General features: G+C 71.4%; 106 protein-coding genes and 2 riboswitches (2 of these 108 only partly in view). Of the genes, 37 read left to right on the forward strand and 69 right to left on the reverse strand.

Annotation, left to right across the window (positions count from 1 at the left end; translation table 11 throughout):
• On the forward strand, positions 1-540 hold the 3' portion of the coding sequence (locus ACFYSH_RS20990; RefSeq protein WP_359466317.1) for a TIGR03085 family metal-binding protein. Its footprint begins 93 nt before the window's first position; only the last 540 of its 633 coding nucleotides appear in the window; its start codon lies beyond the left edge, outside the window; the stop codon is at positions 538-540.
• Positions 541-557: 17 nt separating this feature from the next.
• Here ACFYSH_RS20990 and ACFYSH_RS20995 read toward each other — a convergent pair whose 3' ends face one another.
• The 3 genes from ACFYSH_RS20995 to ACFYSH_RS21005 form a co-directional block, all read right to left on the reverse strand.
• Complete coding sequence (locus ACFYSH_RS20995) at positions 558-2,159, reverse strand: cation acetate symporter (protein ID WP_359466319.1); 1,602 nt, start codon at positions 2,157-2,159, stop codon at positions 558-560.
• A 204-nt stretch (positions 2,160-2,363) separates the two neighbouring features.
• Entirely contained in the window at positions 2,364-3,695 is a 1,332-nt protein-coding gene (locus ACFYSH_RS21000) for a helix-turn-helix domain-containing protein (RefSeq protein WP_359466321.1), read from the reverse strand.
• Between the two features lie 126 nt (positions 3,696-3,821).
• Entirely contained in the window at positions 3,822-6,623 is a 2,802-nt protein-coding gene (locus ACFYSH_RS21005; protein WP_388754366.1) for a LuxR C-terminal-related transcriptional regulator, read from the reverse strand.
• 160 nt (positions 6,624-6,783) lie between these two features.
• On the opposite strand from ACFYSH_RS21005, the gene ACFYSH_RS21010 reads away from it, so the two are divergent.
• Positions 6,784-7,557: an alpha/beta fold hydrolase gene (locus tag ACFYSH_RS21010; protein WP_359466323.1), complete on the forward strand. Its 774-nt coding sequence runs from the start codon at positions 6,784-6,786 to the stop codon at positions 7,555-7,557.
• Between the two features lie 66 nt (positions 7,558-7,623).
• Here ACFYSH_RS21010 and ACFYSH_RS21015 read toward each other — a convergent pair whose 3' ends face one another.
• From ACFYSH_RS21015 to hisD, 10 genes are all read right to left on the reverse strand, one after another.
• Positions 7,624-8,553 (reverse strand): alpha/beta hydrolase, encoded by a 930-nt coding sequence (locus ACFYSH_RS21015; protein ID WP_359466325.1) that lies wholly within the window; start codon positions 8,551-8,553, stop codon positions 7,624-7,626.
• Positions 8,554-8,813: 260 nt separating this feature from the next.
• Complete coding sequence (locus ACFYSH_RS21020; RefSeq protein WP_359466326.1) at positions 8,814-9,746, reverse strand: alpha/beta hydrolase; 933 nt, start codon at positions 9,744-9,746, stop codon at positions 8,814-8,816.
• Positions 9,747-9,930: 184 nt separating this feature from the next.
• Positions 9,931-10,686 carry an imidazole glycerol phosphate synthase subunit HisF gene (gene hisF / locus ACFYSH_RS21025; protein ID WP_359466328.1) on the reverse strand — a complete coding sequence of 252 codons (756 nt, stop codon included), beginning with the start codon at positions 10,684-10,686 and terminating at the stop codon, positions 9,931-9,933.
• A complete protein-coding gene (locus ACFYSH_RS21030) occupies positions 10,683-11,081 on the reverse strand; it encodes a RidA family protein (RefSeq protein WP_359466330.1) in 399 nt (132 codons plus the stop codon). The genes hisF and ACFYSH_RS21030 overlap by 4 nt, the downstream gene beginning before the upstream one ends.
• The gene (gene priA / locus ACFYSH_RS21035) at positions 11,078-11,803 is read right to left on the reverse strand and encodes a bifunctional 1-(5-phosphoribosyl)-5-((5-phosphoribosylamino)methylideneamino)imidazole-4-carboxamide isomerase/phosphoribosylanthranilate isomerase PriA (protein ID WP_359466331.1); all 726 of its coding nucleotides are present in this window, start codon (positions 11,801-11,803) and stop codon (positions 11,078-11,080) included. Before priA ends, ACFYSH_RS21030 begins: the two co-directional genes overlap by 4 nt.
• The gene (hisH, locus tag ACFYSH_RS21040; protein ID WP_359466333.1) at positions 11,803-12,444 is read right to left on the reverse strand and encodes an imidazole glycerol phosphate synthase subunit HisH; all 642 of its coding nucleotides are present in this window, start codon (positions 12,442-12,444) and stop codon (positions 11,803-11,805) included. The genes priA and hisH overlap by 1 nt, the downstream gene beginning before the upstream one ends.
• 9 nt (positions 12,445-12,453) lie before the next feature.
• Positions 12,454-12,621: a hypothetical protein gene (locus ACFYSH_RS21045; protein WP_164493711.1), complete on the reverse strand. Its 168-nt coding sequence runs from the start codon at positions 12,619-12,621 to the stop codon at positions 12,454-12,456.
• The gene (gene hisB, locus ACFYSH_RS21050; RefSeq protein ID WP_031098999.1) at positions 12,618-13,211 is read right to left on the reverse strand and encodes an imidazoleglycerol-phosphate dehydratase HisB; all 594 of its coding nucleotides are present in this window, start codon (positions 13,209-13,211) and stop codon (positions 12,618-12,620) included. The genes ACFYSH_RS21045 and hisB overlap by 4 nt, the downstream gene beginning before the upstream one ends.
• The gene (locus ACFYSH_RS21055; protein ID WP_359466335.1) at positions 13,208-14,335 is read right to left on the reverse strand and encodes a histidinol-phosphate transaminase; all 1,128 of its coding nucleotides are present in this window, start codon (positions 14,333-14,335) and stop codon (positions 13,208-13,210) included. The genes hisB and ACFYSH_RS21055 overlap by 4 nt, the downstream gene beginning before the upstream one ends.
• Positions 14,332-15,654 carry a histidinol dehydrogenase gene (hisD, locus tag ACFYSH_RS21060; RefSeq protein WP_359466337.1) on the reverse strand — a complete coding sequence of 441 codons (1,323 nt, stop codon included), beginning with the start codon at positions 15,652-15,654 and terminating at the stop codon, positions 14,332-14,334. The genes ACFYSH_RS21055 and hisD overlap by 4 nt, the downstream gene beginning before the upstream one ends.
• 162 nt (positions 15,655-15,816) lie before the next feature.
• Between hisD and ACFYSH_RS21065 the strand changes: the two genes are divergently transcribed.
• The 4 genes from ACFYSH_RS21065 to ybaK all read left to right on the forward strand — a co-directional run bounded on the left by ACFYSH_RS21065 (position 15,817) and on the right by ybaK (position 19,980).
• Complete coding sequence (locus ACFYSH_RS21065) at positions 15,817-17,418, forward strand: oxidoreductase (RefSeq protein WP_359466338.1); 1,602 nt, start codon at positions 15,817-15,819, stop codon at positions 17,416-17,418.
• A gap of 222 nt (positions 17,419-17,640) precedes the next feature.
• Positions 17,641-18,675 (forward strand): hypothetical protein, encoded by a 1,035-nt coding sequence (locus ACFYSH_RS21070; protein ID WP_388754374.1) that lies wholly within the window; start codon positions 17,641-17,643, stop codon positions 18,673-18,675.
• Positions 18,676-18,686: 11 nt separating this feature from the next.
• Positions 18,687-19,463, forward strand: coding sequence for an LON peptidase substrate-binding domain-containing protein (locus ACFYSH_RS21075; protein WP_359466342.1), 777 nt, complete (start codon positions 18,687-18,689; stop codon positions 19,461-19,463).
• 16 nt (positions 19,464-19,479) lie between these two features.
• Positions 19,480-19,980, forward strand: coding sequence for a Cys-tRNA(Pro) deacylase (gene ybaK / locus ACFYSH_RS21080; protein WP_359466344.1), 501 nt, complete (start codon positions 19,480-19,482; stop codon positions 19,978-19,980).
• Positions 19,981-20,072: 92 nt separating this feature from the next.
• Here the strand turns inward: ybaK and ACFYSH_RS21085 are convergent, their stop codons facing one another.
• The 5 genes from ACFYSH_RS21085 to ACFYSH_RS21105 all read right to left on the reverse strand — a co-directional run bounded on the left by ACFYSH_RS21085 (position 20,073) and on the right by ACFYSH_RS21105 (position 24,419).
• The gene (locus ACFYSH_RS21085; protein WP_359466346.1) at positions 20,073-20,246 is read right to left on the reverse strand and encodes a hypothetical protein; all 174 of its coding nucleotides are present in this window, start codon (positions 20,244-20,246) and stop codon (positions 20,073-20,075) included.
• A 135-nt stretch (positions 20,247-20,381) separates the two neighbouring features.
• Positions 20,382-21,149 (reverse strand): ABC transporter permease, encoded by a 768-nt coding sequence (locus ACFYSH_RS21090; RefSeq protein WP_388754378.1) that lies wholly within the window; start codon positions 21,147-21,149, stop codon positions 20,382-20,384.
• A 4-nt stretch (positions 21,150-21,153) separates the two neighbouring features.
• Positions 21,154-22,002, reverse strand: coding sequence for an ABC transporter permease (locus tag ACFYSH_RS21095; RefSeq protein WP_388754381.1), 849 nt, complete (start codon positions 22,000-22,002; stop codon positions 21,154-21,156).
• Positions 22,003-22,069: 67 nt separating this feature from the next.
• Positions 22,070-23,095 (reverse strand): ABC transporter ATP-binding protein, encoded by a 1,026-nt coding sequence (locus tag ACFYSH_RS21100; RefSeq protein ID WP_359466350.1) that lies wholly within the window; start codon positions 23,093-23,095, stop codon positions 22,070-22,072.
• Between the two features lie 64 nt (positions 23,096-23,159).
• On the reverse strand, positions 23,160-24,419 hold the full coding sequence (locus ACFYSH_RS21105) for an NYN domain-containing protein (RefSeq protein ID WP_359466352.1): 1,260 nt from the start codon (positions 24,417-24,419) through the stop codon (positions 23,160-23,162).
• 265 nt (positions 24,420-24,684) lie between these two features.
• Between ACFYSH_RS21105 and ACFYSH_RS21110 the strand changes: the two genes are divergently transcribed.
• Positions 24,685-24,864 (forward strand): hypothetical protein, encoded by a 180-nt coding sequence (locus ACFYSH_RS21110; protein ID WP_359466354.1) that lies wholly within the window; start codon positions 24,685-24,687, stop codon positions 24,862-24,864.
• A gap of 95 nt (positions 24,865-24,959) precedes the next feature.
• On the opposite strand, the gene dnaE is transcribed toward ACFYSH_RS21110, so the two are convergent.
• Positions 24,960-28,496 (reverse strand): DNA polymerase III subunit alpha, encoded by a 3,537-nt coding sequence (gene dnaE / locus ACFYSH_RS21115; RefSeq protein WP_359466356.1) that lies wholly within the window; start codon positions 28,494-28,496, stop codon positions 24,960-24,962.
• 251 nt (positions 28,497-28,747) lie between these two features.
• On the opposite strand from dnaE, the gene ACFYSH_RS21120 reads away from it, so the two are divergent.
• The 4 genes from ACFYSH_RS21120 (at position 28,748) to ACFYSH_RS21135 (ending at position 33,505) form a co-directional block, all read left to right on the forward strand.
• Positions 28,748-30,073 carry a DUF2252 domain-containing protein gene (locus ACFYSH_RS21120; protein WP_359466358.1) on the forward strand — a complete coding sequence of 442 codons (1,326 nt, stop codon included), beginning with the start codon at positions 28,748-28,750 and terminating at the stop codon, positions 30,071-30,073.
• A 47-nt stretch (positions 30,074-30,120) separates the two neighbouring features.
• A complete protein-coding gene (locus ACFYSH_RS21125) occupies positions 30,121-30,846 on the forward strand; it encodes a hypothetical protein (protein WP_359466469.1) in 726 nt (241 codons plus the stop codon).
• A 52-nt stretch (positions 30,847-30,898) separates the two neighbouring features.
• The gene (locus ACFYSH_RS21130; RefSeq protein WP_359466360.1) at positions 30,899-31,714 is read left to right on the forward strand and encodes a thioredoxin domain-containing protein; all 816 of its coding nucleotides are present in this window, start codon (positions 30,899-30,901) and stop codon (positions 31,712-31,714) included.
• A gap of 123 nt (positions 31,715-31,837) precedes the next feature.
• A complete protein-coding gene (locus ACFYSH_RS21135) occupies positions 31,838-33,505 on the forward strand; it encodes an alkaline phosphatase D family protein (RefSeq protein ID WP_359466362.1) in 1,668 nt (555 codons plus the stop codon).
• A 44-nt stretch (positions 33,506-33,549) separates the two neighbouring features.
• Here ACFYSH_RS21135 and ACFYSH_RS21140 read toward each other — a convergent pair whose 3' ends face one another.
• On the reverse strand, positions 33,550-34,128 hold the full coding sequence (locus ACFYSH_RS21140) for a dienelactone hydrolase family protein (RefSeq protein WP_359466364.1): 579 nt from the start codon (positions 34,126-34,128) through the stop codon (positions 33,550-33,552).
• Between the two features lie 37 nt (positions 34,129-34,165).
• Between ACFYSH_RS21140 and ACFYSH_RS21145 the strand changes: the two genes are divergently transcribed.
• Entirely contained in the window at positions 34,166-35,308 is a 1,143-nt protein-coding gene (locus ACFYSH_RS21145; RefSeq protein WP_359466366.1) for a mechanosensitive ion channel domain-containing protein, read from the forward strand.
• A gap of 258 nt (positions 35,309-35,566) precedes the next feature.
• On the opposite strand, the gene ACFYSH_RS21150 is transcribed toward ACFYSH_RS21145, so the two are convergent.
• From ACFYSH_RS21150 to ACFYSH_RS21165, 4 genes are all read right to left on the reverse strand, one after another.
• Positions 35,567-36,043, reverse strand: a complete 477-nt coding sequence (locus tag ACFYSH_RS21150; RefSeq protein WP_359466368.1) for a GNAT family N-acetyltransferase — start codon at positions 36,041-36,043, stop codon at positions 35,567-35,569.
• Entirely contained in the window at positions 36,040-36,981 is a 942-nt protein-coding gene (locus ACFYSH_RS21155) for an RluA family pseudouridine synthase (RefSeq protein ID WP_359466370.1), read from the reverse strand. The genes ACFYSH_RS21150 and ACFYSH_RS21155 overlap by 4 nt, the downstream gene beginning before the upstream one ends.
• Before the next feature lie 23 nt (positions 36,982-37,004).
• The gene (lspA, locus tag ACFYSH_RS21160) at positions 37,005-37,619 is read right to left on the reverse strand and encodes a signal peptidase II (RefSeq protein ID WP_359466371.1); all 615 of its coding nucleotides are present in this window, start codon (positions 37,617-37,619) and stop codon (positions 37,005-37,007) included.
• A gap of 167 nt (positions 37,620-37,786) precedes the next feature.
• Complete coding sequence (locus ACFYSH_RS21165) at positions 37,787-38,539, reverse strand: TraR/DksA C4-type zinc finger protein (protein ID WP_359466373.1); 753 nt, start codon at positions 38,537-38,539, stop codon at positions 37,787-37,789.
• A gap of 563 nt (positions 38,540-39,102) precedes the next feature.
• Between ACFYSH_RS21165 and ileS the strand changes: the two genes are divergently transcribed.
• The gene (ileS, locus tag ACFYSH_RS21170; protein ID WP_359466375.1) at positions 39,103-42,252 is read left to right on the forward strand and encodes an isoleucine--tRNA ligase; all 3,150 of its coding nucleotides are present in this window, start codon (positions 39,103-39,105) and stop codon (positions 42,250-42,252) included.
• A gap of 368 nt (positions 42,253-42,620) precedes the next feature.
• On the opposite strand, the gene ACFYSH_RS21175 is transcribed toward ileS, so the two are convergent.
• The 16 genes from ACFYSH_RS21175 to rsmH form a co-directional block, all read right to left on the reverse strand.
• Complete coding sequence (locus tag ACFYSH_RS21175; RefSeq protein ID WP_359466376.1) at positions 42,621-43,784, reverse strand: DivIVA domain-containing protein; 1,164 nt, start codon at positions 43,782-43,784, stop codon at positions 42,621-42,623.
• Positions 43,785-43,833: 49 nt separating this feature from the next.
• The gene (locus ACFYSH_RS21180) at positions 43,834-44,130 is read right to left on the reverse strand and encodes a YggT family protein (RefSeq protein ID WP_031098947.1); all 297 of its coding nucleotides are present in this window, start codon (positions 44,128-44,130) and stop codon (positions 43,834-43,836) included.
• 67 nt (positions 44,131-44,197) lie between these two features.
• Complete coding sequence (locus tag ACFYSH_RS21185; RefSeq protein WP_033303289.1) at positions 44,198-44,809, reverse strand: cell division protein SepF; 612 nt, start codon at positions 44,807-44,809, stop codon at positions 44,198-44,200.
• Between the two features lie 127 nt (positions 44,810-44,936).
• The gene (locus tag ACFYSH_RS21190; RefSeq protein WP_359466379.1) at positions 44,937-45,656 is read right to left on the reverse strand and encodes a YggS family pyridoxal phosphate-dependent enzyme; all 720 of its coding nucleotides are present in this window, start codon (positions 45,654-45,656) and stop codon (positions 44,937-44,939) included.
• 6 nt (positions 45,657-45,662) lie between these two features.
• Positions 45,663-46,394 (reverse strand): peptidoglycan editing factor PgeF, encoded by a 732-nt coding sequence (gene pgeF, locus ACFYSH_RS21195; protein WP_359466380.1) that lies wholly within the window; start codon positions 46,392-46,394, stop codon positions 45,663-45,665.
• 17 nt (positions 46,395-46,411) lie between these two features.
• Positions 46,412-47,626 carry a cell division protein FtsZ gene (gene ftsZ, locus ACFYSH_RS21200; RefSeq protein WP_359466382.1) on the reverse strand — a complete coding sequence of 405 codons (1,215 nt, stop codon included), beginning with the start codon at positions 47,624-47,626 and terminating at the stop codon, positions 46,412-46,414.
• A 276-nt stretch (positions 47,627-47,902) separates the two neighbouring features.
• Entirely contained in the window at positions 47,903-48,700 is a 798-nt protein-coding gene (locus tag ACFYSH_RS21205) for an FtsQ-type POTRA domain-containing protein (protein ID WP_359466384.1), read from the reverse strand.
• A 49-nt stretch (positions 48,701-48,749) separates the two neighbouring features.
• The gene (murG, locus tag ACFYSH_RS21210) at positions 48,750-49,844 is read right to left on the reverse strand and encodes an undecaprenyldiphospho-muramoylpentapeptide beta-N-acetylglucosaminyltransferase (protein ID WP_359466385.1); all 1,095 of its coding nucleotides are present in this window, start codon (positions 49,842-49,844) and stop codon (positions 48,750-48,752) included.
• A gap of 6 nt (positions 49,845-49,850) precedes the next feature.
• The gene (gene ftsW / locus ACFYSH_RS21215; protein ID WP_359466386.1) at positions 49,851-51,308 is read right to left on the reverse strand and encodes a putative lipid II flippase FtsW; all 1,458 of its coding nucleotides are present in this window, start codon (positions 51,306-51,308) and stop codon (positions 49,851-49,853) included.
• 129 nt (positions 51,309-51,437) lie between these two features.
• Positions 51,438-52,856, reverse strand: coding sequence for a UDP-N-acetylmuramoyl-L-alanine--D-glutamate ligase (murD, locus tag ACFYSH_RS21220; protein ID WP_359466470.1), 1,419 nt, complete (start codon positions 52,854-52,856; stop codon positions 51,438-51,440).
• Positions 52,853-53,923, reverse strand: coding sequence for a phospho-N-acetylmuramoyl-pentapeptide-transferase (gene mraY, locus ACFYSH_RS21225; protein WP_359466388.1), 1,071 nt, complete (start codon positions 53,921-53,923; stop codon positions 52,853-52,855). The genes murD and mraY overlap by 4 nt, the downstream gene beginning before the upstream one ends.
• Positions 53,920-55,338 (reverse strand): UDP-N-acetylmuramoyl-tripeptide--D-alanyl-D-alanine ligase, encoded by a 1,419-nt coding sequence (gene murF, locus ACFYSH_RS21230; RefSeq protein ID WP_359466389.1) that lies wholly within the window; start codon positions 55,336-55,338, stop codon positions 53,920-53,922. The genes mraY and murF overlap by 4 nt, the downstream gene beginning before the upstream one ends.
• A 4-nt stretch (positions 55,339-55,342) precedes the next feature.
• Complete coding sequence (locus ACFYSH_RS21235) at positions 55,343-57,073, reverse strand: UDP-N-acetylmuramoyl-L-alanyl-D-glutamate--2,6-diaminopimelate ligase (RefSeq protein ID WP_388754397.1); 1,731 nt, start codon at positions 57,071-57,073, stop codon at positions 55,343-55,345.
• Between the two features lie 16 nt (positions 57,074-57,089).
• Positions 57,090-59,078: a penicillin-binding protein 2 gene (locus ACFYSH_RS21240; protein ID WP_359466392.1), complete on the reverse strand. Its 1,989-nt coding sequence runs from the start codon at positions 59,076-59,078 to the stop codon at positions 57,090-57,092.
• A gap of 4 nt (positions 59,079-59,082) precedes the next feature.
• Complete coding sequence (locus ACFYSH_RS21245) at positions 59,083-59,610, reverse strand: septum formation initiator family protein (RefSeq protein ID WP_359466393.1); 528 nt, start codon at positions 59,608-59,610, stop codon at positions 59,083-59,085.
• Between the two features lie 49 nt (positions 59,611-59,659).
• Positions 59,660-60,625: a 16S rRNA (cytosine(1402)-N(4))-methyltransferase RsmH gene (rsmH, locus tag ACFYSH_RS21250; protein WP_359466395.1), complete on the reverse strand. Its 966-nt coding sequence runs from the start codon at positions 60,623-60,625 to the stop codon at positions 59,660-59,662.
• A 411-nt stretch (positions 60,626-61,036) separates the two neighbouring features.
• On the opposite strand from rsmH, the gene ACFYSH_RS21255 reads away from it, so the two are divergent.
• From ACFYSH_RS21255 to ACFYSH_RS21270, 4 genes are all read left to right on the forward strand, one after another.
• Positions 61,037-61,600, forward strand: coding sequence for a carbonic anhydrase (locus ACFYSH_RS21255; protein WP_359466397.1), 564 nt, complete (start codon positions 61,037-61,039; stop codon positions 61,598-61,600).
• A 205-nt stretch (positions 61,601-61,805) separates the two neighbouring features.
• A complete protein-coding gene (locus ACFYSH_RS21260) occupies positions 61,806-62,846 on the forward strand; it encodes a MoxR family ATPase (protein WP_359466399.1) in 1,041 nt (346 codons plus the stop codon).
• Positions 62,846-64,216 (forward strand): DUF58 domain-containing protein, encoded by a 1,371-nt coding sequence (locus ACFYSH_RS21265; RefSeq protein WP_388754402.1) that lies wholly within the window; start codon positions 62,846-62,848, stop codon positions 64,214-64,216. The genes ACFYSH_RS21260 and ACFYSH_RS21265 overlap by 1 nt, the downstream gene beginning before the upstream one ends.
• On the forward strand, positions 64,213-66,633 hold the full coding sequence (locus tag ACFYSH_RS21270) for a DUF3488 and DUF4129 domain-containing transglutaminase family protein (protein ID WP_388754405.1): 2,421 nt from the start codon (positions 64,213-64,215) through the stop codon (positions 66,631-66,633). The genes ACFYSH_RS21265 and ACFYSH_RS21270 overlap by 4 nt, the downstream gene beginning before the upstream one ends.
• A gap of 164 nt (positions 66,634-66,797) precedes the next feature.
• Here the strand turns inward: ACFYSH_RS21270 and ACFYSH_RS21275 are convergent, their stop codons facing one another.
• The 3 genes from ACFYSH_RS21275 to ACFYSH_RS21285 all read right to left on the reverse strand — a co-directional run bounded on the left by ACFYSH_RS21275 (position 66,798) and on the right by ACFYSH_RS21285 (position 68,903).
• On the reverse strand, positions 66,798-67,202 hold the full coding sequence (locus ACFYSH_RS21275) for a DUF3040 domain-containing protein (RefSeq protein ID WP_359466403.1): 405 nt from the start codon (positions 67,200-67,202) through the stop codon (positions 66,798-66,800).
• Positions 67,203-67,502: 300 nt separating this feature from the next.
• Complete coding sequence (locus ACFYSH_RS21280) at positions 67,503-68,261, reverse strand: methyltransferase (RefSeq protein ID WP_359466404.1); 759 nt, start codon at positions 68,259-68,261, stop codon at positions 67,503-67,505.
• Positions 68,262-68,363: 102 nt separating this feature from the next.
• Complete coding sequence (locus ACFYSH_RS21285) at positions 68,364-68,903, reverse strand: SAV_6107 family HEPN domain-containing protein (protein ID WP_359466405.1); 540 nt, start codon at positions 68,901-68,903, stop codon at positions 68,364-68,366.
• Between the two features lie 169 nt (positions 68,904-69,072).
• Here ACFYSH_RS21285 and ACFYSH_RS21290 point away from each other — a divergent pair, with 169 nt between their 5' ends.
• From ACFYSH_RS21290 to ACFYSH_RS21310, 5 genes are all read left to right on the forward strand, one after another.
• Positions 69,073-69,849 carry an ATP-binding cassette domain-containing protein gene (locus tag ACFYSH_RS21290; RefSeq protein WP_359466406.1) on the forward strand — a complete coding sequence of 259 codons (777 nt, stop codon included), beginning with the start codon at positions 69,073-69,075 and terminating at the stop codon, positions 69,847-69,849.
• Positions 69,821-71,908, forward strand: a complete 2,088-nt coding sequence (locus tag ACFYSH_RS21295) for a YhgE/Pip family protein (RefSeq protein ID WP_388754410.1) — start codon at positions 69,821-69,823, stop codon at positions 71,906-71,908. The genes ACFYSH_RS21290 and ACFYSH_RS21295 overlap by 29 nt, the downstream gene beginning before the upstream one ends.
• Before the next feature lie 29 nt (positions 71,909-71,937).
• Positions 71,938-72,549: a TetR/AcrR family transcriptional regulator gene (locus ACFYSH_RS21300; protein ID WP_359466409.1), complete on the forward strand. Its 612-nt coding sequence runs from the start codon at positions 71,938-71,940 to the stop codon at positions 72,547-72,549.
• Positions 72,550-72,896: 347 nt separating this feature from the next.
• Positions 72,897-73,514 carry a DUF4126 domain-containing protein gene (locus ACFYSH_RS21305; RefSeq protein ID WP_359466411.1) on the forward strand — a complete coding sequence of 206 codons (618 nt, stop codon included), beginning with the start codon at positions 72,897-72,899 and terminating at the stop codon, positions 73,512-73,514.
• Between the two features lie 31 nt (positions 73,515-73,545).
• Entirely contained in the window at positions 73,546-75,042 is a 1,497-nt protein-coding gene (locus ACFYSH_RS21310) for a phytoene desaturase family protein (RefSeq protein ID WP_388754414.1), read from the forward strand.
• A gap of 34 nt (positions 75,043-75,076) precedes the next feature.
• Here the strand turns inward: ACFYSH_RS21310 and ACFYSH_RS21315 are convergent, their stop codons facing one another.
• The 6 genes from ACFYSH_RS21315 to ACFYSH_RS21340 form a co-directional block, all read right to left on the reverse strand.
• On the reverse strand, positions 75,077-76,021 hold the full coding sequence (locus ACFYSH_RS21315; RefSeq protein WP_359466414.1) for a hypothetical protein: 945 nt from the start codon (positions 76,019-76,021) through the stop codon (positions 75,077-75,079).
• A gap of 50 nt (positions 76,022-76,071) precedes the next feature.
• On the reverse strand, positions 76,072-76,989 hold the full coding sequence (gene metF / locus ACFYSH_RS21320; RefSeq protein ID WP_359466415.1) for a methylenetetrahydrofolate reductase [NAD(P)H]: 918 nt from the start codon (positions 76,987-76,989) through the stop codon (positions 76,072-76,074).
• A gap of 141 nt (positions 76,990-77,130) precedes the next feature.
• Entirely contained in the window at positions 77,131-77,781 is a 651-nt protein-coding gene (gene thiE / locus ACFYSH_RS21325; protein ID WP_359466416.1) for a thiamine phosphate synthase, read from the reverse strand.
• Positions 77,782-77,929: 148 nt separating this feature from the next.
• Positions 77,930-78,295, reverse strand: coding sequence for an Rv2175c family DNA-binding protein (locus ACFYSH_RS21330; RefSeq protein WP_359466418.1), 366 nt, complete (start codon positions 78,293-78,295; stop codon positions 77,930-77,932).
• A 59-nt stretch (positions 78,296-78,354) separates the two neighbouring features.
• Positions 78,355-79,596 carry an NAD(P)/FAD-dependent oxidoreductase gene (locus tag ACFYSH_RS21335; RefSeq protein WP_388754419.1) on the reverse strand — a complete coding sequence of 414 codons (1,242 nt, stop codon included), beginning with the start codon at positions 79,594-79,596 and terminating at the stop codon, positions 78,355-78,357.
• A gap of 28 nt (positions 79,597-79,624) precedes the next feature.
• Positions 79,625-79,966, reverse strand: coding sequence for a hypothetical protein (locus ACFYSH_RS21340; protein WP_359466421.1), 342 nt, complete (start codon positions 79,964-79,966; stop codon positions 79,625-79,627).
• Between the two features lie 51 nt (positions 79,967-80,017).
• Positions 80,018-80,130: riboswitch (TPP riboswitch) on the forward strand.
• On the opposite strand from ACFYSH_RS21340, the gene thiO reads away from it, so the two are divergent.
• The 5 genes from thiO to ACFYSH_RS21365 all read left to right on the forward strand — a co-directional run bounded on the left by thiO (position 80,128) and on the right by ACFYSH_RS21365 (position 85,263).
• Positions 80,128-81,321 (forward strand): glycine oxidase ThiO, encoded by a 1,194-nt coding sequence (gene thiO, locus ACFYSH_RS21345; protein WP_388754421.1) that lies wholly within the window; start codon positions 80,128-80,130, stop codon positions 81,319-81,321. (Overlaps the previous riboswitch by 3 nt.)
• Positions 81,318-81,542, forward strand: coding sequence for a sulfur carrier protein ThiS (thiS, locus tag ACFYSH_RS21350; RefSeq protein ID WP_359466425.1), 225 nt, complete (start codon positions 81,318-81,320; stop codon positions 81,540-81,542). The genes thiO and thiS overlap by 4 nt, the downstream gene beginning before the upstream one ends.
• A 2-nt stretch (positions 81,543-81,544) precedes the next feature.
• Positions 81,545-82,339 (forward strand): thiazole synthase, encoded by a 795-nt coding sequence (locus ACFYSH_RS21355; protein ID WP_388754424.1) that lies wholly within the window; start codon positions 81,545-81,547, stop codon positions 82,337-82,339.
• A gap of 127 nt (positions 82,340-82,466) precedes the next feature.
• A complete protein-coding gene (pknB, locus tag ACFYSH_RS21360) occupies positions 82,467-84,383 on the forward strand; it encodes a Stk1 family PASTA domain-containing Ser/Thr kinase (RefSeq protein ID WP_359466428.1) in 1,917 nt (638 codons plus the stop codon).
• A gap of 22 nt (positions 84,384-84,405) precedes the next feature.
• A complete protein-coding gene (locus tag ACFYSH_RS21365) occupies positions 84,406-85,263 on the forward strand; it encodes a deoxyribonuclease IV (RefSeq protein WP_388754427.1) in 858 nt (285 codons plus the stop codon).
• An 18-nt stretch (positions 85,264-85,281) separates the two neighbouring features.
• Here ACFYSH_RS21365 and ACFYSH_RS21370 read toward each other — a convergent pair whose 3' ends face one another.
• Positions 85,282-85,914, reverse strand: a complete 633-nt coding sequence (locus tag ACFYSH_RS21370; protein ID WP_359466432.1) for a sulfite oxidase-like oxidoreductase — start codon at positions 85,912-85,914, stop codon at positions 85,282-85,284.
• A gap of 155 nt (positions 85,915-86,069) precedes the next feature.
• Between ACFYSH_RS21370 and bfr the strand changes: the two genes are divergently transcribed.
• Positions 86,070-86,549: a bacterioferritin gene (gene bfr / locus ACFYSH_RS21375; RefSeq protein WP_359466434.1), complete on the forward strand. Its 480-nt coding sequence runs from the start codon at positions 86,070-86,072 to the stop codon at positions 86,547-86,549.
• Between the two features lie 41 nt (positions 86,550-86,590).
• Here the strand turns inward: bfr and ACFYSH_RS21380 are convergent, their stop codons facing one another.
• A complete protein-coding gene (locus tag ACFYSH_RS21380) occupies positions 86,591-86,860 on the reverse strand; it encodes a (2Fe-2S)-binding protein (RefSeq protein WP_359466472.1) in 270 nt (89 codons plus the stop codon).
• A 159-nt stretch (positions 86,861-87,019) separates the two neighbouring features.
• Positions 87,020-88,366: a class II 3-deoxy-7-phosphoheptulonate synthase gene (locus ACFYSH_RS21385; protein ID WP_359466436.1), complete on the reverse strand. Its 1,347-nt coding sequence runs from the start codon at positions 88,364-88,366 to the stop codon at positions 87,020-87,022.
• A 104-nt stretch (positions 88,367-88,470) separates the two neighbouring features.
• On the opposite strand from ACFYSH_RS21385, the gene ACFYSH_RS21390 reads away from it, so the two are divergent.
• The 3 genes from ACFYSH_RS21390 (at position 88,471) to ACFYSH_RS21400 (ending at position 91,142) form a co-directional block, all read left to right on the forward strand.
• Positions 88,471-88,527 (forward strand): trp operon leader peptide, encoded by a 57-nt coding sequence (locus ACFYSH_RS21390; protein WP_078850812.1) that lies wholly within the window; start codon positions 88,471-88,473, stop codon positions 88,525-88,527.
• Positions 88,528-88,635: 108 nt separating this feature from the next.
• On the forward strand, positions 88,636-90,534 hold the full coding sequence (locus tag ACFYSH_RS21395) for an anthranilate synthase family protein (protein WP_359466473.1): 1,899 nt from the start codon (positions 88,636-88,638) through the stop codon (positions 90,532-90,534).
• Positions 90,535-90,608: 74 nt separating this feature from the next.
• A complete protein-coding gene (locus tag ACFYSH_RS21400) occupies positions 90,609-91,142 on the forward strand; it encodes a hypothetical protein (protein ID WP_359466438.1) in 534 nt (177 codons plus the stop codon).
• On the opposite strand, the gene ACFYSH_RS21405 is transcribed toward ACFYSH_RS21400, so the two are convergent.
• From ACFYSH_RS21405 to ACFYSH_RS21420, 4 genes are all read right to left on the reverse strand, one after another.
• Positions 91,139-92,143, reverse strand: a complete 1,005-nt coding sequence (locus ACFYSH_RS21405) for a 2-hydroxyacid dehydrogenase (RefSeq protein WP_359466440.1) — start codon at positions 92,141-92,143, stop codon at positions 91,139-91,141. The two genes, ACFYSH_RS21400 and ACFYSH_RS21405, sit on opposite strands and share 4 nt — an antisense overlap.
• Positions 92,144-92,661: 518 nt before the next feature.
• Positions 92,662-93,354, reverse strand: a complete 693-nt coding sequence (locus ACFYSH_RS21410) for a response regulator transcription factor (RefSeq protein WP_359466442.1) — start codon at positions 93,352-93,354, stop codon at positions 92,662-92,664.
• Positions 93,351-94,568 (reverse strand): MacS family sensor histidine kinase, encoded by a 1,218-nt coding sequence (gene macS / locus ACFYSH_RS21415; protein WP_359466443.1) that lies wholly within the window; start codon positions 94,566-94,568, stop codon positions 93,351-93,353. The genes ACFYSH_RS21410 and macS overlap by 4 nt, the downstream gene beginning before the upstream one ends.
• Positions 94,569-94,628: 60 nt before the next feature.
• The gene (locus ACFYSH_RS21420) at positions 94,629-95,348 is read right to left on the reverse strand and encodes a lysophospholipid acyltransferase family protein (protein WP_359466445.1); all 720 of its coding nucleotides are present in this window, start codon (positions 95,346-95,348) and stop codon (positions 94,629-94,631) included.
• A gap of 226 nt (positions 95,349-95,574) precedes the next feature.
• Here ACFYSH_RS21420 and ACFYSH_RS21425 point away from each other — a divergent pair, with 226 nt between their 5' ends.
• Positions 95,575-96,354 (forward strand): alpha/beta fold hydrolase, encoded by a 780-nt coding sequence (locus tag ACFYSH_RS21425; protein WP_359466446.1) that lies wholly within the window; start codon positions 95,575-95,577, stop codon positions 96,352-96,354.
• Positions 96,347-97,015 (forward strand): hypothetical protein, encoded by a 669-nt coding sequence (locus tag ACFYSH_RS21430; protein WP_359466448.1) that lies wholly within the window; start codon positions 96,347-96,349, stop codon positions 97,013-97,015. Before ACFYSH_RS21425 ends, ACFYSH_RS21430 begins: the two co-directional genes overlap by 8 nt.
• 13 nt (positions 97,016-97,028) lie before the next feature.
• Here ACFYSH_RS21430 and ACFYSH_RS21435 read toward each other — a convergent pair whose 3' ends face one another.
• The 6 genes from ACFYSH_RS21435 to ACFYSH_RS21460 all read right to left on the reverse strand — a co-directional run bounded on the left by ACFYSH_RS21435 (position 97,029) and on the right by ACFYSH_RS21460 (position 102,010).
• Complete coding sequence (locus ACFYSH_RS21435) at positions 97,029-97,790, reverse strand: endonuclease/exonuclease/phosphatase family protein (protein WP_359466450.1); 762 nt, start codon at positions 97,788-97,790, stop codon at positions 97,029-97,031.
• Positions 97,791-97,863: 73 nt separating this feature from the next.
• Positions 97,864-98,805 carry an ROK family glucokinase gene (locus ACFYSH_RS21440; RefSeq protein ID WP_359466451.1) on the reverse strand — a complete coding sequence of 314 codons (942 nt, stop codon included), beginning with the start codon at positions 98,803-98,805 and terminating at the stop codon, positions 97,864-97,866.
• A gap of 75 nt (positions 98,806-98,880) precedes the next feature.
• Positions 98,881-99,351: a DUF5304 domain-containing protein gene (locus tag ACFYSH_RS21445; RefSeq protein ID WP_359466452.1), complete on the reverse strand. Its 471-nt coding sequence runs from the start codon at positions 99,349-99,351 to the stop codon at positions 98,881-98,883.
• An 80-nt stretch (positions 99,352-99,431) separates the two neighbouring features.
• Positions 99,432-100,625, reverse strand: coding sequence for an ArsA family ATPase (locus ACFYSH_RS21450; protein ID WP_388754435.1), 1,194 nt, complete (start codon positions 100,623-100,625; stop codon positions 99,432-99,434).
• 4 nt (positions 100,626-100,629) lie between these two features.
• Entirely contained in the window at positions 100,630-101,079 is a 450-nt protein-coding gene (locus tag ACFYSH_RS21455; protein ID WP_359466455.1) for an SRPBCC family protein, read from the reverse strand.
• A 121-nt stretch (positions 101,080-101,200) separates the two neighbouring features.
• Entirely contained in the window at positions 101,201-102,010 is an 810-nt protein-coding gene (locus tag ACFYSH_RS21460; protein WP_388754438.1) for a metallophosphoesterase, read from the reverse strand.
• Positions 102,011-102,290: 280 nt separating this feature from the next.
• On the opposite strand from ACFYSH_RS21460, the gene ACFYSH_RS21465 reads away from it, so the two are divergent.
• On the forward strand, positions 102,291-104,087 hold the full coding sequence (locus ACFYSH_RS21465; protein WP_388754440.1) for an AMP-dependent synthetase/ligase: 1,797 nt from the start codon (positions 102,291-102,293) through the stop codon (positions 104,085-104,087).
• A 58-nt stretch (positions 104,088-104,145) separates the two neighbouring features.
• On the opposite strand, the gene ACFYSH_RS21470 is transcribed toward ACFYSH_RS21465, so the two are convergent.
• On the reverse strand, positions 104,146-105,288 hold the full coding sequence (locus tag ACFYSH_RS21470; RefSeq protein WP_359475877.1) for a glycosyltransferase family 4 protein: 1,143 nt from the start codon (positions 105,286-105,288) through the stop codon (positions 104,146-104,148).
• A 77-nt stretch (positions 105,289-105,365) separates the two neighbouring features.
• Between ACFYSH_RS21470 and ACFYSH_RS21475 the strand changes: the two genes are divergently transcribed.
• Entirely contained in the window at positions 105,366-106,631 is a 1,266-nt protein-coding gene (locus ACFYSH_RS21475; RefSeq protein ID WP_388754443.1) for a glycosyltransferase 87 family protein, read from the forward strand.
• Here ACFYSH_RS21475 and ACFYSH_RS21480 read toward each other — a convergent pair.
• The 4 genes from ACFYSH_RS21480 to ACFYSH_RS21495 form a co-directional block, all read right to left on the reverse strand.
• Positions 106,588-107,838 carry a hypothetical protein gene (locus ACFYSH_RS21480; protein WP_388754446.1) on the reverse strand — a complete coding sequence of 417 codons (1,251 nt, stop codon included), beginning with the start codon at positions 107,836-107,838 and terminating at the stop codon, positions 106,588-106,590. The genes ACFYSH_RS21475 and ACFYSH_RS21480 overlap by 44 nt on opposite strands.
• Before the next feature lie 107 nt (positions 107,839-107,945).
• Complete coding sequence (locus tag ACFYSH_RS21485) at positions 107,946-108,971, reverse strand: NlpC/P60 family protein (RefSeq protein ID WP_359475868.1); 1,026 nt, start codon at positions 108,969-108,971, stop codon at positions 107,946-107,948.
• 297 nt (positions 108,972-109,268) lie between these two features.
• The gene (locus tag ACFYSH_RS21490; RefSeq protein WP_359475865.1) at positions 109,269-110,630 is read right to left on the reverse strand and encodes an NYN domain-containing protein; all 1,362 of its coding nucleotides are present in this window, start codon (positions 110,628-110,630) and stop codon (positions 109,269-109,271) included.
• A 37-nt stretch (positions 110,631-110,667) separates the two neighbouring features.
• On the reverse strand, positions 110,668-110,910 hold the full coding sequence (locus tag ACFYSH_RS21495; RefSeq protein ID WP_356536793.1) for a hypothetical protein: 243 nt from the start codon (positions 110,908-110,910) through the stop codon (positions 110,668-110,670).
• A gap of 170 nt (positions 110,911-111,080) precedes the next feature.
• On the opposite strand from ACFYSH_RS21495, the gene ACFYSH_RS21500 reads away from it, so the two are divergent.
• Complete coding sequence (locus ACFYSH_RS21500) at positions 111,081-111,830, forward strand: rhomboid family intramembrane serine protease (protein WP_359475861.1); 750 nt, start codon at positions 111,081-111,083, stop codon at positions 111,828-111,830.
• Positions 111,827-112,108 carry an Lrp/AsnC ligand binding domain-containing protein gene (locus ACFYSH_RS21505; RefSeq protein ID WP_359475858.1) on the forward strand — a complete coding sequence of 94 codons (282 nt, stop codon included), beginning with the start codon at positions 111,827-111,829 and terminating at the stop codon, positions 112,106-112,108. Before ACFYSH_RS21500 ends, ACFYSH_RS21505 begins: the two co-directional genes overlap by 4 nt.
• 71 nt (positions 112,109-112,179) lie before the next feature.
• Here ACFYSH_RS21505 and ACFYSH_RS21510 read toward each other — a convergent pair whose 3' ends face one another.
• Entirely contained in the window at positions 112,180-113,559 is a 1,380-nt protein-coding gene (locus ACFYSH_RS21510; protein WP_359475855.1) for an aminotransferase class V-fold PLP-dependent enzyme, read from the reverse strand.
• A 182-nt stretch (positions 113,560-113,741) separates the two neighbouring features.
• Positions 113,742-113,859, reverse strand: a riboswitch (SAM riboswitch).
• An 84-nt stretch (positions 113,860-113,943) separates the two neighbouring features.
• On the reverse strand, positions 113,944-113,975 hold the 3' end of the coding sequence (gene trpD / locus ACFYSH_RS21515) for an anthranilate phosphoribosyltransferase (protein WP_359475852.1). The gene runs 1,033 nt beyond the window's last position; 32 of the gene's 1,065 nt are visible here — the last part of the coding sequence; its start codon lies off the right edge, out of view — the gene reads right to left on this strand; it ends in the stop codon at positions 113,944-113,946.

Consider the following 113,975-nt stretch of genomic DNA (forward strand, 5'->3'; position numbering starts at 1 on the left):
ACCCGTGACCTGGCGGCCCATGTCGTGGTGCGTGAACGCCGTGCGGACGCGGCGGGCGGAATCATGCTGGGCCCTCTGAGGAACCGGCTGGAGCGGGTCCAGGCCGAGTTCGCCGCCAGGCCCTACGAGGAGCTGATCCAGCTCATCCGTACGGGTCCGCCGCGTTTCTCGCCCTTCGGCCTGAAGCAGCTGGACGAGGCGGCCAACACCGTCGAGTTCTACATCCATGCGGAGGACGTACGGCGGGCCCAGCCCGACTGGTCGCAGCGCGATCTCGATCCGGTCTTCGCCGATGTGCTGTGGTCGCGCACCGAGAAGACGGCCCGGATGCTGGGCCGCCGGGCCCCGGTGGGTCTGGTGCTGCGGCGCCCGGACGGCCAGACGGCGGTGGCCCACAAGGGCACCCCGGTGGTGACGGTCACCGGGGAGCCGGGGGAGCTGCTGCTGTTCGCCGCGGGGCGGCAGGACGCGGCGCGGGTGGAGCTGGACGGCGACAAGGACGCGCTGGCCAGGCTCCACACGGCGGAACTCGGCCTGTAACCCCTTCCGGAAGCCGCTCAGGCCCCGCCCCGTGCGCGTACGGATCCCCAAGGGGCGCGGTGGCGGCGCCGCTCGTCCGGGGCGGCGTCCGGGTCCCGCCGCGCCCCCAGCAGCCCCAGGAGGAACCCTGCGGGGATCGTGACCAGGCCCGGGGTCTGGAGCGGGAAGACGTCGAAGTCCCACTCGGGGAAGAGCGCGACGGGCGTGCCGGAGAACGCCGGTGACAGGACCATGAGGGTGACGATCAGCGGAAGCGTCCCGTAGACGGTCCACCGCACCCCGCGGGCGTCGAAGCCCGGCCGGAACAGCGCGTGGAGCAGGACGGGCGGCAGGATCGAGGCCGCCGCCGCGAACGACAGGGAGAGCAGCACCTGCGGATTGCGGTCGTGGGTGTACGCCGAGAGGAATACGGCGAGCGCCCCGATCCCCACGACGGCCCAGCGCGCGCGCCGGATCTCCCTGACGGAGGCCTTGCCCTCGCCCTGCGCACCCGACTTCGCCCCGAAGTCGCGGGCCAGCGACGAGGCCGCGGCCAGAGTGATCCCGGCGACAGCCGCCAGGGTGGTGGCGAAAGCGGCGCAGGCCACGAGGGCGAACAGGGGACTGTCCCGCGGTCCGGCCGCGCCGGGGTCCAGAGCGCTGGTCACCATCAGCAGGGCGGTGCCGCCGGCCGGGTCGGCGGCATGCAGGAGGTCCCGGCCCACCAGGGCGGATGCGCCGAGTCCGACGACGACGATACCGACGCACAGCAGGGCGACGGGGCCGACGGCCCAGACGCCGGCCCGGCGGGCGGTCCAGGCGTCACGGATCGGATGGAGCCGCATCATGATGTGCGGCATGCAGGCGGCGCCGAGTACGAGGGTGAGCTGGAAGCCGACCAGGTCGAGTCCGCCCGCGAGGCCGTGGCCGAACTGCAGCCCGGGGCGCGCGTAGTCGCCGCCCGCCTCGCTGCCTTCCCGGGCGGCGTCGAAGAGGGCGAACGGGGACCAGTCGAAACGGGCGAGGACGAGTCCCGCGAGGAGGGTGACCGCGCCCAGGACGACGGCCACCTTGAGGATCTGGATGTAGCCCGTACCGCGCATGCCGCCGAACGCCGAGTAGCAGACCATCAGCGCGCCGCTGGCCACGGTGCAGCCGGTGAGGGCGCCCTCGGGCAGCCCGAACATGGAGGTCATGACGCGGCCGGCGGTGGTGAGCTGGACGAGCAGCAGCGGGGCCAGCACGACGAGGGTGGCCACGCCGAGCGCACGGCGTACGGAGCCGTCGCCGAGCCGGTCGGCCAGGAAGTCGCCCATGGTGAACACGCCCTTGCGGCGCAGGCGTTCGGCGAAGAGCCGCATCACCAGGAGGAGCGAGGCCACGGTGGCCAGCGCGAACAGCAGTCCGTCGAAGCCGGCGAGCGCGACGGACCCGGTGGTGGAGAGCAGTGTGGCGGCGGAGACGTAGTCCCCGGCGATGGCCAGTCCGGCGCCGACCGGGCCGAGGGTGGCGCCGCCGGCGTAGAAGTGTTCCGGATCGTCCTGGTCGGCCGCGGCGAGTCCGCACAGCAGCAGGGACACGGCGACGAAACCGAGGAAGATGACCACGGCCAGGGACCGTGCGTCGATCGCGCCGCTCACCGGATTCGCTCCGCCGGTACGGCTGTGCAAGGGGCAGCTGAAGACATGCGCGCCATGGCACCAGCCGGGACGGGGGGCGGCACAGGGGGGCGGGGCGGCGCGCGGCGCGGGTACAGCGCGCCCGGCGAAGGACTGTGCCGCCGCACAGCCGCAGGGCCGGAGCAGCGCCTTTCGGGCTCCCTCCGCCGCCGTGGACCACCGCGCTCAGCCTGTCAGCAGCCGCCGCGCCGCCAGCGCCAGGGACACCTCGACCGCGTCCGACGGTCTGGTCAGGCAGCGCCCCGTCAGCTGTTCGAACCGCCGCAGCCGGTTCAGCACCGTGTTGCGGTGGCAGTACAGCTTCGCTCCCGCCCGCTGCGCCGAACCGTCCGAGTCGAGCCATGCCGTCAGCGTCTCGATGAGCACGTCCCGGTCGGCGGGGTCGAGCCGGTCCAGCGGTCCGAGGACCCGGTCGGCGAGCGCTGTTCCGAGGCCGGGCGAGGACACGACGAGGGCTGCGGGCAGGTGCTCGTCGAGCAGGACGGTGCCGCCCGACGCGGGGCAGGCACGCAGCGCCGTCTCGGCGAGACGTCGTGCGTCACCGACGCAGGCGAGCCCGTCGACCACGGAACTCACCCCTACGCGCGTCCCCTGAGGCATCATCAGATCAGTGGTGAGGGCGTGGAGTTCACTCCCGCCACCCGCGTGCGCGGGGGCGGCGTCGCCCCCCGGCTCCGTCCCGACCACCGCCGGGGCCGTCCCCAGCTGCAGGATCGCGAGTTCCACGACCCCCGCCGCGTGCCAGAGCACGGGCGTCCCCTCGGCCAGCTCCAGCGGCGGGCGTCCGGTGCCGTGCGGGGCACGGCGGGCGGCGGCGACCGCGAGTACGGCGTACCGCCCTTGCACCGGGAGTCCCAGCATCGCCGCGGCGTCCGGCAGGTCCGCGATCCGGGCGGTGCCGTCCAGCAGGGCCGCCGTCATCAGGCGCTGCTGGTTCTCGCGGCGCCAGGAGAGCCGCCGTTCGGCCTGCCGATAGGCCTCGGCCACCACACCGCAGTGCTCGTCGACGAAGTTCCACACATCCGCGGCGACATGGACCAGCAGCCGGGTGTCCTCGGGGTGGCGCCTGGCGGTGTCGTCGACCAGGTCCTGCCAGACCATCGCGCCGCCCAGCCGGAAGGCGTGCATGACGGCGTCGAGCGGTACGCCCTGTTCGGCCCGGCTCTCGCCGATCCACCGGGAGGTGCGGTGGGCGGCCTCGCGGAATTCCCTGGGCTGGATGAGTGAGGCGACGTTGTGCCTCAGCGAGTGGTGGACCTCCTGCCAGATCTCGGACGGCTCGTTCTCCATCGCGGCGCGGTAGGCGGGCTCCTGCTCCCTCAGCGCCTCGACCAGCCGGTCCGTGAGCTCCGGCAGCGCCTCCAGCAGCCCTTGGGCGGCACGGTGGAGCACCGCCACGGCCTCACGGTCGGCCAGGGAGCGGACTCGGTGCGGCGACGGAGCTACGGGGGGCGGTCCGTGCAGCGCCCTGATCCGTGAACGTACGACCTGCGGCATGGCGGCCTCCACCGGGAATCGGCCGGCTGCGGTTGGGCCGGCCCCGGTGTGCGCCGGGCCCGCATTGGGCGGGCGCACACCGATTGATCCTGACGACCGCAGAATGGCATACCGCCCGGTCGGTACCTAGAGGTCTGCGCGGTTCTTCTCATCACGGTCCTGCAACCTCGGCCCGGCCCCGCGGTCCAGCAGCCTCGCGAGCTCGGTCCTGGACCGGATTCCGAGAGCGGCGAAGACGTTGCGGAGATGGTGGTCGACGGTCCGGGGACTCACCGAGAGCCGCACCGCCACCTCACGGTTGGTGGCGCCCTCCGCGACACAGCGGGCGATCCGCTGCTGCTGCGGGGTCAGCCCGGCCAGCGGGCCGGGGCCGCTCTGATCCGGTACGTCCACCGCCTCCCCGGCGGCCCGCAGCTCACCTCCCGCCCGATCGGCCCAGACGCGGGCCGAGCAGCGTTCGAACGCGACCAGCGCGTCGCGCAGCGGGCCGCGGGCCTCGCGGGTACGGCGCAGACGGCGCAGCAGCTGGCCGTGGAGCAGCTGGGTACGGGCACGCTCGAAGTCACCGCCGGCCCGGTCGTGGTGGGCCAGCGCCTCCTCGTACCGGGCGGCGGCCTCCTCCGGCGGCGCCAGCAGGGCGCGGCAGCGGGCCAGCTGCGCCGAGACCTGCGGGTCGGTGGTCCGGGCGGTCCACAGCGCGAACTCCTCGACTGCGGCGGCGAGTTCACCGGCGCCTTCGTCCGCGCGACCGGAGAGCGCCATCGCCTCGACGTAGCACGGTACGGCGAGCATCCGGGTGGCGAAGTGCCCGGTACCGGGTCCCGGCCTGACCAGTGGTCCGAGCCGGGCCGCCGCCTCGCCCGGCCGCCCGGCCGCCAGGTCGGCACGGGCGACCGCCCAGGTGGCGAGCATGGCCGCCTGGGCGAGGCCGTGCGGCCCCGCCCCGGCCAGTGCCGCTTCGGCGTGGGCGGCGCACGCCTCGGCGGGCCCTTCCACGGAGGCGGCGAGTGCGAGCACGGCGTGCAGATGGGTGGCGGAGTTGCGCTGCCCGGTACGGCGGGCCGCGTGCAGCCCTTCCAGCGCGTGGGCCCGGGCCCTGGCGTGCTGGCCGGCGCGCAGTTCCGCGTACGCGAGCTGCTCCAGGGCGTGCGGCAGCAGGGCTTCGGGCCCCCGGGTGCGTACGACGGCGAGAGCGCGGGCCCCTGCCCGGCCGGCCGCGTCGACCTCACCGAGCACCAGGGCCGAGGCGCCCGCCCGCAGGAGTTCGGCCGCGTCCTCGGCACGGTCGGCGGAGTCGAGGCAGCACCGCAGCAGGGCGTGGCCCCGGTCGGGGTGCCCGGCGAGCACGGCGCACATCCCCGCGCGGTACTGCGCCATGGGCCGGTCGGCCGCGGTGACCGGGACGCGGTTCATGGCGTCCAGGTAGGCGATGGCGTCCCCCATGTCCCAGGCGGCCTCCGCCGCGCCGAACAGGGCGTCCAGAGTACGGCGCGGGTCGTGCGGGGCGAGCAGCTCCGCCGCGGTCAGCAGCGCCTCGCGGGCGTCGGCAGCGGGGCCGTCGCGCAGGGCGAGCATGCCGCGTACGTAGGGCGCCGCGCCCCCGGCCGGGTGGGGGCCGACACGGGCCAGCATGGCGCGGGCCCGGCCGGTGTCGCCGGCCAGCCGCGCCTGCTCGGCGGCGGCGGTGAACCGGGCGGCGCGCAGTGTGTCGTCGGTGGACAGCGCGGCGGCCCGGGCCAGCGCGGCCGACCGTTCGCCGTGCGGCCGGGGCGCGGTGGCCGCCGCCTCCAGCTGCCCGGCGAGGGCGGCGTCCGGCCCGGCCGCGGCGCAGGCCCGCTGGACGAGAGCGGGCAGCGTCGCCGGTCCGGGTCCGGCGAGCAGCCCCGCCAGCAGTTCGTGCACGGCCCGGCGGCGGCCCGGCGGCGCTCGGTGCAGGACCGCGCGGCGCAGCAGCGGGTGACTGAAGTGCACGCGGCTGCCCGCGCGTTGCAAGGCGCCGGCGGTGCCGGCGGGGGCGAAGAGCACCCGGTCGAGGTGTGCGGTGGCCAGCCCCGCCCGGGCTCCGGCCCGGAACAGCAGGGCCGCGTCGGCGCCGGCCCCGTCCGGCTCGTGTTCCTCCGCGGCGGCGGCCAGCAGGAGCAGGGTGTGGGTCTCGGGGGACAGCCCGCCCAGGTGCGCGGCGTGGGCGTCCAGGACGCTCTCGGCGCCGGGCAGCGGGTACGGCAGCGCGGTGCGCCCGGCCAGCTGGCCGGGGGTGAGACGGTCGACGAACCCCGCCAGCAGCCGGGGGTTACCGGACGCTTCGCGTAGGAGTTCACCGCGTACGACGGGGTCGACATCGGCCGTGCCGTCGGTGAGCCGGTCCAGGATCGCGGCCGCCGCGTCGTCGTCGAGCGGGCCGAGACGCAGCGCGGGCAGTCCGGCGAAGGCGGTCTCCTCGGCCGCGCCGACGACCACCGCGACCCGGCTGCCCGCGCCGAGTCTGCGGGCGGCGAAGACGAGCGCGGCGCGGGAGTCGGGGTCCCAGGCGTGCGCGTCGTCGACGCAGACCAGCAGGGGCTGTTCGGCTCCCAGGCCCCGCAGCAGGCCGAGCAGCCCGCCCGGGGTGATCCCGGAGCGCAGGATCGTGTCGGGGGTGATGGGCAGCGGCCCGGGAGCCGAGCAGAACAGGGCGTGCAGCCCGCTGTAGGGCAGTCTCTGTTCGGTGGGGGCCGCGGAGGCGTACAGCACGGCTCCGCCGTGCCCTGCGAGGTAGTGGGCGGCGGCTTGCCGCAGCAGGGCGGTGCGGCCGAGGCCGGGCGGCGAGGTCAGCACGAGGGCTCCGCCGTCCCCCGCCCGCAACCGGCGCAACAGCGTTTCCAACAGGGCCAGTTCACCGCTGCGGCCGTACAGCCGGAGCGGACTGTGCACGGTCGTCGATGGGGTCACGCTCTCACGTTACTTCCGCGTAAACAGCGTCGGAAGCCTCGCGTCCGCTCCCGGTTCCCGGTCGGCCCCGAGCGGTGCGGTTTCCCAACGGAACGGCGGCCGCGCTGTGCGGGGGCACAGTCCGGGCCCTTTCAGCGGCGGCCGCCCGTAACGTCGGTGCATGGCTGATGAATTGCGTACACACGACGGTTTGACCCTGCGTTACTGGTCCTGGTCGCGGAACGCGGACGACGCCCTGCCCCCGGTGGTGCTGCTGCACGGCTTCGCCGCGCACGCCCGGCTGAACTGGGAGGGCCCCGGTGTCGTCGAGGCGCTCGTGGCGCGGGGCCGGCGGGTGTACGCCCTGGACGCGCGCGGCCACGGTGCGTCCGACCGGCCGCACGACGACACGTACTACGGCGAGTCCCTGATGGCCCGTGACGTCCGGCTGCTCATCGACCGTATCGGCACGGACCATGTGCATCTCGCGGGCTACTCCATGGGCGCCGTGGTGGCGGTCCTGGCCACGGCGGCTGATCCCCGGATCAGCCGCCTGGTGGTGGGCGGGATAGGCGCCGGCGCGGTGGAGGTGGGCGGCCTGGACACCCGGGCGATGCCGCCGGAGCTGGTCTCGGCCGCGCTGACGGCCGACGACGCGGCGGACGTACCCGAGCGGACCCGGGGCTTCAGGCTGCTGGCCGACGCCTCGGGCGCCGACCGTCACGCACTGGCCGCGCAGATCCGGGCGGTACACCGGGGCGCGCTGCCGCTGGACCGGATCACGGTGCCCACGCTGGTGCTGGCCGGCGAGAGCGACCCCCTGGCCGTACGCCCCCGGGTCCTGGCCGACGCGATCGAGGGCGCGGAGCTGGTCGTGCTGCCCGGCGACCATCTGACGGCCGTACGGGACCCCGGCTTCGCCGGGTCTCTCGCCGGGTTCCTCGGCAGGGACTGAACGGCCCCGTCGTGGCGGAGGGCCGGACCGCGGTACGCACGGTCCGGCCCCCTGTCGTCCCCCGGATCAGTGCGGGCAGGTGCCTCGGTACTCCGCGATCGTCAGGCTGGCCGACGGGATCGGGCAGAGGAACTGCTCGTAGCGGGTGTCGTTGTCGATGAAGCGCTTCAGCCACGAGATGCTGTACTTCGCGATCGTCGTGTTGGAGGTGTTCGGGGTGAAGTGGGACGCACCCCGCAGCTCCAGATACGCCTTGTCCAGCGAGCTCGGCAGCGAGTTGTAGAACGGCTTCGAATGCGAGCTGACGGACGCGACGGTGTCCCCGTCCGCACCGACGACCAGCGTGGGGGTCCGCACCTCCGGCCACGTCTTGTCCGTGTTCCAGCCGGTCAGCGGGATCGCCGCCTTCAACGAGGGACGGTCCTTCGCGGCCTCCAGGGTGCCGCCACCGCCCATGGAGTGGCCCATCACACCGAGCCGTGAGGAGTCGACCCGGCTGCGCACCGAACTGTCCTCGGTGAGGTAGTCCAGCGCGGCGAGCAACTGGTCGCCGCGGCTGGCCGGCTGGTCCAGGGTGGTGTTGGTGTCGATGGTGAACACCACGAAGCCCTGCGAGGCGAGCCGCGGCCCCAGCCAGGCGATGCTCGACTCGTACGCGGTGAAGCCGGGCGAGATGGCGATCGCGCCGAAGGTCCCGTCCGAGGTGGACGTCGGGTAGTAGATCGTCCCGCCGCCGAAGCCCCTGACACTCAGCGAGGACACGGACGTCTGGGAGGTGGCGTACGAGCCGCGGCTCGCCTCGATGCTCGAGTTGCTCGGGGCCGGACCACGCTCGTACGGGTTGTCGGCGGCCTGCGCTCCGCCGGGGACGAGCGCGGTGAGCAGACCGGCGGTCGCCGCCGCGGCCGCCAGGGCGCCCTTGACGGTGCGGGAGCGGCTCTTCGACACCTGGTGACGGTGGGGGGAGATGTCGCCGGAGGGGAGGTGCTGCTGCACGGGGGTTCCTCTCGGTTGTGGCGGAAGCGCGCCGTGGCGGCCTGCGGCCCCGTCGTCCGGGGGCTTCGGGGTGCGCCGTGTCGGTCACGCCGTCGTTCATCGGTGCTGCCGCCACTTTCGCGGTGGCTCCCCCGCGCGGGCATCGGCGAGATCGCCGGTCTTGTCTCCGGACCTCGTCGACGCGGCCCCGTGGACGGCGGGCCGGGAAGCACGAGGAGCCGGACCGTGTGACGCGGTCCGGCTCCTGGTGCTCCTGTCGGTCAGGAATTGTGCGGGCAGGTGCCCCGGTACTCCGCGATCGTCAGGCCGGCCGACGGAATCGGGCAGAGGAACTGCTCGTAGCGGGTGTCGTTGTCGATGAAGCGCTTCAGCCACGAGATGCTGTACTTCGCGATCGTCGTGTTGGAGGTGTTCGGGGTGAAGTGGGTGGCACCCCGCAGCTCCAGATACGCCTTGTCCAGCGAGCTCGGCAGCGAGTTGTAGAACGGCTCCGAGTGGGTGGTGACGGACGCGACGGTGTCCCCGTCCGCACCGACGACCAGCGTGGGGGTCCGCACCTCCGGCCACGTCTTGTCCGTGTTCCAGCCGGTCAGCGGGATCGCCGCCTTCAACGAGGGACGGTCCTTCGCGGCTTCGAGCGTGCCACCGCCGCCCATGGAGTGGCCCATCACGCCGAGCCGTGAGGAGTCGACCCGGCTGCGCACCGAGCTGTCCTCGGTGAGGTAGTCCAGCGCGGCGAGCAACTGGTCGCCGCGGCTGGCCGGCTGGTCCGCCGTGGTGTTGGTGTCGATGGTGAACACCACGAAGCCCTGCGAGGCGAGCCGCGGCCCCAGCCAGGCGATGCTCGACTGATACGCGGTGAAGCCGGGCGAGATGGCGATCGCGCCGAACGTCCCGTCCGAGGTGGACGTCGGGTAGTAGATCGTCCCGCCGCCGAAGCCCCTGACACTCAGCGAGGACACGGACGTCTGGGAGGTGGCGTACGAGCCGCGGCTCGCCTCGATGCTCGAGTTGCTCGGGGCCGGACCACGCTCGTACGGGTTGTCGGCGGCGTGGGCGCCCGGCATCAGCGCCGTGACCAGACCGGCCGTCGCGGCCGCCGCGGCGACGGCGAGCTTGACGGTGCGGGAGCGGCTCTTCGACACCCGATGGCGGTGGGGGGAGATGTCGCCGGAGGGGAGGTGCTGCTGCACGAGGGGGGATCCTCTCGGTTGTGGCGAACCACACCGCGACAGCCGGCGGCCCACTGTCCTGGGCCTTCGGGGGAGCACCGCGGGGGCGCCGTCATGTGCTGACGGCGCCACTCTGTCGGCGCGTCCCCCGGGCGCACATCGGCGAGATCGCCGGTCTTCACGACCGGTGACTCCTCGGACAGGGTCAGCGAACGGGGTGCCCGGCCTCGCGCAGAGCGCCCTTGACCTCGGTGATCCGCAGGTCACCGAAGTGGAAGACGGACGCGGCGAGAACCGCGTCGGCGCCCGCGCCCACGGCCGGCGGGAAGTCCGCGAGCCGGCCCGCACCTCCGGAAGCGATGACGGGGACGGTGACGTGGGCCCGGACCGCCTTGATCATCTCTGTGTCGTAGCCGTCCTTCGTGCCGTCGGCGTCCATCGAGTTGAGCAGGATCTCGCCCGCGCCGAGCTCGGCCGCCCGGTGCGCCCACTCGACGGCGTCGATGCCGGTGCCCCGGCGTCCGCCGTGGGTCGTCACCTCGAAGGTGCCCTCGGGGGTGCGGCGCGCGTCGACCGAGAGCACCAGCACCTGGCGCCCGAAGCGTTCGGCGATCTCCCGGATGAGGTCGGGGCGGGCGATGGCGGCGGTGTTGACGCCGACCTTGTCGGCCCCGGCGCGCAGCAGCTTGTCTACGTCGTCAGGGGTGCGGACCCCGCCGCCGACGGTGAGCGGGATGAAGACCTGCTCGGCGGTGCGGCGCACCACGTCGTACGTCGTCTCGCGGTCACCGCTGGAGGCGGTGATGTCGAGGAAGGTCAGCTCGTCGGCGCCCTCGGCGTCGTACAGCTTCGCCATCTCGACGGGGTCGCCCGCGTCACGCAGGTTCTGGAAGTTGACGCCCTTGACGACGCGGCCCTTGTCGACGTCCAGACACGGGATGACCCGTACGGCGAGCGTCATCGCTCACCTGCCCGGTAGGCCTCGACCTCGACCTCGACGACCAGGGAGGGGTCGACGAAACCGGAGACGATGAGCATGGAGGCGGCGGGGCGGACTTCGTCGAAGAGCTCCTTGTGGGCGCGGCCCACCTCGTCGACGTCGCGGGCGTGGGTGAGGTACATCCGTGTGCGGACGACGTCCTCACGGCCGAGTCCGACCTGCTTGAGCGCGTCGAAGGCGACCTGGAAGGAGGCGACGGCCTGCTCGTACGGACTGCCCGCGGAGATCTGGCCGTTGACCACCGAGGTGCAGCCGGAGACCAGGACGAGTCCGTCCGGGAGCTGGACCGCTCGGGAATAGCCGAACTTGTCCTCCCACGGGCCGCCCGAGGAGACGCGGCGTACGGAGTCCGTCATGCGGCGACCGCCTTGAGGGCCTCTTCGAGGGTGAACGCCTTCGCGTACAGCGCCTTGCCGACGATGGCTCCCTCGACGCCTTCCGGGACGAGCAGGGAGATCGCGCGCAGGTCGGCCAGCGAGGAGACGCCGCCGGAGGCGACGACGGGCTTGTCGGTTGCGGCGCAGACGTCCCGCAGGAGCGCCAGGTTGGGGCCCTCCAGCGTGCCGTCCTTGGCGATGTCGGTGACGACGTAGCGGGCGCAGCCCTCGGAGTCGAGGCGGGCGAGCGTCTCGTAGAGGTCGCCGCCGTCGCGGGTCCAGCCGCGCCCGCGCAGCGTCGTGCCCCGGACGTCGAGGCCGACGGCGATCTTGTCGCCGTGCTCGGCGATGACCTTGGCGACCCACTCGGGGCTCTCCAGGGCGGCGGTGCCGAGGTTGACCCGGCGGCAGCCGGTGGCGAGGGCGGCGGCGAGCGACGCGTCGTCGCGGATGCCGCCGGAGAGCTCGACCTTGATGTCCATGGCGCCGGCCACTTCGGCGATCAGCGCACGGTTGTCGCCGGTCCCGAAGGCGGCGTCCAGGTCGACGAGGTGCAGCCACTCGGCGCCGGAACTCTGCCAGGCGAGGGCCGCCTCGAGCGGGGAGCCGTAGGAGGTCTCGGAGCCGGATTCGCCGTGCACGAGACGGACGGCCTGTCCGTCGCGGACGTCTACGGCGGGGAGCAGTTCAAGCTTCGGCATTACAGCGTCTCGATCCAGTTGGTCAGCAGCTGGGCGCCGGCGTCGCCGGACTTCTCGGGGTGGAACTGGGTGGCCCACAGCGCGCCGTTCTCGACGGCGGCCACGAAGCGCTCTCCGTGCGTGGCCCAGGTGACCTTGGGGGCACGGATCTTGGCGTTGGTCACTTCGAGGGACCAGTCGTGCGCCGCGTAGGAGTGCACGAAGTAGTAGCGGGCCTCGGCGTCCAGTCCCGCGAAGAGCTGGGATCCCTCGGGGGATTCGACGGTGTTCCAGCCCATGTGCGGCACCACGTCGGCCTTCAGCGGTCCGACGGTGCCGGGCCACTCGTCGAGGCCCTCCGTCTCCACGCCGTGCTCGATGCCGCGCTCGAACAGGATCTGCATACCGACGCAGATGCCCATGACGGGGCGGCCGCCGGACAGCCTGCGGCCGATGATCCATTCGCCGCGTGCCTGCTTGAGCCCCGCCATGCAGGCGGAGAACGCGCCGACGCCGGGGACGAGCAGCCCGTCGGCGTTCATCGCGGTGTCGAAGTCGCGGGTGATCTCCACGTCGCCGCCGACGTGGGCGAGGGCCCGCTCGGCGGAACGGACGTTGCCGAAGCCGTAGTCGAAGACGACGATCTTCTTCTTGTCGCTCACAGTGCTACCTCAGTCCCAGAGTCCCTGGATCCGCATGATGCCCGCCACCAGGCACATCACGGAGCCGATCCCGAGCAGCACGACGACGCCCTTGGGCATGCCCTGCTTCCAGAAGGAGTAGACGCCGCCGGCCAGGAAGAGGCCGACGATGATCAGAACGGTGTTGAGACCGGTCACAGCGCGCCCTTCGTGGACGGAAGGATTCCGGCTGCGCGCGGGTCGTGCTCGCTGGCGTAGCGCAGGGCGCGGGCCAGCGCCTTGAACTGGCACTCCACGATGTGGTGGGCGTTGCGGCCGTACGGGACGTGGACGTGCAGCGCGATCTGCGCCTGGGCGACGAAGGACTCCAGGATGTGCCGGGTCATCGTCGTGTCGTACTCGCCGATCATCGGCGCCATCTTCTCCGGCTCGGTGTGCACCAGGTAGGGGCGTCCGGAGAGGTCGACGGTGACCTGGGCGAGCGACTCGTCCAGCGGTACGGTGCAGTTGCCGAAACGGTAGATGCCGACCTTGTCGCCGAGGGCCTGCTTGAAGGCGGCGCCGAGGGCGAGGGCGGTGTCCTCGATGGTGTGGTGCGAGTCGATGTGCAGGTCACCCTCGGTCTTGACCGTGAGGTCGAAGAGCCCGTGCCGGCCCAGCTGGTCGAGCATGTGGTCGTAGAAGCCGACCCCGGTCGCGACATCGACCTTGCCGGTGCCGTCGAGGTTGATCTCGACGAGTACGGAGGTCTCCTTGGTGGTCCGTTCCACCCTGCCTACGCGGCTCATGCGTCGTGCTCCTTCTTGAGTTCGCGCACCGCATCGAGGAACGCGTCGTTCTCTGCCGGGGTTCCCGCGGAGACCCGCAGCCACCCCGGTACGCCGTTGTCCCGGACCAGGACGCCCCGGTCGAGGATCTGCTGCCAGGCGGTGTGGCTGTCGGCGAAGCGGCCGAACTGGACGAAGTTGGCGTCCGAGTCCGTGACGGCGAAGCCGAGCTCCCGCAGTCCGTCGACCAGCCGGTCGCGCTCGCTCTTGAGCTGCGCGACGTACCCGAGCAGGGTATCGGTGTGCTCCAGGGCGGCCAGCGCGGTGGCCTGCGTGACGGAGGACAGGTGGTACGGCAGGCGCACCAGCTGCACCGCGTCGACGACGGCGGGGGCCGCCGCGAGGTAGCCGAGGCGCAGGCCCGCGGCGCCGAACGCCTTGGACATGGTGCGGGAGAGCACCAGGTGCGGGCGGCCCTCGATCAGGGGGAGCAGCGAGGGGTGGTGGCTGAACTCGCCGTACGCCTCGTCGACGACGACCATCGAGGGCCGGGCGGCCTGGGCGGCGTCGTAGAGCTCCACGACGGTCCGCGCGTCCACCGCGGTGCCGGTCGGATTGTTGGGCGAGGTGATGAAGACCACCTCGGGCCGGTGCTCGGCGATGGCCTCCTTCGCGGCCTCCACGTCGATGGTGAAGTCCTCGTCGCGCGGACCGGAGATCCAGCCGGTGCCGGTGCCGCGGGCGATGAGGGCGTGCATGGAGTAGGAGGGCTCGAAGCCGATGGCGGTGCGTCCGGGGCCGCCGAAGGTCTGCAGCAGCTGCTGGAGGACCTCGTTGGAGCCGTTGGCGGCCCAGACGTTGGCGGCGGCCACCTGGTGTCCCGCGGTGCGGGTGAGGTAGCGGGCGAGCTCGGTGCGGAGCTCCACGGCGTCACGGTCGGGGTAGCGGTTGAGGTCGCGGGCGGCCTCACGGACGCGTTCGGCGATGCGGTCGACGAGCGCGTCGGGCAGCGGGTACGGGTTCTCGTTGGTGTTGAGCCGGACCGGCACGTCGAGCTGGGGCGCCCCGTACGGGGACTGGCCGCGGAGCTCGTCGCGGATCGGGAGCGCGTCCCACGCGTTCGGGGTGGTGCTGCCGTTCGTCACGCCTGCGGTACCTTCCAGCCGAACCTGGCCTTGAGTGCGGCGCCGTGCGCGGGGAGGTCCTCCGCCTCGGCGAGGGTCACCACGTGGTGGGTGACCTCGGCGAGCGCGTCGCGGGTGTAGTCGACGATGTGGATGCCGCGCAGGAAGGACTGCACGGACAGGCCCGAGGAGTGGCAGGCACAGCCGCCGGTGGGCAGGACGTGGTTGGAGCCGGCGCAGTAGTCGCCGAGGGAGACGGGCGACCAGGGGCCGACGAAGATCGCACCGGCGTTGCGGACCCGGGCGGCGACGGCGGCGGCGTTCTCCGTCTGGATCTCCAGGTGCTCGGCGGCATACGCGTCGACGACCTTGAGGCCGTCCTCCAGGTCGTCGACCAGGACGATCGCGGACTGGCGGCCGGCCAGCGCGGGCTCGATCCGGTCCGTGACGTGGCGGGTCGCGGCGACCTGCGGCCCCAGTTCGGCCTCGGTGGCGGCGGCGAGCCGCTCGGAGTCGGTGACGAGGACGGCGGCGGCCATCGGGTCGTGCTCGGCCTGGCTGATCAGGTCGGCGGCCACGTGCACCGGGTCGGCGCTCGCGTCGGCGAGGATCGCGATCTCGGTGGGGCCGGCCTCGGCGTCGATGCCGACACGGCCCTTGAGGAGACGCTTGGCGGCGGCGACGTAGATGTTGCCGGGGCCGGTGACGAGGTTCACGGGCAGGCAGTCCGCCGTGCCGTACGCGAACATCGCGACGGCCTGGGCGCCTCCGGCGGCGTACACCTCGTCCACGCCGAGGAGCGCGCAGGCGGCGAGGATCGTGGGGTGCGGCAGGCCGCCGAACTCCTTCTGCGGCGGTGAGGACACGGCGATACCCTCGACGCCGGCCTCCTGGGCGGGAACGACGTTCATGACGACGGACGAGGGGTAGACCGAGCGTCCGCCCGGGACGTACAGCCCGACGCGCTCGACGGGCACCCACTTCTCGGTGACCGTGCCGCCGGGGACGACCTGGGTGGTGTGCGTGGTGCGGCGCTGCTCGCGGTGGACGAGCCGGGCGCGGCGGATCGACTCCTCCAGGGCCGCCCGTACGGCGGGGTCGAGCCGCTCCAGCGACGCGGTGATCGCGTCGGCCGGGACGCGGATCGCGTCGAGGCGTACGCCGTCGAATTTCTCTCCCCAGTCGATCACTGCAGCGGAGCCACGATGGCGTACGTCCTCGCAGATGGGCCGCACCGTCTCCAGGGCGGCTTCCACGTCGAACTCGGCACGGGGCAGCAGGTCGCGCAGGGCGCCACCCTCGGGGAGGGCGGTGCCGCGCAGATCGATTCGAGAGATCACACCGACAATTCTCTCAGACCGTTTCCGGCGTCCGGTCCTCCGTATCACTGGCTGATACATGTCCCGGCTGTCACTGCTGACCGTTAGCGTTCACTTCGTCACACAGAGGGGAAGAACGACTGTACGAAGCGCGGGACAGAACGCGCAGGCGGAGGTGAGGCAGTGACCGAACCGCATGACGGCGAGATCCCCGACGGGCTCAGCGCCGCGGAGCTGGGTATGTGGCAGTCCTTCCGGAACGGCACCACCTACGATCTGCGCTCCCACGATCCGGTCCGCGACGATCCGTTCGCCCCGCACAGCTGGGGACCGGAGCGGAGCGTCGGCGCCCGGACGGTGGCGAGGCTGCTGCTCAGCGGGCCGGCGGCGCGGCCGGGGCGGGTGGCCGCTCTGAAGCTCCGGGGTGTCCGCATCACGGGGAAACTGGATCTGGCGGGCGGGCGCGTCTCGCCCTACGTGGAGCTGACCGGCTGCCGCTTCGAGCAGGAGGTGGTGCTGCCCGAGTGTCATTTCACGACGCTGCGCATGGTGCGCTGCGCGGTGCCGAGGCTGGACGCGGCCCGGCTGCACACGGAAGGCGATCTGCATCTGCCCCGCTGCCTGATCGAGCGCGGCATCCGGTTGACCGACGCCCAGATCGGTACGGACCTGCTGATCAACCAGATCCGTATCGGCCCCGACCGGCGCGGCCGCGCCTTCGTGGGCGACGGGATGTCGGTGGCGCAGGACCTGCAGGCCGAGATGATCGAGACGCTCGGCGAACTGAGCCTGCGCGGGGCGAAGGTCGGCGGTTCGCTGAGCCTGCGCGGCAGCCGGCTGCGCGCCACGGACGGGCGGCGCGCACTGAACGCCCCGCAGCTGAGCGTGGAGCGCACGCTGTACATGACGGAGGCCTGGGTCAGCATCGACACGGGGAATCAGGGCACCACTCCCCCGTTCGGTGTGGCGCGCGGCGGCGGCCCGGCGCGTGGGACGCGTGCGCAGGTCTTCGAGTGCCGGGGCGCGGTCCGGCTCGACGACGGGCGGTTCGGGGACGCGGTGGACCTGCACAAGGCCCGGTTCGTGCTCGCCGACCGTGAGGAGCTGTCGCTGCGCCGGATCGTGACGCCCGAGCTGCGGTTCAACGCGGAGCGCCCGCGGGAGGGCCGCGTCGTGCTGAACGGCGCGAAGGTCGTCACCCTGATCGACGTGTCGACCAGCTGGCCGGGCCCGGGCGGCCTGGCGATGGGCGGCTTTGTGTACGAGAACCTCGTCCCGTACGGCCATTTCCCGCTGTCCCGGCGCCTGGAGTGGGTGCTGGCCGCGACCCCGGAGTACGTCCCTGAACCGTACGAGCGCCTCGCCGCTGTGCTCCGCAGCTGCGGGGAGGACGCGGACGCACGGGAGGTGCTGCTCGCCAAGCAGAGGCGCCGGCGCGAGACGCTGCCGCCCGCGGGAAGGATCTGGGGCTATCTGCAGGACTGGACGGTGGCGTACGGCTACCGCCCGGGGCGGGCCCTGGTCTGGATGGCGGTGCTGTGGGCCGCGGGGGCGGTGGCCTTCTCGCAGTACCACCCGGAGTCGATCAAGGGGGACGAACATCCGCAGTGGAATCCCGCGCTGTACGCGCTGGATCTGCTGGTGCCGGTGATCCATCTCGGGCAGGACGGTTACTGGCTGCTGGAGGGCGGCTGGCAGTGGACGGCGGCGGCTCTGGTACTGGTGGGGTGGATACTGGCCACGACGGTCGCGGCGGGCGCGTCCCGGCTGCTGCGGCGCGGCTGACCGGAACGCGGCGTCGCATCCGGCCGGCTTCCTGCCCGCACAGTGATCGAAGGGCCGCTCGAAGCCCGACCGGACGAGCGGTCAGAGGAACGGAAAAGGTCGGGATCGAGCCACCCGCACGCGCTTCCTTTGCCTTTTCTTGACCTCGGTCAGGGCAACCCTTCCACTCGCCACAGAAGCTTCACAGAGCCCCTCTGGCGCCGCCCCCACCAGGGCTTTTCAATGGTCTGCACCATGGCTTTCCTCCGCGCACTGCTCGGTTCCGCGCGCACGTTCCGGTACGGCCCCGGGCTGTCGGCCGGGCTGCCGGCGGACGACGCGGTGCTGCTCGACGCCCCCGACGAGCGGCTCTCCCCCGCGTTGGTCGCCGCGGCCCTGGGCGACTTCGAACTCGTGGCCAAGCTCCTCGCCGCCACCCGGGACGCCGCCGACTGGGAGACCCGCGACCGCGTCCTGGCCCGGCTGGTCGCCTTCGCCCGCAGCCGTGACGCATGGCTCACCGACTGGCTGTGTGCCGCCCCGCGCGATCCGGACGCCCTGCTCGTCAAGGCCGCGCTGGCGGTGCGCCGCGCCTGGGAGTCCCCCGCCCATGCCGAGCTGCTGCGCGAGGTCGGCCCGCTGATCACGGCGGCGGCCGAGGCCGATCCCCGTGACCCGGTGCCGTGGCGGCTCGCGCTCGACCACGCCCGTGGCACCCATGCCCCGCACACGGTCTTCGAGGGGCTGTGGGAGCAGGCCGTGCGCCGCTCCCCGCACCACTACGGCAGCCATGTCGCCGCGCTCAGGTACCTGTCGGCCGAGTGGTACGGCTCCCACCGCGAATGCTTCGACTTCGCCGAGCGGGCGGCCGAGGACGCCGCCCGCGACTCCCTGGTGCAGGCACTCCCCGCACGGGCGGCCTTCGCTCTGCTGCGGGACGAGAGGGCCACCGCACGGGCGACCTCCGTGCAGGCGGACCGGATCGACGCGGCCGCCGACCTCGCGATCCGCCTCTCGGCCCAATTCCCCGCCGGTGATCCCTGGCCCGCCGAGGTCCGTAACCTCCTCGCCTACGTCCTGGTCGCACGGGGCCGCGCGACCGAGGCGCTGGAGCAGTTCCGGCTGATCGGGCCGTACGCCACCTCGTTCCCATGGGCCTCCGTGACCCGGGAGGCGCTCGGCGGATTCCTCGACGCGCGGGCGGATGTCCGGCTCCGGGTGGCCTCGTCCACGCCACTGTGCGGGAGGCCGGAACACAGGGCGCCCCACGGCCATTAGGCTTGGCCGTTGTGACCACCGCTCGCCTGCCCCTCTTCCCGCTGAACGCGGTGCTGTTCCCCGGCCTCGTGCTGCCCCTCAACGTCTTCGAGCAGCGTTATCGCGCCATGATGCGCGAGCTGCTCGCGATCGACGAGGACGAACCGCGCCGATTCGTGGTGGTCGCGATCCGCGACGGCCGCGAGACCGCCCCGACCGCCACCGGGATGCCGGACACGGTCGCCGCCGCACCTCCCGCGGAGCGGGCGCCGGGCGACGGCTTCGGCCCCGATCCCCTCCAGACCTTCCACCGGGTCGGCTGCGTCGCGGACACCGCCAAGATCCGCGAGCGCTCCGACGGCAGTTACGAGGTCCTGGCGACCGGCACCACGCGGGTCCGGCTGCTCTCCGTCGACGCGAGCGGCCCGTTCCTGACGGCCGAGGTCGAGGAACTGCCGGAGGAGCCGGGGGCCGCCGGGGGCGATCACCCGCTCACGGACGAGGCGGGGGCCCTGGCGGAGGGCGTCCTGCGGGCCTTCCGCAGCTACCAGAAGCGGCTGGCCGGGGCGAGTGAACGCTCCCTGACGACCGGCGCGGACCTGCCGGACGACCCGTCCGTCGTCTCGTACCTGGTGGCTGCCGCCGCCGTGCTGGACGTCCCGACGAAGCAGCGGCTGCTCCAGGCCCCGGACACCGCCACCCGGTTGCGCGAGGAGCTGGCGCTCCTGCGCAAGGAGACGGCCGTCATCCGGCACCTGCCGTCGCTGCCGGCGGCCGACCTGACGCGCGACCCCACGTATCCCAACTGACCCGAGGACCTGCCAGGTGGCGAAGAAGTCCAGCAGACAGCAGCCGGGGGGCACCCCGGCCACGGTCGCCCTGACCGGGGCCGGCATCACGTTCACGGTCCACTCGTACGAGCATGACCCCTCGTCCCCGTCCTACGGCGAGGAGGCGGCCGCGGCCCTCGGGGTCTCCGCCGACCGGGTGTTCAAGACACTGGTCGCCGACGTCGACGGCGACCTGGTCGTCGCCGTGGTGCCCGTCGCGGGATCACTGGACCTGAAGGCGCTGGCAGCGGCCGTGGACGGCAAGCGTGCGGCCATGGCGGACCCGGTGGTGGCGGAGCGCACCACGGGCTACGTGAGGGGTGGCATCTCCCCCCTGGGCCAGCGCAAGCGCCTGCGTACGGTGCTGGACGCCTCGGCCGGGTCGCACGCCACGATCTGCGTCTCGGCGGGCCGCCGCGGCCTGGAGGTGGAACTCTCCCCCGCGGACCTGGCATCCCTGACGGGCGCGACCTCGGCCCCCATCGGGCGGGCGTAGCGCGGGTCCACGGGCCTCCGGCAGCAGAGCGCCGCGACACGGACACCCGGTCGCGGCTCTGCCGGGGCGTGCCCCGTCGTCGGCGTGAAGGATCAGCGCTTGAAGGCGCCCTTCGCCTTCTCCTTCGTGTCCCGGCCCTTGCCCCGGGTCTCCAGGGCCGCTCCCTTGGCCGCGGTGGTGTCGTCACCGACCGCGTGGGCCACCTTGCGTACGACCTTGCCGACGATCTGCTCGGTCTTGGCCTTGCTCTTCTCTCCGGCGCTCATGTCGGTCCCTTCGTAGTAGCTCACCCCTCGCGTGCCCCGGGTCCCGGGGCGGAAACGGCCCGGAGCGCGCGCGTCCCCGTTCCGGAGCACGGATGCCCTGGAACGGGGACGCGGATGAGCGACTGCGGGAACCCGCTAGGGTCGCGCCCGGCCCTCGCCGTCCGCCGGCCTGCCGCCCTCGGCTTCCGGCTCCTCGGCGAGCTGCGGCGCAGGCCCGAACGCGGTCCCGGTGCCCGGTCCGGCCTGGGGAGCCCAGTAAGGGGATCCCCACTCCGGCTCGGGGTCACGCGGGCCGAACGACGCGGTCAGTCCCAGGTGGACGAGCATCGCCGCGATCGGCCAGGCGAGCACCGCCGCCCCCACCGCGTGCAGCTCCAGCGGCGCGTCGAAGGTGACACCCTTGCCGACCTCCTTGGCATGGGCCACCACATCGGACGTCGGCCCGAGCCAGGTGCCGGTCCCCCACGCCAGCAGGGAACCGAGCAGCCCTCCCAGGGCGAGTCCCACCACCAGCGGGATGCCCCCGCGCCGGCGGAAGAGGAAGACGGCGACAGCCGAGACCAGGCCGAAGGCGAGCCCCAGCAGCACGAACGTGCCGTCCGCCCCCATGGCCTCCTCGCCCTCGCTGTTCTCGAGGAAGACGGCGGTGTCGTCGGAGACGAGCGGTACCCGGGGCGCCAGCCACAGCCAGAGCAGTCCGAGGCCGACGCCCGCCACCGTCAGCACCGCGGCGATCAGAGCACCCTGGCGGACCTCCGCCCGCCGCTCGGCCACGCCCGGCTCCCCGCCGGGCACGGCATGCGACCCGGAGGGCGGGACCTGCCACGGGTCGTTCGGCTGGGGCTGGTGCGGCGGCGTCAACGGTGCGGTCACGGTGCCATCGTGCCAGGCCGGCCCGTGCACCGCCTCACCGGACCGCCGCCCGCCGGTACGCCCACGTGGCCACGGCCAGCGAGAGCACACCGACCGCCGCGCACACCGCGAGGTCGAGGACGACGACCGCCCAGTCGGGGTGGGCGTCGAAGGAGCGGGACAGCGCCTCGACGCCGTAGGTGGAGGGAAGCAGATCACGCGCCCAGCCGACGGGACCGGGCAGCCGCTCGGCCGGCAGTACGCCCAGCAGCAGCGCGGCCGACATGCCCAGCTGGCCGAGCAGCGTCGCCAGCTCCTGCCGTGGTGCCAGCAGCCCGAGGGCGGCGCCCAGGCCGGAGAGGGCAGCGCCGGAGAGCGGGATGACCGCGACGAGCACCCACAGATGCGTCATCGGCAGGCCGAAGAGCGCGCTGCCCGCCACGGCGGTGACGATGGTGCCGGGCACGGTGAACGAGGCGTACGCCCCCGCCGCCCCCAGCACCACCGCGGCGGGAGGCACCGGCAGCGTGGCGTAGTGGTCGAGCCCGCCGCCGGCCCGGAGCTGGCCGAAGTACTGGGCGAGCAGGTTGAGCGCGACGAAGGCCACGACCAGCACGCTGGAGCCGGCGACGACGGCCCGTGCCTCCGCGCCGCCGTCGACGACCCCGCGCATCAGCACCATGATGCCGACGGACTGGAAGGTCGCGACGAACAGCAGCGGGATCCGGGCGACCCTCGCCCGCGACAGCTGCGCCCGGTAGACGGCGGCCAGCGAGGGCAGCAGCCGGGCCCGCGGCGCGAGAGCCGCGGGGGCCGTGCGGGCGGGCCGGCCGGTGCGGACGGCGGAGGTCCGGATTTTCGGCCCGGACACCTTCGCGGGTTCGGTGGGAACGATGCTCGTCACCTGGCAGTGCTCCCCTTCGACTCCGACACGTGTTCCGACACGCCTCCCGGCACGTTCACCTTCCTGATCACGCCTTCACCAGTCCCTCGATGGCCCTGGCGGCGTCCCCGCCGAGCGCCAGATAGACGTCCTCCAGGCTGGGCGTGGCCAGCGTGAAGTCGTCGAGCGAGGAGAAGGCCGCCCCGCCGGTCACCGCTGCCACCGCGGCCCGCGCCTCGTCGGGTCCGAGGCGCAGGACCCACTTACGCCCGGACTCCTGCGCCGACTCGCGGAGCGCGGCCACCTCGGGGACCTCCAGCGGTGCGCGTTCGCGCCACACCAGCTCCACCCGGACCTCTCCGGCCACCTGCTCCTTGAGCCCTGACGGTGTGTCGCAGGCGATGACCTTGCCGCGTTCCATGACGGCCACCCGGTCCAGGACCGTCTCGGCCTCGATGACGTTGTGCGTCACGAGCAGCACCGTCACCCCGTCCTCGGCCCGCCGCCGGTCGACGGCGGCCCAGACCGACCGCCGGGCGACGGGGTCCATCCCGGTCGTCGGCTCGTCGAGCACGAGGACGGGGCGCTCGCCGACCAGTGTCGCGGCGAAGCAGGCGAGCCGCCGCTGTCCGCCGGACAGCTTCTTCAGGGGCCGCCCGGCGAGCGCGGTGAGCCCGAGTTCCTCCAGCACGTCGTCGCGCGCGGCGCGTGCCTGCCGTGCCGGCAGGCCCCTGAGCCGCCCGGTGGTCTCGGCGGCGAGCGACACGGTCAGTTCGTCGAGGGCGGTGGACTCCTGGCCGAGGTAGCCGATGAGCCGCGAGGCCCGTTCGGGGTGGCGCACGAGGTCGTGTCCCAGCACCTCGACGCTCCCCAGATCGGGACGCATCAGCCCGGTGAGCTGGCGTACGAGCGTGGACTTGCCGGCGCCGTTGGGCCCGAGGAGCCCGAAGATCTCTCCGCGCCGGACATCGAGGCAGACCCCGTCGGTGGCGCGCACCTCAGGAGTGGCGGCGCGGCCGCGTCGGCCGCGGACGGCGGGATAGGTCTTGACCAGATCACGCACCGCGCATACGGTCCCGGTCCCGGTCTGTGCCTGTGCTGTGCCCGTACTCACGAGGTACGAGAGTACGGGGTCGGATGCCCCGTATTGCGGCCGGGGCAGGGCTGCACCGACCCGCTCACTCCCCCGCGGGAGCGTGTTCGGCGGCGGCCCGTACGTCGATCTCGCGCCAGAACCCCGCCCGGATGGCATAGCGGTCGTGCTCGTCGATCTGGTCGTCCTTGTGCGCGAGCAGGCCGAAGCGGGCCGCGTACCGCAGCAGTTCGCCGTCGATGCGGTGCGGGATGCGGGGATACATCGTGGACAGCTTCTGCAGGTGGACGGTCTCCGGCAACCGTTCCATCCAGCGCCGGGCGAAGACCTGGCCGACCTCGAAGGGGTCACCGCCGACGGTGGTGATGTCCTCCTCCCGGTCCGCCCAGCGCTGTTCCGCGCTGGTGAGCTGGGCCAGGGTCGGCAGGGACGCGGTCTCGGCGGGTTCGCCGAGCGGTCCGCCGCGCTCGACCCAGCCCTTGTCGGACGACCAGCGCAGGGTCGCGTTGGCGGCCGGCTGCTGGACGGTGTGCTGCGTGGCCTGTGGTCCGGGCGCGCGCAGGCTCGCCAGGTCCTTGGGGGTCGGGACGCTCCTGGGGCCGGGCGCGGGCCTGGTGTCCGGGGCCGCGTCCCCGGCCGGCGCTCCGGTGCCGTTGCGGGCCGCCGCGGCCTGGGCCTCCGATGCCCGCTCGGCCGAGGCGGCGAGGGCGGCCTCGGGCAGCGGCGCGGACAGGATCGCGGCGATCTCGGGGCGTGGGACGGCCGGCGGCGCACAGACACCGCCCGTGTCCTTCGCCCGTACGGCCTTGGTGATCCATGCCCGGTCGAGCACCCGGCGCTCGTCGGCCTCGGCGACCAGGTCCTCGGACTGGTTGTAGTCACCGTCGGCGGCCTGGACGGCCCAGAGATGGACGGCGACGCCGTGCTCCTTGGCGGACATCAGCCCGGGCAACAGGTCGCCGTCACCGGTCACGAGCACCACGTCGGAGCAGGCCCGGTTCCTGGCGAGCTCGGTCAGTTCGGCGTGCATGGCCGCGTCGACGCCCTTCTGCGCCCACCGCCCGTCACTGCGGGTGAGAGCGCCCAGCCGAACGGTCACCCGCGGCATGACCCGCAGCCTGCGGTGCTCGGGCTGCGGCACCCGGTCGGGGGCGCCGTCGAACCAGTAGATGCGCAGCAGGGGCTGTTCGGTGTCGGCGACGGCGCGCTCGCGCAGACCTTGGATCAGGGCCGCGTGGTCGACGGTGATGCGGGAACGAGCGGGCTCTCCGGCCAGCAGGCTCGCGGCGGCGCCCAGCAAGTAGCCGGCGTCCACCAGGACGACGCAACGGTCCACGCGTTCCACCCTCTTCCAGTTCGGGAGCGGGGCGGCGGGACCGGACCGGTGGGTGGGTCCGCCGACCCGGTTTGCTCACTCAGGGTTTCCTTCGAGTCTGCCCGACGGCGGGGGGGTTGAGGTCCGGAACTCGATCATCGGCGTGGCGGATCCGGAAACGGGGCATGATACCGCCCCTATTACGCTCGGTAATGATCCAACATGCGGCTTTTGTGGTGACATGTGAGTCTGACAGCGGTTCTGGACCCCCAGATCTCCCACAGGAGGCATCACGATGGCGAAGAACAAGAACCGCAAGCAGGCCGGCCAGCACGACCGCGCGTCCGCCGCGGAGCGTGGCGCGGAGGAGGCCAAGTCGACGGCGTACGAGTCGCAGACCCGGCCTCAGTCGCAGGGACAGGGCAGCCCTGCCGATGTCGCCCGTAAGCACCAGAAGCGCTTCGGCCACAACTGACGTCCCGCAGACCCCGGGCTCCATGGGGCCCGCAGCCCGAGAGGGGCGCCCCGCCGGTCGGCGGGGCGCCCCTCTCGCGGGTGCGGTGGCGGCCGTCAGCCGGCCAGGCAGGACGGGCCGAGCAGCACCTTCAGGTCGCCGAAGAGTGCGGGGTCCGGCTTGACGCGGTGCCGGTCGAGCCGGAGCACGGTGGTCTTACGAGGGCCCTGGAGCCTGATGCGCACCTCGGTGTCGCCCCGGTGGTTGCTGAGGACCTCGCCGAGCCGGCTGACCATGGGCGGGGTGACCCGGACCGTGGGGATGGTCAGGACGACGGGGGCGTTGGTCCCGGCGTTGGAGATGTCGGGGACCTGCATCTCCATCGCGACCAGGCGCGGCACGTCCTCGCGCTTGTCGAGGCGCCCCTTGACGAAGACGACGGTGTCCTCGACGAGCTGGGTGGAGACCAGCTGGTAGGTCGCGGGGAAGAACATGCATTCGATGGAGCCCGCGAGGTCCTCCACGGTCGCGATGGCCCAGGCGTTGCCCTGCTTGGTCATCTTGCGCTGGAGGCCGGAGATGATGCCGCCCACGGTGACGATCGCGCCGTCGGAGTGCTCACCTCCGGTGAGCTGCGAGATCGCCGCGTCCGACTTGTCGGACAGGACGTGCTCCAGGCCGAAGAGCGGGTGGTCGGAGACGTACAGGCCGAGCATCTCGCGCTCCTGCGCGAGCAGGTAGGACTTCTCCCACTCGATGTCGGAGAACTCCACGTCGAGCCCGAAGCCCGGCTCGCCGCTGTCCTCCTCGCCGCCGCCGAAGAGGTCGAACTGTCCCTCGGCCTCCTTGCGCTTGACCTGCACCACGTTGTCGATCATCGGCTCGTGGTGGGCGACGAGTCCCTTGCGGGTGTGTCCCATCTCGTCGAAGGCTCCGGCCTTGATGAGCGACTCGACGGTGCGCTTGTTGCAGACGACCGCCTCGACCTTGTCGAGGAAGTCGGGGAACGTGGAGTACTTCCCCTTCGCCTTGCGGCACCTGATGATCGAGTCGACCACGTTCTGGCCGACGTTGCGGATGGCGGTCAGGCCGAAGAGGATCACGTCGTCGCCCTGCGCGGCGAAGTTCGACTCGGACTCGTTGACGTTCGGCGGGAGCACCTTGATGCCCATGCGCCGGCACTCGTTGAGGTAGACCGCGGACTTGTCCTTGTCGTCCTTGACCGAGGTCAGCAGGGCCGCCATGTACTCGGCGGGGTAGTTCGCCTTGAGGTAGGCGGTCCAGTAGGTGACCAGGCCGTACGCCGAGGAGTGCGCCTTGTTGAACGCGTATCCGGCGAAGGGCACCAGGACGTCCCACAGGGCCTTGATCGCCGCGTCGGAGAAGCCGTTCTTCTTGGCGCCGGCTTCGAAGAGGACGAAGTTCTTCGCCAGCTCGTCGGCCTTCTTCTTGCCCATCACGCGGCGCAGGATGTCGGCCTCGCCGAGCGAGTACCCGGCGACGATCTGGGCGGCCTTCTGCACCTGCTCCTGGTAGACGATCAGGCCGTAGGTGAGGCCGAGGACCTCCTTGAGGGGCTCCTCGAGCTCCGGGTGGATCGGAGTGATCTCCTGCCGGGCGTTCTTGCGCTCGGCGTAGTTCGTGTGCGAGTTCATGCCCATCGGGCCCGGCCGGTAGAGGGCCGAGACGGCGGAGATGTCCTCGAAGTTGTCGGGCTGCATCTGGCGCAGCAGCGAGCGCATGGGCCCGCCGTCGAACTGGAACACCCCGAGCGTGTCACCGCGGCAGAGCAGCTCGTACGTCTTGGGGTCGTCCAGCGGGAGCGCGAGCATCTCCAGGTCGACGCCCTTGTTGGCCTTCACCATCTTGATGGCGTCGTCCATGATCGTCAGGTTGCGCAGGCCCAGGAAGTCCATCTTGAGCAGGCCGAGCGACTCGCACTGGGGGTAGTCCCACTGCGTGATGGTGACGCCGTCGGTGTGGCGCACCCAGATCGGCGCATGGTCCACGATCGGCTCGCTGGACATGATCACGCCGGCCGCGTGCACGCCCATCTGCCGGACCAGGCCCTCCACGCCCTTCGCGGTGTCGATGACCTTCTTGACGTCCGGCTCGTTCTCGTACATCCCCCGGATCTCACCCGCCTCGCTGTAGCGGGGGTGCTTCGGGTCGGTGATGCCGTTGAGGTCGATGCCCTTGCCGAGGACGTCGGCGGGCATCGCCTTGGTCAGGCGGTCGCCCATGGCGTACGGGTAGCCCAGGACGCGCGCGGAGTCCTTGATCGCGTTCTTGGCCTTGATCTTGCCGTAGGTGCCGATCATGGCGACCTTGTCGGCGCCGTACTTCTCGGTCACGTACCGGATCACCTCGACGCGCCGGCGCTCGTCGAAGTCGATGTCGACGTCGGGCATGGAGACGCGCTCGGGGTTGAGGAACCGCTCGAAGATCAGCCCGTGGGTGATCGGGTCGAGGTCGGTGATGCCCATGGCGTACGCGACGATCGAGCCGGCGGCGGAACCACGGCCGGGGCCGACCGCGATGCCGTTGTTCTTGGCCCACATGATGAAGTCGGCGACGACGAGGAAGTACCCCGGGAACCCCATCTGGATGATGATGTCCATCTCGTACTCGGCCTGCTTCTGCCGGTCCTCGGGGACGCCTCCGGGGTAGCGGCGGCCCATGCCGACCCGGACCTCCTCCTGGAACCAGGTGATCTCGGTGAAGCCCTCCGGGATGTCGAACTTCGGCATCAGGTCGCGCTTCTCGAACATGCCGGTGGTGTCGATCTGCTGCGCGACCAGGAGGGTGTTGGCGCAGCCCTCCTGCCAGGCGTCGGACGAGTCGATGGCGTACATCTCGTCCGTCGTCTTCAGGTAGTAGCCCGTGCCGTCGAAGCGGAAACGGTCGGGGTCGGAGAGGTTCTTGCCGGTCTGGATGCAGAGCAGCGCGTCGTGCGCGGTCGCCTCGTTGGCGTACGTGTAGTGCGAGTCGTTCGTCACGAGCGGCGGGATGTCCAGCTTCCGGCCGATCTCCAGGAGCCCGTCGCGGACCCGGCGCTCGATCTCGATGCCGTGGTCCATCAGCTCCAGGAAGTACCTGCCCTCGCCGAAGATGTCCTTGTAGTCGGAGGCCGCCTGGACCGCCTCGTCGAACTGCCCGAGCCGCAGGCGGGTCTGCACCTCGCCGGAGGGGCACCCGGTGGAGGCGATCAGGCCCTCGGACCACTGGGAGATGGTCTCCTTGTCCATGCGCGGCCACTTCTGCAGCCAGCCCTCGGCGTACGCGTCCGAGGAGAGCTTGAAGAGGTTGTGCAGTCCGGTCCTGTCGGCCGCCCAGATGGTCTTGTGGGTGTACCCACCGGAGCCCGACACGTCGTCCCGCTTCTGGTGCGGCTGACCCCACTGGACCTTGCGCTTGTGCTTGCGCGACTCCGGGGCGACGTACGCCTCGATCCCGATGATCGGCGTCACCCCCGCCTTCTTGGCCGAGTGGAAGAAGTCGTAGGCGCCGTGGAGGTTGCCGTGGTCGGTCATCGCGATGTGCGACATGCCCATCGTGTTCGCCGCCTCGAACATGTCCTTGAGCCGCGCGGCACCGTCCAGCAGCGAGTACTGGGTGTGGACGTGCAGGTGCGTGAAGGGCGGCTTGCTCACGGCGCTGTGCCTCCGGAAGAACTCGGGATGACGGCTCGGGTATCTCGTCTGGATCAGGCCGGGCTCGCGTGCCTGGCACCGCTCGCCGATCCGGCCCGCTCCGAACGGGAGACCGCCAGGGGGGGACAGCGTGGAAGTCTACGTCTCCGGGATGACGAACGACGGGCACTCCGGGGTACGGTCGCGCGTTGGAAGACCGGGGACGCCCGTCCCTTTTGTCATGACCGTCATGTACCAGGAGGCACCCAGCGATGTCGGACACGCAGACCGGCGCAGAGCAGCGCGGGGAGCAGATTCTCGCCGTTTTCGACACCGCGTTCGGGCAGCTCCTGGCCGCCGACCCCGCAGCCTTCCGGGTCAAGTTCCGCAAGATGGCGGGCTCGGCGTTCGCGTTCTACCGCGGCTCCGCCGGCCTGTTCTACGCCGACCTGGACCGCGAGCAGAGCAGCGGCGACTACCTGGACGAGCGTACGAGCCGGGTGTGGATCCACGGCGATCTGCACGCCGAGAACTTCGGCACCTACATGGACGCCAACGGCCGTCTCGTGTTCAACGTCAATGACTTCGACGAGGCCTATGTGGGGCCCTTCACCTGGGACCTCAAGCGCTTCGCCGCCTCCGTCGCCCTGATCGGTTACGCGAAGGCCCTGGGTGACGACCAGATCACCGAGCTCGTCCGGGTGTACGCCGACGCGTACCGGGAGCGGATCCACGCCCTGGCGACGGGCGCCAAGAACGACGAGGTGCCGCCCTTCACCCTGGACACCGCCGAGGGGCCACTGCTCGGCGCGCTGCGCGACGCCCGCGCGCTGACCCGGTTCGGCCTGCTGGACTCCATGACGGAGATCCGGGACTTCGAGCGCCGCTTCACCGCCGACGGCGGCGCGATCGACCTGGACGCGGCGACGCGCTACAAGGTGCTCGCCGCCTTCGACGGCTATCTGGAGACGCTGCCGGAGTCGAGCCTCGCACGGCCCGATTCGTACCGGGTGAAGGACGTCGTCGGCCGCCGTGGCATCGGCATCGGCTCGGCCGGCCTGCCCTCGTACAACATCCTCCTGGAGGGCAACAGCGACGCCCTGGAGAACGACGTGGTGATCTACCTCAAGCAGGCACAGACCCCGGCGGTGTCCCGGCACATCACCGACGCCGCCGTGCGCGACTACTTCCGGCACGAAGGGCACCGCACGGTGATCTCGCAGCGCGCGCTCCAGGCGCACGCCGACCCGTGGCTGGGCTGGACCGAGCTGGACGGCTCCGGTCAGCTGGTCGCCGAGGTCTCTCCGTACGCGGTCGATCTGGACTGGTCCGACATCGACGAGCCCGAGGAGATCGCCGCCGTGGTCGCCGATCTCGGCCGGGCCACCGCGACGATGCACTCGGCGGCGGACGACGAGAGCGGCCACTCGCTGGTGCCGTTCTCCACGGAGCGTGCGATCGACGCGGCCATCGCCGCCGACGAGGAGGGCTTCGCCGGGCTGCTGGTGGACTTCGCGCACAGCTACGGGGCGCGGGCCCGCGCCGACCACCAGATCTTCGTCGACCTCTTCCGCAACGGCCGCATCCCGGGCCTGTAGGCGCCCTTGGCGGGCATGTGAGGGAACGCATGGCACACTCTGCGGCGATGGACGTATCAGGGACACAGATCAGAGCGGTACGCGCGGCGCTGTTCACCGCGCTCGTCGTCACGCTCTCGTCCGCGTCCCATGTGCTGCTCTCCCGGGTCCCGCTGCCGGTCACCGCTGTCGCGCTGCTGGCCGGGGCCGTCTTCGCCGTGGCGTTCGCGCTGGCGGGCAGGGAGCGCGGTTTCGGCGCCATCGCCGGGCTGCTCGTTCCGCTGGAGCTGGCAGCCGACACGGTGTTCACCACCGGACAGCACCTCTGTTACGGAGCGGCGGGCGGCCCGATCGCGGGCCCGCTACGCTCCGTCGGCGTCGATGTGCTCTGCGGCGGTGAGACCGGGCCCGGCACGGACGGTCTCGCCGGCGTCGCCGCGGTCGGCACACCGCTGGCCGGAGTGACCGGCGAGGGTGGCCACGCCTCCGCCCTGCTGGCGTCGCCGGGGCCCGCGGTCCCGTGGCTGCTGCTGGCCGCGCACGTGACGGTCGGCCTGCTGGCCGCCGCCTGGCTGCGGCGCGGCGAGTCGGCGCTCGCGGGGCTGCTGCGCGCGGCGGCCGCCGTCGCCTTCCGTCCGCTGCTCACGGCGGTCGCCGTGGTGGGCACGGCGGAACGCCACGCACGGACCGGTTCCCCGCGCGCCGGGCGCCCGCACCCGCTCGCCCCGGCCCGCTTCCTGGTGCACTCCGTGGGACGAAGGGGTCCGCCGCGCTCGGCCTTCACCCCGGCCTGAGCACGCGGTAAAGCCCCTTTTTCGAGCCACCCCACTTCTACGGAGCACCCTCATGAGCAAGCGCAACAGCCAGGCCAACAAGTCCGCCGCCCGCGAGCGGCTGCGCGAGGAGCGCGAGCGCCAGGCCAAGAAGGACAAGGCACGCAAGCAGCTCGTCGTCGGCCTCTCGGTCGTCGGGGTTCTCGCGATCGCCGGTGCTGTCAGCTACGGCGTGATGCAGCTGAACAAGCCCTCCGCCTGGGAGGCCGCGGCGGACGCGAAGAACGTCACCGCCCCGAAGAACACCTCGGGCGACGACGGCACGACCGTGGTGATCGGCGAGTCGAGCGCGAAGAAGACCCTGGAGCTGTACGAGGACTCGCGCTGCCCGATCTGCGCCACGTTCGAGCAGGCGGTCGGCGAGACCGTGGCCAAGGACGTCGACGCCGGCAAGTACAAGATCAAGTACGTCGGCGCGACCTTCATCGACAACTCGGACAGCGGCGAGGGCTCGAAGAACGCCCTGAGCGCGCTGGGCGCGGCGCTGAACGTGAGTCCCGACGCCTTCATGGAGTACAAGGCCGCCCTGTACTCCGCGAAGTACCACCCCGAGGAGGCGAACGACAAGTTCGCCAAGGACAGCTACCTGATCGAGGTGGCGGACTCGGTGGACGCGCTGAAGGGCAACGAGGCGTTCCGGAAGGACGTCGAGGACGGCACGTACGACGCCTGGGCGATCAAGATGTCCAAGGCGTTCGACAAGAGCGGGGTACAGGGCACGCCGACCCTCAAGATGGACGGCAAGACGCTCACCGCCGAGGGCAGCGAGAACGCGCCCATGACGGCGGCCGACTTCAACGCGGCTGTCACCAAGGCGCTCAAGGGCTGACAGGAGAACCCGCGGCCCGACGGGTACCGCGGACACAACTCCGGGCGTCATCCGGCCAACAGGCGGGCGAACTTCCTTTGTTCGCCCGCCTGTTCTCTCTACCCGCCAGTAGGGTGATCGTCCGTGACCAGACGACTCCTCTCCGCCGCACCCAGCCGCCGCACGGTCGTGAAGGCGGCCGCCGCCACCGCGGTCGCCGGCACCGTGCTCACCGCCACCGGCGCCCATGCGGCCGACGGCCCCGCCTTCCTGCACGGCGTCGCCTCCGGCGACCCCCTGCCCGACGGCGTACTCCTGTGGACCCGTGTGACCCCCTCGCCCGACGCCGTGCCCGGCTCGGGCCTCGGCGCCGCCACGGGGGTGGTCTGGGAGATAGCCGAGGACCAGGCTTTCTCCCGGGTCGCCGCCCGGGGCACGGCGGTCGCACGGGCCGACGCCGACCACACCGTCAAGGCCGACGTCCGGGGGCTGCGCCCGGCGACGACGTACTGGTTCCGCTTCATGGCGGCGCCACCGGGCGGGACCGAGGGCGGGCACGGTGTCCTCTCCCCCGTCGGCCGCACCCGCACGGCGCCCGCCGCCGGGGCGGCCGTCCCCGGGATCCGCTTCGGCGTGGTGTCCTGCGCCAACTGGGAGGCCGGCTGGTTCTCCCCGTACCGCCATCTCGCGGCCCGTACCGACCTGGACGCCGTGCTGCACCTGGGCGACTACATCTACGAGTACGCGTCGGGCAGTTACCCGACCCAGGACACCGTCGTGCGCCCGCACGCCCCGCTCCACGAGATCCTCACCCTCGCGGACTACCGTCTCCGGCACGCCACGTACAAGACGGACGCCGACCTCCAGGCGATGCACGCCGCCCATCCGGTGATCGCGATCTGGGACGACCACGAGTTCGCCAACGACGCCTGGTCAGGGGGAGCCGAGAACCACACCCCCGGCACGGAGGGTGTCTGGGCCGACCGGGTGGCGGCCGCGAAGCGGGCGTACTTCGAGTGGATGCCGGTCCGCGCCTCCACCGAGGGCACCGTCTACCGGCGCCTGAGCTTCGGCGACCTCGCCGAGCTGCACCTGCTCGACCTGCGCAGCTTCCGTTCCGCGCCGGTGTCGATCGGCGACGGCGCGGTCGACGACCCGGAGCGCTCGATCACGGGGCGGGCGCAGTTGGACTGGCTGAAGTCCGGGCTGACCGCGTCGGACGCCCGCTGGAAGCTGGTCGGCACCTCGGTGATGATCTCGCCCGTCGCCTTCGGGGCGTTGCCGGCCCATCTGCTGGCCCCGCTCGCGGAGCTGCTGGGGCTGCCGTCGGAGGGGCTGGCGGTCAACGTCGACCAGTGGGACGGCTACACGGACGACCGCAAGGAGCTGATCTCCCATCTGCGGGACCACGCCGTCACCGACACGGTCTTCCTGACGGGGGACATCCACATGGCCTGGGCCAACGACGTGCCCGTGAAGGCGGCGACCTATCCGCTGTCCGCGTCGGCGGCCACGGAGTTCGTGGTGACGTCGGTCACCTCGGACAACCTGGACGACATCCTGCGGGTCGCTCCCCGGACGGTCTCGGCGGTGGCGTCGACCGCGATCAGGGCGGCCAACCGTCATGTGAAGTGGATCGACATGGACTCTCACGGCTACGGCGTCCTCGACGTGACGCCGGAGCGCTCGCAGATGGACTACTACGTGGTCTCCGACAAGACCGCGAAGGACGCGACGTCGTCGTGGGTCCGCTCGTACCGCACGCGCAGCGGCACCCAGAAGGTCGAACGGACCGACGCCCCGGTGCGCTGAGCCGTTGAGGGCCGCGCATCAGGATGCGCGGCCCTGCCGCGGGACTACAGCGTGGCGAGGAAGCCGAGGGCGACCTTCCAGGTCAGGGTGGCCGCGGCCTGGTCGAAGTCAGCCAGGTCGGGGTCGGTGTACAGGTGCCCGGCCCCCGGATAGCGGTAGATCTCGACGTCGGCCCCGGTCCGCTGCATCTGGAGGTACCAGCTGTTCAGCCAGTCCGGCGACTCGAACGCGTCGGGGTCGGCCACATGCAGCTGCACGGGCAGTTCGTCCACCGAGGCGTTCTCGGCGATGTCCGAGGTGCCGTGGAGCAGCAGCAGTCCGCGGGCCTTCGCGTCGCCGAGCGCGAGGGTCTGCGCGACCGACGCCCCGAAGGAGAAGCCCGCGTAGACGAGGCCCTGGTCGGAGTAGGGCGCGGCGGCCAGGACGGCGCGCTTGAGCAGCTCGTCCTTGCCCACCTCCTCCTTGAAGGCCATTCCGTCCTCGACGGTGTCGAAGGTGTGCCCCTCGAAGAGATCGGGCACGCGCACTTCGTGCCCGGCCGCACGCAGGCGGTCGGCAGCCGCATGCACCGCGGGCCGCAGACCGAAGGTCGAGTGGAAAAGCATGATGTTCATGAGGCCCATGGTGCCAGTTGTGCCCCGACGCTTGGAGGACGAGGGAATGGAGAACATACTGCGACCGCTGCTGGTCGTGGGCGGATCGCTGGTGATCACCCTGGCGTTGGGCTGGCTGGTCGACCTGCTGCTACGGCGCGCCGACAGCCGACACCACGACACCCCCGTCTGGGGCCTCCTCCGGCTCTGCCGCCCTCCTCTGCAGGTGGTTCTCTGCACGGCCCTGCTGAGGGCCAGCTTCGACCAGCTCCGGCTCGACGTGGTGCGGGACCACCGGGACGCCATCGGCCAGGTCCTGACCCTCGTGCTGATCGGGGCGTCGGCCTGGCTGGTGATCCGTGTCGCGGCCACCGTGGTGCAGTCCTCGTACGCCCGTTACGCGACGTCCACCCGCGATCCCGCCCGGGTCCGCCGGGTCCGGACCCAGGTCGCGCTGATCCAGCGCGTGGTCACCGCCGTGGTGGCGACCGTCGCTGTCGCGGCGATGCTGCTGACGTTCCCGGCGATGCGCACCGTCGGCACCTCGATGCTGGCCTCCGCCGGTGTGCTCGGCATCGTCGCCGGTGTCGCCGCGCAGTCGACCCTGGGAAACCTCTTCGCGGGCTTCCAGATCGCCTTCGGCGACATGGTCCGGATCGGCGACACCGTGGTGGTGGACGGCGAGTGGGGCACCGTGGAGGAGATCACCCTGACCTTCCTCGCGGTGCGGACGTGGGACGAGCGGCGGATCACCATGCCGGTGTCCTACTTCACCAGCAAGCCGTTCGAGAACTGGTCGCGCGGCGGGGTCCAGATGACCGGCACCGTCTTCTTCCAGCTCGACCACTCGGCCCCGGTCGCGGCGATGCGTGACAGGCTGCGTGACATCCTCGGCGAGTGCGCTGCCTGGGACGGGCGCGACTGGTCCCTGGCCGTGACGGACACCACCCCCACGACGATGGAAGTGAGGGCGGTGGTCACCGCGAAGGACGCGGACGACATCTGGACGGTGCGCTGTGCGGTGCGGGAGCAGATGATCGGCTGGCTCCGGGACCACCACCCCTACGCGCTGCCCCGCGTCGTGACGTCCCCCGCGGCGCTGCCGCCGGGCGACCACTGGCGGGAACTGACGGGCGCGGCCAACGGCCGGACCCCGTCCGACGGCCAGGTGCCGACGCTGGACAAGGCCCCCCGCACAGGGCGCGGCTGAGCCGCCCAGGCGCGGGCGGGCCGGTCAGAACTCCGGGGGGATGTCGACGTCGGGGACGAAGTCGGCGAAGGCCATGACGATCCCGGCCAAGGTCATCAGGATCGGCGCAGGAAGCCCAGGCGCTGCCCGAGTGACCACCGCTCCGAACCACGGTGTGCCTTCCGCAGCGCGCCGGGCCTCCCGGGGCCCGTTGATCAGCCGGTCAGGGCTCCCGGCGTGCCACGCGGGACCGGCGGACCGGCAGCACCTCCTCCGCCGTCAGAGCGCGCGGCGCATGGCCCGGTGCGGCATCCCGGCGTCCGGGAACTCGGGGCCGTACGCCGTGTAGCCGAGCCGCTCGTAGAAGCCGAGCGCGTGTGTCTGGGCGTGCAGGTCCACGGCGGCCAGGCCCAGGGCGCGGGCCTCCCCCTCCACGGCGCGGACCAGGGCTGCCCCGACCCCGAGGCCACGGGCCTCACGGGTCACGGCGAGCCGGCCGAGCGACCCGACGGTGTGGTCGCCGCCGGTCTTCCCCGCCGCGGCCTCGCCGTGCAGCAGCCGTCCCGTGCCGAGCGCGGAGCCGTCCTCGGCGACGGCGAGCACGTGCACCGCCGTGGCGTCGTGGGTGTCGTACTCGAGCTCCTCGGGCACCTGCTGCTCGCCGACGAACACGTCCTTGCGGACCTGGAAGCACGCCGCGAGGTCGCTTTCCTCGAGAGCCCTGCGGGTGTTGAACGGAGTGGACACGGGGGTCATTCGCTCTCTGCGGCGATGGTGTCCAGGGCGAGGCGCAGGTCGTCCGGGTAGCCGCTCTCGAATTCGACCCAGCCGCCGTCGGCCGGGTGCTCGAAGCCGAGCCGGACCGCGTGCAGCCACTGCCGGGTCAGGCCGAGACGCTTGGCCATCGTCGGGTCGGCGCCGTAGGTCAGGTCACCTACACAGGGGTGGCGGTGCGCGGACATGTGCACACGGATCTGGTGCGTGCGCCCGGTCTCCAGCTTGATGTCGAGCAGGCTGGCCGCACGGTAGGCCTCGATGAGGTCGTAGTGGGTCACGGAGGGCTTGCCCTCGGCGGTGACGGCCCACTTGTAGTCGTGCTGCGGGTGGCGGCCGATGGGGGCGTCGATGGTGCCGCTCATCGGGTCCGGGTGGCCCTGCACGAGGGCGTGGTACTTCTTCTCGACGACCCGGTCGCGGAACTGCGCCTTGAGCAGGGTGTAGGCCCGCTCGGACTTGGCCACGACCATCAGGCCGGAGGTGCCGACGTCCAGCCGGTGCACGATGCCCTGACGCTCGGCGGCGCCCGACGTCGAGATCCGGTAGCCGGCCGCGGCGAGGCCGCCGATGACGGTGGTGCCGTTCCAGCCGGGGCTGGGGTGGGCGGCGACGCCGACCGGCTTCATGATGACGACGATGTCGTCGTCGTCGTGGACGATCTCCATGCCCTCGACGGGCTCGGCGACGATCTGGACGGGAGCGGGTGCCTGGGGCATCTCCACTTCCAGCCAGGCACCGCCGTGCACCCGCTCGGACTTCCCGGCCACCGCGCCGTCCACCTGGACCTTCCCGGCAGCGGCCAACTCGGCGGCCTTGGTGCGGGAGAACCCGAACATCCGGGAGATGGCGGCGTCGACACGCTCGCCTTCCAGGCCGTCGGGTACGGGCAGGGTGCGGACCTCGGGATACGTACTCACCAGTCGAGTATGCCTTGCGCCCGCTAGTCCTTGTGCACGGTGCCGTCGGGGTCCAGACCCTTGAAGGAAAGGATCACGATCAGGATTCCGCCGCAGACGATCGCGGAGTCGGCGAGGTTGAAGACCGCGAAGTGCGCGGGGGCGATGAAGTCGACCACCGCTCCTTCGAAGACGCCGGGCGCGCGGAAGATGCGGTCGGTGAGGTTGCCGAGCGCTCCGCCGAGCAGCAGCCCGAGGGCGATGGCCCAGGGCAGGCTGTAGAGCTTGCGGGCCAGCCGGACGATCACGATGATCACGACGGCCGCGATGGCCGTGAAGATCACGGTGAAGGCCTCGCCGATCCCGAAGGCGGCGCCGGCGTTACGGATCGCGTCGAGCTTCAGCCACTCGCCGAAGATCTCGATCGGCTCCTCGTGCTCCAGCTTCGCGACCACGATCATCTTGCTGACCAGGTCCAGGAGGTAGGCCAGGACGGACACACCGAGGAGGACCATGATCCGCTTCCTGCCCCGGCCGCTGCCCGGCTCCTCGGTCCCTTCCGGCGTCGAGCCCTCGGCGGCCTGCTGGGGCTCTGCCCCGTCGGCCCCCTCGGCATCAGGGATATCCGGCGTACCGATGATGCGCTCCGCCTCTGCCACGTGAGTCCCTCAACCTAGGTGCCTGACTGAGGACGAGGGTACGACACACCCGGGTGGACGGGGGCCTCAGGCCCATGGACCGCCCCCGGCGCCTCGGGCCGCCAGGGGCTTTCGTCCGGATCAGGCCTGTTCCGGCCCCGTCAGGCCTGATCCGACGCGAGGCGCCCTCAGCCCCGCCGCTCCTGCTTCTGCTTGTCCTCCACACAGAGCGTGGCCCGGGGGAAGGCCTGCATCCGCGCCTTGCCGATCGGCTTGCCGCAGACCTCGCAGAGCCCGTAGGTCCCCGCGTCGAGCCTGGCGAGGGCGCGCTCGGTCTGGTCCAGGGTCTCCTGGGCGTGCGCCGCAAGCGACAGCTCGTGCTCCCTGGTGATGTTCTTCGTACCGGTGTCCGCGTCGTCGTCGCCGGCCCCGTCCCCGGAGTCGCGCATCAGGCCGGCCAGTGCCGCGCCCGACGCCTCCAGCTCGGTGCGCAGCCGCACGACCTCGCCGGTCAGCTCGGCTCGCGCCGCTTCGACCTCCTCCGGGGTCCAGGGGTCCTCCCCCGGCCTGACCGCCAGGTCACCGGGGGCCGTCGCGGCGCCGGCCCTGGCCGGTGGGACCGCTGTCGCGGCACCTTCTCCTACCGCCGTGGTCCGGGCCGCGCTCTTCTTGGCTACCACCGTGTGGGCTCCTGTCTGCTCGGCGGCCTGTGCCGCCCCCGTGGCTTTCTTCGACGCCTTCTCGGCTGCGCTCTTCTTCGCCGTGCTCTTCTTCTCGGCGGCCGTCTTCCTGGCCGCCTTCTTCGCCGGCCTCTTGACCGGCTTGTCCTGGTCCGCCTCCGGGCCGGCATCCTCGCCCGTGTTCCCGGTCTCCTCCTCGGCAGCCGCAGCCGTGGATCTCGCGGACGCCGTTCTCGATGCGGCGGTCTTCTTCGCCACCATGGCCGCGGCCCCTTCACATATTGTGATCTTGCACGCGAATCGTGCTGGGACGATAAGTCGACCCCAGCTCCACGGCAACGGGGCACGCCGCCGGTTCGCCCCTCCCCGCGGCCGGGCAGTGGCGCGCCTGCAACCGTTGTGCCCAGCTCCTTGCGCTGTAATCCGCCCCCACACGCTCTCCAGGACTCCGTCCGCCCCGACTGGCCATTCGGGTCAAGCCCCGCCCCGCGCGCAAACCGGTCGGCCGTCGGCCGCCGGGCCCGTACACTGGCCGCAGCGAGAGGCATGGATGGGACGAGTAGCGTCGTACGCAGCCAGGAGCGACCCGGGGACGGTGGGAGCCCGGGGGCGAGCGCGCCGTGAAGATCACCCGGAGCCGCCGGAAGAAAGCTTTGGACCGTGGGCCGCGCCCACGGGCGCAAGGCCACTAGACCCGGCAGCGCGACCCCAATGAGGGGGCCACGGGTGCGTGCCCGGGGCCAAGGAGGGTGGTACCGCGGGAGCTGATCCGGCTCTCGTCCCTCCGACGGAAGTGGAAGACGTCCGCCGGAGGAAGCCCGCACATGACATCGCCGCAGTACCGCCAGGTACCCGCCCAGGTCGACCTGCCCGCCCTCGAGCACGCCGTGCTCGACTTCTGGCGCGACAGCAAGGTCTTCACCAAGAGCCTCGAACAGTCCGAGGGCCGCCCCGAGTGGGTCTTCTACGAGGGCCCGCCGACCGCCAACGGCATGCCCGGGGCCCACCACATCGAGGCCCGCGTCTTCAAGGACGTCTTCCCGCGCTTCCGCACCATGCAGGGCTACCACGTCGGCCGCAAGGCCGGCTGGGACTGTCACGGCCTGCCGGTCGAGCTCGCGGTGGAGAAGGAGCTGGGCTTCAACGGCAAGAAGGACATCGAGGCCTACGGCATCGCCGAGTTCAACGCGAAGTGCCGTGAGTCCGTGACCCGCCACACCGACGCGTTCACCGAGCTCACGACCCGCATGGGCTACTGGGTCGACCTCGACGACGCCTATCGCACCATGGACCCGGAGTACGTCGACTCCGTGTGGTGGTCGCTGAAGGAGATCTTCAACAAGGACCTGCTGGTCCAGGACCACCGCGTGGCCCCCTGGTGCCCGCGCTGCGGCACCGGCCTCTCGGACCACGAGCTCGCCCAGGGTTACGAGACGGTCGTCGACCCCTCGGTCTTCGTACGCTTCCCGCTGACCAGCGGTCCGCTGGCCGGCGAGGCCGCGCTGCTCGTCTGGACGACGACCCCCTGGACCCTGGTCTCCAACACCGCCGTCGCCGCGCACCCCGACGTCACCTACGTCGTCGCGACGAACGGCGAGGAGAAGCTGGTCGTCGCCCAGCCGCTGCTGGAGAAGTCCCTCGGCGAGGGCTGGAAGCTCACCGGCGAGTCCTTCACCGGCCGTGAGATGGAGCGCTGGACGTACGAACGCCCCTTCCAGCTCGTCGAGTTCCCGAGCGAGGCGCACTACGTCGTCAACGCCGAGTACGTCACGACCGAGGACGGCACGGGTCTGGTCCACCAGTCCCCCGCCTTCGGCGCCGACGACCTCGTCGTCTGCCGTTCGTACGGCCTGCCGGTCGTCAACCCCGTCCGCCCCGACGGCACCTTCGAGGAAAACCTCCCGCTGGTCGGCGGCGTCTTCTTCAAGAAGGCCGACGAGGCGCTCACCGAGGACCTGGCCGCCCGCGGCAGGCTCTTCCGCCACGTCCCGTACGAGCACAGTTACCCGCACTGCTGGCGCTGCCACACGGCCCTGCTGTACTATGCGCAGCCGTCCTGGTACATCCGCACGACGGCGGTCAAGGACCGGCTGCTGCAGGAGAACGAGAAGACCAACTGGTTCCCGGACTCCGTCAAGAACGGTCGCTTCGGCGACTGGCTGAACAACAACGTCGACTGGGCGCTCTCCCGCAACCGTTACTGGGGCACCCCGCTGCCGATCTGGCGCTGCGAGGACAACCACCTGACGTGCGTCGGCTCCCGTGCCGAACTCTCGGAGCTGACCGGCCGCGACCAGTCCGACCTGGACCCGCACCGCCCGTTCATCGACGAGATCACGTTCACCTGCTCGCACGAGAACTGCCAGCTGGAGGCGTACCGCGTCCCGGAGGTCATCGACGCCTGGTACGACTCGGGCTCGATGCCGTTCGCACAGTGGGGCTACCCGTACAAGAACAAGGAGATCTTCGAGAGCCGCTACCCGGCGCAGTTCATCTCCGAGGCCATCGACCAGACCCGCGGCTGGTTCTACACGCTGATGGCCATCGGCACGCTCGTCTTCGACAAGTCGTCGTACGAGAACGTGGTGTGCCTCGGCCACATCCTCGCCGAGGACGGCCGGAAGATGTCCAAGCACCTGGGCAACATCCTCCAGCCCATCCCGCTCATGGACCAGCACGGCGCCGACGCGGTCCGCTGGTTCATGGCGGCGGGCGGCTCCCCGTGGGCGGCGCGCCGTGTGGGCCACGGCACGATCCAGGAGGTCGTCCGCAAGACGCTCCTCACGTACTGGAACACCGTGGCCTTCCAGGCCCTGTACGCCCGTACGTCGAACTGGGCGCCGTCCGCGGCCGACCCGGCCCCCGCCGACCGCACGGTCCTGGACCGCTGGCTGCTGAGCGAGCTCGGCACCCTGGTGGAGGAGGTCACCAAGGCCCTGGAGGGATACGACACCCAGCGCGCCGGCAAGCTGCTCTCGGCGTTCGTCGACGACCTGTCCAACTGGTACGTCCGCCGCTCCCGCCGCCGCTTCTGGCAGGGCGACAAGGCGGCTCTGCGCACCCTGCACGAGGTCGTGGAGACGGTCACCCGGCTGATGGCCCCGCTGACCCCGTTCATCACGGAGCGGGTCTGGCAGGACCTGATCGTCCCCGTCGCCCCGGACGCCCCGGAATCGGTGCACCTCTCCACCTGGCCGAAGGCGGACCCGGCGTCGATCGACCCGGCGCTGTCCTCGCAGATGGCACTGGTACGCCGCCTGGTGGAGCTCGGCCGGGCCACACGTGCCGAGTCGGGGGTCAAGACCCGGCAGCCGCTGTCGCGTGCCCTGGTCGCGGCCTCGGGCTTCGAGGCGCTCACGCCCGAACTGCGTGCCCAGATCACGGAGGAGCTGAACGTCTCCTCCCTGGCCTCGCTCTCGGAAGTCGGCGGCTCGCTGGTCGACACCACGGCGAAGGCGAACTTCCGCGCCCTGGGCAAGCGGTTCGGCAAGGGTGTCCAGGCGGTCGCCAAGGCCGTCGCGAACGCCGACGCCGCCGCGCTCGGCCTCGCGCTGCGCGAGGGCACGGCCTCCGTGGAGGTCGACGGCGAGCAGATCACCCTGGCCCCCGACGAGGTCATCATCACGGAGACCCCCCGCGAGGGCTGGTCGGTGGCGTCCGACTCGGGCGCGACGGTCGCCCTGGACCTGGAGATCACCCCGGAGCTGCGGGCGGCCGGGCTCGCGCGTGACGCGATCCGGCTGATCCAGGAGGCGCGCAAGAACAGCGGCCTGGACGTGGCGGACCGGATCGCGGTCCGCTGGACGTCGGCGTCCCCCGCGACGACCGAGGCCCTGACCGGCCACGCGACACTGATCGCGGACGAGGTCCTGGCCCTGGACTACGCGCAGGGTGAGGCGGACGACACATACGGCGCCCCGTTCGAGGACGAGGGTCTGGCCCTGACGTTCCGCCTCCGCAAGACGGAGCGGTAACCCGGATCACATCCCGACGTGCCCGGCCGGACCCGTTCCGGCCGGGCACGTCTCTTTCCCCCTCCGGCATCTCGCTTCCGTCGCCGCCGGCCCGCACTCGCCCACCCGCTTCGTTCCCGCCGGCGCACGGCACATCCCAGGCCTCTCCGGGCCCGCTTCGCGTCTCAGCCCTTCCGGCGCCCGAGGAGCGTGGGTCCGGACAGAGCCCCCGGGTATCGGAAAGGGGCGGAGACGGGAGCAGGCCGCCGCAGGCGCCGTCTCCCGGCCCCACCGCGGGGCGCCCACGCCAAAGGGCCGGGCCCCGGGGAAATCCCCGGGGCCCGGCCCTCAGCCTGCCGACGGCTACGCGCTCAGCGAGCGCGACCCGCTCAGTTGTCGTCCTCGTCGATCAGGAACCCGCGCATCGGCGACGGTGCCTGCTGCATCGGCTGCGGCGCCTGCGGCCGCACCGGCGCCATCGGCTGCGTCATCGCGGGCGACATCTGCTGCTGGCCGCCGCCGTACGACGGGCCACCGCCCATCGACTGGTTGCCGGCGCCCATCTGCTGGCTGCCGTGACCACCGTGGTTGCCACCCATGGTGTGCCCCATCGCACCCGCACCGGCCGGAGCCAGCGAAGGCGACGGCGGCAGCGAGGCGGCAGCAGGGGTCCGCGGCGGAGCCAGCGAGTCGTCGGCCTGGGTCTCCAGCTGACGCAGCTGGCTCTCCAGGTAGGACTTCAGACGGGTCCGGTACTCGCGCTCGAAGCCACGCAGGTCCTCGACCTTGCGCTCCAGCGTCGCACGGGCCGACTCCAGCGAGCCCATCGCCACGCGGTGCTTCTCCTGCGCGTCCCGCTCCAGGGCGTCCGCCTTGGCACGGGCATCACGCTCGAGGCCCTCGGCACGGCTGCGCGCCTCGCCGACGATCTTGTTGGCCTCGGAACGGGCCTCCGCGATCGCCTGGTCGGCGGTCTGCTGAGCAAGGGAGAGGACACGGGCGGCGCTGTCGCCACCGGGGCCCTGACCGGGCTGCTGCATCTGCTGCTGCTGCATTTGCTGCTGCTGCATCTGCTGCTGCGGGGCGTGACCGCCCATGGGGCCGCCCATCGGGCCACCCATGGGGCCGCCCTGCATCGGGCCGGGGCCGTGCGGGCCCTGCGGACCGGGGCCGTGGCCGCCCTGGGGGCCGTGGCCGCTGGGACCGGCAGGCAGCTGCGGAGCTCCACCGGGCAGCTGGGGGGGACCCATCTGCGGGGGCTGCTGCTGCTGTACCGGCGGACCCGATATGGCGGCTGGCACAGGGGCCCCTGGCCGGTCCTGCTGCTCCGGCGGTTTACGCATTCCCTGCTGCTGTTGCTGCTGCTGGTTCTGCGCGGCCGCACGCGTGGCGGCGGCCAGCTTGGCGCGCAGGTCCTCGTTCTCACGGAGCAGGCGGGTCAGTTCCGATTCGACCTCGTCGAGGAAGGCATCGACCTCGTCCTCGTCATAGCCTTCTCGGAGGCGGACGGTCGTGAACTGCTTGTTCCGCACGTCCTCGGGGGTCAGCGGCATCTCTTCTTCACCTCTACGTAGTCGTCGGCAGTCGGCAAGACCGTATCGTTCACACGCTGCTCGCAAGCTTGCCCACGAGGTTGAGCAGAATGTAGACGATGATCATCAGAACGAAGAAGGACAGGTCAAGTGCCACGCCCCCGAGACGCAACGGCGGTATGAACCGCCGCAGAAGCTTCAACGGTGGATCCGTGACAGTGTAAGTGCCCTCGAGGACGACCACCATCGCCTTGCCTGGCTGCCATGAACGTGCGAACTGGAAGACGTAGTCCATGACCAGCCGGAAGATCAGCACGATGAGGAAACACATCAGCGCGATATAGACCACATCCAGTGCGACGCCCATGTCCCGCGCTTCCCTCTCCCCTGGCTTTCGTTGCCCCGGCCTCCCGGCCGGATCGTCCCCGGTGTTCTCAGCTCTGGTTGAAGAACCCGCCCTCTGCGATGCGGGCCTTGTCCTCCGCCGTGACATCGACGTTAGCAGGCGACAACAGGAACACCTTCTGCGTCACACGCTCAATGCTGCCATGAAGACCGAAGACGAGTCCCGCGGCAAAGTCGACAAGTCGCTTCGCGTCCGTGTCGTCCATCTCCGTGAGATTCATGATCACCGGAGTGCCCTCACGGAAGTGTTCCCCGATGGTACGGGCCTCGTTGTAGGTCCTGGGGTGCAGCGTGGTGATCCGGTAGGGCTCACGCTCGGACACAACCTTGGGCATGATCACCGGTGCGTTCTTCTCCATGTTCGGGCGGTCAGGTGTGATGGATGCCACGGGAGCGATTCGGGCGGGTCGTCCGCTTTCCGCCGGGAGCTGAACCGGTTCCCGCGGTGCGGGAGGTTGTACCGCTCGCACCGGTTCGTCCCGTTCCCGCTCCACCGGATGCGCGGGCTGGTGCCGTCGCCGGTCCCGCTCGGGCTCCGGCTCGGGTTCGAATTCGTCGTCGGGGTCGAACCCCGGACCGTCGTATCCATCGTCCTCCACGAGGCCGAGGTAGACCGCCATCTTGCGCATCGCGCCGGCCATGCTCCGAGTCCTCCGCTCTGTGGTGGATCGGCATTCGTGTCACCAAGTGCCCGAGATCCACTCCGGCCTGCCCGCTCCGAGCGGGAATGACCATATTTTCTGCTGTGGTCCGACTTGCTTCGCGACGTTACCCGAGCCGGGGTCGGACTCCGAGTACCGCCGTACCGACGCGTACATGTGTCGCCCCGGCCGCGACCGCGTCCTCGAGATCCGCGCTCATCCCAGCAGAGACCATGTTCGCAGCCGGATGGTTTCCGCGCAGGCGCGATGAGATTTCCATCAGGCGGTCGAAAGCGGCCCGTTGCCGGCCGGCGTACGGACCGGCGAGGGGGGCCACCGTCATCAGGCCGTCGAGCCTGAGCCCTTCCGCCGCGTCGACCGAAGCGGCCAACCCCTCGACCCCGTCCGGTGCGACACCACCCCGGTCCCCGCGCTCGCCGCTCTCCGCGTCGAGAGCGACCTGGATGAGGCAGCCGAGTTCACGCTCGCCCCTGACCGCGGCCGCCGAGAGCGCGGTGACCAGTTTCACCCGGTCCACCGACTGCACCACTCCGGCATAACCGGCCACGGAGCGGACCTTGTTGGTCTGCAACTGTCCGACAAAGTGCCATGTGAGCGACAGATCCGCACAAGCCTCGGCTTTTGGTGCCGCGTCCTGGTCACGATTCTCCGCGACCTGGCGCACACCGAGCTCGTGCAGCATGCGCACATCGCTCGCCGGGTACGTCTTGGTGACCACGATCAGGGTCACTTCTTCCCGCTTGCGGCCCGCCGATGCGCAGGCGGAAGCGATACGTTGCTCCACCTGTGCCAGGTTTGCCGCGAGTTGCGTCCTGCGATCCGTCATGTCCTATCAGTCCAACCAGACATATCCGGCGAGCCGTCCTGTGGTGCGGTCGCGGCGGTACGAGAAGTGGTCACCGGATTCCAGGGTGCAGAACGGCGAGCTGTGCCGGTCGACGACGCCGAGCTCGTCGAGCTGGGCGTGGACTCCGGCCGTGACGTCCACCGCGGGTGTTCCCCAACTGGTCTCCGACCACGCCGCCGGAACGGTTTCCGCGACCTCCGCGCGCATCTGCTGCGGGACCTCGTAACACCGCCCGCAGACGGCCGGTCCGGTGCGGGCGACGATCCGGGACGGTTCGGCGCCGAGCGCGGCCATGGCCTCGACCGTGGCCGGGACGACTCCCGCGACCAGACCGGGCCGTCCCGCATGGGCGGCGGCGACGACACCGGCGACCGGATCGGCGAGCAGCACGGGAGTGCAGTCGGCGGTGAGCACCGCGAGCGGGAGTCCGCGCCGCGCCGTCACCACCGCATCGACTGCGGGGATGTCCGCGGTGTCGCCCCAGGGGCCGTCGACCACGGCCACGTCACGCCCGTGCACCTGGTTCATCCAGACCACCCGGTCAGGGTCGAGACCGAGGGAGCGGGCGGCACGCGCACGGTTCGTGCGGACGGCGGCGGGGTCGTCGCCGACCGCACCGCCGAGGTTGAGCTCCTCGTACGGAACGGCGCTCACTCCGCCCCACCTGTCGGTGAAGGCGAAATGGGCGCCGCCCGGCGAGGACTCCGCGGCTTTCACCGCGTGCTGCGGACCTATCACTTCAAGAAGTCCGGTACGTCCAGCTCTTCGGCCTGGGTGTCCTGGTAGGGCCGGGCCGTCGGGACGTGCGGCGGGGAAACCGGCGGCAGCGAGCTCTCGCTCGCCACCGGCGCCGGCTCGGCCGGCTTCTGGGACTCCTCGCGCGGAGACACGGAGCCCAGTCCACCGGTCTGGCGAGCCGGTTCGGCGGCCCGGGCCGGCGGAGCCGGCTCCTCGCGCTTGCCGGCGGTCGACCCGAGGACGTTCTCCCGGCGGGCCGGCGGCTGTCCGCCGTCGAAGCCCGCGGCGATGACGGTGACCCGTACCTCGTCCCCCAGCGCGTCGTCGATGACCGCGCCGAAGATGATGTTCGCCTCCGGGTGGGCCGCCTCACTCACCAGCTGGGCGGCCTCGTTGATCTCGAAGAGACCGAGGTCGCTGCCGCCGGAGATGGAGAGCAGGACACCGCGGGCGCCGTCGATGGACGCCTCCAGGAGCGGCGAGGAGATCGCCATCTCCGCTGCGGCCACCGCGCGGTCGTCGCCGCGGGCGGAGCCGATCCCCATGAGCGCCGATCCGGCCTCGGACATGACCGACTTGACGTCGGCGAAGTCGAGGTTGATCAGACCCGGGGTGGTGATGAGGTCGGTGATGCCCTGGACACCCGAGAGCAGCACCTGGTCGGCCGACTTGAACGCGTCGAGCACGCTCACCTGGCGGTCCGAGATGGACAGCAGCCGGTCGTTGGGGATGACGATGAGGGTGTCGACCTCTTCGCGGAGCTCGGCGATGCCGTCCTCCGCCTGGTTCGCCCGTCGCCGGCCCTCGAAGGTGAACGGGCGGGTGACCACACCGATCGTCAGGGCGCCCAGCGAGCGCGCGATGTTGGCGACGACGGGTGCGCCGCCGGTGCCGGTGCCGCCGCCCTCTCCGGCGGTGACGAAGACCATGTCGGCCCCCTTGAGGACCTCCTCGATCTCCTCACGGTGGTCCTCTGCCGCCTTACGACCGACGGCCGGGTTCGCCCCGGCGCCGAGGCCACGGGTGAGTTCACGGCCGACGTCGAGCTTGACGTCGGCGTCGCTCATCAACAGTGCCTGCGCATCGGTGTTGATCGCGATGAACTCGACGCCCTTGAGGCCGACCTCGATCATTCGGTTGATGGCATTGACACCACCGCCGCCGACACCGATGACCTTGATGACTGCGAGGTAGTTCTGCGGTGCTGCCACGTCGAAGGCCTCTCGCCTCGAGTTACGTGTCGTCGCTTCGCGGTAGTCCCGCCGCGACGACGGATGCCGATTGGGTCGGTCCGGACGCCGACCCAAACCCTAACGTTCAAGTTCAGGGTTACCAGTGTGTCTGCTTCTTGGACTCTTCCGAACAGGACACTAAGTCGACAAGTGGCGCACGTTCAACGAACACGCCGAACCTCCCGTTTTTCTTTTCACCCTATGTGATCACCCGTAGCGCTGACCAACCAGGGGGCTGGCCAGGTCAAACGGGCGTCAACTCTTGGAAACCGCTGGGGCGGTGGGAGCACTTACGTCGAAGTGTCCCGCTTCGGGAGACGCTTTCATGAGAGCGGTGAGCACCCGCGCCTTCACGGGCCCTTCCTCACTGCTTCCCCACATCACGGTGCGGCCCCGGGTCAGTTCGAGGACGGCGGAATCGTACGAAGTGACCCGTACGGTCCCGGTCTCCGCGGCGACCTTCGCCGGGACGTCTCCCGCCACCCGCACCGCTTCCCGCAGCAGGCGGTCACCGCCGAAGCGGCGCAGGCTCGCGGACTGATCGGGCGTCAGCTTCAGGAGCGGCACGTGCGGGGGCGCCTTGTCCACAGTCGCGAAGCGGACGCCCTTCGCATCCACCTCGATGAACTTCTCGCCCTTCTCGACCAGCAGAACCGGTTTTCGTTCGGTCACTTCGAGCCTGACCCCGTGCGGCCATGACCGTACGACATCCACGGAGTCGATACGAGGCAGCTTCCGGCGCAGGCGGTCCGCGATCGCACCGGTGTCCACGGACATCAACGGAGAGCCGACCGGCGCCGCGGCCGCCGCGCCCACCTCACTCCGGGTCAGGACGTCGGTGCCGGTGACCGTCACCTGTTCCAGCCTCAGCCAGGATGAGCCGTAGAGCACCCAGACGGTCGCCGCGGCGGTCACGACGAGGCCGGCCGCGGCCAGGATCAACCGCGTACGGCCGGCCAGCCGTCGTCGCCCCTCGGGGCTGATGTGGGGCGGGCGGGCCGGGGTGTCGGCCCGCTCGGCCTCGCCGCGCTGGGCGGTCGTCGGTCCGGCCACGCTCGCTCCTTCGCCGGACCCGGGGCGCGCGCCCCGGGTCCGCCTCGCCTCACGCCTGGCGGCGTGCGGCAATCGCCTCGTACACCATGCCGACGAGCAGGTCGTCGGCGTCCCGTCGCCCGAACTCCGCGGCGGCACGGGACATCTCGTACAGCCGGTGCGGATCCGAGAGCACCGGGAGGACGTTGCCCTGCACCCATTCCGGGGTGAGCGCCGCGTCGTCCACCAGCAGGCCGCCGCCGGCGTTGACCACCGGCTGGGCGTTGAGCCGCTGTTCGCCGTTGCCGATCGGCAACGGGACGTAGGCGGCGGGCAGCCCGACGGCGGAGAGTTCGGCGACGGTCATCGCGCCCGCGCGGCAGAGCATCATGTCGGCCGCGGCGTACGCGAGATCCATCCGGTCCACGTACGGTACCGGGATGTAGGGCGGCATCCCGGGCATGTTGTCGATACGCGGCAATTCGTTCTTCGGGCCGACCACGTGCAGGATCTGGATCCCGGACCGCTGGAGCAGCGGTGCGATCCGTGTGACCACCTCGTTGAGGTGACGGGCGCCCTGCGAGCCGCCGGAGACGAGCAGCGTCGGCAGGTTGGGGTCGAGACCGAAGGCGGCGCGCGCCTCGGGGCGGACCCGGGCCCGGTCGAGGGTGGCGATGGTGCGGCGCAGCGGGATGCCGATGTAGCGGGCACCGCGCAGCTTGCTGTCCGGGGTGGAGACGGCGACGCCGTGGGCGTACCGCGAACCGATCTTGTTGGCCAGGCCCGGCCTCGCGTTGGCCTCATGGACGACGATCGGTACCCCGGCGCGCTTGGCCGCGAGGTAGCCGGGCAGGGCCACGTAGCCGCCGAAGCCGACCACACAGTCCGCCTTGGTGCGCTCCAGGATCTGCTCGGCGGCCTTGATGGTGCCGCGCAGCCGCCCCGGGACGGTGATCAGCTCGGGTGTGGGCTTGCGCGGCAGCGGTACGGCGGGGATCAGTGCCAGTTCGTACCCCCGCTCGGGTACGAGCCTGGTCTCGAGTCCGCGTTCCGTGCCGAGGGCAGTGATGCCCACGGCCGGGTCCTGCCTGCGCAGGGCGTCTGCGAGGGCAAGCGCGGGCTCGATGTGCCCGGCGGTCCCCCCGCCGGCGAGTACGACATGCACCGAAATTCACCGCTCTCCGGACGGACGCTTCATGACGCGCCGTCTCATCGTCTTCCATCTGACCCCGGGCCTCCGCATGGCCAGGGCCGCTCTCGCCGCAGGGTCCTCTCGCGCGAAGGCGATCATGAGCCCGACAGCGAACATGGTCGGCAGCAGGGCCGAGCCCCCGTAGGAGAACAACGGGAGCGGGACACCGGCGATCGGCAACAGGCCGAGCACCGCACCGATGTTGATCACGGCCTGCGCCGTGATCCAGGTGGTCACGCCTCCCGCTGCGTACCTCACGAAGGGGTCCTCCGTGCGTCCGGCCACGCGGATACCCGCATAGCCTAGAGCCGCGAAGAGGGCCAGCACCGACAGCGTCCCCGCCAGGCCCAGTTCCTCCCCGGTGATGGCGAAGATGAAGTCAGTGTGCGGCTCCGGGAGTTGACCCCATTTTTCCACACTCGCACCGAGCCCGGAACCGAACCATCCGCCGGACGCCAGGGCGTAGATTCCGTGCACCGCCTGCCAGCAGGAGTCCCCCGGGCCGGGCTCGGACGCGCCGATGCAGCCGAGCCGGGACATCCGGTTGGGGCTGGTCTTGATGAGGAGGAATCCGATGAGACCGGCGAAGGCGAGTACACCGGCGAAGAGCCTGGTCGGGGCACCGGCCAGCCAGAGCAGGCCGAAGAGGATCGCGGTGAGAATGATCGCAGTACCCATGTCACCGCCGAGCATGATCAGCCCCAGCAGCATGAAGGCGACCGGGACGAGCGGGACGAGCATGTGCTTCCACTGGGCGAGCAGCCGCTTGTCCTGTTTGCGGGCGAGCAGGTCGGCGCCCCAGAGGACGAGCGCGAGCTTGCCGAACTCACTGGGCTGGAGCTGGAAGGGGCCGCCGAGATAGATCCAGTTCTGATTGCCGTTGACCGACATCCCTATCCCCGGCACCTGGACCAGGACCATCAGGAAGACCGTGCCCGTGAGCAGCGGGTAGGCCAGCGCCCGGTGGAGTTTGACGGACATCCTGGAAGCCAGGAGCATCAGTCCGGCCCCGATCACGGCGGCCAGGAACTGCTTGCGGAAGAAGTACGTGCTGGGCCGTGCCAGTTCCAGCGCCTTGATCATCGAGGCGGAGTAGACCATGACGAGGCCGAGAACCGTGATCAGCAGACCGGCGCCGAGGATCAGGTAGTACGCGGTCAGCGGGCGGTCCCAGGCCCGTCGCGCCCGCTCGTACGCCCGCCGCACCCCGGAGCCCCGGCGACCCCGGGGTGTTCCCGACGTACGGGGTCCGCCACGCGGCGCGGGGGGCCGCCGGGAGCCCGTGGCGGGCCGGCTCCGCAGCGCGAGCCCCGCGAAGGGACCGCGACCGGCGGGCGACGGACCGATGGGCAGGGGCGGGGTGAGCGCCCGGCGGATCGCGGCGGCCGCCCGTGTGCGGTCGGCTCCGCGCGCGGTCGGGCTCTCGTCGGCCGGCATTGTCGCTGTCCCCTCCACTGCTCGTGCCCGGGGCTGCCGCCGGAGCCCGGTGGCCCGGCGGCGCCGCTCGTGACCGGGTGACCGGACACGCCGGTTCCCCGGGACGGTACGACGCGGAGACCGCGCTCGTCAGGCGCTCTCGTCGGCGAGTTCGCGGACCGCGTCCGCGAACGCCTCGCCCCGCTTGTTGTAGTTGACGAACATGTCCATCGAGGCGCAGGCCGGGGCCAGCAGGACGGTGTCACCCGGACCGGCCAGCCGTGCCGCCTCGCGGACCGCCGCGGACATCGCACCAGTGTCGGTCCGGTCGAGGTCGACCACCGGTACCTCGGGGGCGTGTCGCGCCAGGGCTTCACGGATCAGCGCCCGGTCCGCGCCCAAGAGGACTACGCCCCGCAACCGCTTCGCCGCCCCTTTGACCAGTTCGTCGAAGGTGGCGCCCTTGGCGAGGCCGCCGGCGATCCATACGATCGGTTCGTAGGCCGCGAGGGATGCCTCGGCGGCGTGGGTGTTGGTGGCCTTGGAGTCGTCGATGTAGGTGACGCCGGCGACGTCGGCCACGTGTTCGATGCGATGGGCGTCGGGGCGGAAGGCCCGCAGCCCGTCCCGTACGGCGGCGGGCTGCACGCCGTAGGCGCGGGCCAGTGCCGCCGCGGCCAGGGCGTTGGCGATGTTGTGGGGAGCCGGCGGATTGATGTCGCCGACCTCGGCGAGCTCCTGGGCCTGCTTCTGGCGGTTGGCGACGAAGGCCCGGTCGACGAGGATGCCGTCGACCACCCCGAGCTGCGAGGGGCCCGGCGTACCGAGGGTGAAGCCGATGGCCCGGCAGCCTTCCTCGACGTCGGCCTCGCGCACGAGGTCCTCCGTCGCCGGGTCCTGCGCGTTGTAGACGCAGGCGACGCTGTTGCCCTCGTAGACCCGGCCCTTGTCGGCGGCGTAACCGGCCATGGAGCCGTGCCAGTCGAGGTGGTCCGGAGCCAGGTTGAGCACGGCCGCGGAGTGGGCGCGCAACGAGGGCGCCCAGTGCAGCTGGTAGCTGGAAAGCTCGACCGCGAGTACGTCGTACGTCTCGTCGCCGAGCACCGCGTCCAGCAGGGACACCCCGATGTTGCCGACGGCGGCGGTACGCAGACCGGCCGCTCCGAGGATCGAGGCGAGCATCCGCACGGTCGTGGTCTTGCCGTTGGTTCCGGTGACCGCGAGCCACGGTGCGGCGCCAGGACCCCGCAGCCGCCAGGCGAGTTCGACGTCGCCCCAGACGGGGACGTCCGCCTCGGCGGCTGCCTGGAAGAGCGGCTTGCCGGGCTTCCAGCCGGGCGCCGTGACGACGAGCTCGGTGGACTCGGGCAGGGTGTCGCCGTCGCCGAGGCGCACGGTGATCCCGAGTGCCTCCAGTTCGGCGGCCTGGGCGCGGGAGCGCTCGTCGTCGCCGTCGTTGACGACGGTGACGAGCGCCCCCCGCTCGTGCAGGGCGCGGGCGGCGGGGATACCGCTCACCCCGAGCCCGGCGACCGTGACGTGCTTGCCCTGCCAGTCCACGTTGCTCACTTCTTGGCTGCCCATCCCGCGTAGAAGAGGCCGAGTCCGACGATCACGCACATGCCCTGGATGATCCAGAAGCGGACCACGACAAGGACTTCGGACCACCCCTTGAGTTCGAAGTGGTGCTGGAGCGGTGCCATCCGGAAGACCCGCTTGCCGGTCATCTTGAAGGAACCGACCTGGATGACCACGGACATGGTGATCATCACGAAGAGACCGCCGAGGATCGCCATCAGGAACTCCGTGCGGGAGCAGATGGCCAGACCCGCGAGCGCGCCGCCGAGGGCGAGGGAACCGGTGTCGCCCATGAAGATCTTGGCGGGCGAGGTGTTCCACCACAGGAAGCCGAAGCAGGCGCCCATCAGGGCCGAGGCGACGACCGCGAGGTCGAGTGGGTCACGTACCTCGAAACACGCCTGTGGGTTGGTGAGGGTGGTCGCGTTGGCGCAGGACTCCTGGAACTGCCACAGCCCGATGAAGGTGTACGCGCCGAAGACCATCACCGACGCGCCGGTCGCCAGACCGTCCAGGCCGTCCGTCAGGTTCACGCCGTTGGACATGGCGAGAATCATGAACAGCGCCCAGACGCAGAACAGCACCGGGCCGATCGACCACCCGAAGTCCTCGACGAACGACAGCCGGGTGGAGGCCGGGGTGTTGCCGCGGGCGTCCGCGAACTGGAGCGAGAGCACCGCGAAGGCGATGCCGACGATCAGCTGGCCGGCCATCTTGGCCTTCGCCCGCAGACCCAGCGAGCGCTGTTTCACGATCTTGATGTAGTCGTCGAGGAAGCCGACGAGGCCCATCCCGGCCATCAGGAACAGGACGAGAACGCCGGAGAAGCGCATCTCCTCACCCGTGATCACCTTCGCGAGCACGTACGCGATGATCGTCGCCAGGATGAAGGCGATCCCACCCATGGTGGGAGTGCCCTTCTTGCTGCCGTGGGTACGCGGACCGTCGTCCCGGATGAACTGCCCGTAGCCCTTGCGGGCCAGAAGTTTGATCAGCAGCGGAGTGCCGACCAGGGTCAGGAAGAGCCCTATGGCCCCTGCGAAGAGGATCTGCCTCATCGGACGGCGACCTCGCCCTCGGTCGTCTCCAGCAGTGCCAGGGCGACCCTTTCCAGGCCGACCGACCGGGACGCCTTCACCAGCACGACGTCTCCCGGGCGCAGTTCACTGCGCAACAGGTCGACGGCCGCCTGTGCGTCGGACACGTGCACCGACTCCTCACCCCACGAACCCTCGTTATATGCGCCCAGTTGCAGCCAGGAGGCTTCTTTTCCCCCGACAGCGACGAGCTTGCTGACGTTGAGCCGGACGGCGAGCCGTCCGACCGCGTCGTGCTCGGCGAGCGACGCGTCACCGAGCTCGGCCATCTGACCGAGCACCGCCCACGTACGTCCCCCGTCTGCCCGTCGGGCCTTGCCCATGGCAGCCAGCGCACGGAGTGCGGCCTTCATGGATTCGGGGTTCGCGTTGTAGGCGTCATTGACGACCGTCACACCGTCCGGACGCTCGGTGACCTCCATGCGCCAGCGGGAGAGGGTGCCCGCCCCGGAGAGCGCCTCGGCGATCTCGGTCACGGACATGCCCAACTCATGGGCGACGGCGGCCGCGGCGAGCGCGTTCGACACGTGGTGCTCACCGTACAGGCGCAAGGTCACGTCGCTGCACCCGGTGGGTGTGTGAAGCGCGAAAGCGGGGCGTCCGTCGTCCGTGAGCCGCACGTTCTCTCCCCGTACGTCCGCATCCGGGGCCTCTCCGAAGAGGAGCACCCGGGCTTTTGTGCGGGACGCCATGGCACGCACGAGCGGGTCGTCGGCGTTGAGGATCGCGGCGCCGTCCTCCGGGAGGGCCTCGACGAGCTCGCCCTTGGCCTGCGCGATCGCCTCGCGGCTGCCGAACTCCCCGATGTGGGCGCTGCCCACGTTGAGGACCAGACCGATCCGCGGCGGCGTCAGGTCGGCGAGGTAGTGGATGTGGCCGATGCCCCGCGCACCCATCTCCACCACGAGATGGCGGGTTTCCGCCGTGGCGCGCAGAGCGGTGAGCGGCAGACCGATCTCGTTGTTGAAGGAGCCGGGTGTCCAGACGGTGGGCGCCTTGCGCTCCAGGAGCTGGGCGATCAGGTCTTTCGTGGACGTCTTGCCGGCCGAGCCGGTCAACGCGACGACGACGGTGCCGAGGCGTTCGACGGCGGCGCGGGCGAGGGCCCCGAGCGCGCCCACGACGTCGTCGACGACGATCGCGGGTACACCGACGGGGCGGGCGGCGAGCACGGCGACCGCGCCCGCCTCGACGGCGCGCTGAGCGTAGTCGTGGCCGTCGACGCGCTCGCCGTCGAACGCGGCGAACAGTGCGCCCTGGCGCACCTCCCGGGAGTCGATGACGACGGGGCCGGTGACGACGACGGACGGATCCGGCACGTCGTACGGCTGCCCGCCGACGATTCCGGCGATCTCGGCGAGGGAAAGGGCGATCACTTGGTCATCCCTGACTGTTGTTCTCATGGGTGTGTACACGGTCTTCGGGGGCGTGCGCGGCGTCCGTGCGCCCCAGGGAACGCTCGATCGCCTCGCGCAGGACCTTCCGGTCGTCGAAGGTCCGTACCACTCCGTGGATGTCCTGGCCCTGCTCATGTCCCTTTCCGGCCACCAGCACGGTGTCGCCGGGCTCGGCCCGGGCGACCGCGGCGGCGATGGCCGCGGCCCGGTCGGCGTCCACGAGGACGTCTCCGCGCTCGTGGACGGGCACCTCGGCCGCGCCGGAGAGCATCGCGGCGAGGATCGCGAGGGGGTCCTCGGAGCGGGGGTTGTCGGAGGTCAGCACGGCGGTGTCGGCGAGCCGTGCCGCGGCGGCGCCCATCGGGCCGCGTTTCGTCGTGTCGCGGTCGCCGCCGCAGCCGAGCACGATGTGCACCCGGCCCTCGGTGACCTTCTGCAGGGAGCGCAGGACGGACTCGACGGCGTCGGTCTTGTGCGCGTAGTCGACGACCGCGAGGTACGGCTGGCCGGCGTCGACGCGTTCCAGCCGGCCGGGAACGCCCGGGACGGCCGCGATGCCGTCGGCGGCGGTCTGCGGGTCGACGCCCGCGACGGCCAGGGTGACGATCGCGGCGAGGGTGTTGGCGACGTTGAACGGGCCGGGCAGCGGGGCCTTGGCGGTGACGCGTTCGCCCTTGGGGCCGCTCACGGTGAAGCTGCTGTCCTGGGGGCCTACTTCGACGTCATCGGCCCGCCAGTCGGCGTCCGGGTGCCCCTCCGCGGAGAAGGTCACGACCGGCACGGACGCCTCCGTCACCAGCCTGCGGCCGTACTCGTCGTCGAGGTTGACGACACCGATCTTGCTCCGCTGCGGGGTGAACAGCTGGGCCTTGGCCTGGAAGTAGTCCTCCATCCCGGAGTGGAACTCCATGTGCTCCGGGCTGAGGTTGTTGAACACGGCGACGTCGAAGACGCATCCGTCGACCCGGCCGAGCACCAGGGCGTGGCTGGAGACCTCCATGGCGACCGCCTCGACACCGCGTTCGCGCATGACGGCGAAGAGGGCCTGGAGGTCGGTGGCTTCGGGGGTGGTGCGCTCCGACTTGATGCGCTCGTCGCCGATCCGCATCTCGACGGTGCCGATCAGTCCGGTGCTGCGTCCGGCGCCGCGCAGCCCGCCTTCGACGAGGTACGCCGTGGTCGTCTTGCCGGACGTCCCGGTGATGCCGATCTGGAGGAGGCCGACGCCCGGCCGTCCGTAGATCTCGGCCGCGATGTCGCCCATCCGGCCACGCGGGTCCTCGGTGACGAGGACCGGGAGGCCGGTGGCGGCGGCGCGCTCGGCACCCGCCGGGTCGGTGAGGATCGCGGCCGCTCCGAGGCCCGCGGCCTGGGCGGAGAAGTCGGCGCCGTGGAAGCGGGCACCGGGCAGGGCCGCGTACACGTCACCGGGGCGCACCGCCCGGGAGTCGTGGGTGATGCCGGTGACGTCACCGGAATCCTGCGGGCCGGCACCGAGCCGGGCTGCCAGCTCTCCGAGGGAGGTCGGCCTGAGCCGGTCCGGTCGGGGCGCTCCCGGGTAGTTCACAGGCGCGTCCTTCTGAGTGGTTTGGCACTGATCAGCGTGGGGCACGGCGGTGAGCGTACCGGGCGGACCCGGCCTCCCGCGAAGTGAGGGGCCGGGGTTGCGGTACTTCTCGTTCCGGTTCCCGGGATCAGGGGTGATGGTCGTCACTGAGGGTTCCCCCGCGTTACCCGCCGGGCGCGAAGGACACCGGCAGCCGGGCGGGATCGCTGCCTGAAGGAGGCGTCTGGAGGGTCTTCAGGGCGAACTCCATGACCTTCTTGTAGATCGGGCCGCAGATCTGGCCGCCGAAGTAGCTGCCCTTGGTGGGGTTCTGGATGGCGCAGTAGACGGCGATCTGCGGGTCGTCGGCGGGCGCGAAGCCCGCGAAGGACGCGGTGTAGCCCTTGTAGACGCCACGCACGGGATCGACGCGGTTGGCCGTGCCGGTCTTGCCCGCGACCCGATAGCCCGGAATGTGAGCCTTCGTTCCGGTTCCTTCCTCGTCGTCCACCACGGACTCCAGCATCCTGGCCAGGGTCTTGGCGGTCTTCTCACTGACCACCCGGGTGCGCTCGGGCGCTTCGGACGCCGTGTAGTTGCCGTCCGCGTCCTTGGTGCCGCGGACAAGGGTCGGCTGGATCCGGACCCCGCCGTTGGCGATGGTCTGGTAGACCGACGCGGCCTGCATGGCGTTGAGCGAGAGGCCCTGGCCGAACGGGATCGTGTACTGCTGGGAGGTCGACCAGTCCTCGGGCTTGGCGATGATGCCGGGCGACTCGCCCGGGTAGTCGAGCCCGGTGGTGCTGCCGATGCCGAATTTACGCAGGTAGGAGTACAGGACCTTGTTGGCCTCGGCCTGGGTCTTCCCCAGCTGCCCGGTGGCCAGGATGGTGCCGATGTTGCTCGATTTGGCGAGTACGCCGTTGAGCGTGAGGTACCAGGTCGGGTGGTCGATGTCGTCCCTGAAGAGACGGTCGCCCCGGTGCAGCCGGTTGGGCACGGTGACGTGCGTGCCGGGCGTGGCAGCTCCTTCCTCCAGCACTGCGGCCATGGACATGACCTTGCTGGTGGAGCCGGGTTCGTAGACGTCCTGGAGGGCCGCGTTGCCGAGGGCCGCCGAGTCGTTCTGTGTGAGGTCGTTCGGGTCGTAGCCGGGGGCGTTGGCCATGGCCAGGACCTCGCCGGTCCTCGTGTTCTGGACGACCACGTAGCCACGGTCCGCCTCGGACTCCTCGACCTGGTCCGCGATGGCGCGCTGGGCCGCCCACTGGATGTCCCGGTCGATCGTCAGCTCGACGTCGGTGCCGGCGACGGCCGGGACCTCCGTGGAGCCGGCGGTCGGCACGGGACGGCCGCCCGCCTGGGCGTAGCGGATCTTGCCGTCCTCGCCCTGCAGCTGTTTGTTCAGCTGTGACTCCAGGCCGCCGCCGCCCTTGCCTTCGGCGTTGACGAATCCCAGTATCCCTGCGGCGAGGTCCCCGTTGGGATACACGCGCTTGGTGGTGGACTCCTGGAGGACACCGGCCAGCACGTTGGCTCCGGGGCCGCCGTTCGCCCTGTCCTCGGCCGCCTCCTCGGCGAAGGCCGATTTGAGGTCCTTGATCTGCTTCCAGACCTGCGGGGTCTGCCGCCGTGCGAGCACCTCGTAGCGGGTCTTGGCCGCGAGCTTCTTCGCCAGCTCCGCCTCGTCCTTGCCGAGGATCGGGGCGAGCAGGGCCGCCGCCTGCCGCGGGGCGTCGGGGGCCTTGCTCTCCTCGGGAGTGAACAGCTTCGGGTCGGCCGTGATGTCGTGCGCGTCGACGCTGGTGGCCAGGGCGATACCGCTGCGGTCGGTGATCTCACCGCGTTCGGCGGCGATCGTGTACTCCAGATAGCGGTTCGCCTCGGCCTTGGCCGCGTACATACCGGCGTCGACCGCCTGGACCTGGAGGAGCCGGACGACGAACGCCAGCATGACGAGGGTCAGACAGAGGCTGATCAGCCGCAGCCGGGGGCGCGGACTGCCCAGGCGGATGGACTGCGGGGAGCCGCCGCTCCGCTTCCTCGCCGCCGGGCGCCGGGGAGGCCGGGCCTCGGGACGGGCGGCGGACCGGGGACGCCCCGATCCGCCGGCCGCGTTACGGGAGCGCGCGGGGCCGGGTACGCGGCGGCGCGGCGGTTCCTTGGACGGCACTGCGTCACCTGCCGGAGCTCGTCGGGGGCGGTGTGGTCGGGAGGGGTGAGGGCGGGGTCGGCGTGGCGAGGGAGGCGGAGGGCGACGGCGTCGCGGAGCCGGTCGCGGAGGCACCCCCGGCCGCGCTCGCCTCCGGTTCGGGGGTGGCTGCCGGGGAGGGCTGAGCGGTGGCCCGCTCGGGCACTCCGCGGACCGTGCCGTCCGGGTCCAGGAAGGCGGGGCTGCCGCCGGGCACCATGCCGAGCTCCCGGGCGCGGCGCTCCAGAGCATCGGGTTCGGAGTAGCTGTCGACGTCCCGCTGGAGGGCCTGCTGCTCGTCGGTGAGTTCGGTGGTCTCCCGCTCCAGTCTGCTCAGCCTGAACGATCCCTCGTTGAGCGCCGAGTTCAGCAGCAGGAGCGAGATCAGGCCACCCGCGAGCAGCAGCACGACCAGCAGGACGAAGGGGGTGCGGGCCGCGGTGCTCGGACCCGACGGCATCAGCCGGGCGAGCCGGCCGGCCCGCCCCTTCATCTGCTCGGCCGTTCCGGTCACCTCGGCGCCACCGTCCCCCTGCGTGTCCGGCCGTCCCCGCGGGATCCACTCATCGTTCCTCCTCGCGGATCCGCTGGGCGCCGCGCAGCCTGGCGGGGGCGGCACGCCGGTTCTCGGCGACCTCCTCCTCGGTGGGCAGTTCGGCGCCGCGGGTGAGCAGCTTCAGCCGGGGCTGGTAGCGCTCGGGGACGACGGGCAGTCCGGGCGGTGCCGTGTTGGCCGCACCGGCCGCGAAGACCTGCTTGACCAGGCGGTCCTCCAGCGAGTGGTACGAGAGGACGGCGATCCGGCCACCGACGGCGAGGCTCCCCACCGCGGCGGGGACGGCCCGCTCCAGGACGGTGAGTTCACCGTTGACCTCGATGCGCAGGGCCTGGAAGGTGCGCTTGGCCGGATTGCCGCCGGTGCGCTTGGCGGCCTGCGGCAGGGAGTCGCGGATCAGCTCGACGAGACGGGCGCTGTTGCTGAACGGTTCCTTCTCCCGTTCACGCACGACGGCCGAGACGATGCGCTTGGCCTGCTTCTCCTCGCCGTACGCGCGCAGGATCCGTACGAGTTCGCCCGGCGGGTAGGTGTTGAGCACCTCGGCCGCGCCGATGCCGGTCGTCTGGTCCATGCGCATGTCGAGCGGGGCGTCCTGGGCGTACGCGAAGCCTCGGTCGGCCTCGTCCAGCTGCATGGAGGAGACACCGAGGTCGAACAGCACGCCCTGGACCTTGGGGATCCCCAGCCGGTCGAGGACCTCGGGCAGTTCGTCGTAGACGGCGTGGACCAGTGTGGCGCGGTCGCCGTACGGGGCGAGGCGCTCACCGGAGAGCCGCAACGCCTCCTTGTCCCGGTCCAGGGCGATCAGCCGGGCGTCCGGGAAGGCGGTGAGCAGGGCTTCGCTGTGCCCACCGAGCCCGAGGGTGCAGTCGACGACGACGGGGGGCCGGGGCCCGGTCGCCTCCAGAGCCGGGGCCAACAGGTCCAGGCATCGCTGGAGCATCACCGGGACGTGTCGGGTCTGGCTCAAAGCGCCCTCTCAGGCTATGTCCCGTGTGGCCGCACATACGGCCTGGTCCCCGCCCGCCCGGAAGGGGAGGCAGGCCGGCGCCGGGGAAGAGGCGTCGGCCGGCCGACGAGCGGGAGAGGGCCGGGCCGCATGTACACCGCACATCACGGGGAACGCGGAACATATAAAAAAAATATGCGGAATGTGCAGGCGTGTCGGTAACTTCGCGTCACTTTAGTCCACCCTGCCATTCGATCCATGCCCGATCAACGAACCGCGCAGCGCGTCGCCCCGCCGCGACGGCCCGACACCCTCACCCTGCCGGGTGCCTTAACGTGAGGCTTGTGGGTTACCTCACAACAAGCGGTGTTGATGTTCTTTGTCCCCTTCCACAGCACGCCAGGAGCGGTCACGGACGCTAACGTCGTAGCCATGTCGACTTCTGCGCAGCCCTCCGCCGAGACCGATGCCCCCGACTCCTCCGCAGCCCGTTCCGGTGGGACCGTCACCGACCGCCTGGTCGAACTGAACGCGCGTTACGCACAGGCGTTCAGCGACCCGGGCATGGACGCGCGGCCCGTTCTGCACGTCGCCGTGGTCGCCTGCATGGACGCCCGCCTCGACCTCCACGCCGCGCTCGGCCTGGAGCTCGGTGACTGCCACACCATCCGCAACGCCGGCGGCGTGGTCACCGACGACGTCATCCGGTCGCTGACCATCAGTCAGCGGGCGCTCGGTACCCGCAGCGTGGTACTCATCCACCACACGAACTGCGGCATGGAGTCGCTCACCGAGGACTTCCGCAAGGACCTGGAGGCCGAGGTCGGACAACGCCCCGTCTGGGCGGTGGAGGCCTACTCGGACGCCGACCAGGACGTACGGCAGTCGATGCAGCGCGTGCGCACCTCGCCGTTCCTCCTGCACACGGACGACATCCGCGGCTTCGTCTTCGACGTGACCACGGGCAAGCTGCGCGAGATCCTGCCCACCCCCTGAAACTTCCCTCCGAGAGACCCCCGACAAACGGACCCACATCCGGCGTATCGCACCCACTTATCCACAGGCGAGTGACACGAAGCGGTAACGGCAACAAGAATGCGGGTGTGACATCTCTCCGGGTCCTCCGGAGAGTGTCCGTATGTCGGGGCGGGCCGGGCAGTTCTGCGCGTCGGCCCGTGCACAAGGGGCCGAGGAGGGCCGGGTGACGACCTATGACGATCGAGCGAGCCTCACAGATCTGACCACCACAGCGGAGCGGGTACGCAGGTCGGTCGAGGGTGTGATCGAGGGCAAGCCTGAGGTCGTACGGCTTTCGCTGACCGTGCTGCTCGCCGAGGGACACCTCCTGATCGAGGATGTGCCCGGGGTCGGCAAGACGATGCTGGCCAAAGCGCTGGCACGGTCCATCGACTGTTCGGTGCGGCGCATCCAGTTCACACCGGATCTGCTGCCCTCGGACATCACCGGGGTCTCGATCTTCGATCAGCAGCGCCGGGACTTCGAGTTCAAACCGGGCGCGATCTTCGCCCAGATCGTGATCGGCGACGAGATCAACCGCGCGTCGCCCAAGACCCAGTCGGCGCTGCTGGAGTCGATGGAGGAGCGCCAGGTCACGATCGACGGCCATACCTACGAGCTGCCCGACCCCTTCATGGTCGTGGCCACCCAGAACCCGGTGGAGATGGAGGGCACCTATCCCCTCCCGGAGGCGCAGCGCGACCGCTTCATGGCCCGTGTGTCCATCGGCTACCCGAGCGCGGAGGCCGAACTCCAGATGCTCGACGTGCACGGCGGAACCTCGCCTTTGGACGATGTGCAGCCGGTGGCGCACGCCCACGACATCGTGAAGCTGATCGACGCGGTGCGCTCGGTCCATGTGGCCGAGTCCGTCCGGCGGTACGCCGTGGACCTGGTGGGCGCCACCCGTCAGCACCCGGATCTCAGGCTCGGGGCCTCGCCGCGCGCAACCCTGCATCTGCTGCGCGCCGCCAAGGCGTCGGCCGCGCTGGCCGGGCGGGACTACGCCCTGCCCGACGACGTCCAGGCCCTGGCGGTCGCGGTGCTCGCCCACCGGCTGCTCCCGACGGCGCAGGCGCAGCTCAACCGCCGTACGGCCGAGCAGGTCGTGCTGGACATCCTGCAGCGCACACCAGTGCCCACCTCGGGAGGCGTGGCCGCCCACGCCCAGCCTCTGCCCGGCGGTGCGGTGTACGGCCGGCAGCCCGGCGCGCGGCGGCTGTGATGCCGACCGGGGCACCCGGTCCTGTGGACGACAGTGACAAAGGCGGCCTGCGGGCGGCTCTGAGCGGACTGACGACGCGGGGGCGGTCCTTCCTGGCCGCCGGTGTGGCGGCGGCGGTCTGCGCCTATGTGCTGGGCCAGGGCGATCTGCTCCGGGTCGGCCTGCTGCTGGCGGTTCTGCCTCTGGTCTGCGTCACCGTCCTCTACCGCACCCGTTACAGGGTGTCCGGCAGTCGGCGCCTGTCGCCGTCCAGGGTGCCGACGGGCTCGGAGGCGCGGGTCCATCTGCGCATGGACAACGAGTCCCGGCTGCGCACGGGTCTGCTCATGCTGCAGGACCGGGTCCCGTACGTCCTCGGCCCCCGGCCCCGCTTCGTGCTGGACCGGGTGGAGCCGGGCGGCGTACGGGAGGTGTCCTACCGGGTCCGCTCCGATCTGCGCGGGCGCTACCCGCTGGGGCCGCTGCAGCTTCGGCTGAGCGATCCGTTCGGCATGTGCGAGCTGACGCGCTCCTTCAGCGCCTACGACACCCTCGTCGTCATCCCCCGCACGGAGCCCCTCCCGGTTCTGCGGCTGGCCGGGGAGGCTTCCGGATACGGGGACGGCAGACAGCGCTCGCTGGCACTGGCCGGCGAGGACGACATCATTCCGCGCGGCTACCGCCACGGTGACGACCTGCGCCGGGTGCACTGGCGCTCCACGGCGCGCTACGGCGAGCTGATGGTGCGGCGGGAGGAACAGCCGCAGCGGGCCAGATGCACGGTGCTGTTGGACACCCGGCGGATCGCCTACCGGGGGGCAGGGCCAGGATCGGCCTTCGAATGGGCGGTGTCCGCGGCGGCGTCCGCCCTGATGCACATGCTGGAGCGCGGCTACTCGGTGCGGCTGCTCACGGACGAGGGGAGCGCCGTGCCGGACGGGAGCGCAGACGGTTTCGCCGGCTCGACCCAGGAGTCCGCGGACTCGGCGGGGCTGATGATGGACACCCTCGCGATCCTCGACCACTCCGACGGGGGCGGTCTCTCCCGCGCGCACGACGTGCTGCGCGGCAACGACGAGGGGCTGCTGGTGGCCTTCTTCGGCGATCTGGACGAGGAGCAGGCGGCGGTGGCGGCCAGGATGCGGCAGCGCAGCCGCGGGGCCGTCGCGTTCGTGCTGGACGGCGACGACTGGGCGCGCGACGGAGCGGCCGTGCCTTCCGCGCCGGTCTCCGACCGCTTGCGCCTGCTGCGCGAAGCGGGATGGACGGCGATTTCGGTGCCACCCCGGGCGGAGTTCTCCCGGTTGTGGCAGCAGGCCGGCCAGGGGGGCTCCGGCACGCAGTCCCCCGCCGCCGGGACGACGACGGGGCTCCCGGGGGGATGGGCATGAGCGGGCGTGACCGACTGGCGCTGAGCGCCTTCGCGGCCACGATGATGGCGGCGGGGGCCCTGCTGCCCCTGGTCGAGTCGTCGAAGTGGGTCCTGCATGCCACGTTCCTGCTGGCCGTGCAGTGCGGTGTGGGCGCTCTTGCCCGCAGGCTGCGCCTGGCACGGATCCTGACGGTCTGCCTCCAGGTGTTCGTCACACTGCTGACGCTGACCGTGGCGTTCGCCAGGGAGTACGCCCTGTTCGGTGTGCTGCCCGGCCCTCAGGCGGGCCGGCGTCTCGCCGAACTGCTGACCATGGGCGCCGACGACGTCAGCAGGTACGCCACCCCCGCACCGGCGACGGACGGCATCCGGCTGATGCTGATCGGCGGAGTGCTGGTGATCGGGCTGGCCGTGGACGTCCTGGCGGTGACCTGCCGCGCCGCGGCCCCGGCCGGTCTGCCGCTGCTCGCGCTCTACTCGGTCGCGGCAGGGCTCTCCGACGGTGGGGCGGGCTGGCTCTGGTTCCTGCTCGCCGCGTGCGGCTACCTGCTTCTCCTGCTGGCCGAGGGCCGGGACCGGCTGTCCCGGTGGGGACGGGTCTTCGGCGGTGTGTCCCGTACGTCGGGCGGTCCGGCGGCCGGCCTGGCCGGGTCCGGATCCACCCAGGCACCGGTGCGTACGGGGCGGCGCATCGGTGCGGTGGCACTGGGCATCGCGCTGGTCGTGCCCGCGGCCCTGCCCGCGCTGGACGGCGGACTGCTGGACGGGGCCGGCGGAGGGACGGGCAAGGGAAGCGGCGGGGGCACGATTTCCGCGGTGAACCCGCTGGTCTCGCTGCAGAACAACCTGAATCAGCCGGAGAACCGGGAGGTGATGTCGTACCGCACCAACTCCGGAAGTCCGCAGGACTTCTATCTGCGCATCCTCTCCCTGGACCAGTTCAACGGCGGCGAGTGGCGGCCGTCGACCCGCCGCCTCCAGGACGTCCCGGACAGGCTGCCGCAGCCTGCGGGGCTGGGCGGGGAGATCGCCGTCACCGAGATCCGGACGAACATCACGGCCTCACGCTCGTACCAGCAGACGTATCTGCCGCTCCCCTACCCGGCCAGCGAGGTGGACGTCCAGGGCAGCTGGCGGTACGAGCCCGAGGGCCGCACACTCGTCGGCGACGACGGCCAGACGACGCGTGGCGCCCGGTACGAGGTCAGCAGTCTGGTCGTGGAACCGACGGGCGCACAGCTCGCCGCTGCGGCGCCCCCGCCCGCCGACATGGCCCGTGAGTACACGCGGGTCCCCTCGTCGCTACCCGATGTGGTCGAGGAGACCGCCGAGCGGGTGACCGCGGGCTCCGCCGACGACTACGAGCGTGCCGTGAAGCTGCAGGACTGGTTCGCCTCTCAGGGGGGCTTCCGGTACGACACGACGGTGACGTCGGGCACCGGCACCGCGGCGATCGAGCGGTTCCTGAAGGACAAGGAAGGCTTCTGCGTCCACTTCTCCTTCACGATGGCCGCGATGGCCAGGACCCTGGGCATTCCGGCGCGGGTCGCGGTGGGCTTCACGCCCGGCACGGTTCAGGCGGACGGCTCGGTCTCGGTCGGGCTGCGGGATGCGCATGCCTGGCCCGAGCTGTACTTCGAGGGCGTGGGCTGGACACGCTTCGAGCCCACCCCCTCCCGGGGCAGCGCCCCGGCGTACACCCTGCCGGACGCGCCCTCGCAGGATCCGAGTGATCCCGCGTTGCCGACGGACGGTGCCTCCGCGGCGCCCACGGCCGTTCCCTCCGCCTCGGAGTCCTGCCCTGCCCAGATGCGCCGACAGGGCGAGTGCGGTGCGTCCGCGGCTCCCGGCGCGGTGGATTCCGCCGATCCGGGGACGCCTGCGGGCACGGTGACGTTGTGGGTGCTCGGCGCCCTGGTGGCGCTCTTGCTCCCGCTGGTGCCCATGCTCTGGCGGATACGGGTCCGTGGCCGGCGGCTCGGGTCCTCGGGCGGGCGTACGCCCGCGGACGCGGCGGCCAGGGTGATGGCCGCCTGGCGGGAGATCACCGACACGGCCTGGGACCACGGCATCCCGCCGGACGAGTCCCAGACCCCCCGCAAGGCCGCGGCACGTGTCGTACGACTGGGGGGCCTCGACGGGTCGGCGGCCGCCGCGGTCCACCGGGTGGCGGGGGCGGTGGAGCAGGTGCTCTACGCACCCGAGCCCGACGCGGTCTCCGTGCCGACCGGGGATGTGCGGGACGTCAGGGCGGCCTTGTGGATCTCCGCCGGACGCTGGGGCCGTCTGCGGGCCACGTTCGCCCCCCGTTCGGCCGTCCGGGTGGTCTGGGCGGCCTCGGAACGCCGGACGGAGGCCGGCCGCCGCTGGTCGGACCGGGTCGGGCGCAGCCGCTGGACGGCTCGGCTACGCCGCCCGTCACGGCAGCAGGGCTGATCCAACCGAGGGCCGGCTCGGGCCGTACGAGCACATACGTGAGGGGCGGTCGCTGTGATGCGACCGCCCCTCACGTATGAGTTCCAGCGACACGTACTCAGTGCGCGGATCATGTCCTGGGCCGGTGGCAGAGGCTCCCCGCCGCCGGCCGGGAGGCTACATCCTCACTGGCCCTGTTCGTCTCGGCGGCGCTGCCACCGCTGTTCGATCCGGTTCATCATCGACCGGCGCTGCCTGGGGTGTCGGCCTTCGCCTACGGCCCCACTCGCGCTCCCCGCCGGTTGCTGCTCACCGGGCTTGGGCGCTTTGCGCCATCCGGTGACCGCCAGCACGGCACAGCCCAGCATGACGAGGAATCCCGCCACGCTGACCCACGTCTGCTGGAAAACCATTCCGGCCATGAGGAGTGCGATACCCACCAGAAAACCGGCCACCGCCTGGTAGACCCGTCGCCGGGTGTACCTGCGCAGCCCGCTTCCCTCAAGCGCTGTAGCGAACTTGGGATCTTCGGCGTACAGCGCTCGCTCCATCTGCTCGAGCATTCGCTGCTCGTGCTCCGAGAGCGGCACGGAGTCCTCCTCGTCGTCGGCCGCGGGGGCGACCGGTATGCGGCCCTTCCAGGATAGGCAGGGATTCGCCCCCGTGAAACCCGCCCTCTAGCCATAGCCAGTCCGGACCGCCATTTCGGCTCGGCTGCTGAGGCGTAGATTCCCCGACCTCCGATCCGTCATGCCGGATGGTGTCACCCGATCATACGGGGCTCGCGGCGCGATCGGGTGTTCTCGGCGTTACTCCGTCTGCAGCTGCGTTGCTGATCAGCCGTGCTGCCGTCACGTTCGCGCCGGTACTCCGACGGTGTCGCCGCCCGCTCAGGCGCGCTTCTCTCCCAGAACGTGCAGCTGGGTCGCCACCGAGTGGAACGCCGGCAGTTCCGCGACGGCCGCCTCGAGCCTGAGGAGCTCCTCCATCGCACCGGGCTCGGTGTCCACGAGGGCGCCCGGGACGAGGTCGGCGAAGACCCGCACCCCGTGCACCGCGCCTACCTCGACGCCCGCGGCGTCCACCAGACCGGTCAGCTGGTCGGCGGTGAACCTGCGGGGCACCGGGTCGCCGTCGCCCCAGCGCCCGGCGGGGTCCGTGAGGCCCTGCCGGGCCTCGGTGAAGTGTCCGGCGAGTGCCCTGGCCAGCACGGCCCCGCCGAGGCCGGCGCCGAGCAGGCTGAGCGCACCGGACGGGCGGAGCGCGTCGACGGCGTTCCTGACGCCTTCGGCGGGGTCGTCCACGTATTCCAGGACTCCGTGGCACAGGACCGCGTCGTAGCCGGCGCGGTCCACCACCTCGAAGAGGCCGAGGATGTCGCCCTGGACACCGCGGACCCGGTCGGCGACGCCGGCCTCCTCGGCACGGCGCTCCAGCGCGAACAGGGCGTTCGGGCTGGGATCGACGACGGTGACCCGGTGGCCGAGCCGGGCGACGGGTACGGCGAAGTTGCCGGTGCCGCCGCCGGTGTCCAGCACATCCAGGGCTTCCCTGCCGGTCGCCTCGACCCGGCGCTCGAGAGCATCCTTGAGGACCTCCCAGACCACGGCGGTACGGAGGGAGGCGCGGGGGCGCAGCTGGTCCGACACGGCAGTTGACTCCTCGGCACGGTGCCGCCACGGACGGCGGAGCGTGAACGGTGCAGGTGATACGGGTGCTCTCCACCCTATTGCCTCACACCGTCGTCGCGGTCACTCCGAGTCGGGCCACCGTCCGGGGCCGTCCCTCCGCGGCTGCGGGAGGACGGGCTGGAGGGCCAGCATCCGCTCGACCAGGCGCAGGAACATGGCTACGTCGCGCAGCAGATCGTCGGCGTCGCGGTTGGTCGCCGCGCCCGGTATGCCCGCTTCCGCCCGAGCCCTGCGCCGGGCCCCGGAGGCGAACAGAGCGCTCCACTCGGTGAGTTCCGGCGCGATGTCCGGAAGGACTTCCCAGGCGCTGCGGATCCTCTCCCTGCGGCGCCTGCCGGTCTCGGGCCGCCCGCGGGCGGCGAGTACGGCGGCCGCGGTGCGCAGCGCGGCAAGGTGTGCGGTGGCGTACCGCTCGTTGGGCACGTCGAGTACGGCGGCCTCGTCCAGGCCGGCGTGGGCCTGGGCGAGCAGATCGAGAGCGGCGGGTGGCGCCGTGGTGCGGCGCGTAACGGGGTGGACGTCGGTTGCCGGACCGGTCGGTGAGGGGGCAGGGCTGCCTGCGCGGCGCCGCGGGGCGGCGGCTGCGGATGAGCTGGCCATGACGAGCCTCCTGTCGTCGCGTGACGGCTCCGTGGCCGTATGTATCCATCGTGACGGCCCCCACTGACAATCACTCAGGAACCGCCTCCGACCAGGCACTTTGCTTCGAGCGCGAGTTCGGGCTAGTTTTTTGCACTGACCGGTCAGTACAAAAAAATGGGGTGGGATCGTGGACAGCCCGCACGGGGTGGCGCTGCGCGCCGAGGACTTCGGCCTGAAGGGACCGCGCGGCTGGGCCTTCCGAGGAGTGCGGTTCACCGCCCCTCCCGGATCGCTCGTCGCGGTGGAAGGACCCTCCGGCTCCGGCCGTACGTGTCTGTTGCTGGCGCTCACCGGCCGGATGCGCTCCACTCAGGGGCACGCCGAGGTCGGCGGTGAGCACCTGCCCGGACGGCTCGCCGCCGTACGCCGGTTCAGTGCCCTCGGCCCGGTCCCCGGGGTCAGCGAACCGGAGCCCTCCTTCACCGTCGCCGAGCACCTGCGGGAACGGGCCCTGCTGCGGCGCCGCTTCGACGGCTCGCTGCGCTCCCTGCTGAGCCCCCGCGCCGAACGCGCCGCCACGGCGCGGGAGGCGATCGACACCGCGCTGGAGGCTGCGGGACTGGACCTTGCGGCTCTGCCCAAGGCCGGACGGACCTGCGTACGCGACCTGGAGCGCCTCGACGCCCTGCGCCTGTCCGTCGCTCTCGCCCTGATGGGCCGTCCGCGGCTTCTCGCCGTGGACGACACCGACCTCAAGCTCTCCGCCACGGAACGCTCCCAGGCCTGGGAGCTGCTGCGCACCATCGCGGGCGGCGGGACCACGGTGCTGGCCGTGTGCAGCGGGGCACCCGAGGACGCTCTCACCGTGCGCACCCGGCCGACGGCCGAGGCGGAGACCCCCGCCGACGACACCACGACGGAGAAGGAGACGGCCGATGCGATCGCCGAGACTGGCCGCGCTTGAGTTGCGGAGGTTCGGCAGGGGCCGGATGCCACGCGCCGCACTCGTGGCGCTCCTCCTGCTGCCCCTGCTGTACGGGGCGCTCTACCTCTGGTCGTTCTGGGACCCGTACGGGCGGCTCGACCGCATCCCCGTCGCGCTGGTCAACGACGACAAGGGCGCGAAGGCCGGGGGCGAACGTCTCGCGGCCGGGGACGAGATCGCCGGCGGACTGCTCGACTCGAAGGTCTTCGACTGGCACGAGGTCGGTTCCGCCGAGGCCGAGCGGGGCGTCGAGGACGGGACGTACTACCTCTCGCTGACCATGCCGGCGGACTTCAGTGAGCGTATCGCGTCGAGCGCCGGGGACTCCCCCGGGACCGGCGCCCTGCAGGTCCGTACGAACGACGCCAACAACTACATCGTCGGGCAGATCTCCAGAACGGTTTTCGCCGAGGTCCGCAGTGCCGCTTCGGCCAAGGCCTCGCGCGGCTTCCTGGACCGGATCTTCATCGACTTCTCGGGGCTGCACGACGCGACCGCGAAGGCCGCCAAGGGGGCCGACGACCTCGAGAGCGGCCTCACGAAGGCGAAGAAGGGCTCCAAGGACCTCGCCGACGGCCTCAAGGACGCCAAGTCGGGCAGCGGCACGCTCTCCTCCGGCATCACCGCGCTGGACGAGGGAGCGGATGACCTCGAGGCGGGGTCCCGGCAGGTCGCGAACGGCACCCGGCTGCTCGCCGACAAGGTCGACGCCGTCGCGGCGGACGTACGCCCCTTCCTGAAGGACGACGGCAAGGCCATCGGGGACACCGCCGAACTGGTCGCCGGCTCCTCGAAGACCGTGCGGGACAACCTCGGCCTGCTGGCCGAAGCGGCACCCACCGCCTCCGCCGCCGCCCACACCGCCTCCGACGGTCTGGCCGAGGTGTATCGCCTCCGCTGCGAGGAGCAGCCACTGCCCGACCCGGAGGTCTGTCCGCAGCTGGAGCGCGCCAGGACCGCGGCGTCGGATGTCACCGACGTCTCCGACGAGGTGGACGTCCTCGTCACGAACCAGCAGGGCGAGCTGACGGAGTTGCGCTCCCGGCTGGCCGGCCTGGAGAAGCAGGCCGCCGCCCTGGCGAAGCGTGCGCCGCGTCTGGACACGGACCTGGAGTCCGCCGTCACGCGGATCAACAAGCTCGACACCGGGGCGCACAAGGTCGCCAAGGGCGCCGACGCGCTCCACACCGGTCTCGGCACCGCCAGGACGGGGGCCGCGGACCTGAACACCGGCGTCAAGAAGCTGGACACCGGCGCCAAGACCCTGAAGAGCGGGCTGTACCGGCTGGGCGACGGCTCCGCGACGCTCGCCCAGGGCCTGAACGACGGGGTCGGCAAGATCCCCGACTACGAGAAGGAGGACCGCGACGCCCGCACGGGTGTGATGGCGGATCCCGTGCGGCTGTCCTCCTCCTCGCTGCACGCGGCACCCGACTACGGCACCGGCTTCGCCCCGTACTTCATCCCGCTCTCGCTCTGGGTGGGCGCCATGGTGGCGTACATGCTGATCCAGCCGCTCAGCCGGCGGGCACTCGCGGCCGGCGCACCGGCCTGGCGCATCGCCTTCGCGGGCTGGCTGCCGGTCGCGGCGATCGGTCTGCTCCAAGTCGTCGCCCTGATGTCCGTGCTGCACTGGCGGCTCGGCCTGGAGATGACGCACGCGGTCGGCACGATCGGCTTCCTGGCCCTGGTGACCTGCTGCTTCGCCGCGATCGTGCAGTGGCTGAACGCCCGGTTCGGTGCGGCGGGACGCATCCTCGTCCTCGCGGTACTGATGCTCCAGCTGACCTCGGCCGGGGGCACGTACCCGGTGCAGACCAGCCCGGGCTTCTTCGGTGCGATCCACCCCTACCTGCCGATGACGTACGTCGTGGAGGGGCTGCGCAGGCTGATCACGGGCGGCGGTCTCGGCCCGGTCTGGCAGGCGTGTGCCGTCCTGTCGGCCTTCACCGCGGGTGCCTTGGCCCTGACCGCGCTCTCCGCCCGCCGCAAGCAGGTGTGGACCCTGGACCGGCTGCATCCGGAGCTCAGTCTGTGAGCGCGCCCGGACCTGTGAGAATCGTCTGTATGGACAGCAGCAGCACCACGCGGCGCCAGGCCACCCGGCAGAAGCTCTACGAGGCGGCGGTGACCCTCATCGCGGAGAAGGGGTTCTCCGCGACGACGGTGGACGAGATAGCCGAACGCGCCGGGGTCGCCAAAGGCACGGTCTACTACAACTTCAAGAGCAAGACCGAGCTGTTCGAGGAGTTGCTCCGGCACGGCGTCGGGCTGCTCACGCAGTCGCTGCGGTCCGCCGCCGAGTCGACGGACGCGCGCGGCGGCACCCGCGTCGAAGCACTGGACGCGATGATCAGGGCCGGTCTGGTCTTCATCGACCGCTACCCGGCCTTCACCCAGCTGTACGTCGCCGAACTCTGGCGCACCAACCGTGCCTGGCAGTCGACCCTCCTGGTGGTGCGCCAGGAGGCCGTCGCCGTCGTCGAGGGGGTGCTCCGGGAGGGCGTCGCGGGCGGTGAACTCAGCGAGGAGATCGACATCCAGCTGACGGCCGCCGCACTGGTCGGGATGGTGCTGGTGGCGGCTCTCGACTGGCAGGCGTTCCAGCCCGAGCGGACGATCGACGACGTGCACTCCGCCCTGTCCCTGCTGCTGCACGGCCGGGTCAGCGGGCGCTGAGAGCTCTTCCGGCCCGTGCGAAGACGCCGGTCCGGTGGAATTCGATCCCCCCGAATTCCACCGGACCGGCGTCCCGTACCGCCGCGAAGCTCTCCCCCGTGACCCCGTGTCCCCCGTGGTCCCGGAGCTCCGCGCAGTGCGCCCCCGTTCCGTCCGGGGTGCCGCGCCGTTCCGCCGCCCCGTGCCGGCGGTCCGGGCGCCGCGCCCCTTCCGTGGTCTCCACTCTTCCGTGCACGCAGGTGACGGCCCATCCGCGTCCCTACTCATCTCCCGTACTAGGTAGGGATACTCAGGCCTGCGCGGCAGGGCCCACCCGGGCGTCTCCCCGACTGGTTACGATCGCGTCCGTGTCCGTACTCCCCCTGGTGTTCACGAGTGGCTGGGCGAGCGGGATCAACGCCTACGCGGTGGTCCTCCTCCTCGGCGTCTTCGGCGCGACCGGTCTCTCCGACGAGGTGCCCGAGTCCCTGCAGCGCACCGACGTACTCGTGGCTGCCGGTGTGCTGTTCCTCGTCGAGGCGGTGGCCGACAAGATCCCGTACGTGGACTCGGCCTGGGACGCGGCGCACACGGTGATCAGGCCGGTGTCCGGTGCGGTCGTCGCGGCGCTGCTGGCGGGCGGGAGCGGGTCGCTGCCGGAGCTCGCGGCGGGGGCCGTGGGCGGCTCCACCGCCCTGCTGAGCCATCTGGTGAAGGCCGGCACCAGAATGGCGGTCAACACCTCGCCCGAGCCGTTCAGCAACGCCGGGGTGAGCGTCGCCGAGGACCTCGGCGTCGCCGGGATCATCACCTTCGCGGTCTTCAACCCGGTGGCGGCGTCCGTCGTCGCCGGGTCGCTGCTGCTGCTCGGACTGGTGACGCTCGTCTTCCTGGCCTCCCGCATCCGCCGGTTCCTGCGCCGCAGGGCGCAGCGCCGCGAGGAGAAACGCATGGCCGGGACGGGCGTGCACCGGCCTGACGGATGAAGTGTCGGCGGCACCCCTTAGGGTTTCCGGCATGGCACGAATTGCGGTGATCGGCGCCGGGGCCGGCGCGATGGCGGCGGCTGCCCGGCTCTCCGTGGCAGGCCACCGGGTGACGGTGTACGAGCGGTCGGAGACCCACGGCGGCTCACTCGGGCGGTATGCCCGTGACGGCTTCGTCTTCGACACCGGCCCGGGGCTGCTGCATCTGCCCGCGGTCTACCGCGACCTGTTCGTGAAGACGGGCAAGGAGAGCCTCGAGCAGTCCGTCACGCTCACCCAGGTCGACCCGGCGAGCCGTCATCTCTTCGCCGACGGCACCGCGGTGTCGCTGCCCAACGCCTCACGGGCCGGAGTCGTCGGCGCGCTGGACCGTGCGCTCGGCGAAGGGGCCGGCGCCCGGTGGGGGGACTTCCTGGACCGGGCAGGGGCCACCTGGAACCGGTCGCGGCGGCCGCTGCTGGAGGAACCTCTGCCCGAGGACCGGCAGGCGCTGGGCCGTGACCCCTATCCGGCGGTGCGCCGCCGGAGGCTGCTGCGCGCGGCGCGGCAGGCGGGGACGGTGGCGGAGGTGGGCGCCTGGGAGCTGGGCGACCCCCGCCTGGCGGCCCTGCTCGACGGGTACGCCCTGTCGTACGGGCTCGACCCGCGCCGCACCCCGGCCGCCGCCGCCGTCCTGCCGTACATGGAGGAGACCTTCGGCAGCTGGTACGTCGCCGGGGGCATGCGCGCCCTGGCCGACGCGGTGTACGAGCGATGTCTGGCACGCAGGGTGGAGTTCGTCTTCGGCGCCGATGTCGTGCGCGTTCTCGAGAAGGACGGGCGGGCGGCAGGGATCGAGCTGGCGGACGGCACGATCGTGGAGGCCGATCGCGTAGTCCTGGGCGCGCAGCCGTCGCCCGGGCTCCTGCCGGCCGGGGAGGAAGGGGCCGCCAGGACGGACGGAGCCCGGCTGCCTGGCCGATTCGTCGTTCTGCTGTCGCTGCGCGGCGCCCGGGAGGCCGGGGCCGTGCACCGGACCGTGGTGCACACCGTGGACCCGCTCGCGGAGCAGGAGGCGGTGTTCGGCGGCCGGACCACGGAGCAGCCGACGGTGACGGTGCTGCGCCCGGACGACCCGGCCACCCGCCCTGACGCGGAGCACGAGGCGGTGACCCTGACGGCGACGGTGGCGCCGCACGGTCCGGTCGACTGGACGGACACGGCGCTGCGCGAGCGATGCGCGGACGCGGTGATCGACCGGGCCGCCGAGGCGGTTCCCGGCCTCCGCGAGCGGATACTCCACGCCGAGGTGCGTACGCCCGCCGAGACCGCGGTGGACACGGGCGCCGAGGGGGGTTCGGTGCCCGCCCCGGCCCTGGCCGGGGCGGGGGGCGCGTATCTGCGCTTCGGGAACCGCGCCGCGCTGCCGGGGCTGTATCTGGCGGGCGGCTGGTCGCATCCCGGCGGCGGATCGGCCCACGCCGGGATGTCGGGTGCCCTGGTCGCCGGACTCGTGGTGGAGGGGGACGGCTTCCGCGGCTCCCGGTGAGCCGCGGAAGGCGCGTCGGCCGCCGGTCGGCGGATCAGTAGCGGTACTGCTCGTTCTGACCGGTGTCGTATCCGTTGCCGTACGGGGCCGGCTGGACGGGGGCTTCCGGCGGCATCGGGGGGTGCAGCCCGCTCTCGCGCTGTTGCGGGACCCACACCCCACCCGGCGGGGTGTCCGCGTACTGCCCGGCGTACGGGTCGGCGGGCTGCTGCCCGGTGCCGTAGGAGGCGTCGTGGCCGTTGCCGTAGCTGTCGTGCGCGGCGTACTGCCCGGTGCCGGTGGAGGTGTCCGTACCGTTGTAGGGGTCGGAGTAGGGCGCGTAGCCCGGCTGGTCGGCGCCGTGGCCGTACTGGCCGGCGTAGGCACCCTGGTCCTGACCTTGTTCCTGGTACGGGCCCTGGCCCTGGTCCTGGTAGCCCCCGTGGCCGCCGTAGCCGTAGGAGTCCTGGGCGGGCTGCTGACCGTAGCCGGTGTACGGGTCGTAGGCGGCGTACTGCTGCTCACCGTGCTGGTCCTGCCGGTCACCGCCGCCGGCCGGGGCCGGGTCGGTGTAGATGCCGTACTGCCCTGTGTCGTCCGGGAGCGGCTCAGGTGCGTAGACCGCCGAGGGGGCCTCCGCCTGCTGAGGGGCTCCCTGCTGGGAGGCTCCCTCGTACTCCAGGCCGGAGACCTCGAGCGTGGGTTTCGTGGCGCCGGTCCCGCGTCGACGGCGGCTCTCGCCGGGGCTGCCGCCGATGGCCCAGCCTGTCGAGAAGCCGCGCCGGAAGGAGAGCGTCACATAGGTCTGGCCCGTCGCGAAGGCGACCGCCCCGACGATGATGACCAGGACGGAGGCGATCAGAACACCGAGGACCACCCCGAGGAAACCCGCGAAGGCGAGCAGTCGCCAGCGCAGACGTGCCTTGTACTGCAGGAGCACCTCGCCCAGCAGCCACAGGGCCACTATGCCGAATGCGATGTAGAGGACCGTCCAGCCCACGCCCGCCCCCTCCTACGGCCACCGCCCCGGACGGGGGCGGGTACGACCGGTCACGACTGCTTGTGCAGTCCGAGATTCTCGTAGATCTCGAGTGTCGCCGTCGAGTTGTTGAGCGTGATGAAGTGCAGCCCCGGGACTCCCTCGGAGAGCAGTTTCGCGCAGAACTCCGTGGCGAACTCGATGCCAATGGAGCGTACAGCGGCCGGGTCGTCCCTGGCGGCGAGGATGCGCTCTTTCAGCTCGGAAGGCAGGGACGCGTTGCTGAGCTGCGCGAATCTTTCCAGCTGTTTGACGCTGGTGAGCGGCATCACCTCGGGAATGACCGGGGTGTCGCAACCGGCAGCGACCACACGGTCACGCATCTGCAGATAGTTTTCCGGATGGAAGAACATCTGAGTGATCGCGTAGTCGGCACCGGCGCGGCACTTGTCCACGAAATGACGGATGTCGGAGTCCCAGTCGGCTGACCGCGGATGCATTTCGGGGAATGCCGCGACGCCGACGCAGAAATCACCGGCCTCCTTGATCAGCCGGACGAGATCCGCCGCGTACCGCACGCCCTGCGGATGCTCGACCCACTCACCCATCGGGTCGCCGGGCGGGTCCCCCCGCACCGCCAGGATGTTGCGGATACCGGCGTCGGCGTACTGCCCCACCATGTTGCGCAACTCTGCGACCGAGTGGTCGACCGCGGTGAGGTGCGCGACCGGGGTGAGCGTGGAGTCCGCCGCGATCTGCTGGGTCGCCCGGACCGTTCCGGCGCGGGTCGAACCGCCGGCGCCGTACGTCACGGAGACGAAGCTCGGCCCCACCGCCTCGACCCGGCGCAGGGCGTTCCAGAGGTTCCGCTCGCCCTTCTCGGTCTTGGGCGCCCAGAACTCGAACGAGAACGACATCTCGCCGGTCGCGAGCATCTCACCCACGGTGCGCGCGTGATCTGTCCTGGTGGAAGGTGTGCCAAGGGCCATACTGGGAGGTTAACCAGGGCCAGGCGGTACCCCAACCAGAGGAGGGGATTTGCCCGGAATGAGGTGGCCTTTGTCCACCCTTCGGACAGCCCTTCGGTCAGCACCTCGACCGGCCGGCGCCAAGGAGTCCGAGGCCGCCGTTCAGACGGTGCGCGCCCGGATGCGTCGGGCGAGCGAGGCGGCCGCCGCGCCCGGGTCCGCCGCCTCGGTGATCGCCCGTACGACGACGACACGACGTGCGCCGGCGTCCAGCACCTCGTCCAGGTTCCCCGCGTCGATCCCGCCGATGGCGAACCACGGGCGCGTCGTGCCGAGCGAGGCGGCGTAGCGCACGAGGCCGAGGCCGGGGGCGTGACGGCCGGGCTTGGTCGGGGTGGGCCAGCAGGGACCCGTGCAGAAGTAGTCGACCCCCACCTCGGCGGCGGCCGCGTCGACCTCGGCCTCGGCGTGGGTGGAGCGGCCGATCGCGACGTCACCGCCTATGACGGCGCGGGCGGCGGGCACCGGCAGGTCGCCCTGCCCGAGGTGCAGCACGTCGGAGCCGATGGCATGGGCGACATCGGCCCGGTCGTTCACCGCGAGGAGCGCGCCGTGGCGCTTGCAGGCGTCGGCGAACACCGCGAGGTGTTCGAGCTCCTCGGCCGCCTCCATGCCCTTGTCCCGCAGCTGGACGATGTCCACGCCGCCGGCCAGCACCGCGTCGAGGAACTCGGGGAGGTCGCCCTGCCGCTTGCGGGCGTCCGTGCACAGGTAGAGCCGGGCGCCGGAGAGCTGGGAGTGGGGCGTGGACATGACGATTTTCCCCCGTCGGTGTGTCGATGGATCACTGATGCGGCGACGAATCGCCCTCACGTCGATGGATCGCCGTGCCGGCAAGCCCGACAACGGCGGGGTGCGGGCCGCGTGTGCCACGGCCCGCACCCCGCTCATGGTCGTCCGGTCAGACGGCGAGCGCCTGGGCCCGGCGCTTCACCTCCGTACCGCGATTCTCGCTCAGGGCCTGCGCGGGGGTGCCGGGCAGGGTCGGGTCGGGGGTGAAGAGCCAGTCCAGCATCTCTTCGTCGTTGTAGCCGTCGTCCCTCAGGAGCGTCAGGGTCCCTACGAGACCCTTGACCACCTTGTCGCCGTCGATGAAGGCGGCAGGCACCTGCAGCGCCCGGTTCTCACCACGTCGTACGGCGATGAGCTGGCCTTCCTTGACCAGCTGCCGTACACGCGTCACCTCGACATCGAGCATTTCCGCGATGTCGGGAAGGTGGAGCCAGGCGGGGACGAGAGCATCGATCTTTGCGTCAATCTCGGTCACAAGGACAAGCGTGCCATCCCGGACCGACAGTCGGTACCCGGGCCGCCCGTACGGGGCCGTCACGGCCCCCCGAGCACCGTCGATTTCAGCGGTACGGAGGAGTCGGCGGCGCGTGCCGGATCGATCCGCGCCCCGGCTTCGAGGAGCTTGCGTCCCTGCGCCATGTCGCGCACCCTGCCGACGGCCAGCAACGCGACCAGGACGCCTTCCCGCAGCCAGCAGACGGTCCAGGACGCCTCCGCGGGGTCACCCCGCCACAGCAGCGTGTCGGCATGGGCGTGATGGCCGGCGTACTGCACGAAGCGGCCGAACTGCTCGGACCAGAAGTAGGGCACCGGGTCGTACGTCCCGCTCACGCCCTGGGCGAGGGCCGCGGCGACCGTCCAGGGCCCCTGGAGGGCGTTGTCCCAGTGGTGGACCAGCAGGCGCTCCCCGTAGCGGGCGGAGGGGAAGGAGGCGCAGTCGCCCACCGCGTGGACATCGGGCAGCGACGTGCGCAGGGAGCTGTCCGCGGTGACCGAGCCGTCCGGGCCGAGCGCGATGCCCGAGCCCGTGAGCCACGTGGTGGCGGGCCGGGCCCCGATGCCCACGACCACCGCTCCAGCGGGTATCACCCGACCGTCCGCCAGGTGGACGGCGCCTTCGTCGACGCGCGCGACGCGTGCACCGGTGAGGAGTTCGGCTCCGCTCTCGGCGTACCAGCGGGTCATCGGAGCGGCGACCTCGGCGGGCAGCGTGCCCGCGAGGGGACGGTCCGCGGCCTCCACGACGGTGACCGCGCAGCCGGCCGCGCGGGCCGCGGTGGCGAACTCGGCACCGATCCAGCCCGCTCCGACCACGACCACGTCGTGCTGCCGCTCCAGGACGGGCCGAAGCCGTGCGGCATCGTCGAGCGTACGCAGCAGGTGGACGCCGGGCACGCTCTCGGAACCCGGCAGCCCGACCGGTTCCGCGCCGGTGGCGAGGACCAGGGCGTCGTACGCGACGGGCCCTTCGGCGGTGTCCAGCTCGTGCGCCTCGGCACGCAGGCCGGTGACGTCGAGGCCCAGGCGCAGCGTGATGTCCAGTTCCTCGAAGTCGATGTCGAAGGCGGAGTCCTCGGCCTTGCCGAGCAGGACCGCCTTGGACAGCGGCGGCCTGTCGTACGGCTGGTGCGGCTCGGCCCCGATGAGCGTGATCGGACCCGTGAAGCCCCGTTGGCGCAGGGCCACGGCTGTCTGCACACCGGCCATGCCGGCGCCCACGATCACGACTCCGTACGGCCGCTGTTCCGCTGCGGGGACCTGCGTCTGTTCGCTCACCCGTCCACCCTAGTCATCTGACCGCCCGTCAGCCGGCGAGCTCTTCCACCACACTCGTCCCGCTGCCCTTCCGGGACTCCCACTCCCACCGCTCGTCCAGCCGGACCCGGCCGTCGGGAAGGTCCGTGACGGTCGAGACGCAGTGCCCGGAGGCGGTCGTTCCGTCCTGCTTCAGCTGGACGTACCTGAAGTCCAGCGTGTCGGCGTCCCTGGTGCCGACGAGGTGGCCCCGGGCGATGTCACCGCCCGCGTACTCGGCCCAGATCCGGCCCTCCTGCTCGTGGTAGGTGAACCGGGTCCGGGTGCCGACCTGGCCCGGCGCCTGGTCGGCGACGGGCGAGAGGACGAGTCCGTCGAGTGAACGGGCCACGGGTACTGCTCCCTTACCGGCTGCGGAGAACGGGGTCTAGGCTGGCCACCGTAAAACACTCGCGGGAGTCCGGGCGCACCGGGCTGAGAGGGAGGCTGGCCGGCCTCCGACCGTACGAACCTGATCCGGGTCATGCCGGCGAAGGGAGGGGCTGGACGCCCATGCGTTTCTCCGCAGACAGTTCCGACGTCCTGGTCGTCGGAGGCGGCATCATCGGTCTGGTGACCGCCTGGCGGTCGGCCCAGCAAGGGCTGCGCACCACGCTGGCCGATCCCGCACCAGGTGGCGGGGCGGCCCAGGTCGCGGCCGGGATGCTCGCCGCCGTCACCGAACTCCACTACGGCGAACAGACTCTGCTCGGTCTCACCGTGGACTCCGCCGCGCGCTATCCGGCCTTCGTGGCCGAGCTGGAGGAAGTGAGCGGGCAGGAGACCGGCTTCCGCGCCTGCGGCACCCTGTCCGTCGCGCTGGACTCCGACGACCGGGCGTATCTGCGGGAGCTGCACGCTCTGCAACTGCGTTCGGGGTTGGAATCCGAGTGGCTCAGCGGTCGCGAGTGCCGCCGTCTGGAGCCGATGCTCGCTCCTGGCGTACGCGGCGGTCTACGGGTCGACGGCGACCACCAGGTGGATCCCCGACGGCTGGCCTCGGCACTGGTCACCGCGTGCGAACGGGCGGGGGTCGTCTTCCACCGCACCTGGGTCCGACGGCTCCGCGTCACGGCCGGCCGTGCGACGGGAGCCGTCCTCGCGGACGGCACGGAGCTCGCCGCCGGCCAGGTGGTTCTCGCCGGCGGCAGCCTCAGCGCCCGACTCGAAGGGCTGCCGGAGGCCGTCGTGCCACCGGTACGCCCGGTCAAGGGGCAGGTGGTGCGACTGACCGTGCCGCCCGTGTACGCCCCCTTCCTCAGCAGGACGGTGCGTGCCGTCGTGCGCGGCAGCCAGGTCTATCTGGTGCCGCGCGCCAACGGCGAGCTGGTGATCGGCGCGACCACCGAGGAGCAGGGCTGGGACACCACGGTCACCGCGGGCGGGGTGTACGAACTGCTGCGCGACGCCCATGAGCTGCTCCCCGGCATCACCGAGCTTCCGCTGGCCGAGACCCGGGCCGGTCTGCGGCCCACCACGCCGGACAACGCGCCGCTGCTGGGCCCCACGGCCCTGCCCGGTCTGCATCTCGCCACCGGGCACCATCGCAACGGAGTGCTGCTGACGCCCGTCACCGGCGATGTGATGGCCCAGGTGCTGACCACCGGCGAGCTGCCCGAGGTGGCCCGGCCGTTCTCGCCGGACCGCTTCGGCCCGTCCCGTGAAGCCCCCTCCCCCGCCCCGGCACCCCAGGAGCAGCCCGCATGACAGCGCCCGTACCCACCTCCGTGTCGGTGTCCGTCAACGGGGAGCATCGCCGCGTTCCCGCCGGGACCCCGCTGGACGCCCTGGTCGCGACCCTGACGGCGGCACCCTCCGGCGTCGCCGCCGCGGTCAACGAAGCCGTCGTCCCCCGCGGCCGGTGGTCCGCCACCGCGCTCGCCGAGGGCGACCGGGTCGAGATCCTCACCGCGGTCCAGGGAGGCTGACCATGTCCGACGATCTCTTCACCCTCGGTTCCACGGCGTTCTCGTCACGGTTGATCATGGGGACGGGCGGGGCGCCGAGCCTCGACGTGCTGGAACGCTCCCTGATCGCCTCGGGCACCGAGCTGACCACCGTGGCGATGCGCCGGCTCGACCCGACCGTGCGGGGCTCGGTGCTCTCCGTGCTGGAACGCCTCTCCATCCAGGTCCTGCCGAACACCGCGGGCTGCTTCACCGCCGGCGAGGCCGTGCTGACCGCCCGGCTGGCCCGGGAGGCGCTGGGCACCGACTGGATCAAGCTGGAGGTCGTGGCCGACGAGCGAACCCTGCTGCCCGACCCGATCGAGCTGCTGGACGCCGCCGAGGTCCTGGTCGACGACGGTTTCACCGTCCTGCCGTACACCAATGACGACCCCGTCCTGGCGCGCAAGCTGCAGGACGTGGGATGCGCGGCCGTCATGCCGCTGGGCTCCCCCATCGGCTCCGGGCTCGGCATCCGCAACCCCCACAACTTCCAGCTGATCGCCGAGCAGGCCGCCGTACCGGTGATCCTGGACGCCGGCGCCGGGACCTCGTCCGACGCGGCGCTGGCCATGGAGCTGGGCTGTTCCGCTGTGATGCTCGCCTCGGCGGTGACCCGGGCGCAGGAGCCGGAGCTGATGGCGGCGGCGATGCGGCACGCGGTGGACGGCGGACGCCTGGCGTACCGGGCGGGACGCATCCCCCGCCGCCGTTTCGCCGAGGCGTCCTCGCCGACGGAGGGCCGCGCGATGCTGGATCCGGAGCGCCCGGCCTTCTGAGATCCGGGGCCGGCGACGGCCTCCCGGTCACAGGACGTGCATGTCCCTGTCACGGCTCGGCACCGGAACGGCCCTCCGGGCTCCTCGGCACATCCGTCGTGTCCGTGGCAGCTCGTAGACTCGCTCCGTGGACACGACCCTCCAGGACCCCCTCGTCGGGCAGCTGCTCGACGGCCGCTATCGCATCGATGCGCGCATCGCCGTCGGCGGTATGGCCACGGTCTACCGGGCCATGGACACCCGGCTCGACCGGGTGCTCGCGCTCAAGGTGATGCACCCGGCGCTGGCGGCGGACGCCGCGTTCGTCGAACGCTTCATCCGCGAGGCCAAGTCCGTCGCCCGGCTCGCGCACCCCAATGTGGTGGCCGTCTTCGACCAGGGCGCCCAGGGCGCGTACGTGTACCTCGCGATGGAGTACGTCGCCGGGTGCACCCTGCGCGATGTCCTGCGCGAGCGCGGGGCGCTGCAGCCCCGAGCCGCACTGGACATCCTCGAACCTGTCCTGGCCGCCCTCGGCGCCGCCCACCGCGCGGGCTTCGTCCACCGCGACATGAAGCCGGAGAACGTGCTGATAGGGGACGACGGCCGGGTGAAGGTCGCCGACTTCGGTCTCGTACGCGCGGTCGGTACCGCCACGGACACCACCGGCTCCCTCCTGGGCACGGTCTCGTATCTCGCCCCCGAGCAGATCGAGCAGGGCACGGCCGACACCAGGTCCGACGTGTACGCCTGCGGCGTGGTGCTCTACGAAATGCTGACCGGTGGCAAACCCCACGCCGGGGACACCGCCGCCCAGGTCATCTACCGGCATCTGAACGAGGACGTCCCTGCGCCGTCCGGCGCCGTCCCCGGCCTGGCCGCCGGGCTGGACGGACTGGTGGCCGCCGCGACCGCGCGCGATCCCGACGTCCGTCCGCCCGACGCGGTGGCCCTTCTCGCGAGGTCCCGCGATATACGGGCGGCTCTCACCGAGGAGCAGCTCGACGCGAGGCCTCCGCAGGCCCTCGCGGAGGTCCACGACGCCGCCGAGGACCGGACGAGCGTGATCCCCCGGGTGATTCCGGCCGGCCAGGGCACCGCCCACCACACCAGTCGGCTGGAGATGCCCCCGCCCCAGGAGCCCGTGCGCGGGCGCAACCCCTTCGCCGGCCGCGGCAACCGGCGTGGGTTGCTCGCCGTGCTCGTCGCCGTCCTGCTGGTGCTGGGGGTCGGATCGGGCGTCTGGTACATCAATTCGGGTCAGTTCACCCATGTCCCCTCGCTCCTGGGCCAGACCCAGGGTGCCGCCGAGAAGCGGCTGACGGACGAGGGCCTCGATCTGAAGGGCGTCGAGCGCGCCTACAGCGACACGGTGAAGCGCGGCACGGTGATCAGCAGCGACCCGGGCTCCGGTGAGCGCATCCGGGGCAACGACGCGGTGAAGCTGGTGATCTCGCGCGGCCCGGAGATCGTGAAGGTCCCCGATGTGGAGGGCCTCTCCCTCGGTGACGCCCGGCGCGAGCTGAAGGAGACGGGGCTCGCGCCCGGGATGGTGACCCGGGAGTTCAGCGAGGACATCGCCCGGGGCGAGGTGATCCGTACGGATCCGGACATGGGTACCGAGCGGCGTCCCGACTCCGCGGTCGCCCTCGTCGTCAGCAAGGGCAGCCCGGTCGACGTGCCCGACGTCACGGGTCTCGGCGTCGAGGAGGCCACGGCCGAGCTGGTCGAATCGGGGCTGGAGGCGAAGGTGCTGCCCGAGCGGGTCAACTCACCCGAGGCCCAGGGCGAGGTCGCCCGCCAGACACCCGGCAGCGGTGCGGAGGCGGCCGAAGGCGACACCGTGGAGCTCACCGTCTCCAAGGGCCCGCGCATGCTCCAGGTCCCCGACGTCACGGGCAAGGACGTCGACGCGGCCCGGAGCGCACTGGAGGACGCCGGGTTCGAGGTCGAGGTCGACCGGCCGTTCCTCTCCTTCAGCGACACGATCGGGAGCCAGTCCGTCGAGGGTGGCGAGAAGGCCGCCGAAGGCTCCACGATCACCATCAGGACCAAGGCCCTGTAGACCCCCCGAGGACTGACAGCACATGCGCAACCCGATAGGCGGCCACGTCCCGGTGGCCGGCGGACTCGCCAAGGTCGGTCTCGACTACGCGCGGGAGCTGGCGGCGGAGACCGTGCAGGTCTTCGTCGCCAATCCGCGCGGCTGGGCGACCCCGCCCGGGAACCCGGCCCAGGACGAGATCTTCCGTACGGAGTGTTCGGCCCGGTCCGTCCCGGCATACGTCCATGCCCCGTACCTGATCAACTTCGGGTCGCACACCGAGGCCACGGTCGAGCGGTCGGTCCTGTCACTGCGCCACTCACTGCGCCGGGCCCGGGCGATCGGCGCCCTGGGCGTGGTGGTGCACACCGGCTCGGCGACCGGCGGACGCCCGCGCGCGGAGGCCCTCGCCCAGGTGCGTACGCACATGCTCCCGCTCCTGGACGAGCTGACCCACGACGACGATCCGTTCCTGCTGCTGGAGTCGACTGCCGGGCAGGGCTCCTCGCTCTGCTCGCGTACCTGGGACTTCGGCCCGTACTTCGAGGCCTTGGACTCCCACCCCAAGCTGGGGATCTGCCTGGACACCTGCCACATCTACGCGGCGGGCCACGACCTGAGCGGGCCGACCGGCATGCGGCAGACCCTGGATCTGCTGGTGGGCACCGTGGGCGAGGGACGGCTGAAGCTCATCCACGCCAACGACTCGAAGGATGTGGCGGGCGCCCACAAGGACCGTCACGAGAACATCGGGGCGGGGCACATCGGCGCCGAACCGTTCCGTGAACTGTTCTCGCACCCGGCGACCGAGGGCGTGCCGCTGATCATCGAGACGCCCGGGGGCAAGGAAGGCCACGCGGCGGACGTGGCACGGCTGAAGGAGCTCCGCGGCACCCGCTGACAGCGGACGGGGAAGGCGTCAGAGCTCGGGGCCGTCCCCGGGCTCCTCCTGGTAGGAGTAGCGCTGCTCGCTCCACGGGTCGCCGATGTTGTGGTAACCGCGCTCCTCCCAGAACCCCCGGCGGTCGGCCGTCATGTATTCGATGCCCCGGACCCATTTGGGCCCCTTCCAGGCATACAGATGCGGTACGACCAGTCGTAGTGGAAATCCGTGTTCGGCGGTGAGCAGTTCGCCGTCCTTATGGGTGGCGAACAGCGTGTGGTCCGAAGCGAAGTCGGCGAGCCTGAGATTTGAGCTGAATCCGTATTCGGCCCAGACCATCACATGGGTGACATGGGGCGCGGGCGGCGCCAGTTCCACGATCTCGCGGGCCAGGATTCCGCCCCACTCGGCTTCGAGCATGCTGAATTTCGTCACGCAGTGGAGGTCCGCGACGACGGAGGAGAAGGGGAGCGCCGTGAATTGCTGGTGATTCCAGCAGTGCTTGTCACCGTCGGCGGTGGCTCCGAAGACCCGGAACTCCCAGCGGTCCGGCTTGAACTTGGGCACGGGCCCGTAATGGGTGACCGGCCAGCCTCGCTGCAACCGCTGCCCCGGCGGAAGCCCGGACTGCTCTGCTGTGCCGCGTTCCCGGCTCTCCGGCTGACCCATGCCTCCATGGTGACAGACAGGCAGGGGTGGTCATGACCAGGGGAGAGCCGATTCGGGCAACTCATACTAAGCATGCACTTACTGGACGGCTGCCTGGGGCGATGCGAGGATGCGCGCACACGTGCCCAGTTCACCGGTTGGAAGGAGCCTCTGCGATGCAGGGCGACCCCGAGGTCCTCGAGTTCCTGAACGAACAGCTGACCGCCGAATTGACTGCCATCAATCAGTACTTCCTGCATGCGAAGATGCAGGACAACTTCGGCTGGACGAAGCTCGCCAAGTACACCCGGGCCGAATCGTTCGACGAGATGAAGCACGCGGAGATCCTCACCGACCGGATCCTTTTCCTGGACGGGCTGCCCAACTATCAGCGGCTCTTCCATGTACGGGTCGGCCAGACGGTCACCGAGATGTTCCAGGCCGACCGGCAGGTCGAGGTGGAGGCGATCGACCGCCTCAAGCGGGGCATCGAGGTAATGCGCGGCAAGGGTGACATCACCTCGGCGAACATCTTCGAGTCCATCCTCGCGGACGAGGAGCATCACATCGACTATCTCGACACCCAGCTGGAACTGGTCGAGAAGCTCGGTGAGCCGCTTTACATCGCCCAGGTGATCGAGCAGCCGGACAGCTGATCGACCGGAGGGTTCCCGCACTCCTGAGACCCGCGGGCCCTTCAGGCGGCGTCAGAAAGCGTGACGTCCGGCGTGACTCCGCGGGCGGCGGGCGCACCGCCCCGGGCGCCCTCCGGCGCCGTACGTCCTTCGGCGAGCTCACGGCGCGGGCACTCGCCACGGCCGAGGAGCGCCTGGATCCTGCGGACGCAGCCGCCGCAGTCGGTGCCGGCCTTGCAGGCCGAAGCGATCTGGCGAGGTGTGCACGCTCCGCCGTCCGCATGCTGCTTGACCTGGTCCTCGGTGATGCCGAAGCAGGAGCAGACGTACATGCGGTTCACCTCCCGACGGTTCGATCGCTGCGCCGTACCGATTATCCGGTGAGGCTAACCTAACCTTACCCGCGAGGGCCCCGCACGCAAAAGCCCCGGTACGCCCGTGGGGCACGGATCACATCGATCCGTGCCCCACGGGCTTCACCAGGGTGTTCCCTACTGGTCGCGGTACATCTCGGCGACCAGGAAGGCCAGGTCGAGGGACTGGCTGCGGTTGAGGCGCGGGTCGCAGGCCGTCTCGTAACGCTGGTGCAGGTCGTCCACGAAGATCTCGTGGCCGCCGCCGACGCACTCGGTGACGTCGTCGCCGGTGAGTTCGACGTGGATACCACCGGGGTGGGTCCCGAGGTGCTTGTGCACCTCGAAGAAGCCCTTGACCTCGTCCAGGACGTCGTCGAAGCGGCGCGTCTTGTGGCCGGACGCGGCCTCGAAGGTGTTGCCGTGCATCGGGTCGGTCACCCATACCACCTGGGCACCGGAGGCAGTGACCTTCTCGACCAGCGCGGGGAGCTTGTCACGGACCTTGTCGGCGCCCATACGGACGATGAAGGTCAGCCGGCCCGGCTCGCGCTCGGGGTCGAGGCGGTCGATGTAGCCGAGTGCCTCGTCGACGGTGGTCGTCGGACCGAGCTTGATGCCGATGGGGTTGCGGATCTTCGAGGCGAACTCGATGTGCGCGCCGTCCATCTGGCGGGTGCGCTCACCGACCCAGACCATGTGGCCCGAGGTGTCGTAGAGCCGGCCGGTGCGCGAGTCGGTGCGGGTCAGCGACGACTCGTAGTCCAGCAGCAGCGCCTCGTGCGAGGCGTAGAACTCGACCGCCTTGAATTCGGCCGGGTCCGTGCCGCACGCCTTCATGAAGTTCAGCGCGTTGTCGATCTCGCGGGCCAGGGCCTCGTAACGCTGCCCGGACGGCGAGGACCTCACGAAGTCCTGGTTCCAGGCGTGCACCTGGCGGAGGTCGGCGTAACCACCGGTGGTGAAGGCGCGCACCAGGTTCAGCGTGGAAGCAGACGCGTGGTACATCCGCTTCAGCCGCTCGGGGTCCGGGACGCGGGATGCCTCGGTGAACTCGAAACCGTTGACGGAGTCACCGCGGTAGGTCGGCAGGGTCACGCCGTCGCGGGTCTCGGTCGGCTTGGAGCGCGGCTTGGAGTACTGCCCGGCGATCCGCCCGATCTTGACGACCGGCACGGAGGCCGCGTACGTCAGGACGGCGCTCATCTGGAGCAGCGTCTTCAGCTTGGCCCGGATGTGCTCGGCGGACACGGCGTCGAAGGCCTCGGCGCAGTCGCCGCCCTGCAGCAGGAACGCCTCGCCCTTGGCGACGGCTCCCAGTCGGGCACGCAGCTGGTCGCACTCACCCGCGAAGACGAGCGGAGGATACGAGTCGAGGTCCGCGAGTACGTCGCGCAGAGCCTCGGCATCGGGGTACTCGGGCTGCTGCGCCGCGGGAAGGTCTCGCCAGGTGTGGCCACCGGCGACGGAGGTATTGGCGTTCACGGTCACCTTGACAACACTACGGGGTCGACGCGTGCGTCCCGTCCGGCCGCTCAGCAAATGAGACGAGCGCTCGTTCGTGCACCGTTTCCGTTAGGGTTCGGGGCATGTTCGCGCAGACGACACGGAACTGGTGGTGGACCGCTCATCCGGCGGCCCGCTGATTCATCGCGCGTACAGACTTCGCGAAGGCCGCCCGAGGGGCGGCCTTCTCTGCGTTTCGGAGCCGGGAGCCGTTCCTCCATCAGGAAGGAACACCCGTGCCCGAACCCATGCCCGAGCCCATGACCGGTCGTACAGCCGGCCTCTTGTCCGCCCTGCTCCGCGACGACGCCCCGCCTTTCGCGCTGCTGCGCCGGCGCACGCCCGGCCGGGACCACGACTCCGTCGAGGTGCTGACCGGCGCGGTGCGGGAGGTGGACCGGCTCGCCGACATCCCGGTGGGTGAGCTGCCGTCGCTGGCCCTGGTGCCGTTCCGGCAGATCGCCGAGCGCGGTTTCGACGTGCGGGACGACGGCACCCCGCTCGCCGTACTGGTCGCGGAGGAGGCGTACGAGCTGCCGCTGACCGAGGTGCTCGCCGAGCTGCCCGGCCACGATGTGCGGGTCGAGGACGGCGCCTTCGACGTCGCCGACGAGGAGTACGCGGACGTCGTCCGGCGGGTCATCGACGATGAGATCGGGCAGGGCGAAGGCGCGAACTTCGTCATCCGGCGGACCTTCGGCGGCGAGATCCCCGGCTTCGGCCGGGCCGACGCGCTGGCGTTGTTCCGGCGGCTGCTGGCCGGTGAGCGCGGGGCGTACTGGACGTTCGTGGTGCACACGGGGGGAAGGACACTGGTCGGCGCCAGCCCGGAGGTCCATGTGCGGATGTCCGGCGGGACGGTCGTGATGAACCCGATCAGCGGGACCTACCGCTACCCGGCCGAGGGGCCGAGCGCCGAGGGCCTGCTGACCTTCCTCGGCGACCGCAAGGAGACCGAGGAACTCTCCATGGTGGTCGACGAGGAGCTCAAGATGATGTGCACCGTCGGCGACATGGGCGGTGTGGTGATCGGGCCCCGGCTGAAGGAGATGGCCCACCTCGCGCACACGGAGTACGAGTTGCGCGGGCGGTCCTCGCTGGATGTGCGCGAGGTCCTGAAGGAGACCATGTTCGCGGCGACCGTCACCGGTTCACCCGTGCAGAACGCCTGCCGGGTGATCGAGCGCTACGAGCCGGGAGGGCGCGGCTACTACGCGGGCGCCCTGGCGCTGGTGGGCCGGGAACCCGGTGGCGCGCAGACGCTGGACTCGCCGATCCTGATCCGTACCGCCGACATCTCCGCGTCCGGCCGGCTGCGGGTGCCGGTGGGGGCCACGCTCGTACGCCATTCCGACCCTGCGGGAGAGGTCGCCGAGACCCACGCGAAGGCGGCCGGCGTGCTCGCGGCACTGGGCGTCCGGCCGGGTCGGCGCGGGTCGGAGGCGGGCCTGCCGCGGCTGGCTTCCGACCCGCGGGTGCGAGCCGCTCTGGACGACCGGCGCGGCGGGCTGGCCCCCTTCTGGCTGCGGATGCAGGAGCGCACCCGGCACCTGTCCGGCCATGCGCTGGTGGTGGACGGTGAGGACACCTTCACGGCGATGCTGGCGCACCTGCTGCGCGTCTCGGGCCTGGCCGTGTCGGTCCGCCGGTACGACGAGCCCGGTCTGCGCGAGGCCGTACGGGCGCACCAGGGGCCGGTGGTACTGGGACCCGGGCCCGGCGATCCGGGGGACACGGCCGATCCGAAGATGCGGCTGCTGCGCGGGTTGACCGCCGAACTCGTGCGGGGACACCGCCATGGGCTGCTCGGCGTCTGCCTCGGACATGAGCTGATCGCGGCGGAGCTGGGCCTGGGGATCGCGCGTAAGGCTGTGCCCCACCAGGGGGCCCAGACCCGGATCGATCTGTTCGGCAGGCCCGAGACCGTCGGCTTCTACAACAGCTTCACCGCGCTCTGCGACGAGGCGGCGGCCACGGAGCTGAGCGCGCACGGCATCGAGGCGAGCAGGGACACGGCCTCCGGCGAGCTGCACGCTCTGCGCGGCCGGGGCTTCGCCTCGGTGCAGTTCCACCCGGAGTCGGTGCTCACGCTGCGCGGCGCCACCATCGTGACCGAGTTGCTGGCGGCGCTGCCCGTGCCCGGCTGAAGGACCGGGCTCCGACACTCTCCGACTGACAACTACAGTTGCCACAATCGATTCCGGTAACTATAGTTGTCAACATGGCAGCGAACGAGGTCACGCACACCGAACTGACCGCCCTCGAGCAATCCCTCTGCGACGCCTTGGCCCCCCTCGCAACGGCTCTGCGGGCCCGCGCCTCGGGGCTCCCCGAGGACCGCATGTGGGCGGCGGACCCTGTCGAGGTGTCACTGTCGGTCCTCGCCGGCTGGAAGGTGGTGGACTCGGCGGTCTCGCGGCTGACGGCACGCGCCGCACGGACCGCCGGCTCCTACGGCGCGAGCTACGAACAGCTGGGCGCGGCCTGGGGCATAACGCGGCAGGGCGCCCGCAAGAAGTGGCCCGACGCGGTCGACCGGCCGACGGCAGCGGCGGCGCGGGGCACCGTCGAGCTGTTCGGGGGCACGGCCGAGCTCTTCCTGGAGTCCTCGTCGGGCAGTTGGCGGTGGACGGGGCGGGGTGCGGACGGCACGGACGGCGCGGCCGACGCGGACTCCCCCTGCGGCTCGAAGGAGGAGGCAGCGGCGTACGCGGGCGCGTTCCTGAAGGAGCACGCGGAGGAGCACGCGGGCTAACGAACGGGGAGTGCCGGGACCAGGACGTTGTCGCTGCGGCGGCCCGCCAGGTGGTCGGTGACGTTCTGCACGGTGGCGTCGATGATCTGCTCCACGGCGTCACGCGTGTAGTACGCCTGGTGCGAGGTCACGATGACGTTGGGGAAGGTGACGAGCCGGGCGAGGGTGTCGTCGTCGATGCCCTCCACCGACTTGTCGACGTAGAAGAGCCCTGCCTCCGCCTCGTAGACATCGAGCCCGACACCGGTGAATCTGCCGGCCCTCAGCTCGGTGACGAGCGCGCGGGTGTCGACGAGGCCGCCCCGGCTGGAGTTGACCAGGATCGCGTCGTCCTTCATCGCGGACAGGGCTTCCCCGCCGATGATGTGCTGGGTGGCCGGCAGCAGCGGCACATGGAGGCTGATCAGGTCGGACTCGGCGAAGAGTTGTTCCTTGTCCACGTATCTCATGCCGAGTGCGGCGCAGGCGGGGTTCTCGGCGACGTCCCAGCCCAGCAGATCCATGCCGAAGCCGTGGGCGATCCGGGTGAAGGCCTCACCGATCTTCCCGGTGCCGACCACACCGGCCGTGCGGCCGTGCATGTCCCGGCCGAGGAGCCCGTCGAGCCGGAAGTCGAAGTCCCGGGTCCGGCTCACCGCACGGACGATGCGGCGGTTGACAGCCATGGCCAGGGTCCAGGCGAATTCGGCGACCGAGTGGGGCGAGTAGTACGAGACCCGGGCCACGCGCAGGGCGAGGCGCTCGGCGGCCGCGAGGTCGATGTTGTTGAACCCGGTGGAGCGCTGGGCGATCATCCGCGTGCCGCCCGCCGCGAGGGTCTGCAGGACGTGGCTGCCGAGGTCCGCGTTGACGCTGGTGGAGATGATCTCGTAGCCCGCGGCGATCGGGGCGGTGTCCTCGGTGAGGAAGACGTCCAGGCAGCGGACGTCGTGCAGGCCGGCGAAGGCCTTCTCGATGAGTGGCTTCTCGTCGGACTGCACGCCGAATGCCAGGATTTCCACGACGTCTCCCGGGTGAGGGGGCTGGGCCGGTCCTCGCGAATATACGACCCGCGCCCCCCGGGCGCCGCTCGGCCTGAGCGGGCCCGGCCGCCGACGCGGGATCGTCCACGAGGGATCAGCCGAGGAGGACTGCCGCTTCCGCGTACGGGGCCGGGTCGACCGTCTTCGGGCCGCCGTCGTCTCCACGGTCGGCACCCGCACGGTGTCCGATCCCCGGTGGGGTGACCAGCAGCCGGAGACACCGTCGTGCACCGCGTCGACGGCGGCCCGAAGCGAGTGGCGAGCCGGCGGCCGAAGGCACTCGGTGTGCCGCCGCGCCGGACATGGCCGAACGCTGTGGCTGACCTTCCTGCCGGCACGCCGCTCGATCTCCTCGGCCGGCCGTGCACCGACACCCGAGGGCCGGGTGTGACGCCCTGGGCGACCACCACGATCGGCGCGTGACCCGCCCGGAAACGGGGGCGGACACCTCCACGGCCGCACACGGCGGTAACCCGTCGGGCGTTGGCGGTTGTCCGTCAGACGTCGTCGAGACCTGCCTCGATGGCGTAGCGCACGAGTTCCACCCGGTTGTGCAACTGGAGCTTGCCCAGGGTGTTCTGGACGTGGTTCTGCACGGTGCGGTGGGAGATGACCAGGCGCTCGGCGATCTGCTTGTACGACAGTCCCTTGGCGACCAGCCGGAGTACCTCCGTCTCGCGGTCGGTGAGCTGCGGGACCTTCGGCTGGTCGGGGGCCGCCGGCGCGGGGTCGGAGGCGAGCCTGCGGTATTCGCCGAGGACCAGCCCGGCGAGGCCCGGGGTGAAGACCGGGTCGCCGGCGGCGGTGGCGCGTACGGCGTCGGTCAGCTCCTGGGTGCTCGCCGACTTCAGCAGATAGCCGGTGGCGCCCGACTTCACCGCCTCCAGGACATCGGCGTGCTCGCCACTGGCGGAGAGCACCAGGACACGCAGCCCGGGGAGCGACCCGACGAGCTCCTTGCAGACCTGGACGCCGGGCATGCCCGGGAGGTTCAGGTCGAGCACCAGGACATCGGGGCCGACGGCCCTGGCCCGGCGTAGGGCCCCCGGGCCGTCGCCGGCGGTCGCGACCACCTCGAAACCGGACTCGGCCAGATCGCGGGCGACGGCGTCGCGCCACATCGGGTGGTCGTCGACGACCATCACCGTGATGGTCCGCTTCTCGGACGCCTGTGTGTTCGGTGTACTCATCGGGCCGATCCTGCCTTCCCCCGTGAAACCTTCGGAACCTTCAGTTCGACCTCGGTGCCCTGGCCGGGGACCGAGATCAGCTCTGCTGTGCCGCCCAGATCGCGCAGTCGCCCGCGGATCGACAGGGCGACGCCGAGGCGGCCCTCACCTTCCGCCTGGTCGAGCCTGCCCTCCGGGATGCCCGGGCCGTCGTCCCGGACCGTGACGATCACCTCGTCCGGCTCGTCCTCGACCAGGATCCACGCCTGGGCGTCGGGGCCCGCGTGGACGCGGACGTTGTCGAGCGCCGCGCTCACCGCGGCGGCGAGCTCGCGCGCCGCGCCGGCCGCGAGCAGTACCGGGGCGCCGGGTTCCGCGAACGTGACCCGCGACCCCGCGTGCGGGGCGAGCAGGGCACGCAGATCGGACTCGGCGCCGCCCTCGCCGTCGGAGGCCACCGGGCGGACCACCGCACCGTCGGCGCTGTCCTCCGATACCCGTGTCGTGGGCACCAGGCCGCTGGAGACCAGGGTCCGCAGGGCGACCTCCTGCTCACCGGCCATCCGGCCGAGCTCCGCGGCCTCGCCGCCCAGCGCCGTGCCGCGCCGCTGGACCATGGCCAGGACCTGGAGGACGCTGTCGTGGATGTCACGGGCGAGCCGCTCCCGCTCCCGGGTGGCCGCCTCGATCTCCAGGGCCCGGGCGAGGGTGCGTTCACTGGCCCGGGCCACCTCGACGACGTAGCCGATGGCGATGGAGGCGACCCAGACCAGCACCACGTTGTGGAAGGTGTCCTCGCTGGGCTCGCCGCGCTCGATGATGTTGGCGACGGCGACGAGGGTGGAGGCGAAGGCAGCCCAGCGCCAGCCGCCCTTGAGGGCGAACGCGAGGACGGAACCCGCGGTCCAGATCGACGGGATCGTCGGACCGTCCATGTGCTGGGCGTCGAAGTCGGCAAGCGGGGTCAGCATGATCCCGGTCAGGGCGACGGTGAGGTCCATGCCGAGGAAGCGCTTGGTGCAGCTCGCCGCGTTGGCCACCCTGGGGAGGGTGGCCAGCGTCCAGACGGTGAGGACCGCCAGGAAGGCGACGGCCACCCAGGGCTGCTCGTACTTCGCGCGGCCGAAGCCCGCGAGCAGCGCCGCGTAGGCCAGCGTCAGCACTCGGTACGCGGTCAGTGCGCGCCACAGCGGCTGCTCGACCGACATCCGTACGACCCGTTCCCGCCCGGCCATGGCCCCTCCCCCGGTTCCCGCCCCTGTCATGCTGCCCGCTCCGGACGTCCGTCGGCGCTGCTACGCGCCGGGCCCGTCCGTGCCCTTCTTCTTCGCCGCGTCGGCGATCTGCCGCTTGGCCGCGGTCGCGTAGATGTCCACGTACTCCTGGCCGGAGAGCTTCATGATCTCGTACATCACCTCGTCGGTCACCGAGCGCAGGATGAACCGGTCACCGTCCATGCCCTGGTAGCGGGTGAAGTCCAGCGGCTTGCCGATCCTGATGCCGGGCCGCATCAGCTTGGGCACCACCTGTCCGGGCGGCTGGATCTTCTCCGTGTCGATCATCGCTACGGGGACGACCGGCGCCCCCGTAGCGAGGGCCACCCGGGCCAGGCCGCCGGGCTTGCCCCGGTAGAGCCGCCCGTCGGGCGAGCGGGTGCCTTCCGGATAGATGCCGAAGAGCCCGCCGCTCTCGATCACCTGGATGCCGGACTTGATGGCGGCCTCTCCGGCGCCACGACCGCCGGAGCGGTCCACCGGCAACTGTCCCACGCCCTTGAAGAAGGCGGCGGTGAGCTTGCCCTTGATCCCCGGCGCGGTGAAGTACTCCGCCTTGGCGATGAACGTCACCTTGCGGTCGAGGACGGCCGGCAGGAAGAAGGAGTCGGAGAACGAGAGATGGTTGCTCGCGAGGATCGCCGGCCCGTCCGCGGGAATGTTCTCCAGGCCCTCCACCCACGGCCGGAAGGCGAGCTTCAGAGACCCGCCGATGGAGAACTTCATTGCGCCGTAGATCAACTCGGGTGCCTCCTGTTGTGCCGTCCGACAGACCTTAACCTGTGGGGCCTCGGCCACCCCGCCCGCTCGTGGACCGGTGTCCCCCCGGCGGATACGCCCGCAGACGCCCTGCGGGTGGCGGCTGCTCGGGGGTGACGGCCCTGGTCGGTGTCGGTCCGGTCGCGTACGGTGAAGTCATCCTTCTGCACCCCCGTACCCCCGCCCGCTTCATGAACAGGAGACCCCGGTGCCGGTCCTCCCTGGAGCCGAGCCGTTCCGCCACGAAGGCGGAGAGGTCGGCGTCCTCCTCTGTCACGGATTCACGGGTTCGCCGCAGTCGCTGCGCCCCTGGGCCGGTCATCTGGCGGACCGCGGACTGACCGTGTCGCTCCCGTTGCTGCCCGGGCACGGGACGCGCTGGGAGGACATGGCGGTCACGGGCTGGCAGGACTGGTACGCCGAGGTGGACAGGGAGCTGCGGGCGCTGCGGGCGCGGTGCGAGCAGGTCTTCGTCTTCGGCCTGTCGATGGGCGGTGCCCTGGCGCTTCGCCTCGCCGCGAAGCACGGAGACGAGATCGCGGGTCTGGTGCTGGTCAATCCGGCGAACAAGGTGCACGGCCTGTCGGCGTACGCCCTGCCGGTGGCCCGGCATGTGGTGCGGACGACGAAGGGGCTGACCAGCGACATCGCCCTGGACGGTGCCGAGGAGGTCGGCTACGACCGGGTGCCGCTGCACGCCGCGCACTCCGTGCGGGCGTTCTTCCGGCTGGTCGACGCGGAACTGCCCCAGGTCACCCAGCCGCTCGTGCTGCTGCACAGCCCGCAGGACCACGTCGTGCCGCCGGCCGACTCGGCGCGGATCCTCAGCCGGGTCTCGTCGAGGGACGTCGAGGAGATCCTCCTGGAACAGAGCTACCACGTGGCGACGTTGGACCACGATGCGGAGCGGATCTTCGACGAGAGCTACCGGTTCATCGACCGCCTCGCACCCGACGCTGGCAAGAAGGGGAGCATGACCGGTGGCTGAGCACGACGCGGACCGCGCGGGCAGTGACGAGGAGCGCGAACCGCGCCCCACGGAGGGAGCGGACGTGCCCGAGAGCACGGAGGGGGCCCGGCCGCTCGACGAGGCCGCCGCCTGGGAGGCGATCGTCGCGGGGTACGGGGAGGAGCCGCCGGACCCGCCGGGCGCAAAGCCGTTCAAGTCGGTCGAGGACCTGGCCCTGCTGGAGGACGACCAGCTCAATGTCCTGGACCCCTCCACGGAGTCCGGCGCGGGCGACGACGCGGACAAGGGCATGGGCGGGAAGGCACCCTCCGGCCCGCCGGAGAAGAAGCCGCTCGGCGGTTCGGTCGTCTTCGCCCCCGGGGTGGGTCCGCGTGACTACGGTCTGGAGGAGCCCAAGGACAGCGGCATCGACGACGCGGACGACGGCGAGGAGGGGCACTTCGTCCCGCCGGAGCCGCCGCCGCTTCCCGAGGCCGATGTGACGGCGAAGTTCGCGTGGCTCGCGGTCGTCGGCGGCCCGGTCCTGATGCTGCTCGCGGTGCTGATGCAGTGGGAGATGACGTGGTGGCTCACCACACTCTCCATCGGTGGCTTCCTGGGCGGCTTCGCCACCCTGGTGGCGCGCATGCCCCATGACGACGAAGAGGACGACGACCCGGGGCGCGGCGCGGTCGTCTGAGCGGGGCCTCGGCTCAGCCCCCTGCGGGGACCCTGAGGGCGGCCAGTACGGGCAGATGGTCCGTGGCCGCCCGCAGGTCCGCGCCACTGACGCCGGGCAGTTCCGTGGGCACCCCGCAGCCGAGCACCTCGATGCCGTCGGTCGCGAACACCGCGTCGATCCGCTTGCGCGGCGCCGAGGGCGGAAAGGTGAGCTCGCCGCCCCACGGCCGCTCGGCCCGGCAGTCCTGGAGCCGCCCGGCCAGCCGCCGGAACGCGACCCCCTCCGGTTCGTCGTTGAGGTCGCCGGCGACGACGGCGTGCGGGACGCCCATCGCGTCGACCCTGTCCAGCAGCATCCCCGCCTGCGCCTGCCGCTCCTCGCGCCGCAGGCTCAGATGACAGCTCACGACGCCGAGCCTGGCCCCGGCGATCCGTACGACCGCCGTGGCCAGGCCCCGCCGGTGCAGCCCCGGTGTGAGCGGCAGCAGCACGTCCTCGGTGCGCTCCACGGTGGCGCGCAAGGAGCAGAGCAGCAGGGGCCCGGACGCCGTGGCACCACCGCTGAGGACGACCAGGTCGGTCATGGCGGCGAGCCGGGCCGCCGCCTTGCGCCACCGGAAGAAGCGAGGGGCCTCCTGTACGCACACCAGGTCGGGTGCGCAGGCACGGATGACACGGGCCAGCGCCTCGGTGTCGTCGCGCAGCGCACGTACGTTGTAGCTGAGTACCCGGATGACGGCCGAACCGTCCGGCTCGGTACGGGAGTCGGGCAGGGGCATCGGCGTGGTGACCATGGCACGCACGATACGACGGACGCCCGCCGCTCCCCGGAGGGCGCGGCGGGCGTCGGACGTGCCGTGGTGGAGGTCAGCCCTGTCGTGCCAGGTCCGCCGCGCCCACGAGACCGGCCTTGCCGCCCAGTTGGGCCGCGAGGACCTGGGCGTGCGGGCGCCACTCGCCGCCGATCAGCCAGCGCCGGAACGACTTGCGGATCGGGTCGAGGACCAGTTCACCCTCGTCCGAGACGCCGCCGCCGACGATGAAGGCCGACGGGTCGAAGAGCGAGGCGAGGTCGGCCAGGCCGGCTCCGGCCCAGCGGGCCAGCTCACGGAAGGAGTCGACGGCCACCGGGCAGCCCCGCCGGGCGGCCTCGCTGATGTGCTTGCCCTCGATGCCCTCCACGGAGCCGTCGCCGAGACCCAGCAGGATCGTGGCGTTCTCCGGGGTGGCGTTGGCGCGCTGCTTCGCGTACCGCACGAGGGCGCGCCCGGAAGCGTACTGCTCCCAGCAGCCCTGACTGCCGCAGCCGCAGAGCAGCCCGTCCGGGACGACCCGGATGTGACCGAATTCCGCCGCCACACCGAAGCGGCCGCGGCGCAGCTTGTTGCCGATGATGATGCCGCCGCCCAGGCCGGTGCCGAGCGTGATGCAGATGACGTCGTCGTGGCCCTGGCCGGCGCCGAAGCGGTATTCGCCCCAGGCCGCGGCGTTGGCGTCGTTCTCCACCACGACGGGCAGGCCGACGCGCTGCTCGACCTTGTCCTTGAGCGGCTCGTGGCGCCAGTTGATGTTCGGCGCGAACAGCACGGTGGCACGCTTGTCGTCGACGTATCCGGCCGCGCCGATGCCTACCGCCTCGACGTCGTGTCCCTCGCTCGCTCCGGACACGGCGGCGCTGATCGCGTCCACGATGCCTTCGGCCGTCGGCGGGGTCGGTACCTTGAACGTCGAGAGGATCCGGCCCTCTTCGTCGACCACTCCAGCCGCGATCTTCGTGCCGCCGATATCGACGCCGATGGTGAGTCCCATGAATCCCTCAGTTTCGGTCGAGCCCCGCTACGGCCAACCGTACCCGAGCCGGGGACGGGTATTTCCTGCCCAGGGTCAGTCCAGGTCGATGTGTTCGCTGCCGCCGGGGCCCTCGTCACGCGGGTCCGCCGGGTTCTCGGCCGCCTTCTTCGCCTGACCCGAGGTGCCCCCGGCGCCTTCGGTGCCCCGGGTCCAGCGGCTTTCCTGGCCCTCGACGGCGGATCGGTAGGCGGCCAGGAGCTCGTTGCCCGCGGCGGCGAGATGATCGAAGAGCTCCGGGTTGCGCTCGATGACGGGCTCGACCGCGGACTTCGCCTGCCGGATCACCTGCTGGACGGTGCCCTGGGCCGCCATGCCGAGCAGCGGCGACTGCAGCGAGGAGACCTTGTCGGACACCGCGTCGATCAGTTTGCGCAGCTCCTCGGCGGCGGAACCCGGCTGCTGTCCGTACCGGGCCCGACGGCGGGCCTTCTCCGCCTCGAGGTCCTCGGCGCAGGCCTCCGCCCACGCGTCGTCGTCGACGGGACGATCGGTGGCTTCACTCATGGCGGACTCCTGCGATGCGGTTTGCTGCGTGGCCGTACGAGCCACGTACTCCCGACGTTACCCGAACGGTGGCACCCCGTTCATTGTGTCCGGGGCCAGAGCCCGGGGTCAGGTGTGAACCGGACACGCAGGACTCCGTCGGTCAGCGCGGCTCCGCTGACGGAGCAGCGGCGCAGCGCGGACTCCAGGCGCACGATCCGGTGGAACGGTCCTGCGGTGAGGAGCAGTTCGTCGCCACGCCGGACCAGCCTGAGGTCCTCCTTGACGGCGCCGGGCAGCGGCAGGCACCAGGCTATGACGCCGTCCCCGGCGTCCTCGGTCCACCAGGTGCTCCCGGCGTGGCCCGTCGCCGAGCCCTCCGGTGCCAGGGCTCCGTCGCAGCTCCCGTCGAGCAGGGCCAGGTCCTCGACGGTGCGTGGTTCGCGGCCGAGGTGGGCGATCTCGCGTACGGACGTACCAGGCGCCCACTGCTGGTGCCAGCTGTCCAGGGACTTCTCCTGCCGGGCGGCGAGATCGGCGAACCAGGGGTCGGCGGAGTGCCGGGGCAGGACACGGGAGGCCACGACGGAGTCGACGCGCAGTCCGTGCAGGGCGAGTCCGGTACGGGCGCTCCTCAGCGCCTCATCGGCGGCCGGGCCCGGTTCGGCGACCAGCCGCACGGTGGTCGCGTCGTCCTCGATCAGCGCCTCGACAGCGGCCAGTTCGGCGTCCTTGCGGGCGGCGGCCTCGTACAGCCACTGGGCGGGCATGGGGACGCCGGCCAGCTGGGCGAGCACCGGGCGCAGGGCGCGGGCGGCCTGGCGTTCGCGGGGCAGGAGGCGCCGCAGATAGCGGCGCAACTGCCCGGGCAGGGCCAGGAGGGCGAGTGCCTCGGTCAGCGGGGGCAGATCGACGACGAGGACCTCGTAGCCGTGCTCTGCCCAGTCCCCCTCGGCCACCCGGCGCAGGGTGTGCAGGACGGCGAGCTGGGAGCTGCCCGGCAGTTCGGTGAGCTCCTCGGCGTCGAGCCGGTTGGCGCCGAGCAGGTCGAGCACCCCGGACGCCCGGTCCTGGAGTTCGAGCAGTTCGCCGCGGAAGTGCGCTGCGGAGTCGACGCGGGCGCAGAAGAGCCGCTCGGCGACCGCTGCGGGGTCGGGGCCGGCGGGGAGGGCGGGCACCGCGTCGACGGAGACCAGGAGCGTGCGACGGCCGCCGCGTGCCGACGCGAGCGCGGTCGCCGCGGCGACGGTGGTACGGCCTGCGCCGCCGGGGCCGGTGACGAGGACCGTACGCACGGGATCAGGCCTTCGGGACGGACTCGACGCGCTTCTTCAGTCCGGCGAGGGCGCGGTCGATGATGACCTTCTCGGCCTTGCGCTTGATCATGCCGAGGAGCGGGATCTTGACGTCCACGGCGAGGCGGTAGGTGACCTCGGTGCGGTCGCCGTCGCCCAGCGGCGCCAGCGCATAGCTGCCGTCGAGTGCGCGGAGCATCTGGGACTTGACCAGGGTCCAGCTGACCTCGTAGGGGCTGTTCCAGGTGTAGGCGAGGACGTGGTCGTCCTTGATCGCTCCGGCGTCCAGGACGAGACGGACCTGCTCGGCTCGGCCCTGGTCGTCGCTGGCCAGGATCTCGGACTCCTTCACCTCGCCGGTCCACTCCGGATAGCGGGCGAAGTCGGCGATCACTCCCATGACGTCGGCCGGTGCCGCCTCGATCGTGATGCTCGAGCTGGTGTGTTCAGCCATCGCCGTGGCCCTCCAGTGCGGTGTACCGGTCGCGTTCGGCAGAGGCCTGCCGTGTGCAGGCTATCGCGTGCGGGCGGCCCTCCCGCCCGCGCCCCGGCCCGCGGCCGACGGGCCGTGTCGCTCACCACTCCAGGGCCCACGGGCGCCCGCTCGAGGCGAAGTGGCCGACATTGACGCACTCGGTGGCGCCGATCCGCATCCGTCGGACCAGCGGCTGGTGCACATGGCCGAAAACCGCGTAGCGGGGGCGGGTGCGGTGGATGGCGTCCAGCAGCGCGCGGCTGCCGCGCTCGAAGCGCCGGGCCACGGTGTCGTACGTCAGCTCCGGGACGTCCGGCGGTATGTGCGAGCAAAGGACGTCCACCGGTCCGAGCGCCTCGACCTTGGCGGCGTACTCCTCGTCGCTGATCTCGTACGGGGTGTTCATGGGCGTCCTGAGGCCGCCGCCGACGAATCCGAAGACCCGGCCGCCGATCTCGACCCGTTCACCGTCCAGCACGGTGGTACCGGGATTGGCGTATTCGGGCCACAGCGTGGGCACGTCGACGTTGCCGTAGGTGGCGTAGGTCGGGGTGGGCATGACCGCGAACATCTCGGCGTACTGCTTGCGTACGGCGGACAGGATGGCCGCGTCGCGGTCCAGGCCGGCCCACAGCTCGCGTCCGAAGGCACGCGCCTCCTCGAAGCGCCGTGCGGTGCGCAGCTCGACGATGCGGTCGGCGCTGGCGACTCCGAACAGGTCGGGGAAGATGCCGCGCGAATGGTCGGCGTAGTCGAGGAAGAGGACCAGGTCACCCAGACAGATCAGGGCGTCCGCGCCGTCCCCGGCGCGCGCCAGCGCCTCCGCGTTGCCGTGCACGTCGCTGACCACGTGTACGCGTGTCCGTCGGGTGGGGGTTGTGTGCTGATTGTGCGGTGTGCCGACTCGCATGGAGATCACCCTAGGTCTCCACCCGCTGCTCTGGGTAGAGGCCGTCGGACCTGCGATTACTTCCGGACCGGGACACGAGTGGACTAATGTGCGCCGAAGGACCGCGGATATGTGTGATGCATAAGACATCTGGCCGGAAACCCCTTTCCGGAACCGAGTACCGGTGGGTAACGTCCCGCCAGTCCAGTCGTGCTCACCCCACTGAGCATCTGCCAGTCTTGGACCGATCCGGTGCGTCGCACAGAGCCGTGGAACCGGAGCCCGATGAGGAGCAGCAGTCTTGCGCGAGTTCAGCCTTCCGGCCCTGTACGAGGTCCCTACGGACGGCAACCTGACGGATCTCATCCGCCGCAACGCCGCTCAGCATCCCGATGTCGCGGTGATGAGCCGGAAGGTGGCCGGTGTCTGGACCGACGTCACGGCCACCCAGTTCCTCGCCGAGGTCGCAGACACCGCCAGAGGCCTGATCGCGTCGGGTATCCAGCCCGGCGACCGGGTCGCGCTCATGTCCCGCACCCGCTTCGAGTGGGTCCTGCTGGACTTCGCCATCTGGAGCGCGGGCGCCGTCACCGTCCCGGTGTACGAGACCAGCTCCCCCGAGCAGGTCCAGTGGATACTCGGTGACTCGGGCGCGGTCGCGGTCGTCGTGGAGAGCGCCGCCCACGCGGAGTCCGTCACCGCCGTGCGGGACGGGCTCCCCGGTCTGCGGCACGTCTGGGAGATCGACCGGGGCGCCGTCGGCGAGCTCGTGGCGGCGGGAGCCGGGGTCTCGGACGAGACGCTGGACCTGCGCATGGTGAGCTCCAAGGCCGACGACCCGGCGACCATCGTCTACACCTCGGGCACCACCGGCCGCCCCAAGGGCTGTGTGCTGACGCACCGCAGCTTCTTCGCGGAGTGCGGCAACGTCGTGGAGCGGCTGAAGCCCCTCTTCCGTACCGGCGAGTGCTCCGTCCTGCTCTTCCTGCCCACCGCGCACGTCTTCGGCCGGCTGGTCGAGGTCGCCTCGGTGATGGCGCCGATCAGGCTCGGCTGCGTGCCGGACATCAAGAACCTCACCGATGAGCTGGCCGCGTTCCGGCCGACACTGATCCTCGGTGTGCCGCGGGTGTTCGAGAAGGTGTACAACTCGGCGCGGGCCAAGGCCCAGGCCGACGGCAAGGGCAAGATCTTCGACCGGGCCGCCGACACGGCGATCGCGTACAGCCGGGCGCTGGGCACACCTGAGGGGCCCACGTTCGGCCTGAGGATCAAGCACAAGATCTTCGACAAGCTGGTGTTCGGCAAGCTGCGCACCGTCCTCGGCGGCCGTGGGGAGTACGCGATCTCCGGCGGCGCACCGCTGGGCGAGCGGCTCGGCCACTTCTTCCGCGGTATCGGCTTCACGGTGCTGGAGGGCTACGGCCTCACCGAGACCTGTGCCGCCACGGCCTTCAATCCGTGGGACCGGCAGAAGATCGGGACGGTCGGCCAGCCGCTTCCGGGCTCGGTCGTGCGGATCGCCGACGACGGCGAGGTGCTGCTGCACGGCGAGCACCTGTTCACCGGCTACTGGAAGAACGAGGCGGCGACGGCCGAGGCGCTGGCCGACAACTGGTTCCACACGGGTGACATCGGCACGCTCGACGAGGACGGCTATCTCGCGATCACGGGCCGCAAGAAGGAGATCATCGTCACTGCGGGCGGCAAGAACGTCGCCCCCGCGGTGATCGAGGACCGGATCCGCGCACACGCCCTGGTCGCCGAGTGCATGGTGGTCGGCGACGGCCGGCCGTTCGTCGGTGCGCTGCTCACCCTCGACGAGGAGTTCCTCTCCCGCTGGGCCGAGGAGAACGGCAAGCCGGCCGGTTCGACGGCGGTCTCGCTGCGGGAGGACCCCGAGCTGCTGGCCGAGGTCCAGCGGGCGGTCGACGAAGGCAACGCGGCGGTGTCCAAGGCGGAGTCGGTGCGTAAGTTCCGCATCCTGGGTGCGCAGTTCACCGAGGAGGCGGGCCACATCACGCCGTCGCTGAAGCTGAAGCGCAATGTCGTGGCGAAGGACTTCGCGGACGAGGTGGAGTCGATCTACCGCGGCTGAGCCGACCTGCGAGTGGGGCCCGCGCCAGTCACGGTGCGGGCCCCACTCGCAGGTCGGCTCAGAGCAGCGTCTTCAGCTGTCCGGCGAGCAGGTCCCAGCGCCACTTCTCCTCGACCCACGCCCTGCCCCGCTCCCCCATGCGCCGGCGCAGCTCGGGGTCGCCGAGCAGGGTGACGATCCGGTCGGCGGACTCCTCGGGGGAGCCGCCCCGCACCACCCACCCGGTCTCACCGTCGAGCACGGCGTCCGGCGCGCCCCCCGAGTCGCCCGCCACGACCGGCAGCCCGGTCGCGGACGCCTCCAGGTAGACGATGCCGAGGCCCTCGACGTCGAGCCCGCCGCGCCGGGTGCGGCAGGGCATGGCGAACACGTCACCGGCGCCGTAGTGCGCGGGCAGTTCCTCCCAGGGCACGGGTCCGGTGAAGCGCACGGAGTCCTCGACACCGGTCTCGGCCGCCAGCTTCTTCAGCTGCCCCGCGTACGGTCCGCCGCCCACGACGAGCAGGACGGCGTCCGGCACCCGCGCCAGGATCGCGGGCATGGCCAGTATGAGGGTGTCCTGGCCCTTGCGCGGCACGAGCCGTGACACGCACACGACGACGGGCCGGTCGGTGAGCCCGAGCCGGGCCCTGACCCGGTCGCCGCCGGAGGCCGGGTGGAAGGTCTTCTCGTCGACCCCGGGCGGCAGCTGCACCATGCGTCCGGCGGCCTGCGGGGTGAGCGCGGCGGCGATCCTGGAGCGGGTGTACTCGCCGAGGTAGGTGATCGTGTCGGTGCCCTCGCCGATGCGGCGCAGCAGCTGCCGGGACGCGGGCAGCTGGGCCCATCCCGCCTCGTGGCCGTGCGTGGTCGCCACGATCCTGCGGGCGCCGGCCCTGCGCAGCGTGGGCGCCATCAGCCCGAGGGGGGCGGCCGCGCCGAACCACACGGAGGAACAGCCGTGTTCGCGCAGCAGCCGGACCGCCTGCCGCGTGACCCCCGGGGTGGGCAGCAGCATGGTCGTACGGTCGCGTACGACGGTGAACGGCTGCTCGGCGTCGAAGGCGGCGGTGGCCTCGGCGCCCTCCGCGCCGCGCTTCCAGGTGGAGGCGTAGACGACGAGCCGCTCGGGGTCCATGCGCAGCGCCATGTTGTGCAGGAAGGCCTGGATGCCGCCGGGGCGGGGCGGGAAGTCGTTCGTCACGATCAGCGTCTTGTCCATCGCCGCCGACAGTACCGGGCGGCCCGACGGCCCTGCCTGACGGCTCCCGCACAGCCGGGGCCTGCATCATGGCGTGCATGACGGTCAGGACAGGTACGAGTGGCCGGTGGGGCCGGGGGCTGTCCCTCGCCGTATGGGGCCTCACCCGGGCGGTGCTGCTGCTCTGCGTCTTCAAGGTGTTCACGGTGCCGGGCCCGGATGTCACGGTCGACGTCTCGGTTATCTACCGGGGCTGGTACGAGGTGCTCCATGCCGGTTCCTACCCGCTGGACGACGTCACCTGGCAGTACCCTCCGGCCGCGGCGCTCGCCGTGCTCTCCCCCGATCTGCTGCCCTTCCTGGAGTACGCCTCAGCCTTCTTCGTCCTCGTATTCCTGTGTGACGCACTGGTGTTCGGGTTGCTGCTGTACGCGGGGAGCCGCCCGGGCATGCGCGACGCGGGGGCGTGGCTGTGGGTGGTCGGTGTGCCGCTGCTCGGGCCGACGGTCTACGCACGCTACGACCTGATGGTGACGGCCGTCGCGGTGGCGGCACTGCTGGCAGGGGTGCGCCACCCCAGAGTGCTGGGGGCGCTGGCCGCATTCGGCACCCTGCTGAAGGTGTGGCCGGTACTGGTGCTGGTGGGCACCGCCAAGGGAAGGGCCACACGCCGGTCCTGGTCGTCGGCGGTGGTGACGGCCGTGGTACTTGCGTCGGCGGCCGCGGTGGCGGTGCCCGGCGCGTTCGCCTTCCTGACCTTCCAGCGGGACCGCGGGCTGGAGATCGAGTCGCTGGGCGCGCTGGTCTTCCATGTGGCCCGGCAGTTCGGCTGGGAGGGCCGGGTGGAGCTCCGCTACGGCTCGATGGAGTTCGCCGGTCCGCAGGTGGCACTGGTGAGCACGCTGGCCCTGGCGCTGAGCGTGCTCGGCTTCGGCTGGCTGCTGGTGTGGCGGTTCCGCGCCCGTACGTTCGCGGTGCACACCCCGGCGGACGCGGCGTTCACCGCGGTGCTGCTGTTCACCGTGACCAGCCGGGTCATCAGCCCCCAGTACATGGTGTGGCCGCTCGGTGTCGCCGCGGTGTGCCTGGTGTTCCGGGGCAGCCGCATGGCGGTGCCCGCGTGTCTGGTCGTGGTGGCCACCGCTGTCACCGTGCTCGAGTTCCCGCTGGGCTTCGCGCACGTCGTGGCCAGTGACGCGGAGGGCGTGGCGCTCCTGGCCGTACGCAACGGTCTGCTCGTCGCGGCGACGCTCGGCGCGGGGCGGAGGCTGTGGCGCGCCACCGTGCCGGGGGCGCGGGAGGTGCGCGGGGCGGAGCGGATCAGCCGAGCCGGTCGCGCAGGTACGCACGCCAGCGCGCCGTGAAGTCCTGAGGCGTGGTGCCGAGCACGGTGTGCAGGGCCTGCTCCACGGCTCCGTCCCGCTCCGAACGGCTCCCCACGGCCTTGTAGAAGGCGATCAGCTCCTCCTCGCCCCAGTCCCGCGCGATGAGCTCGCAGGCCATCCAGCCGCCCTCGTACGCCCGGGAGAGCCGCGCCGGGTCCTCACCGAAGCCGAAGTCCTCGTCGGTCGGCAGGTGGGCGGGCAGGTCGCCGGCGCGGACCGCCTCGGCGAGCTCCGGTGCGACCTCGAGGGCGGTCCGGCTCTCCCGGCGATAGGCGGCCCGGTCAGCGAAGCCCTCGGACAGCCAGACGGGCGTGGCGGCGGAGGTGTGGGCCCGGGTCGCCACATGGGTGGTCTCGTGGGTGAGGACGACGCGCTGCCCGAAGTCGCCGAGCATTCCGTACGCCTGCGGATTGACGATCACCCGGTCGGCGGGGGCCCGGCCGCCCCCGCCGACCTCGCCGGTGGTGACGGCCGCGATGCCCCGGTAGCTGGACACGGGTGCGTCCAGGAGCCCCGCCATGTCCTCCACGGACCCGGGGACGAGCACCACGACGCGCTCCGCCCAGGGCTCCGGCCAGGAACCCGTGACGGCCGGGACGGCCCGGTCCGCGGTCGCGGCGATCCCGCGCAGCTCCGCCGTCCGGCGGCCGACCCCCAGGACCAGGCTGTGCGTGCCCCGTACGACCGCGACGTCACCCTGCTGCCAGAGCTGTTCGGGGGCACCGTCGGCGGCCCGGTCGGCGGCGACGTACCAGGTGCGGCCCTCGCCGCGGCGGACCAGCTCCACCGTGCGGGAGGAGGACATGGAGGCCATGTCGTAGCCCTTGATGCGGTAGCGCAGTTCGACCTCGGCGATCACCCGGTCCGCGCCCGCGTCCGTCACGTCCCTCACCTCGTACGCCCAGGACTCCAGCGGTACGTCGGCGAGGTTGTGCAATTCGGTGCGCTGGGCGGCCCGGAAGGAAGCGGCCCGGGGGTCGATCGCGGCCAGGTACGCGTCGGTGTCGTGCCCCATGACCGCCGCGGCCCGCCGGTCCAGCGTGGCACCGACCTCTTGGACGGTGACGCCGGTCGCCGTGTCCCGGGGGGCCGAGCACGCGGACGCGAGCAGCAGGACGCCGAGCACGGCACCCGCCGTGCTCCGCCCGCGGTGTCCCCGCCTCGCGTCCCGCGTTCGAACAGCCACCCGCCGATCGTACGGTCAGAGCGGTCACAGCGGCGCCCCGCCGGTGACCTGTGGTCTCCGGCGGGGCGGGATGTCACTGAAGCGTGCCGCGGTTCACCCGTCAGGCGTCAGACGCGGACACCGAACTGGAAGGAGCCGAGGTACTCCATCGCCTCGTAACGCACGTTCGTGCCCGGGTACGGGGCGTGCAGGACCTGGTTGTTGCCTGCGTAGATGCCGACGTGCGAGGTGTTGCTGAAGAAGACCAGGTCGCCCGGCTTCAGCGCGCTGCGGCCGATCCGGACACCGTCGTTGACCTGCGTGTAGGTCGTGCGGGAGATCTGGACGCCGGCCTGGCCGAAGGCCCACTGGGTCAGACCCGAGCAGTCGTACGAGTTGGGGCCGGTGCCACCACGGAAGTACGGCTTGCCGATCTGCGTGGCAGCGGCCTGCAGGGCGGCGGCGCCTACGCCGGACGCGGGGGCCTCCTTGCCGAGCTCCACCCGGTCGCCGGCGGCACGGCTGGCGCGCTGATCGTCCGCGACCATCTTGGCGCGCTCGGCGGCGGTGAGGGTGTTCAGCAGCTTCTGCGCGTCGGCCAGCTTGACCTGGTACTTCTTCTTGTTCGCATCCAGCGTCTTGCGGACGTCGGCGAGGTCGTCGAGCTTGCTCTGCGCCTCCTTGCGCTGCTGCGCGAGAGTGCGCTGCTTGGCCTGGATCTTCTCCAGCGACTGGGCCTGCTTGGCCGTCAGCTGGTCGAGCGCGGAGGCCTGGTCGAGGAAGTCGTCCGGGTCCGTGGAGAGCAGCAGCTGCACCGACGGGTCGAGACCACCGGAGCGGTACTGCGCGGTGGCGAGCGAACCCAGCTCGCCGCGCAGGGTGTTCAGCTCCTCCTGCCCGCGGGCGACCTTGTCCTGGAGGGCGTCGGTCTGCTCCTTGAGCTTGTCCTGCTGCTCCTTGGCACCGTTGGCCTTCTCGTTGACGATCTCGGCCTCGTGGTAAAGCTTGTCGACCTTCGCCTTGACCTCGCTCTTGGTCGGCTTGGGGTCGGCGTGGGCGGCCTGGGAAGTCAGGGCCACGGCAGCGGCGGCGGTCGCGGTGAGCACGGTCACGCGAGCGCGGCTCGGCTGCTTGGGACGACGGTGGGACCCCACGAAGGCGAGCTCCTTCTTCCTTGAACCGCCTACCGGGCTGTGGGGGGATACGAACGGATCCCCGGCTCCGTACACGTCACGGACTCGGCGGTCCCTTCGCCGTTACCCCGGGTGGGCAATCAACCGTGCGAAGGTTCGAGGCCTGACCCTAGTGACCATCTTGTGATCAGTTCAAATCCTCACGGGCAAAATCTCGTCACACCAGGCACTTCTTTACTTTCATCGCACTGCGTGTAGCGGTGACTTGACGGTACGTTCCATTAATTCCGGCAAGTCGCCCATGCCTCACATGACGCCTCAGACGCGCGAAAGGCGCTTCAGGAGCAAGGCGGACGCGACCGGCCTCGCCCCCGCCTTCGCCACCCCGTCGGCGACTTCGCGGTCGGTGGAGACCACGACGACGGGTCTGCCCGGCGGTTCGGCGCGCGCGAGTTGCCGGATCAGCTCGTCCGCGGTCACCCCGGCCTTGCTGAACAGCACCCGGACTCCACGTGGCGGCGCCAGCAGGACCGGTGCGGCCAGCTCGGCGCCGTCGAAGACACAGGTCATCTCGGCACCGGTCTGGGCCGCGAGGACCGAGAGCCCGCCCAGGAGGCGCAACCGCTGCTTCTCCAGCGGCATCTGCGGATAACCGGTCTTCGTGACGTTGTAACCGTCGACGATCAGATGGGCCTGCGGCAGGGCGAGCAACTGGTCGAGCAGCGCCGGGTCCGTCTCCGAGAGCGCCCTGGCCGCGATGTCCTTCGGTGACATCCGGCCGGGTTCCACCGCTTCGACACCGTCGGCGGGCCGCAGCGAGGAGGGCGGCAGGGCCAGTTCCCTGCGGAGCCCCTGCGCCGCGTCGAGCACGGTGTCCAGGAGCAGCCGCAGCCGCATGTCCTCTACCGAGCGGCCCTCCCTGGCCGCCCGGCGGCCCGCCTCGACGGACGCCTCCGCCTCGGCCAGCCGCGCCTTGAGCCGGCGGGACTCGCTCTCGGCGACGGAGACCTGGGCCGCCGCCTCGGCCCGGACGGTGTCGGCCTCGACGCCGGCCTTGCGCAGAGCGGCCTCCCCGCGCTTCACCTCACTGAGGGCACTGCGCAGTTTGCGGTGCAGGGAGTCGGTCTCCTTGCGGGATGCCTCCAGCTCCGCACGCAGCCGTTCGGTGTCGGACCTGGTCTGGCCGCGGGCGCGGTCGAGCTCTTCGCGCAGCCGCTCGAGCTCGCGCCTGGTCTCCTCGTCCACCCGCTCGGCGTGCGCCCGCTGGGCCTCTTCGCCCGCGGCAGCCACCAGCTTGACCCAGCCGGCCGGACGCAGCACATAGGCGGCGGCGGCCACATCGAGGGGGTCGGCGGCGGCCGGCGGCGCACCGGACGTGAGCGCGTCGGCCAGCGCCGGCTGGGTCTGGGTGATCCGCTCACCGATGCGCCGACGGAACGCAGGGTCGCCCTCCAGGGCCGCGGCCATCGCGTTACCCGCGAACTTGGCCCGCCTGTTGGGGGTGAAACGGGCGTACTGGCGGAGCTGGGACGGGAGTTCGCCGACGGTCAGCCCGCCGAACGCCTCCGAGACCAGTGCCACCACCTTGCGGCGTACGCCCTCGGGCAGCGGACGGTCGAGCGACTCCGCGGTGCCGTCGGCCGCGTCGGCCGGTCCGGCGCCGCCTGTCGGCTGCTCCACCATCCATCACCCCAATATGTCTGTCCGCACGGCTCCGTCAGGAGCCGGCACCAGGCCGGTCGACCAGCTCGATCTGGTCCACGGCGTTGCACCAACGACAGCGCACCGACTCGATGGTCTCACTGACCACCTCGCGCTCCTCGACACTCGACTCCCCGGCCAGGTCGAGATGCACGTACTCCACGACCTTCGAGGAACGGGTCACATCGAAACGGGTGAGATTGCCGCAGAGCGTGCAGCGCCAGCGGGTCCCGTCCGTCGGCTGGGGAACCGTCGTCATCGTTGCGTCCTCTTTCGTCGTTCGTCGAGCCCTGTGCGTGCCCAGGTCTTCGATCTCGCGGTGCGCCGTCGAACTGCGGATGTCCTGCCGCAACCCTACGGCCTCGCGCATACCTGTCGGCACGGCGAGGCGGTCTGCCCTGTTCTCGACGGGTGCGTCATGCTCTGTACGTGATCGATTGGCGGGAAGTCGGCTGGCGGGAGCGAGCCAGGGAACTGGGAGCGGCGGCCGCGGCGGGGGGCGCCCCGGTCACGTACGGACTCATGGCCCTGTGCTGCGCGGTGTTCCTGACCAGCCCGCTCTCCGGGTTCAACCCCGCCTACGGTGCCGGGGACGCGCTTTTGGCCGCGCAGGCCGGGTACTTCGAGCGGTGGGGTGTGATTCCCGACGAGCTGATGGAGGGCTCCGCCCGCACGGCCCTGACCCCACTGACCGCGCTCTTCGTGCACGGAAGCTGGCTGCACCTCCTGGGCAACATGCTCTTCCTCTACGTGTTCGGCGCGATGGCCGAGGAGCGCATGGGCCGGACCGGGTTCGCCCTCTTCTACGTCGCGTGCGGTTACTTCGCCCTGGTGGCCTACGCGGTGGTGCACGCGGATTCCGACCAGACGCTGGTCGGCGCGTCGGGCGCGATCTCCGCGGTGCTCGGCGCGTTCCTCTACCTCTTCCCCAGAGCCCGTGTCACCAGCCTCTTCCCCTTCCTCTTCTTCCTTCCGCTGCGCTTCCCCGCCTGGATCGTGCTCGTGTTCTGGTTCGTCCTGCAGTGGCTGGCGGCCCAGAGGGCGGGCAGCGGCCCGGGCGTGGCGTACCTCGCGCACGTGGCGGGTTTCGCGGCCGGGTTCCTCTACGCCTGGGTGCGGTTCCGGGGTATTAAGGTGAAGTCTCCAGCCACGGCCACTGAGGGAGAAAGCCAGCCGTGATCACCGCGATCGTGCTCATCAAAACCAGCGTGGACCGGATTCCCGAGATCGCCGAGGCCATCGCCGCGCTGGACAGTGTCAGCGAGGTCTTCTCGGTCACCGGTACGTACGACCTGATCGCCATGGTCCGGGTGGCCCGGCACGACGATCTGGCCGATGTCATCCCGGGTCGGATCAGCAAGATCCCGGGCGTCGAGGGTACCGATACCCACGTCGCCTTCCGCACGTACTCGCAGCACGACCTCGAGGCGGCCTTCGCCATCGGTCTCGACGGCTGACACGGCCTACGGCTCCGGCCGGGGACGGGGCGGGACGCCTCCGTCCCCGGCCGGAGCCCTGTCCGGACCGTTCAGACCTGTGCGACGGCGCCGCGGTCGGGCACGCACCGGCCCTCCTCGGTGCGGTAGCTCCAGCGGGCACCCTTGCTCACCAGCTCCCGGACCGCCCCCAGGAACCGCTCGATGTGCTCGTCCGGCGTGCCGGCTCCGAAGCTGACCCGGATGGCGTTCAAGGACCTCTCCCCCGGGGCGGCCTCCGGCGCGCCGCATTCACCCGGCTCCTGCGGCTCGCTGCCCAGCAGGGTCCGCACCAGCGGGTGGGCGCAGAACAGTCCGTCGCGCACCCCGATGCCGTACTCGGCGGAGAGCGCGGCGGCGAAGTGCGAGCTGTTCCACCCCTCGACCACGAAGGAGATGACGCCGACCCTCGGGGCGTCGTCACCGAACAGGGAGAGCACCTTGACGTCAGAGACCTCGGCGAGGCCCTCGCGGACCCGGGTCACCAACTGCTGCTCCCGCGTGACCAGCCGGTCGAACCCGGCCTCGGTCAGCGCCTTGCAGGCGGAGGCGATGGAGTAGACACCGATGACGTTGGGCGATCCGGCCTCGTGGCGGGCCGCGGTGGTGTGCCACTCGACGTCCACTCCGCCGTCGGTGCGCCGGGCGACCTTGCGGGAGGCGCCGCCGCCCGCGAGGTACGGCTCCGCGTCCACCAGCCAGTCGGCCCGGCCCGCGAGGACCCCCGAGCCGAAGGGGGCGTACAGCTTGTGTCCGGAGAAGGCCACCCAGTCGACGTCCAGTTCGGTGATGTCCACCGGGTGATGAGGCGCCAGCTGAGCCGCGTCGAGCACGATCCGCGCCCCGTGGGCGTGGGCCGCGGCCGCCAGTTCCCTCACCGGCCACAGCTCACCGGTGACGTTGGACGCGCCCGTGACGCAGACCAGCGCGGGGCCGTAGGGCTCCCGGTCGGCCAGGGCCCGCTCCAGCGTGGCGACCGCCTGGTCAGGGGTGCGGGGGGCGTCGAGGCAGGTCACCCGGGCGTCGCGCCAGGGCAGCAGCGAGGCGTGGTGCTCGGTCTCGAACACGAACACCTGGCAGTCGGCGGGCAGCGCGGCGGCCAGCAGGTTGAGGGAGTCGGTCGTCGAGCGGGTGAAGACCACCTGGTCGTCCGCGCGGCAGCCGAGGAACTCCGCGACGGTCACCCGGCTGCTCTCGAACAGGTCGGTGGAGAGCTGCGAGAGGTATCCGGCACCGCGGTGCACGCTGCCGTAGTACGGGGCGTAGGCAGCCACGTCGTCCCACACCCGCTGGAGCGCCGGGGCGCTGGCCGCATAGTCCAGCGCCGCATACGTGACGTCTCCGCCCGTCACCAGCGGAACCGTGACATCAGCTCCCAGAACCGGCAGCGGGGCACAAACGGACTGGTCGACGGCAGCGGTGGAGACAGACATGGCGAACTCCCGTGAAAGGCAGGCGAGATCCTCGCGACGGCGATCCGACAGGACGCAGCGGCGCGGGAAGGAAAGAAGAAAGGGGTGTGCGGAGGAGGGCGTCGCGCCCTATCGCATTCGCTTGCTCACAAGAGGCTCCCTGGGACCAGGACCCCAAGGGGTGGCATACGACGATGCCGAGGGGCCCGCGCTTGCCACAGACCTCGCTGCCTGCGGCCTGGTCTTCACCCGGGGCACCCCGCCACGGACGGAGGGTTGCCGGACAGCGGGCCGGGGCCGTAGTCGCTGTCACTCATGACCTGCGCAGCATCTTGCCATACCCACGGCGACACGCAAGGGCGCAGTCCGCGATGCGGACCGCGCCCCAGGTTCTCCCGGTCCGGTTCAGGCGTTACTGGATGCCACCCAGCGCTCCA

Source organism: Streptomyces sp. NPDC005791, assembly GCF_042871485.1.
Taxonomy (GTDB): domain Bacteria; phylum Actinomycetota; class Actinomycetes; order Streptomycetales; family Streptomycetaceae; genus Streptomyces.

Coding starts and splice junctions, on each gene's coding strand:
- ACFYSH_RS21000 (WP_359466321.1), bottom strand. CDS start 3,695: ATGCCGCAGGTCGTACGTTCACGGATCAGGGCGCTGCACGGACCGCCC.
- ACFYSH_RS21010 (WP_359466323.1), top strand. CDS start 6,784: ATGGCTGATGAATTGCGTACACACGACGGTTTGACCCTGCGTTACTGG.
- hisF (WP_359466328.1), bottom strand. CDS start 10,686: ATGACGCTCGCCGTACGGGTCATCCCGTGTCTGGACGTCGACAAGGGC.
- ACFYSH_RS21030 (WP_359466330.1), bottom strand. CDS start 11,081: ATGACGGACTCCGTACGCCGCGTCTCCTCGGGCGGCCCGTGGGAGGAC.
- priA (WP_359466331.1), bottom strand. CDS start 11,803: ATGCCGAAGCTTGAACTGCTCCCCGCCGTAGACGTCCGCGACGGACAG.
- hisB (WP_031098999.1), bottom strand. CDS start 13,211: ATGAGCCGCGTAGGCAGGGTGGAACGGACCACCAAGGAGACCTCCGTA.
- ACFYSH_RS21070 (WP_388754374.1), top strand. CDS start 17,641: ATGGTCTGCACCATGGCTTTCCTCCGCGCACTGCTCGGTTCCGCGCGC.
- ACFYSH_RS21085 (WP_359466346.1), bottom strand. CDS start 20,246: ATGAGCGCCGGAGAGAAGAGCAAGGCCAAGACCGAGCAGATCGTCGGC.
- ACFYSH_RS21110 (WP_359466354.1), top strand. CDS start 24,685: ATGGCGAAGAACAAGAACCGCAAGCAGGCCGGCCAGCACGACCGCGCG.
- ACFYSH_RS21120 (WP_359466358.1), top strand. CDS start 28,748: ATGTCGGACACGCAGACCGGCGCAGAGCAGCGCGGGGAGCAGATTCTC.
- ACFYSH_RS21125 (WP_359466469.1), top strand. CDS start 30,121: ATGGACGTATCAGGGACACAGATCAGAGCGGTACGCGCGGCGCTGTTC.
- ACFYSH_RS21130 (WP_359466360.1), top strand. CDS start 30,899: ATGAGCAAGCGCAACAGCCAGGCCAACAAGTCCGCCGCCCGCGAGCGG.
- ACFYSH_RS21140 (WP_359466364.1), bottom strand. CDS start 34,128: ATGGGCCTCATGAACATCATGCTTTTCCACTCGACCTTCGGTCTGCGG.
- ACFYSH_RS21145 (WP_359466366.1), top strand. CDS start 34,166: ATGGAGAACATACTGCGACCGCTGCTGGTCGTGGGCGGATCGCTGGTG.
- ACFYSH_RS21150 (WP_359466368.1), bottom strand. CDS start 36,043: ATGACCCCCGTGTCCACTCCGTTCAACACCCGCAGGGCTCTCGAGGAA.
- ACFYSH_RS21165 (WP_359466373.1), bottom strand. CDS start 38,539: ATGGTGGCGAAGAAGACCGCCGCATCGAGAACGGCGTCCGCGAGATCC.
- ileS (WP_359466375.1), top strand. CDS start 39,103: ATGACATCGCCGCAGTACCGCCAGGTACCCGCCCAGGTCGACCTGCCC.
- ACFYSH_RS21175 (WP_359466376.1), bottom strand. CDS start 43,784: ATGCCGCTGACCCCCGAGGACGTGCGGAACAAGCAGTTCACGACCGTC.
- ACFYSH_RS21180 (WP_031098947.1), bottom strand. CDS start 44,130: ATGGGCGTCGCACTGGATGTGGTCTATATCGCGCTGATGTGTTTCCTC.
- ACFYSH_RS21185 (WP_033303289.1), bottom strand. CDS start 44,809: ATGGCCGGCGCGATGCGCAAGATGGCGGTCTACCTCGGCCTCGTGGAG.
- ACFYSH_RS21190 (WP_359466379.1), bottom strand. CDS start 45,656: ATGACGGATCGCAGGACGCAACTCGCGGCAAACCTGGCACAGGTGGAG.
- ftsW (WP_359466386.1), bottom strand. CDS start 51,308: ATGCCGGCCGACGAGAGCCCGACCGCGCGCGGAGCCGACCGCACACGG.
- mraY (WP_359466388.1), bottom strand. CDS start 53,923: ATGAGGCAGATCCTCTTCGCAGGGGCCATAGGGCTCTTCCTGACCCTG.
- ACFYSH_RS21255 (WP_359466397.1), top strand. CDS start 61,037: ATGTCGACTTCTGCGCAGCCCTCCGCCGAGACCGATGCCCCCGACTCC.
- ACFYSH_RS21265 (WP_388754402.1), top strand. CDS start 62,846: ATGCCGACCGGGGCACCCGGTCCTGTGGACGACAGTGACAAAGGCGGC.
- ACFYSH_RS21270 (WP_388754405.1), top strand. CDS start 64,213: ATGAGCGGGCGTGACCGACTGGCGCTGAGCGCCTTCGCGGCCACGATG.
- ACFYSH_RS21285 (WP_359466405.1), bottom strand. CDS start 68,903: ATGGCCAGCTCATCCGCAGCCGCCGCCCCGCGGCGCCGCGCAGGCAGC.
- ACFYSH_RS21295 (WP_388754410.1), top strand. CDS start 69,821: ATGCGATCGCCGAGACTGGCCGCGCTTGAGTTGCGGAGGTTCGGCAGG.
- ACFYSH_RS21300 (WP_359466409.1), top strand. CDS start 71,938: ATGGACAGCAGCAGCACCACGCGGCGCCAGGCCACCCGGCAGAAGCTC.
- ACFYSH_RS21310 (WP_388754414.1), top strand. CDS start 73,546: ATGGCACGAATTGCGGTGATCGGCGCCGGGGCCGGCGCGATGGCGGCG.
- metF (WP_359466415.1), bottom strand. CDS start 76,989: ATGGCCCTTGGCACACCTTCCACCAGGACAGATCACGCGCGCACCGTG.
- thiE (WP_359466416.1), bottom strand. CDS start 77,781: ATGTCCACGCCCCACTCCCAGCTCTCCGGCGCCCGGCTCTACCTGTGC.
- thiO (WP_388754421.1), top strand. CDS start 80,128: ATGCGTTTCTCCGCAGACAGTTCCGACGTCCTGGTCGTCGGAGGCGGC.
- thiS (WP_359466425.1), top strand. CDS start 81,318: ATGACAGCGCCCGTACCCACCTCCGTGTCGGTGTCCGTCAACGGGGAG.
- ACFYSH_RS21355 (WP_388754424.1), top strand. CDS start 81,545: ATGTCCGACGATCTCTTCACCCTCGGTTCCACGGCGTTCTCGTCACGG.
- ACFYSH_RS21365 (WP_388754427.1), top strand. CDS start 84,406: ATGCGCAACCCGATAGGCGGCCACGTCCCGGTGGCCGGCGGACTCGCC.
- ACFYSH_RS21370 (WP_359466432.1), bottom strand. CDS start 85,914: ATGGGTCAGCCGGAGAGCCGGGAACGCGGCACAGCAGAGCAGTCCGGG.
- bfr (WP_359466434.1), top strand. CDS start 86,070: ATGCAGGGCGACCCCGAGGTCCTCGAGTTCCTGAACGAACAGCTGACC.
- ACFYSH_RS21380 (WP_359466472.1), bottom strand. CDS start 86,860: ATGTACGTCTGCTCCTGCTTCGGCATCACCGAGGACCAGGTCAAGCAG.
- ACFYSH_RS21395 (WP_359466473.1), top strand. CDS start 88,636: ATGCCCGAGCCCATGACCGGTCGTACAGCCGGCCTCTTGTCCGCCCTG.
- ACFYSH_RS21400 (WP_359466438.1), top strand. CDS start 90,609: ATGGCAGCGAACGAGGTCACGCACACCGAACTGACCGCCCTCGAGCAA.
- ACFYSH_RS21410 (WP_359466442.1), bottom strand. CDS start 93,354: ATGAGTACACCGAACACACAGGCGTCCGAGAAGCGGACCATCACGGTG.
- macS (WP_359466443.1), bottom strand. CDS start 94,568: ATGGCCGGGCGGGAACGGGTCGTACGGATGTCGGTCGAGCAGCCGCTG.
- ACFYSH_RS21435 (WP_359466450.1), bottom strand. CDS start 97,790: ATGGTCACCACGCCGATGCCCCTGCCCGACTCCCGTACCGAGCCGGAC.
- ACFYSH_RS21440 (WP_359466451.1), bottom strand. CDS start 98,805: ATGGGACTCACCATCGGCGTCGATATCGGCGGCACGAAGATCGCGGCT.
- ACFYSH_RS21445 (WP_359466452.1), bottom strand. CDS start 99,351: ATGAGTGAAGCCACCGATCGTCCCGTCGACGACGACGCGTGGGCGGAG.
- ACFYSH_RS21455 (WP_359466455.1), bottom strand. CDS start 101,079: ATGGCTGAACACACCAGCTCGAGCATCACGATCGAGGCGGCACCGGCC.
- ACFYSH_RS21460 (WP_388754438.1), bottom strand. CDS start 102,010: ATGCGAGTCGGCACACCGCACAATCAGCACACAACCCCCACCCGACGG.
- ACFYSH_RS21470 (WP_359475877.1), bottom strand. CDS start 105,288: ATGGACAAGACGCTGATCGTGACGAACGACTTCCCGCCCCGCCCCGGC.
- ACFYSH_RS21475 (WP_388754443.1), top strand. CDS start 105,366: ATGACGGTCAGGACAGGTACGAGTGGCCGGTGGGGCCGGGGGCTGTCC.
- ACFYSH_RS21495 (WP_356536793.1), bottom strand. CDS start 110,910: ATGACGACGGTTCCCCAGCCGACGGACGGGACCCGCTGGCGCTGCACG.
- ACFYSH_RS21510 (WP_359475855.1), bottom strand. CDS start 113,559: ATGTCTGTCTCCACCGCTGCCGTCGACCAGTCCGTTTGTGCCCCGCTG.